This is a genomic window from Marinobacter sp. H13, from assembly GCF_059072335.1.
Genome location: NZ_JCACRU010000001.1, coordinates 2679364 through 2794706, shown reverse-complemented (window position 1 = coordinate 2794706; position 115343 = coordinate 2679364). Strand labels below are relative to the sequence as shown.

Annotated in this window: 107 protein-coding genes and 1 tRNA gene (2 of these 108 only partly in view); 49 read left to right on the top strand and 59 right to left on the bottom strand. The window is 59.1% G+C overall.

Annotated elements, in window-relative coordinates; genetic code table 11:
• Both AC5JQH_RS12895 and AC5JQH_RS12890 read right to left on the bottom strand, forming a co-directional pair.
• Window positions 1-935: the 5' portion of a PilT/PilU family type 4a pilus ATPase gene (locus AC5JQH_RS12895; protein WP_008174191.1), read on the bottom strand. 187 nt of this gene lie to the left of the window's left edge; the window shows 935 of its 1122 coding nt (coding positions 1-935); its start codon is at window positions 933-935; its stop codon lies beyond the left edge, outside the window.
• Window positions 936-993: 58 nt separating this feature from the next.
• The gene (locus AC5JQH_RS12890; RefSeq protein WP_008174189.1) at window positions 994-2028 is read right to left on the bottom strand and encodes a type IV pilus twitching motility protein PilT; all 1035 of its coding nucleotides are present in this window, start codon (window positions 2026-2028) and stop codon (window positions 994-996) included.
• 140 nt (window positions 2029-2168) lie between these two features.
• On the opposite strand from AC5JQH_RS12890, the gene AC5JQH_RS12885 reads away from it, so the two are divergent.
• The 10 genes from AC5JQH_RS12885 (at window position 2169) to AC5JQH_RS12840 (ending at window position 11225) form a co-directional block, all read left to right on the top strand.
• Window positions 2169-2873: a YggS family pyridoxal phosphate-dependent enzyme gene (locus AC5JQH_RS12885; protein ID WP_039882033.1), complete on the top strand. Its 705-nt coding sequence runs from the start codon at window positions 2169-2171 to the stop codon at window positions 2871-2873.
• Between the two features lie 61 nt (window positions 2874-2934).
• On the top strand, window positions 2935-3768 hold the full coding sequence (gene proC, locus AC5JQH_RS12880) for a pyrroline-5-carboxylate reductase (RefSeq protein ID WP_014575886.1): 834 nt from the start codon (window positions 2935-2937) through the stop codon (window positions 3766-3768).
• Window positions 3769-3790: 22 nt separating this feature from the next.
• Complete coding sequence (locus AC5JQH_RS12875) at window positions 3791-4375, top strand: YggT family protein (protein ID WP_008174183.1); 585 nt, start codon at window positions 3791-3793, stop codon at window positions 4373-4375.
• Between the two features lie 243 nt (window positions 4376-4618).
• Window positions 4619-6583, top strand: coding sequence for a dynamin family protein (locus AC5JQH_RS12870; RefSeq protein ID WP_008174181.1), 1965 nt, complete (start codon window positions 4619-4621; stop codon window positions 6581-6583).
• 128 nt (window positions 6584-6711) lie between these two features.
• Window positions 6712-7860: a homoserine O-succinyltransferase MetX gene (metX, locus tag AC5JQH_RS12865; RefSeq protein WP_008174179.1), complete on the top strand. Its 1149-nt coding sequence runs from the start codon at window positions 6712-6714 to the stop codon at window positions 7858-7860.
• On the top strand, window positions 7857-8456 hold the full coding sequence (metW, locus tag AC5JQH_RS12860; protein WP_008174176.1) for a methionine biosynthesis protein MetW: 600 nt from the start codon (window positions 7857-7859) through the stop codon (window positions 8454-8456). The genes metX and metW overlap by 4 nt, the downstream gene beginning before the upstream one ends.
• 2 nt (window positions 8457-8458) lie before the next feature.
• Window positions 8459-8914, top strand: a complete 456-nt coding sequence (locus tag AC5JQH_RS12855; protein WP_008174175.1) for a DUF4426 domain-containing protein — start codon at window positions 8459-8461, stop codon at window positions 8912-8914.
• Between the two features lie 6 nt (window positions 8915-8920).
• The gene (gene rdgB, locus AC5JQH_RS12850) at window positions 8921-9520 is read left to right on the top strand and encodes an RdgB/HAM1 family non-canonical purine NTP pyrophosphatase (protein WP_008174172.1); all 600 of its coding nucleotides are present in this window, start codon (window positions 8921-8923) and stop codon (window positions 9518-9520) included.
• 5 nt (window positions 9521-9525) lie between these two features.
• Window positions 9526-10692, top strand: coding sequence for a radical SAM family heme chaperone HemW (gene hemW / locus AC5JQH_RS12845; RefSeq protein WP_039882032.1), 1167 nt, complete (start codon window positions 9526-9528; stop codon window positions 10690-10692).
• On the top strand, window positions 10692-11225 hold the full coding sequence (locus AC5JQH_RS12840; RefSeq protein ID WP_008174168.1) for a hypothetical protein: 534 nt from the start codon (window positions 10692-10694) through the stop codon (window positions 11223-11225). The genes hemW and AC5JQH_RS12840 overlap by 1 nt, the downstream gene beginning before the upstream one ends.
• Before the next feature lie 17 nt (window positions 11226-11242).
• On the opposite strand, the gene trmB is transcribed toward AC5JQH_RS12840, so the two are convergent.
• From trmB to AC5JQH_RS12825, 3 genes are all read right to left on the bottom strand, one after another.
• Window positions 11243-11974 carry a tRNA (guanosine(46)-N7)-methyltransferase TrmB gene (gene trmB / locus AC5JQH_RS12835; RefSeq protein WP_008174166.1) on the bottom strand — a complete coding sequence of 244 codons (732 nt, stop codon included), beginning with the start codon at window positions 11972-11974 and terminating at the stop codon, window positions 11243-11245.
• A 72-nt stretch (window positions 11975-12046) separates the two neighbouring features.
• Window positions 12047-13579: a YifB family Mg chelatase-like AAA ATPase gene (locus AC5JQH_RS12830; RefSeq protein ID WP_092033164.1), complete on the bottom strand. Its 1533-nt coding sequence runs from the start codon at window positions 13577-13579 to the stop codon at window positions 12047-12049.
• 63 nt (window positions 13580-13642) lie between these two features.
• On the bottom strand, window positions 13643-13897 hold the full coding sequence (locus AC5JQH_RS12825; protein WP_008173270.1) for an accessory factor UbiK family protein: 255 nt from the start codon (window positions 13895-13897) through the stop codon (window positions 13643-13645).
• A gap of 381 nt (window positions 13898-14278) precedes the next feature.
• Between AC5JQH_RS12825 and glnK the strand changes: the two genes are divergently transcribed.
• The gene (gene glnK, locus AC5JQH_RS12820; RefSeq protein WP_008173268.1) at window positions 14279-14617 is read left to right on the top strand and encodes a P-II family nitrogen regulator; all 339 of its coding nucleotides are present in this window, start codon (window positions 14279-14281) and stop codon (window positions 14615-14617) included.
• Between the two features lie 73 nt (window positions 14618-14690).
• Window positions 14691-15974: an ammonium transporter gene (locus AC5JQH_RS12815; RefSeq protein ID WP_493805666.1), complete on the top strand. Its 1284-nt coding sequence runs from the start codon at window positions 14691-14693 to the stop codon at window positions 15972-15974.
• Window positions 15975-16048: 74 nt separating this feature from the next.
• On the opposite strand, the gene speE is transcribed toward AC5JQH_RS12815, so the two are convergent.
• The gene (gene speE / locus AC5JQH_RS12810) at window positions 16049-16930 is read right to left on the bottom strand and encodes a polyamine aminopropyltransferase (RefSeq protein WP_008173265.1); all 882 of its coding nucleotides are present in this window, start codon (window positions 16928-16930) and stop codon (window positions 16049-16051) included.
• A gap of 211 nt (window positions 16931-17141) precedes the next feature.
• Between speE and speA the strand changes: the two genes are divergently transcribed.
• Complete coding sequence (gene speA / locus AC5JQH_RS12805) at window positions 17142-19052, top strand: biosynthetic arginine decarboxylase (protein ID WP_008173263.1); 1911 nt, start codon at window positions 17142-17144, stop codon at window positions 19050-19052.
• A 12-nt stretch (window positions 19053-19064) separates the two neighbouring features.
• Here the strand turns inward: speA and AC5JQH_RS12800 are convergent, their stop codons facing one another.
• Entirely contained in the window at window positions 19065-20096 is a 1032-nt protein-coding gene (locus tag AC5JQH_RS12800) for an AraC family transcriptional regulator (RefSeq protein WP_008173262.1), read from the bottom strand.
• Between the two features lie 239 nt (window positions 20097-20335).
• Here AC5JQH_RS12800 and AC5JQH_RS12795 point away from each other — a divergent pair, with 239 nt between their 5' ends.
• Both AC5JQH_RS12795 and AC5JQH_RS12790 read left to right on the top strand, forming a co-directional pair.
• The gene (locus AC5JQH_RS12795; protein ID WP_039881993.1) at window positions 20336-20935 is read left to right on the top strand and encodes a sigma-70 family RNA polymerase sigma factor; all 600 of its coding nucleotides are present in this window, start codon (window positions 20336-20338) and stop codon (window positions 20933-20935) included.
• Entirely contained in the window at window positions 20932-21570 is a 639-nt protein-coding gene (locus AC5JQH_RS12790; RefSeq protein ID WP_014575874.1) for a ChrR family anti-sigma-E factor, read from the top strand. Before AC5JQH_RS12795 ends, AC5JQH_RS12790 begins: the two co-directional genes overlap by 4 nt.
• 79 nt (window positions 21571-21649) lie before the next feature.
• Here AC5JQH_RS12790 and AC5JQH_RS12785 read toward each other — a convergent pair whose 3' ends face one another.
• Window positions 21650-22393, bottom strand: coding sequence for an SDR family oxidoreductase (locus tag AC5JQH_RS12785; RefSeq protein ID WP_491712964.1), 744 nt, complete (start codon window positions 22391-22393; stop codon window positions 21650-21652).
• Between the two features lie 170 nt (window positions 22394-22563).
• On the opposite strand from AC5JQH_RS12785, the gene AC5JQH_RS12780 reads away from it, so the two are divergent.
• From AC5JQH_RS12780 to AC5JQH_RS12770, 3 genes are all read left to right on the top strand, one after another.
• A complete protein-coding gene (locus tag AC5JQH_RS12780) occupies window positions 22564-24339 on the top strand; it encodes an acyl-CoA dehydrogenase C-terminal domain-containing protein (protein ID WP_493805665.1) in 1776 nt (591 codons plus the stop codon).
• A 272-nt stretch (window positions 24340-24611) separates the two neighbouring features.
• The gene (gene tcdA / locus AC5JQH_RS12775) at window positions 24612-25403 is read left to right on the top strand and encodes a tRNA cyclic N6-threonylcarbamoyladenosine(37) synthase TcdA (RefSeq protein WP_493791616.1); all 792 of its coding nucleotides are present in this window, start codon (window positions 24612-24614) and stop codon (window positions 25401-25403) included.
• A gap of 21 nt (window positions 25404-25424) precedes the next feature.
• The gene (locus tag AC5JQH_RS12770; RefSeq protein WP_493805664.1) at window positions 25425-27302 is read left to right on the top strand and encodes a cation:proton antiporter; all 1878 of its coding nucleotides are present in this window, start codon (window positions 25425-25427) and stop codon (window positions 27300-27302) included.
• Here the strand turns inward: AC5JQH_RS12770 and AC5JQH_RS12765 are convergent.
• The 4 genes from AC5JQH_RS12765 to AC5JQH_RS12750 form a co-directional block, all read right to left on the bottom strand.
• Window positions 27288-28271, bottom strand: a complete 984-nt coding sequence (locus AC5JQH_RS12765; RefSeq protein WP_008173247.1) for an NADP-dependent oxidoreductase — start codon at window positions 28269-28271, stop codon at window positions 27288-27290. The genes AC5JQH_RS12770 and AC5JQH_RS12765 overlap by 15 nt on opposite strands.
• Before the next feature lie 81 nt (window positions 28272-28352).
• Entirely contained in the window at window positions 28353-28814 is a 462-nt protein-coding gene (locus AC5JQH_RS12760; protein WP_008173245.1) for an acyl-CoA thioesterase, read from the bottom strand.
• A complete protein-coding gene (locus AC5JQH_RS12755) occupies window positions 28814-29899 on the bottom strand; it encodes an SMP-30/gluconolactonase/LRE family protein (RefSeq protein ID WP_008173243.1) in 1086 nt (361 codons plus the stop codon). The genes AC5JQH_RS12760 and AC5JQH_RS12755 overlap by 1 nt, the downstream gene beginning before the upstream one ends.
• Before the next feature lie 101 nt (window positions 29900-30000).
• Complete coding sequence (locus AC5JQH_RS12750) at window positions 30001-30798, bottom strand: alpha/beta fold hydrolase (RefSeq protein ID WP_493805663.1); 798 nt, start codon at window positions 30796-30798, stop codon at window positions 30001-30003.
• A gap of 389 nt (window positions 30799-31187) precedes the next feature.
• Here AC5JQH_RS12750 and AC5JQH_RS12745 point away from each other — a divergent pair, with 389 nt between their 5' ends.
• From AC5JQH_RS12745 to AC5JQH_RS12735, 3 genes are all read left to right on the top strand, one after another.
• Entirely contained in the window at window positions 31188-32264 is a 1077-nt protein-coding gene (locus AC5JQH_RS12745; RefSeq protein ID WP_008173236.1) for an AraC family transcriptional regulator, read from the top strand.
• A complete protein-coding gene (cls, locus tag AC5JQH_RS12740) occupies window positions 32264-33694 on the top strand; it encodes a cardiolipin synthase (RefSeq protein WP_493805662.1) in 1431 nt (476 codons plus the stop codon). The genes AC5JQH_RS12745 and cls overlap by 1 nt, the downstream gene beginning before the upstream one ends.
• A gap of 83 nt (window positions 33695-33777) precedes the next feature.
• A complete protein-coding gene (locus AC5JQH_RS12735; protein ID WP_493805661.1) occupies window positions 33778-34455 on the top strand; it encodes a GntR family transcriptional regulator in 678 nt (225 codons plus the stop codon).
• A 6-nt stretch (window positions 34456-34461) separates the two neighbouring features.
• Here AC5JQH_RS12735 and AC5JQH_RS12730 read toward each other — a convergent pair whose 3' ends face one another.
• Together AC5JQH_RS12730 and AC5JQH_RS12725 are read right to left on the bottom strand one after the other, a co-directional pair.
• Complete coding sequence (locus AC5JQH_RS12730; protein WP_493805660.1) at window positions 34462-36678, bottom strand: patatin-like phospholipase family protein; 2217 nt, start codon at window positions 36676-36678, stop codon at window positions 34462-34464.
• A gap of 7 nt (window positions 36679-36685) precedes the next feature.
• Entirely contained in the window at window positions 36686-37291 is a 606-nt protein-coding gene (locus AC5JQH_RS12725) for a hypothetical protein (RefSeq protein WP_405418300.1), read from the bottom strand.
• A gap of 218 nt (window positions 37292-37509) precedes the next feature.
• On the opposite strand from AC5JQH_RS12725, the gene AC5JQH_RS12720 reads away from it, so the two are divergent.
• The gene (locus AC5JQH_RS12720; protein WP_008173227.1) at window positions 37510-37875 is read left to right on the top strand and encodes a hypothetical protein; all 366 of its coding nucleotides are present in this window, start codon (window positions 37510-37512) and stop codon (window positions 37873-37875) included.
• Between the two features lie 12 nt (window positions 37876-37887).
• On the opposite strand, the gene AC5JQH_RS12715 is transcribed toward AC5JQH_RS12720, so the two are convergent.
• Window positions 37888-40689, bottom strand: a complete 2802-nt coding sequence (locus AC5JQH_RS12715; RefSeq protein ID WP_493791596.1) for an ATP-binding protein — start codon at window positions 40687-40689, stop codon at window positions 37888-37890.
• 96 nt (window positions 40690-40785) lie between these two features.
• On the opposite strand from AC5JQH_RS12715, the gene AC5JQH_RS12710 reads away from it, so the two are divergent.
• Window positions 40786-41019, top strand: a complete 234-nt coding sequence (locus AC5JQH_RS12710; RefSeq protein WP_008173223.1) for a DUF2789 domain-containing protein — start codon at window positions 40786-40788, stop codon at window positions 41017-41019.
• Here the strand turns inward: AC5JQH_RS12710 and AC5JQH_RS12705 are convergent.
• The 7 genes from AC5JQH_RS12705 to AC5JQH_RS12675 all read right to left on the bottom strand — a co-directional run bounded on the left by AC5JQH_RS12705 (window position 41013) and on the right by AC5JQH_RS12675 (window position 49606).
• Window positions 41013-42506 (bottom strand): GGDEF domain-containing protein, encoded by a 1494-nt coding sequence (locus AC5JQH_RS12705; protein ID WP_273017474.1) that lies wholly within the window; start codon window positions 42504-42506, stop codon window positions 41013-41015. The two genes, AC5JQH_RS12710 and AC5JQH_RS12705, sit on opposite strands and share 7 nt — an antisense overlap.
• 68 nt (window positions 42507-42574) lie before the next feature.
• On the bottom strand, window positions 42575-43507 hold the full coding sequence (gene xerC / locus AC5JQH_RS12700; protein ID WP_491712986.1) for a tyrosine recombinase XerC: 933 nt from the start codon (window positions 43505-43507) through the stop codon (window positions 42575-42577).
• Between the two features lie 28 nt (window positions 43508-43535).
• Window positions 43536-44282 (bottom strand): DUF484 family protein, encoded by a 747-nt coding sequence (locus tag AC5JQH_RS12695; protein ID WP_491712962.1) that lies wholly within the window; start codon window positions 44280-44282, stop codon window positions 43536-43538.
• A gap of 16 nt (window positions 44283-44298) precedes the next feature.
• Window positions 44299-45213 carry a diaminopimelate epimerase gene (gene dapF, locus AC5JQH_RS12690; protein WP_008173211.1) on the bottom strand — a complete coding sequence of 305 codons (915 nt, stop codon included), beginning with the start codon at window positions 45211-45213 and terminating at the stop codon, window positions 44299-44301.
• Window positions 45214-45227: 14 nt separating this feature from the next.
• Window positions 45228-46478, bottom strand: a complete 1251-nt coding sequence (lysA, locus tag AC5JQH_RS12685) for a diaminopimelate decarboxylase (RefSeq protein WP_008173209.1) — start codon at window positions 46476-46478, stop codon at window positions 45228-45230.
• A 41-nt stretch (window positions 46479-46519) separates the two neighbouring features.
• Complete coding sequence (gene lptM, locus AC5JQH_RS12680; protein ID WP_227497818.1) at window positions 46520-46681, bottom strand: LPS translocon maturation chaperone LptM; 162 nt, start codon at window positions 46679-46681, stop codon at window positions 46520-46522.
• Between the two features lie 66 nt (window positions 46682-46747).
• Entirely contained in the window at window positions 46748-49606 is a 2859-nt protein-coding gene (locus AC5JQH_RS12675) for a class I adenylate cyclase (protein ID WP_483241169.1), read from the bottom strand.
• 109 nt (window positions 49607-49715) lie between these two features.
• Between AC5JQH_RS12675 and AC5JQH_RS12670 the strand changes: the two genes are divergently transcribed.
• Window positions 49716-52160: an EAL domain-containing protein gene (locus tag AC5JQH_RS12670; RefSeq protein WP_491712960.1), complete on the top strand. Its 2445-nt coding sequence runs from the start codon at window positions 49716-49718 to the stop codon at window positions 52158-52160.
• Between the two features lie 27 nt (window positions 52161-52187).
• Here the strand turns inward: AC5JQH_RS12670 and argH are convergent, their stop codons facing one another.
• Window positions 52188-53597, bottom strand: a complete 1410-nt coding sequence (gene argH / locus AC5JQH_RS12665) for an argininosuccinate lyase (RefSeq protein WP_491712959.1) — start codon at window positions 53595-53597, stop codon at window positions 52188-52190.
• A gap of 119 nt (window positions 53598-53716) precedes the next feature.
• On the opposite strand from argH, the gene AC5JQH_RS12660 reads away from it, so the two are divergent.
• From AC5JQH_RS12660 to AC5JQH_RS12635, 6 genes are all read left to right on the top strand, one after another.
• Window positions 53717-54757, top strand: a complete 1041-nt coding sequence (locus tag AC5JQH_RS12660) for a sensor histidine kinase (protein WP_288367048.1) — start codon at window positions 53717-53719, stop codon at window positions 54755-54757.
• Between the two features lie 29 nt (window positions 54758-54786).
• Window positions 54787-55536 carry a LytR/AlgR family response regulator transcription factor gene (locus tag AC5JQH_RS12655; RefSeq protein ID WP_014575852.1) on the top strand — a complete coding sequence of 250 codons (750 nt, stop codon included), beginning with the start codon at window positions 54787-54789 and terminating at the stop codon, window positions 55534-55536.
• Window positions 55537-55629: 93 nt separating this feature from the next.
• The gene (hemC, locus tag AC5JQH_RS12650; RefSeq protein ID WP_014575851.1) at window positions 55630-56571 is read left to right on the top strand and encodes a hydroxymethylbilane synthase; all 942 of its coding nucleotides are present in this window, start codon (window positions 55630-55632) and stop codon (window positions 56569-56571) included.
• Window positions 56552-57361: a uroporphyrinogen-III synthase gene (locus AC5JQH_RS12645; protein WP_288367046.1), complete on the top strand. Its 810-nt coding sequence runs from the start codon at window positions 56552-56554 to the stop codon at window positions 57359-57361. Before hemC ends, AC5JQH_RS12645 begins: the two co-directional genes overlap by 20 nt.
• Window positions 57362-57369: 8 nt before the next feature.
• Window positions 57370-58494 (top strand): uroporphyrinogen-III C-methyltransferase, encoded by a 1125-nt coding sequence (locus AC5JQH_RS12640; protein ID WP_092033532.1) that lies wholly within the window; start codon window positions 57370-57372, stop codon window positions 58492-58494.
• Window positions 58491-59732 carry a heme biosynthesis HemY N-terminal domain-containing protein gene (locus AC5JQH_RS12635; protein WP_288367045.1) on the top strand — a complete coding sequence of 414 codons (1242 nt, stop codon included), beginning with the start codon at window positions 58491-58493 and terminating at the stop codon, window positions 59730-59732. Before AC5JQH_RS12640 ends, AC5JQH_RS12635 begins: the two co-directional genes overlap by 4 nt.
• Before the next feature lie 74 nt (window positions 59733-59806).
• On the opposite strand, the gene AC5JQH_RS12630 is transcribed toward AC5JQH_RS12635, so the two are convergent.
• The 3 genes from AC5JQH_RS12630 to rho form a co-directional block, all read right to left on the bottom strand.
• Window positions 59807-60811, bottom strand: a complete 1005-nt coding sequence (locus tag AC5JQH_RS12630) for an FAD-binding oxidoreductase (protein ID WP_053114153.1) — start codon at window positions 60809-60811, stop codon at window positions 59807-59809.
• 1 nt (window position 60812) lies between these two features.
• Window positions 60813-62300: a 4-hydroxy-3-polyprenylbenzoate decarboxylase gene (gene ubiD / locus AC5JQH_RS12625; RefSeq protein ID WP_062782888.1), complete on the bottom strand. Its 1488-nt coding sequence runs from the start codon at window positions 62298-62300 to the stop codon at window positions 60813-60815.
• A 247-nt stretch (window positions 62301-62547) separates the two neighbouring features.
• Window positions 62548-63810, bottom strand: a complete 1263-nt coding sequence (rho, locus tag AC5JQH_RS12620; RefSeq protein WP_008169890.1) for a transcription termination factor Rho — start codon at window positions 63808-63810, stop codon at window positions 62548-62550.
• A 364-nt stretch (window positions 63811-64174) separates the two neighbouring features.
• Between rho and moaB the strand changes: the two genes are divergently transcribed.
• The 4 genes from moaB to AC5JQH_RS12600 are packed head-to-tail and all read left to right on the top strand — an operon-like array spanning window position 64175 to window position 66706.
• On the top strand, window positions 64175-64747 hold the full coding sequence (moaB, locus tag AC5JQH_RS12615) for a molybdenum cofactor biosynthesis protein B (RefSeq protein WP_053114150.1): 573 nt from the start codon (window positions 64175-64177) through the stop codon (window positions 64745-64747).
• A gap of 33 nt (window positions 64748-64780) precedes the next feature.
• Window positions 64781-65995 carry a molybdopterin molybdotransferase MoeA gene (locus AC5JQH_RS12610; RefSeq protein ID WP_273070147.1) on the top strand — a complete coding sequence of 405 codons (1215 nt, stop codon included), beginning with the start codon at window positions 64781-64783 and terminating at the stop codon, window positions 65993-65995.
• Between the two features lie 2 nt (window positions 65996-65997).
• The gene (locus tag AC5JQH_RS12605) at window positions 65998-66258 is read left to right on the top strand and encodes a MoaD/ThiS family protein (protein WP_041644897.1); all 261 of its coding nucleotides are present in this window, start codon (window positions 65998-66000) and stop codon (window positions 66256-66258) included.
• A gap of 1 nt (window position 66259) precedes the next feature.
• Window positions 66260-66706: a molybdenum cofactor biosynthesis protein MoaE gene (locus tag AC5JQH_RS12600; protein ID WP_014575841.1), complete on the top strand. Its 447-nt coding sequence runs from the start codon at window positions 66260-66262 to the stop codon at window positions 66704-66706.
• Window positions 66707-66770: 64 nt separating this feature from the next.
• Here the strand turns inward: AC5JQH_RS12600 and trxA are convergent, their stop codons facing one another.
• Window positions 66771-67097, bottom strand: coding sequence for a thioredoxin TrxA (gene trxA, locus AC5JQH_RS12595; RefSeq protein WP_008169901.1), 327 nt, complete (start codon window positions 67095-67097; stop codon window positions 66771-66773).
• 293 nt (window positions 67098-67390) lie between these two features.
• On the opposite strand from trxA, the gene ppx reads away from it, so the two are divergent.
• Entirely contained in the window at window positions 67391-68917 is a 1527-nt protein-coding gene (ppx, locus tag AC5JQH_RS12590; RefSeq protein ID WP_491713514.1) for an exopolyphosphatase, read from the top strand.
• Between the two features lie 6 nt (window positions 68918-68923).
• Here ppx and AC5JQH_RS12585 read toward each other — a convergent pair whose 3' ends face one another.
• Window positions 68924-70867: an ATP-binding cassette domain-containing protein gene (locus tag AC5JQH_RS12585; protein ID WP_491713515.1), complete on the bottom strand. Its 1944-nt coding sequence runs from the start codon at window positions 70865-70867 to the stop codon at window positions 68924-68926.
• 46 nt (window positions 70868-70913) lie between these two features.
• On the opposite strand from AC5JQH_RS12585, the gene AC5JQH_RS12580 reads away from it, so the two are divergent.
• From AC5JQH_RS12580 to bamJ, 3 genes are all read left to right on the top strand, one after another.
• On the top strand, window positions 70914-71471 hold the full coding sequence (locus AC5JQH_RS12580) for a TIGR02444 family protein (protein WP_008169909.1): 558 nt from the start codon (window positions 70914-70916) through the stop codon (window positions 71469-71471).
• On the top strand, window positions 71468-71854 hold the full coding sequence (locus tag AC5JQH_RS12575) for a DUF4124 domain-containing protein (RefSeq protein WP_008169912.1): 387 nt from the start codon (window positions 71468-71470) through the stop codon (window positions 71852-71854). The genes AC5JQH_RS12580 and AC5JQH_RS12575 overlap by 4 nt, the downstream gene beginning before the upstream one ends.
• Window positions 71855-71978: 124 nt before the next feature.
• On the top strand, window positions 71979-72695 hold the full coding sequence (gene bamJ / locus AC5JQH_RS12570; RefSeq protein ID WP_008169914.1) for a BamJ family beta-barrel-assembly machinery protein: 717 nt from the start codon (window positions 71979-71981) through the stop codon (window positions 72693-72695).
• Window positions 72696-72790: 95 nt separating this feature from the next.
• On the opposite strand, the gene AC5JQH_RS12565 is transcribed toward bamJ, so the two are convergent.
• Window positions 72791-73270: an Rsd/AlgQ family anti-sigma factor gene (locus AC5JQH_RS12565; RefSeq protein WP_008169916.1), complete on the bottom strand. Its 480-nt coding sequence runs from the start codon at window positions 73268-73270 to the stop codon at window positions 72791-72793.
• 100 nt (window positions 73271-73370) lie between these two features.
• Window positions 73371-73877, bottom strand: a complete 507-nt coding sequence (locus AC5JQH_RS12560; protein ID WP_175497417.1) for a disulfide bond formation protein B — start codon at window positions 73875-73877, stop codon at window positions 73371-73373.
• A 93-nt stretch (window positions 73878-73970) separates the two neighbouring features.
• On the opposite strand from AC5JQH_RS12560, the gene AC5JQH_RS12555 reads away from it, so the two are divergent.
• Window positions 73971-74420 (top strand): flagellar basal body-associated FliL family protein, encoded by a 450-nt coding sequence (locus tag AC5JQH_RS12555; protein ID WP_008169920.1) that lies wholly within the window; start codon window positions 73971-73973, stop codon window positions 74418-74420.
• Window positions 74421-74440: 20 nt separating this feature from the next.
• Here the strand turns inward: AC5JQH_RS12555 and rmf are convergent, their stop codons facing one another.
• From rmf to AC5JQH_RS12535, 4 genes are all read right to left on the bottom strand, one after another.
• Window positions 74441-74656, bottom strand: a complete 216-nt coding sequence (gene rmf / locus AC5JQH_RS12550) for a ribosome modulation factor (RefSeq protein ID WP_008169923.1) — start codon at window positions 74654-74656, stop codon at window positions 74441-74443.
• A 122-nt stretch (window positions 74657-74778) separates the two neighbouring features.
• Window positions 74779-76332 (bottom strand): glutamate--cysteine ligase, encoded by a 1554-nt coding sequence (gene gshA / locus AC5JQH_RS12545; protein WP_008169925.1) that lies wholly within the window; start codon window positions 76330-76332, stop codon window positions 74779-74781.
• Window positions 76333-76398: 66 nt separating this feature from the next.
• Window positions 76399-78738 carry a Tex family protein gene (locus tag AC5JQH_RS12540; RefSeq protein ID WP_493805659.1) on the bottom strand — a complete coding sequence of 780 codons (2340 nt, stop codon included), beginning with the start codon at window positions 78736-78738 and terminating at the stop codon, window positions 76399-76401.
• A 49-nt stretch (window positions 78739-78787) separates the two neighbouring features.
• Entirely contained in the window at window positions 78788-80524 is a 1737-nt protein-coding gene (locus tag AC5JQH_RS12535) for a putative bifunctional diguanylate cyclase/phosphodiesterase (protein ID WP_493805658.1), read from the bottom strand.
• A gap of 143 nt (window positions 80525-80667) precedes the next feature.
• On the opposite strand from AC5JQH_RS12535, the gene rep reads away from it, so the two are divergent.
• The 4 genes from rep to AC5JQH_RS12515 all read left to right on the top strand — a co-directional run bounded on the left by rep (window position 80668) and on the right by AC5JQH_RS12515 (window position 85613).
• Window positions 80668-82686, top strand: a complete 2019-nt coding sequence (gene rep, locus AC5JQH_RS12530) for a DNA helicase Rep (protein ID WP_014575829.1) — start codon at window positions 80668-80670, stop codon at window positions 82684-82686.
• Between the two features lie 105 nt (window positions 82687-82791).
• On the top strand, window positions 82792-84555 hold the full coding sequence (locus tag AC5JQH_RS12525) for a Kelch repeat-containing protein (RefSeq protein WP_493805657.1): 1764 nt from the start codon (window positions 82792-82794) through the stop codon (window positions 84553-84555).
• A 30-nt stretch (window positions 84556-84585) separates the two neighbouring features.
• Complete coding sequence (locus AC5JQH_RS12520; RefSeq protein ID WP_493805656.1) at window positions 84586-85047, top strand: galactose oxidase early set domain-containing protein; 462 nt, start codon at window positions 84586-84588, stop codon at window positions 85045-85047.
• Between the two features lie 20 nt (window positions 85048-85067).
• Window positions 85068-85613, top strand: coding sequence for a hypothetical protein (locus AC5JQH_RS12515; RefSeq protein ID WP_493805655.1), 546 nt, complete (start codon window positions 85068-85070; stop codon window positions 85611-85613).
• Window positions 85614-85690: 77 nt separating this feature from the next.
• Here the strand turns inward: AC5JQH_RS12515 and AC5JQH_RS12510 are convergent, their stop codons facing one another.
• A complete protein-coding gene (locus AC5JQH_RS12510; protein ID WP_273156334.1) occupies window positions 85691-86104 on the bottom strand; it encodes a c-type cytochrome in 414 nt (137 codons plus the stop codon).
• Window positions 86105-86306: 202 nt separating this feature from the next.
• On the opposite strand from AC5JQH_RS12510, the gene AC5JQH_RS12505 reads away from it, so the two are divergent.
• Window positions 86307-86645, top strand: a complete 339-nt coding sequence (locus AC5JQH_RS12505) for a hypothetical protein (protein WP_014575826.1) — start codon at window positions 86307-86309, stop codon at window positions 86643-86645.
• 11 nt (window positions 86646-86656) lie between these two features.
• Complete coding sequence (locus AC5JQH_RS12500) at window positions 86657-87784, top strand: phospholipase A (RefSeq protein ID WP_062782915.1); 1128 nt, start codon at window positions 86657-86659, stop codon at window positions 87782-87784.
• Between the two features lie 143 nt (window positions 87785-87927).
• Here AC5JQH_RS12500 and AC5JQH_RS12495 read toward each other — a convergent pair whose 3' ends face one another.
• The 13 genes from AC5JQH_RS12495 to AC5JQH_RS12435 form a co-directional block, all read right to left on the bottom strand.
• Complete coding sequence (locus tag AC5JQH_RS12495; RefSeq protein ID WP_092033518.1) at window positions 87928-89286, bottom strand: phosphohexomutase domain-containing protein; 1359 nt, start codon at window positions 89284-89286, stop codon at window positions 87928-87930.
• Between the two features lie 9 nt (window positions 89287-89295).
• Window positions 89296-89772 (bottom strand): bacterioferritin, encoded by a 477-nt coding sequence (gene bfr / locus AC5JQH_RS12490; protein ID WP_014575823.1) that lies wholly within the window; start codon window positions 89770-89772, stop codon window positions 89296-89298.
• 89 nt (window positions 89773-89861) lie between these two features.
• The gene (locus AC5JQH_RS12485; RefSeq protein ID WP_012139146.1) at window positions 89862-90068 is read right to left on the bottom strand and encodes a bacterioferritin-associated ferredoxin; all 207 of its coding nucleotides are present in this window, start codon (window positions 90066-90068) and stop codon (window positions 89862-89864) included.
• 107 nt (window positions 90069-90175) lie between these two features.
• Complete coding sequence (gene pepQ / locus AC5JQH_RS12480) at window positions 90176-91462, bottom strand: Xaa-Pro dipeptidase (RefSeq protein ID WP_493805978.1); 1287 nt, start codon at window positions 91460-91462, stop codon at window positions 90176-90178.
• The gene (locus tag AC5JQH_RS12475) at window positions 91455-92369 is read right to left on the bottom strand and encodes a LysR family transcriptional regulator (protein ID WP_493805654.1); all 915 of its coding nucleotides are present in this window, start codon (window positions 92367-92369) and stop codon (window positions 91455-91457) included. The genes pepQ and AC5JQH_RS12475 overlap by 8 nt, the downstream gene beginning before the upstream one ends.
• 75 nt (window positions 92370-92444) lie before the next feature.
• Window positions 92445-93455, bottom strand: coding sequence for an ABC transporter ATP-binding protein (locus tag AC5JQH_RS12470; RefSeq protein ID WP_491713522.1), 1011 nt, complete (start codon window positions 93453-93455; stop codon window positions 92445-92447).
• The gene (locus AC5JQH_RS12465) at window positions 93452-94450 is read right to left on the bottom strand and encodes an ABC transporter ATP-binding protein (protein ID WP_104271564.1); all 999 of its coding nucleotides are present in this window, start codon (window positions 94448-94450) and stop codon (window positions 93452-93454) included. The genes AC5JQH_RS12470 and AC5JQH_RS12465 overlap by 4 nt, the downstream gene beginning before the upstream one ends.
• A gap of 4 nt (window positions 94451-94454) precedes the next feature.
• Window positions 94455-95387, bottom strand: a complete 933-nt coding sequence (locus AC5JQH_RS12460; protein WP_493805653.1) for an ABC transporter permease — start codon at window positions 95385-95387, stop codon at window positions 94455-94457.
• The gene (locus AC5JQH_RS12455) at window positions 95384-96433 is read right to left on the bottom strand and encodes an ABC transporter permease (RefSeq protein ID WP_053114107.1); all 1050 of its coding nucleotides are present in this window, start codon (window positions 96431-96433) and stop codon (window positions 95384-95386) included. Before AC5JQH_RS12455 ends, AC5JQH_RS12460 begins: the two co-directional genes overlap by 4 nt.
• A 77-nt stretch (window positions 96434-96510) precedes the next feature.
• Window positions 96511-97794, bottom strand: coding sequence for an ABC transporter substrate-binding protein (locus AC5JQH_RS12450; protein ID WP_369126632.1), 1284 nt, complete (start codon window positions 97792-97794; stop codon window positions 96511-96513).
• Between the two features lie 3 nt (window positions 97795-97797).
• Window positions 97798-98073 (bottom strand): hypothetical protein, encoded by a 276-nt coding sequence (locus tag AC5JQH_RS12445; protein WP_227507707.1) that lies wholly within the window; start codon window positions 98071-98073, stop codon window positions 97798-97800.
• Between the two features lie 156 nt (window positions 98074-98229).
• Window positions 98230-98952, bottom strand: coding sequence for an LrgB family protein (locus AC5JQH_RS12440; RefSeq protein WP_092033508.1), 723 nt, complete (start codon window positions 98950-98952; stop codon window positions 98230-98232).
• Window positions 98942-99301, bottom strand: a complete 360-nt coding sequence (locus AC5JQH_RS12435; protein ID WP_008169943.1) for a CidA/LrgA family protein — start codon at window positions 99299-99301, stop codon at window positions 98942-98944. The genes AC5JQH_RS12440 and AC5JQH_RS12435 overlap by 11 nt, the downstream gene beginning before the upstream one ends.
• A gap of 75 nt (window positions 99302-99376) precedes the next feature.
• Between AC5JQH_RS12435 and AC5JQH_RS12430 the strand changes: the two genes are divergently transcribed.
• The 4 genes from AC5JQH_RS12430 to AC5JQH_RS12415 all read left to right on the top strand — a co-directional run bounded on the left by AC5JQH_RS12430 (window position 99377) and on the right by AC5JQH_RS12415 (window position 101137).
• Entirely contained in the window at window positions 99377-99922 is a 546-nt protein-coding gene (locus tag AC5JQH_RS12430; protein WP_493805652.1) for a YaeQ family protein, read from the top strand.
• A 90-nt stretch (window positions 99923-100012) separates the two neighbouring features.
• Window positions 100013-100089, top strand: a tRNA-Arg gene (locus AC5JQH_RS12425).
• Between the two features lie 443 nt (window positions 100090-100532).
• Window positions 100533-100592, top strand: coding sequence for a hypothetical protein (locus tag AC5JQH_RS12420; protein WP_248185651.1), 60 nt, complete (start codon window positions 100533-100535; stop codon window positions 100590-100592).
• Between the two features lie 293 nt (window positions 100593-100885).
• Window positions 100886-101137 carry a cation diffusion facilitator family transporter gene (locus tag AC5JQH_RS12415; protein WP_228152694.1) on the top strand — a complete coding sequence of 84 codons (252 nt, stop codon included), beginning with the start codon at window positions 100886-100888 and terminating at the stop codon, window positions 101135-101137.
• A 434-nt stretch (window positions 101138-101571) separates the two neighbouring features.
• Here the strand turns inward: AC5JQH_RS12415 and AC5JQH_RS12410 are convergent, their stop codons facing one another.
• The 11 genes from AC5JQH_RS12410 to AC5JQH_RS12360 form a co-directional block, all read right to left on the bottom strand.
• A complete protein-coding gene (locus AC5JQH_RS12410) occupies window positions 101572-104697 on the bottom strand; it encodes an efflux RND transporter permease subunit (RefSeq protein WP_493805651.1) in 3126 nt (1041 codons plus the stop codon).
• Window positions 104694-106115: an efflux RND transporter periplasmic adaptor subunit gene (locus tag AC5JQH_RS12405; RefSeq protein ID WP_493805650.1), complete on the bottom strand. Its 1422-nt coding sequence runs from the start codon at window positions 106113-106115 to the stop codon at window positions 104694-104696. Before AC5JQH_RS12405 ends, AC5JQH_RS12410 begins: the two co-directional genes overlap by 4 nt.
• Before the next feature lie 5 nt (window positions 106116-106120).
• Complete coding sequence (locus AC5JQH_RS12400) at window positions 106121-107440, bottom strand: TolC family protein (protein WP_117618235.1); 1320 nt, start codon at window positions 107438-107440, stop codon at window positions 106121-106123.
• Between the two features lie 616 nt (window positions 107441-108056).
• Window positions 108057-109187 (bottom strand): hypothetical protein, encoded by a 1131-nt coding sequence (locus tag AC5JQH_RS12395; protein WP_008169948.1) that lies wholly within the window; start codon window positions 109185-109187, stop codon window positions 108057-108059.
• The gene (locus AC5JQH_RS12390) at window positions 109180-111690 is read right to left on the bottom strand and encodes an FtsX-like permease family protein (protein WP_493805649.1); all 2511 of its coding nucleotides are present in this window, start codon (window positions 111688-111690) and stop codon (window positions 109180-109182) included. The genes AC5JQH_RS12395 and AC5JQH_RS12390 overlap by 8 nt, the downstream gene beginning before the upstream one ends.
• Entirely contained in the window at window positions 111690-112376 is a 687-nt protein-coding gene (locus tag AC5JQH_RS12385) for an ABC transporter ATP-binding protein (RefSeq protein WP_092033491.1), read from the bottom strand. Before AC5JQH_RS12385 ends, AC5JQH_RS12390 begins: the two co-directional genes overlap by 1 nt.
• A 9-nt stretch (window positions 112377-112385) precedes the next feature.
• Entirely contained in the window at window positions 112386-113132 is a 747-nt protein-coding gene (locus AC5JQH_RS12380) for an outer membrane lipoprotein-sorting protein (protein WP_493805648.1), read from the bottom strand.
• An 18-nt stretch (window positions 113133-113150) separates the two neighbouring features.
• A complete protein-coding gene (locus AC5JQH_RS12375; RefSeq protein ID WP_493805647.1) occupies window positions 113151-114083 on the bottom strand; it encodes a DMT family transporter in 933 nt (310 codons plus the stop codon).
• A 43-nt stretch (window positions 114084-114126) separates the two neighbouring features.
• A complete protein-coding gene (locus AC5JQH_RS12370; protein WP_092033548.1) occupies window positions 114127-114777 on the bottom strand; it encodes an isoprenylcysteine carboxylmethyltransferase family protein in 651 nt (216 codons plus the stop codon).
• Window positions 114770-114991, bottom strand: a complete 222-nt coding sequence (locus AC5JQH_RS12365; protein ID WP_081467492.1) for a DUF2933 domain-containing protein — start codon at window positions 114989-114991, stop codon at window positions 114770-114772. The genes AC5JQH_RS12370 and AC5JQH_RS12365 overlap by 8 nt, the downstream gene beginning before the upstream one ends.
• A gap of 42 nt (window positions 114992-115033) precedes the next feature.
• Window positions 115034-115343: the final stretch of a YncE family protein gene (locus AC5JQH_RS12360; RefSeq protein WP_493791974.1), read on the bottom strand. The gene runs 764 nt beyond the window's last position; the window shows 310 of its 1074 coding nt (coding positions 765-1074); its start codon lies off the right edge, out of view — the gene reads right to left on this strand; its stop codon occupies window positions 115034-115036.

Below are 115343 nucleotides of genomic sequence, written 5' to 3'. Positions count from 1 at the left end.
GATTCGTTGGATTTGGACATCAGCTCTTTCAGCCGATGCACCTCGCCCTTCCGGATGAGGTCCGATACCAGCGGGGTATTGATCAGCACCTCGATAACCGCCTTACGGCCCTTGCCATCTGGCGTTGGCACCAGCTGCTGAGCCACGATCGCCTTGAGGTTCAGGGACAGGTCCATCCAGATCTGGTTGTGCTGTTCCGGCGGGAAGAACTGGATGATCCGGTCCAGCGCCTGGTTGGCGTTGTTGGCGTGCAGGGTCGCCAGACACAGGTGACCGGTCTCGGCGAATTGCACGGAATATTCCATGGTCTGCCGGGTACGAACCTCACCGATCAGAATAACGTCTGGTGCCTGGCGCAGGGTGTTCTTCAGGGCCACTTCAAAGCTCTCGGTGTCGATACCCACCTCGCGCTGGGTGACGATACAACCCTGATGCTGGTGCACGAATTCGATCGGGTCTTCGATGGAAATGATGTGGCCACGGCTGTTGCGGTTACGATGCCCGAGCATGGCCGCAAGGGACGTAGACTTGCCGGTACCGGTAGCGCCCACGAACATGATCAGGCCACGCTTGGTCATGGCCAGTTCCTTGATTACCTCCGGCAACGACAGATCATCGATTTGCGGGATCTTTACCTCGATCCGACGCAGCACCATCCCGCACAGGTTGCGCTGGAAAAAGGCAGAAACACGGAAACGGCCAATGCCACGGGCACTGATAGCGAAGTTACACTCATGGGTTTCCTCGAATTCGGCGCGCTGCTTGTCGTTCATGGCGCCGTAAACGAACTCCCTGGTCTGCTCCGGCGTCAACGCGTTCTTGGTGACCGGTAGAACCTTCCCGTTCACCTTCATACTCGGCGGCACACCCGCTGTAATAAACAGGTCCGAACCGCCCTTCTCCACCATCAGCCGTAACAGTTTTTCGAATTCCATTTTTGTACCCAGTCTTCTTTGTTTGGTGCCTGACTTCCAGGCACCAGGAACCTACCAGTTAAAAATTATCGGGCATCTTGGCCTTGGCCCGCGCCGCTTCACGGGAAATAAGCCCTTTCTGCAGCAGCCGCTCCAGGCACTGGTCCAACGTCTGCATGCCCAGTGAACCGCCGGTCTGGATCGACGAATACATCTGCGCGATCTTGTCTTCCCGGATCAGGTTCCGGATCGCAGACGTACCGATCATGATCTCGTGCGCCGCAATCCGGCCGCCGCCCATTTTCTTCATCAGGGTCTGGGATATAACTGCCTGCAGGGATTCTGACAGCATCGACCGCACCATGGACTTTTCCTCCGCCGGGAACACGTCGACCACACGGTCAATGGTCTTGGCGGCAGAGGTGGTGTGAAGTGTGCCGAACACAAGGTGGCCCGTTTCGGCCGCCGTCAGCGCGAGGCGGATGGTTTCCAGATCCCGAAGCTCACCCACCAGAATGATGTCGGGGTCTTCCCGCAGTGCTGAACGCAGTGCTTCGTTGAAGCCCAGGGTATCGCGGTGAACTTCACGCTGGTTGACCAGACATTTCTTGGAGTCGTGTACAAATTCAATGGGGTCTTCAATGGTAAGAACGTGTTCGTAGCGGGTGTCGTTGATGTAATCGATCATCGCCGCCAGCGTGGTGGACTTACCCGAGCCGGTCGGGCCGGTCACCAGAACCAGCCCCCGGGGCACTGAAGACACGTCCTTGAACACCTGCCCCATACCCAGATCTTCCATGGTCAGTACTTTGGAAGGGATGGTCCGGAACACGGCGCCTGCGCCACGGTTCTGGTTAAAAGCGTTAACACGGAAACGGGCGACGCCCGGAACTTCGAAGGAGAAGTCGGTTTCCAGGAATTCCTCGTAGTCCTTACGCTGCTTGTCATTCATGATGTCGTAGATGAGCCCGTGGACTTCTTTGTGCTCCATGGGCGGCAGGTTGATGCGGCGTACATCACCATCAACACGAATCATCGGGGGCAAACCGGCAGAGAGGTGCAAGTCAGACGCACCCTGTTTCGCCGAAAAGGCAAGCAGTTCAGTAATATCCATAGGAATCCTCGGAAGGCTTTTTCTTTTATCCCGGTAGCTTCCGCCCGGCGGGGCCCCGGCGCGGTTCACTTGGCATTTCAGTGACCTGCGGGTAACGTGTCACCGTACAAGTGACAGACCGAGCGTGGCATTCTCACACTATGAGCAGCATAGCAGACAACATCGGGAGCGTAACCCGACGCATACAAAAAGCAACATTGCAGGCAGGCCGTGCGCCCGGGTCTGTGCATTTGCTCGCCGTCAGCAAAACCCGACCACCGGAAGACCTGCGGGAAGCCTTCGCTGCCGGGCAGCGGGCCTTTGGTGAGAACTACCTCCAGGAAGCGCTGAAAAAGATCGAGGCGCTGTCTGGTCTTGACGGACTGGAATGGCATTTCATCGGCCCGATCCAGTCCAACAAGACCCGGCAGATGGCCTCTGCCTTCGCCTGGGTGCACAGCGTGGACCGCCTCAAGATTGCCCGTCGCCTGAGCGAACAGCGCGATCCTGCGCTGCCGCCATTGAATATCTGTCTTCAGGTCAATATTAATGAGGAAGAGAGCAAATCCGGCTGCACTCTGGATGAGCTGCCGGATCTGGTGGCCGAAATCGGCGAATTGCCAAACCTCAGCCTGAGAGGGCTGATGGCCATTCCGGATCCGGATCAGCCCGAAGCAGGGTTAAGAGCCAGTTTCCGGAAACTTGCCAATACTCTGAAACAGCTGCGGTCAGACCATCCCGACGCCGGCCCACTCGACACACTGTCGATAGGCATGTCCGGCGACCTGGAAGTCGCGATTGCGGAAGGCGCCACCTGGGTACGGGTCGGCACTGCCCTATTCGGCAAACGCCCAGTAAAGAGCTGAACCGGCCGGTTCCTGCTATGATCAGGGCCGGACGTTTAACCGATCAACCGGGGAGTTAACCTTGAGCACATCACCAACCATTTCTTTTATTGGCGCCGGCAACATGGCCAGCGCCATCATTGGCGGTATGCTGGATAACGGCTATAAGGCCGGCAATATCTGGGTCAGCGCGCCGGATGACGCGCACCTGCAGACAATCCGCAAGCGCTTTGGCGTAAGCGTCACCACAGACAACCGGTACTGCGCCCAGCAGGCTGACATGGTAGTTCTGGCGGTGAAACCCCAGGTCATGGCCGATGTCTGTCGCGACATTGCACCAGTGGTCCAGAACACTCGCCCACTGATGGTATCCATCGCCGCCGGCCTGACAGCGGATACCCTCGATGGTTGGCTTGGTGGCGGCCTGCCGATGGTTCGGGTAATGCCCAACACACCGTCCCTGGTCGGCAAAGGGGCTGCAGGCCTGTTTGCCAACAAAGAAGTGAAAGACAAACAGAAGAAGATGGTGGAATCGGTGTTCGAAAGCATCGGGTCAGCGCTCTGGGTTGAGGACGAAAACCTGCTGCACGCGGTTACCGCCCTCTCCGGCAGCGGCCCCGCCTATTTCTTCCTGATGCTTGAGGCGCTTGAGGAAGCGGCCACCGAGGCTGGCATCGCCGCCGGAACCGCGAGGGAACTGGCTATCCAGACCATGGCGGGAGCCGCGGAAATGGCCGGTCGAAGCGAGCACGATCCCGGCCAGCTCAAGCGTAATGTGATGTCTCCTGGCGGAACCACCGAACAGGCCATCAACACGTTCGAGGAAGGTGGTATGCGCGATCTGGTAGCCAAAGCGTACAAGGCCGCCTTCAAGCGTTCGGAAGAAATGGCCAAAGAACTGGCAGGCAAACAGTAACCGATAACGGAGACACGGCTTCATGCTGGCAGATATTCTGATTACCATCCTGCTCATCGCATCCACCTTTTACCTGACCATTGTGCTGCTTCGGTTCCTGCTTCAACTGGCCAGGGCCGACTTCTACAATCCCATCACTCAATTCGTGGTCAAGGCCACCAATCCACCGCTACGCCCGCTACAGCGGGTTATTCCTGGCCTGGGCGGTTTCGATGGAGCTTCGCTGGTTCTTGCAGTCATCATTCAGGGCATCACCTTCTTCCTGATCCTGGTGGCGCTGAACGGCGGCATTCCGGCCATAAATCCGATTACGCTGCTGGTGTGGGCGGTACTGAACGTACTGGACCTGATCGTGAAGATCTATTTCTGGTCGGTAATTGCAGTGGTCGTCGTCAGTTGGATCGCGCCGGGCAGCGGCCATCCGGCCATCCAGCTGGTCGCCCAGATCACCGAGCCGGTCATGCGCCCGGTGCGCAATATCATGCCCTCCATGGGCGGCCTGGACCTGTCACCCATCATCGTTTTCCTGATTCTGAACGTGATCTCAGTGGTGATTGAACACATGAAAATGGCCGCAGGCCTCGGCTCCATCGGGCTCGGTATGTAAACGCCGTCTCAAATATACACTTTGTAACACTTAGCCACGAAATCCATCATTCCCGAGCTGCAAAGTCATGTAACTGATTTTGCAGCTTTTTTAGTGAATTTCCGGCAAGTTTGGCCATTTCTTCCACTCCGGCCCAGCCACAAACTTGGAAATAACAGGATAGTATTAACGGTAATTAATCCGTCACCCGTGAGCACCCCGTTCTGAGCGGGATACCAGGAAGTCGCGCAGAAGGAAAATCCGATGAACCAACAGGGAACTCTGTCGCAGCAGGTAGAGGCTTATCACAACTGGAAAAAAGAGCTGATCCGCCAGATCGGCAGGTACCGGCTGTGGCTGCAGGATAACAATCTGTTCTCCGACGATGTCAGCACCCGCATACGCCACGGGCTGGAGCTGCTGATTGAGGATGAACTGACCATTGCGTTTGTCGGCGAATACTCCCGCGGTAAAACCGAACTGATCAACGCCCTGTTCTTCTCCGAGTATGGCCAGCGCATGCTCCCGTCTCAGGCGGGGCGCACGACCATGTGCCCCACGGAGCTGTTCTTCGATCGCAGCGCCAATGAAAACTACCTGCTCCTGCTTCCCATCGAGACCCGAAACGGCGAACTGTCCCTGCAGCAGTTGCGCAAGCAGCCGGAACGCTGGGTCAAACATGAGCTGGATGAGCGCGACCCTGAGATCATGCGGGAGGTGCTTGCCGAGGTTGCCCGCGTCAAGAGTGTGCCACCTGAGGAGGCTCGCGCACTCGGCTTCGACGAAGGCATGCTCGAGAATGATCGCAACAACCCGGGCAATGTACTTGTACCTGCCTGGCGGAACGCACAGATCAGCATCCGCCACCCCCTGTTCGAGCGCGGCCTGCGGATCCTCGATACGCCGGGCCTGAATGCTCTTGGCTCCGAGCCGGAGCTGACGATCAGCATGCTGCCCCGCGCCCATGCGGTGATCTTTGTGCTGAGTGCCGACACCGGTGTGACTGCCAGCGACATGACCATCTGGAAAGAGCACATCGACACCCAGCACGCCGATCATCGCGCCGGCCGCTTTGCCGTGCTGAACAAGATCGACGTGCTCTGGGATGACCTCCAGGGCGAGCGCCACACCAACGAGGCGATTGAGCGGGTGCGCGGTTATACGGCCGACCACCTGGGCATGCGCCAGCACGATGTTATCCCGGTTTCTGCCAAGCAGGGGCTGGTCGCAAGGGTAAAGAAAGACAACGACCTGTTTGACCGTTCCAATATCAATCAGCTTGAGCAGCTGATTATCCAGCGCATTCTCATGCACAAGGAACAGCTGATCACCCAGAGTCTGATCAACGACCTGCTAGGCATGCTCCAGAACAGCCAGGCAGCCATGCAGTACCGCCTCGAATCCCTGGAGGAAGAACTCCAGGCGTGCGCGGGCGTTACCATGGACAAGGCAGCGCTGGGCCGCCTCGCAGAACGCGCCCAGAAAGACTACGACTTTTACTACAAGAAGCTGATCACCCTGCGCTCCAGCCGTCGCCTCATGGACTCCCAGGGCGACCTGCTGAAGAAGCTGGTGAGCGAAGACCGCTTCGAAGCCCATGCGGAACATGTCCGTACCAGTATGTCGAAGAGCTGGACCACTGCCGGGATGAACCGCGCGATGGATCAGTTTTTCGAACTGCTCGAAAGCGACTTGACCAACCTTCTGAGCGAAGGGCACCTGGCCGAAAAAATGGTGGGCGCGATTTACCGTCGCTATAACGAAGACAACCGGGCCCGTCACCTTGAGCCCATCCCGCTGCGGGCCGGGCGCCATGTTATTGCCATCCGCGAGTTGCGCAAAAAAGCGAGACGCTTCCGCATCAGTCCGAAGAACCTGCTCACCGAGCAGTCGGTCCTGGTTCGCCGTTTTTTCAATGTCATGGTGGGCGAAGCCCGCACACTGCATGCCCGTGTACGCCAGGACGTTGAGCGCTGGCCATCGGAAGCCCTGCTACCGATCATGCAGTATTCCATGGAGCAGAAGCAGCTTCTGGAGCACCAGATCCGGCGCCTTCGCGATATGGTCCGCAACGACAAGGACAGCCGCACCGAGCGCCTGCGCCTGACCAACACCATTGCCGACCTGCGCAGGCAACTGGAACTGGCCGACGCGATGCAGCGCCAGATCCGCAAACCGGCCCCCACCCTGATCCAGCAAAAAGTGGTGAACATCTCCGGCGCTGTGTAGTGTCCCGCAAGCGCGACCATTCAGGCGGTTGCAGCCATCATGCCCCGGCTTTAAACTGCTGGGCTGGCGATGGCTTTGTCATTGCTTTTCCAGACACTTACGGATCGAACCAGGAACCATTCGCGCCGATGCCTGATACCCTGCCTGCGGATTCTGTCGGGATTGTCTCCCCGCAGACCTATCATTTCGACGCTCCCATCGATCTGGCCTGCGGCCAGTCCCTGGAAAACTACGACCTGGTGGTGGAAACCTACGGCACCCTGAATGCCGACGCCAGCAATGCCGTTCTTATCTGCCATGCCTTGAGTGGCCATCACCACGCGGCCGGCTACCACTCTGCCGAGGACCGCAAACCCGGCTGGTGGGACAGCTGTATCGGCCCCGGAAAACCCATCGATACCGATCGTTTTTTTGTTGTCAGCCTGAACAATCTGGGGGGCTGCCACGGCAGCACCGGCCCCAACAGCATCAATCCCGAAACCGGAAAGCCGTTTGGCCCGGAGTTTCCGGTTATCACCGTGGGCGACTGGGTCAAGAGTCAGGCGCTGCTGGCAGATCGGCTCGGCATTCAATGCTGGGCGGCCGTTGTTGGCGGTTCCCTCGGCGGCATGCAGGCCCTGCAGTGGAGCCTGGACTACCCCGATCGCCTGCGGCATGCGGTGGTGATTGCGTCCACTCCGCGATTGACCGCCCAGAATATTGCCTTCAATGAAGTGGCACGCCAGGCAATAACCTCTGATCGGGAGTTTCACGACGGGCGCTATTACGACTTTGATACGGTTCCCAGGCGTGGTCTTATGCTGGCGCGGATGGTTGGCCATATCACGTATCTGTCTGATGCCTCCATGGGCGAGAAATTTGGCCGCGAACTCCGTGACCAGGCTTACAAGTTTGGTTATGACGCGGAGTTCCAGGTCGAGAGCTACCTCCGCTATCAGGGCGAACGCTTTTCCGAATCGTTTGACGCCAACACCTACCTGTTGATGACCCGTGCCCTGGACTACTTTGATCCGGCCTACGAGTTTGGCGGCGACCTCTCGAAAGCACTGGCAGCGGCCAGTTGCGAATACCTGGTGTTGTCATTCAGCACCGACTGGCGCTTCACGCCGGCCCGCTCGGAAGAAATGGTCAATGCCATGATTGGCGCGCGCAGGAAGGTCAGCTACGCCGAGGTGGACGCACCCTGGGGGCACGACGCGTTTCTGATTCCGACCCCGCGGTACACTGACATCTTTAACGCCTATATGGACCGGGTAGCACGGGAGGTCGGCGCATGAGACCGGATCTCGAAATCATCCAGCAGTGGGTTCAGCCCGGCCACCATGTTCTGGACCTGGGCTGTGGCGACGGCACTCTTCTTGATTTCCTCCAGCGGGAACGGGGTGCCAGTGGCTTCGGCCTGGAGATAAACCCGGACCACATCACCGCCTGCATGGGCCGCGGAGTGGCGGTTATCGAACAGAACCTGGACACCCAGGGGCTGGGGAACTTTGAAGATGGCAGTTTCGATATTGTTCTGATGACCCAGGCGCTTCAGGCGGTCCGGCGTCCTGACAGGGTACTGGATGAAATGCTGCGGGTTGGCAGCGAAGGCATCGTGACCTTCCCCAACTTTGCTCATTGGCGATTGCGCTGGGGACTGACTTTGAGCGGTCGTATGCCCGAATCCGAGGCACTGCCGTATAAATGGTATAACACGCCCAACATAAGGTTGTGCACCTTCAAGGATTTTGAGGCACTGTGCCGTCAGAAAGGCATCAGGATCAAAAGCCGCCGGGTGGTTGATGGCCAGCACCAGAACAGTTGGCTGGCTCGTCTCTGGCCGAACTTGTTGGGCGAAATTGCCATTTACCGAATCACACGGGAGACCTAGCAATGATCGCAAAAACCTTTTCCACATTCCGTACGCTGCTGGCAATCACGCTGATTGGCCTGTTCAGCCTGCAGGCACAGGCCGGCTCGAAGGATTTCGGAGACTACAAGGTACTCTGGAGTGTCCTGCCCAGCACCTTCCTGGCTCCGGAAGTCGCCCAGGCCAATAATCTTCAGCGGAGCAAGGGCATAGGCATCGTCAATATCTCCATCATGGAGGAAAACGACGATGGCTCAATGTCCCCGGTGAGCGGCCAGGTCGAGGGCAAGGTAACCAACGATGTCCAGCAGGTACGCTTCCTGGCGTTCCGCCGCATCCAGGAGGGCGACTCCGTGTACTTTATTGCCGAGTATCAGTATTCCTCCGGCGAACTGATGACTTTCAATATTACCGCACGCCCTACCGGACACCAGCAGGACCTGGCGGTACGGTTTGCTCACACACTGTTCAGCGATTAAGCCTATATGACCAACCGACTTGTCATCGCCAGCAATAACAGGGGCAAAATCGCCGAGTTGACCGAGCTCCTGGCACCTCTTGGCATGACGCCGATTGCCCAGGGCGAACTGGGCGTCGGTGAAGCCGAGGAGCCGGCGGTCACCTTTGTAGAAAACGCGATTCTCAAGGCGCGCCACGCGGCCCGGGAAACCGGGCTGCCAGCACTCGCTGACGACAGTGGTCTGGCGGTGGACGCGCTTGAAGGCCGCCCGGGCGTGCGCTCTGCCCGCTTTGCCGGCGATGATGCAACCGATCAGGACAATGTGGACGCCCTGCTGGACGCCATGGCGGGCGTGCCGGACGGGCAACGGGGCGCCCAGTTTCACTGTGTGCTGGTATACCTGCGCCATGCCGAAGACCCGACCCCGATCATCTGCCATGGCCGCTGGCCGGGCTCGATCCTCAGATCCCCTCAGGGCGATGGCGGCTTCGGTTATGACCCGGTGTTCCTGGCACCAGAGCATGGCTGCAGTGCGGCGGAACTGTCCCGCGCCGAAAAGGGCAGCATCAGCCACCGCGGACGCGCCCTGAAGATTCTGCTGGATCAGCTGAAGGCCGAGGCCTGAAACAGTTGAGTAATACCAGCCCCGGGGACGATCAGCAGCCAGCGGCGGTTAGGCCGCCGTTGAGCCTCTATATTCACGTACCCTGGTGCGTGCGGAAGTGCCCCTACTGTGACTTCAACTCCCACGCTTTCACCGGGACAATCCCGGAATCCGCCTATCTGCAGGCTCTGCTCGAAGATCTCGACCAGGACCTGGCCTTTGCCACCGATCGACCAATAGAGACCGTGTTCATCGGAGGCGGCACTCCGTCCCTGATGAGCGGCGACTTCTACGATCGCCTGTTCAGGGAACTGCGGGCACGCCTTGCCTTCGCCACAAATGCCGAAATTACCCTGGAAGCCAACCCCGGCACGCTCGAAGCCGGCCGGTTCGACGCGTTCCGGGCAGCGGGCATCAACCGTCTGTCCATCGGGGTCCAGAGTTTCAATCCCGACCATCTCAAAACGCTGGGGCGCATTCACGATGCCGATGCCGCCCACCGGGCCATACGCGCCGCTCGCCGTGCCGGGTTCGATAACTTCAATATCGATCTGATGCACGGTCTGCCGGGCCAGACGCCCGGGCAGGCACTTGAGGACATCCAGACTGCCCTGGACTACAAACCACCGCATCTCTCCTGGTACCAGCTGACCCTCGAGCCCAATACCGAGTTTTACAGCCGTCCGCCAGAACTGCCCGACGACGATCATCTCTGGGACATCTATCGCCGGGGTTCCGATTACCTGCACCAACACGGCTACGAGGATTACGAAGTCTCGGCCTGGAGCCTCCAGGGAAGGGCCTCCCGTCACAATCTGAACTACTGGACGTTCGGGGACTACCTGGCCCTCGGGGCTGGGGCCCACGGCAAGATCAGCCTGGTGGACGGGGGTATCAGGCGATACTGGAAGACCCGGCAGCCGGACGCTTACCTGAACCGGATCGGCAGCCGAACGGCCGGTTCTGATGCGATTGCCGTGGACGATCTGCCGCTGGAATTCCTGATGAACGCCCTCAGACTGAAAGAAGGAGTGGATGAAAGCCTTTTTTCTGAACGAACGGGTTTACCCCTGACAACAGTTGGAGTAAAACTTGAACAACTGCGGAATGAAAAGCTGCTGGTAAGCGATCGACTCCAGGCAACCGACCTGGGCCAGAGATACCTTAACAGCCTGTTGGAGCGTTTTCTGTAATGGACCCTGCACACGGAGTGGCAGCATTTCCCAAAAGCCTGAAAGCCAGCCTGGTCGTGGCTGCCGTGCTGCTGTTCGCTCTGCTTATGGTCAACCAGCCTCTGCAGACGGCATCAGCACCCCAGGGTATCGTGAGCTATCAGCTGGCCGGGACTGCCGATCAGGCCCACGCCATTTTTCGCAGCTGGGGAAGCGAAGGGGTTGCCTGGGCGAAGGTTTCGCTGTGGCTGGACTTCCTGTTCATTCCTGCCTACATGCTGGCCCTGATTCATCTTACCCGGCACTTTACCCGTGATCGCCCCGGCATTCGCGAGCGGGTGGGTGCCCGTTGGGTACGGGCCCTGTTCGCAACTGCCGGTCTGAGCGACGGTGCAGAGAACATTCTGTTGCTGAACAATTTCAACCCGCCCACCGATGAGATGAGCCTGTCCGCAACCCTATGCGCACTCATCAAATTCACGGCGCTCACGCTCGGCATCGCCGGGCTGGTCATCATCCGGGCGTCACGGCGCCACCCGCTCGCGCATCACTGACCCCCGATCAACGCCTCTTAATTGGTGCGATAGAACAACAGGTCCCAGACACCGTGACCGAGGGTTTCGCCCCGCTTCTCAAACTTGGTAATTGGACGGTCGTCAGGGCGCGGTGAATAGCCACCGGTCTCCTGGGTGTTGGCAAAGCCCTCGGACTCGCTCATCACCTCGAGCATATGCTCGGCATAATTCTCCCAGTCGGTCGCCAGGTGCAGAATGCCGCCTACCCTCAACTTGTGACGAACCCGCTGGACAAACTCGTGCTGGATCAGCCGGCGCTTGTGATGCTTTTTCTTGTGCCAGGGATCGGGGAAGAACACCATCACGCGATCCAGGCACGCATCCGGAAGGCAGAGGTCAATCACATCGTTGGCATCAATACTGTAAATCCGGACGTTTTCCAGGCCACGGTCCTCGATCTCCTTGAGCAACGCGCCAACACCGGGCTGATGAACTTCAACCCCGATAAAATCCTGTTCGGGAGCGGCCTCAGCCATGTCGGCCAGAGACCGCCCCATACCAAAACCGATTTCCAGGTTCAGCATGTTGTCGCGGCCGAACACTTCCCTGGGATCAATCATTCCGTCCTCACGGGTCAGCCCGTACTTCGGCCAGCTCCGCTCGAACGCCTTTTTCTGGCCTTCCGTCATCCGGCCCTGGCGCAAAACAAAGCTGCGCACACCGCGACGGGTGGTGACCGGCGAATCGGCGGCCTCTTTGGGATCTTGCGGTTCTTTATGGTCTGTCATCTGCAATCCTTAACCGCAGGCAGCGGGTCATGGTTAACGGGATTTGCCAACAGTTTACCAGAGTGTTGTCGCTCAGGCGGAGACCACCGAGTTGCGGCCCTGCTGTCGGTCGAGCTGCCGGTAACCCAGAGCCTCAACCAGATGGCTCTGTCGTAGCTCCTCGCTGCCTTCAAGATCGGCAAGCGTTCGGGCAACTCGCAATATGCGGTGCAGTGCACGGGCCGAAAGCCCCAGCTTTTCCATGGCACCGGTGAGCAACTGCTCGCCCTGGCGATCCAGCCGGCACGCAGCCTGCAACGCACGCCCGGACAAGGCCGCATTCAGGCAACCCCGCTCTGATTGCCGGGCTCTGGCAATCAGGACACGCTCCCGGACGGTGGCGCTGGTTTCGCCATCCCCGCCCGACTGCATCAATACGTCGCCACCCTGCACAGGCACCTCCACATGCAGATCAAACCTGTCCAGAAGGGGGCCGGAAATTTTCGACCGGTAACGGGTAACCTGTTGCGGCGTACACTGACACTCGATGGTGGGATGACCACTGTAGCCACAGGGGCAGGGATTCATTGCAGCCACGACCTGAAATCGCGCCGGAAAATTCACCTGCCGTGCTGCCCGGCTGATCGAGATTTCGCCGGTTTCCATCGGCTCACGCAGGACCTCCAGCACCCGGCGTTCAAACTCTGGCAACTCGTCGAGAAACAGTACGCCCCGGTGAGCCAGTGAGATTTCTCCGGGCCTGGGGCTGCTGCCGCCGCCCACCAGGGCAACCGCCGAGGCGGTATGATGGGGCGCCCGGAAAGGAGGCTGACGCCAGCCCCCGGAACGAACCGGCAGCCCGGCCACCGAGTGTACGCTGGCGACTTCCATGGCCGCAGCATCATCGAGGCCCGGGAGAATTCCGGGCAGGCGACTGGCCAGCATACTCTTGCCGGTGCCGGGTGGGCCGAAGAACAAAAGATTGTGGCTACCTGCCGCAGCCACTTCCAGTGCCCGGCGGGGAACCCGCTGACCACGGACATCCGACAGGTCCGGCAGTTCCCGGTTGCTGCCCGGCGCCTGTTCCAGCGACGACCTGGGCACCGGCACCAGGCGGGCGCGACCGCTCAGGTGCTCGCAGATGGCCAACAGGTGGCCGGACGCCAGGACGTCACCCTGGCTGGCCAGGGCCGCCTCCTCGGCATTGCCCTGGGGAACCAGCAGGCTTCGTTGCGCCTGCCGGGCGGCTAGCACCGCCGGCAGCACACCTTTAAGTGGCCTCAATGCACCATCAAGGGACAATTCGCCGAGAAATTCGCAGTCCGAAAGGCTCTCGGCCGGAACCTGGCCCGAGGCCGCCAGGATGCCCAGGGCAATAGGCAGATCAAAGCGACCACCCTCTTTGGGCAAGTCGGCAGGGGCAAGATTAATGGTGATTCTCCGGGCGGGGAACTCGAACCCGGCGTTCAGAAGGGCACTGCGAACACGCTCTTTGCTCTCCCTTACACCGGTTTCCGGCAGCCCCACAATCGAGAGCGCAGGCAAGCCGCCTGAGAGATGGACTTCAACGGTAACGGCGGGCGCCGACACGCCAATGGTGGCGCGGGAATGAACGATAGCAAGCATGACAACCTTCCATGGTAATGACCGGAACTGCTTGCCCGGCGTCCTGCCGGGCGTGTCCGTGGTTTACTGTTTTGGCAGGGAATTTTCCAGTTCGGCTACCCGCTTCTCGAGTGCGTCCACCTTTTCACGGGTCTTCAGCAGGACCGCCTGCTGGGCGTCGAACTCTTCCCTCGTTACCAACTCCAGGCGGGACAGGACGGACATCACGGTGGCCCGGGCCTGGGTTTCAAAATCTTCCCGTGCAGCGCGGGCCATGTCCGGTACAAACTGGCCAAACTGGCCCTGCAGCTGAGCAAAAATATCCTGTGGACCTTTCACACATCACCTCACACATTTCTGAAATATCCGGCTTCGACTAAAAGAGAGGGCCTGTTACCGGTTTGCAGGAGTGTATCACACCGCAGCCCCTGCCATACTGTAGGCGGTCGGCCCTATAATAGCGGTCGAACGGTCAGGCAGCCCGCTCCAATTTGGCTCACTGGCCGGCTACCCGCTTCATTTTGGTGCACAACTTTGCGCCATTCTGGTACGCGGACATCGTAGCCTGTTGTTTTAAATATATTTTTTTGCGTTGGCATACCCGATGCTAAAGCTCTCGTACGCAATCCGCACGATTGGTGTGCGAGGTGGCAGCATCCCGAGCTCAACAACCGGCCGACGGGCCCTCACTGTTGAGACGGCTTTACCAAGGAGAAAGCAATGAAACTTGTGACAGCGATCATCAAGCCTTTCAAATTGGACGATGTCCGTGAGGCATTATCCGAGATTGGCGTTCAAGGCGTAACCGTCACTGAAGTCAAAGGCTTCGGTCGGCAAAAAGGCCACACAGAACTCTATCGTGGCGCGGAATACGTGGTGGATTTCCTGCCCAAGGTGAAGGTGGAAGTTGCTATCGGCGACAACCTTCTGGACCAAGTTATCGAGTCCATCACCAAGGCGGCCAACACCGGCAAGATCGGTGACGGCAAGATCTTCGTGACTGAACTGGCTCAAGCCATCCGGATCCGGACTGGCGAAACCGGCGAAGAAGCGGTCTGAACCAGCTCTGATTTTTCGATCAGCCAACGCAAAAAAATTTATAACCTGAAAAGCCTCGTGCGGAGGGCTTCATATGGAAAGCAATCTTAATCACATTTTTGAACTCCAGTATGCGCTGGATACCTTTTACTTCCTGATTTGCGGTGCCCTGGTCATGTGGATGGCCGCTGGCTTTGCCATGCTGGAAGCCGGCCTGGTGCGTGCCAAGAACACCACTGAAATCCTGACCAAGAACGTGGCCCTGTTTGCGGTCGCCTGTACCATGTACCTGATTGTCGGCTACGACATCATGTACGACGGCGGTATCTTCCTGAGCGGTGTAACAACCGTTGCCGAGATGGACGACGCAGCGATCGCGGGCGTTATTGCAGCCTCCACTGAAGCCGGCTTCGGCGACATGGGCGAATACAGTGGCGCTTCTGACTTCTTCTTCCAGGTTGTTTTCGTTGCAACCGCCATGTCCATCGTTTCCGGCGCCGTGGCTGAGCGCATGAAGCTCTGGGCCTTCCTGGCTTTCGCCATCGTTATGTGTGGCTTCATCTACCCGATGCAGGGTTCCTGGACCTGGAACGGCGACGCGGTATTCGGCATGTACGAGCTGAGCTACAGCGACTACGCCGGTTCCGGTATCGTTCACATGGCAGGCGCAGCAGCGGCCCTGGCAGGCGTTCTTCTCCTCGGTGCCCGTAAAGGCAAGTACGGCGCCAAAGGCGAAATCCGTGCCTTCCCGGGCGCCAACCTGCCCCTGGCAACGCTTGGTACCTTCATCCTCTGGATGGGCTGGTTCGGCTTTAACGGCGGCTCCACCCTGAAGCTGGGTGGCATCGGTGTCGCCAACGAAGTTGCCAACGTGTTCCTGAACACCAACGCAGCTGCAGCCGGTGGCCTGATTGCCGCCCTGATCGTGGCACGCCTGATGTTCGGCAAAGCGGACCTGACCATGGCCCTGAACGGTGCCCTGGCTGGCCTGGTTGCCATCACTGCAGAGCCGGCGGATCCTTCTCCCCTGCTGGCCACCATCATCGGCGCCATTGGCGGCACCCTGGTTGTCTTCTCCATCGTAACCATGGACAAGCTGCGCATTGACGACCCGGTCGGTGCCATCTCTGTCCACGGCGTGGTGGGTATCTGGGGTATCTTCGCGGTTCTCCTGTCCGACGCAGACGCTACCTTCATGGGTCAGCTGGTCGGCATGCTCACCATCTTCACCTGGGTATTCGTCACCAGTCTGATCGTCTGGGGCATCCTGAAAGCCGTCATGGGCATCAGGGTCTCGGAAGAAGAAGAGTACGAAGGTGTGGATCTGTCCGAGTGTGGTATGGAAGCCTATCCGGAGTTCGTCAGCGGCAAGCAGTAATCGCTGACAGTGCAAGTAAAAAGGGGCGCCAGTTGGCGCCCTTTTTTTGTCTGCTTTGTCTGCCCGCTTTCCCCTTAACCTTCTTCCGGACGGACCTCATCTTCCAGTGCATCCACCATGAACTGGGGCATCGCCAGGGCACCGTGATGAACCCCGGAATTATAGTATCGGGTCACGAACGGCCGGTTGTTGGCATCTTCCTCGCGGAAGTATTTGATCGGGTTTTCCTTGCTGGCCATGGTGCAGCTCCACCAGCCGGTGGGGTAGACCGGTTGCGGGAATGGCATGGTCTGCACATGCTCGAATCCGGCCTTACGCATGTCCTCGTGAATGCCCTTGATGATGCTGTCGGTGTGCAGCAGCGGTGATTCGCTCTGCTGGACAATAATGCCGCCTTCTCGAAGCGCCAACATGGCATCCCGGTAAAAATCCAGGGCAAACAGGCCTTCGGCCGGGCCGACAGGATCGGTGCTGTCGATAATAATGAGGTCGACACTGTTCGGCTCAATGTCCCGCATCCACTGGATACCATCTCCGAAGAAGAAATTGGCGCGCGGGTCACTGTTCGCTTCGCAAAGCTCCGGAAAATATTTTTCCGACATGCGGGTTACCCGCTCGTCGATTTCCACCTGCCAGGCTTCCTCAACGCCCGGATGCTTGAGCACCTCTTTCAGGGTGCCACAGTCACCGCCGCCGACAATCACCACCTTTTTGGGGTCCCGGTGGGTGAACAGGGCCGGATGGGTCATCATTTCGTGGTACAGGAAGTTATCGCGGGTGGTCAGCATCACGCAGCCGTCCAGAACCATCAGGTTGCCGAAGGTCTCGGTCTCGTAGATCTCCAGTTTCTGGAACGGTGTCTGCTCCTCGTGGAGCTTCTTTTTCACCTGAAGGGAGAACGCTGTCCCCTGATCCTGGAATACCTCGGTAAACCAGCCGTCATTGAGTGCTGTCATGTCTTGCCTCCCGATGTGGGCCATGGGCTGTGTTAAAAGGGCGTATTGTAGGGACGCCTTACCGTGAGCTAAAGCGATAATCGCGGCAACCGGCCAGATATTTTCCCTGCCCGGTTCTTTTAGCCCGTGGCGGGAATCCATACAATGTCGGCCAGAAGCCGGCTGCCGAACAATTCCCTGCCGGCCAGTGTTTCCTGACAGGATAGCAAGCATGAGCGAAGCCAGCGCCACCCCGGCCCACAAGGTTTACAACATTGCCCACTGGAGCGATGGCTACATTGGTGTCAATGATAAGGGCCAGGTGCTCATCCGCCCGGATCGTGGCCACAGCCCGGCCCGCATCAATCTGCCCGAACTGACCCGGACGCTGACCGAGTCCGGGGTCCAGTTGCCGGTACTTGTGCGCTTCGTTGACATCCTGCACGACCGCGTTAACAAACTCTGCAATGCCTTCAACAAGGTTGCAGAGGAGCACGCCTACCAGGGCGGCTACACGGCGGTTTACCCCATCAAGGTCAATCAGCAGCGCCGCGTGGTCGAAGAGCTGCTGGCTGCCGAGCCCGCCGCCTCCAACGGCCAGATCGGGCTTGAAGCAGGCAGCAAGCCAGAGCTGATGGCGGTGCTGGCAATGTCCCAGCAACCCGGATCGGTGATTGTCTGCAATGGTTACAAGGACCGGGAGTACATCCGTCTGGCCCTGATTGGGCAGACTCTCGGCCACCGGGTGTTCATCGTGGTCGAGAAAAAATCGGAACTGCCACTCATCCTGGAAGAGGCAAAAAGCCTGGGCGTTTCACCGCTGATCGGAGTTCGGGCCCGGCTGGCCACCATCGGCAAAGGCAACTGGCAGAACACAGGTGGTGAAAAGTCGAAATTCGGACTGTCTGCCAGCCAGGTCCTGGATGTCGTCGACACCCTGCGCGAGGCGGGTGCCCTGGACACCCTGCAACTTTTGCACTTCCATCTTGGCTCCCAGATTGCCAACATCCGTGACATCCAGACCGGTCTCCGGGAATGTGCACGCTTCTACAGCGAGTTGCGCCAGATGGGGGCCCCAATTGGCACGGTGGACATCGGCGGTGGCCTGGGCGTGGATTACGAGGGCACTCGCTCACGCAGTAGCTGCTCCATGAACTACAGCGTTTACGAATATGCCTACAATGTCGTGCATGTTTTGCAGGCAGAGTGTGATCGCCACGGTACGCCTCACCCGGATCTGATCAGCGAATCCGGCAGAGCCCTGACCGCGCATCACTCCGTGCTTGTGACCAACGTGATCGACCACGAAGCACCGGAAAACCGGACACCGCAACAACCGGGGGCCACCGCCTCTGCGCCGCTGCACGATCTCTGGCGCGACCTTGAAAGCCTGCAGGACACAAACACCCCCCGCTCACTGGCTGAGATCTACCATGACGTACTCCACGCCATGGCCGATGTTCACGCCCAGTTCGCCCACGGCGTTCTGTCGCTCCAGGAGCGGGCGGATGCTGAAACTCTGTACACCCGCTGCTGCCGACTGCTCCGGGATCAGCTGGACAGCAGCAACCGGGCTCACCGGGAAATTATCGACGAACTCAATGAGAAACTGGCGGAAAAACTCTTCGTTAATTTTTCCCTGTTCCAGTCACTGCCCGATGTCTGGGGCATTGATCAGATCTTCCCGGTTATGCCGATCAACGGCCTGGATCGCCCCCTGAACCGGCGGGCAGTTATCCAGGACATTACCTGCGATTCAGACGGGCGTATCGACCGCTACGTCGATGGCCAGGGCACCGAAACAACCCTGCCCTTACCCGAAGAACGGTCGGGCGAGCCTTTGCTGATGGGCTTTTTCATGACCGGCGCGTATCAGGAAATTCTTGGCGATATGCACAACCTGTTCGGCGACACCCATTCCGTGGATGTCCGCCTGACGCCAGAAGGCGGTTACGAGATCAGCGCCCCCATCACCGGGGACACCGTCGCCAAGGTGTTGCGCTATGTGAACTTTGAACCCGAGGCCCTGATGGAGGCCTACAGGGGCAAGTTTGCCGCCTCCGCCCTGGCAGCGGAAACCCAGGCCGCGCTTATGGCAGAGCTGGCCGCCGGCCTGGATGGTTATACCTACCTCGAGGAATAGTTCTCGTCAGAGTTACTGATGCTCCCGACGCCAGGCACTGGGAGAAACGCCTTCCCACTTGCGGAAGGCACGGCCAAAGTTGGAGGGGTCACTGTAGCCCAGAGCGTCGGCCATCTCATCAATGCTCAGCTCATTGCGGCGCAGCAGTTCAAGGGCTCGGCGGTGGCGAATGGAATCCTGCAATTGCTGGAATCGCACCCCTTCGGAGGCCAACTGTCTGCGCAGCGTCCTGGTGGACATTTTCAGGTGTTCCGCCACATCCTCCAGGGCCGGTAACCGCTGGCTTCGCCCCGTCTCGAGCAGGCGCACCACCCGGTCCGAAACCGACGTGGAACCCTCTATGAATCGCATTTCCTCCTGACACTGGGCTTCGGCAATCCGACGGGTCACCGGATTCGACAGTGACATGGGGGAGTCGAGAAAAACCCGTTTGAACCGCAGCTGGTTCACGCCACTGCCAAACGCAATCTGGCTTCCAAACAGCTGTCTATAGGCCGAGAGATCGTCAGGCTCAGGAAAATCCAGCAGGCATCGCCCGCCATCCAGTAGCCGATGGCCGAAAAGCAGGAGATTCACATCCATCAGTGACGCCATCACCACATCAACATTGAACCGGTACAGGTCCTCAATGCTGTGCGCCAGGTCCAGCTGGATCACGGCCTCATGTTCCTCCACGAAGAACGAAAGGCTCATGTAGACAAAGCGGATCTGGAAATATTTGATCAGTACCGTAAGCGCCTGCTCAAGGGTATCGCAACTAATGGCTGCCTGGGCCAGCGAGCCGTGGGTCGTAAACTTCAGCCGCTTTCCAAACTCAAGCCCGAGGGCTGGATCACCACTCTGGACAAGCGTTTCGCGACACAGGGCACTGAACTGCTCGACAGTAATGAAATTGTCCGGATGACCAAGCATGGATGGGCGAATACCGGAAGCCGACAATAGCCGGGACCGCTGCAGGCCACGGTCCTCCGCCAACTGGCAGAGGATATCCGCATAGTGCGCCCGGATAACGGGCAGGTTTCCGGTAAAGCCGGGAGCATTCATGGAGGTGTTTGTCGTCCGGAGTCGATTTATTGCTCAGACTAGACCGCTCTGCCGATTCCGGCAATCACCTGCGAGACGATCAAAAACCGTCGCTGGTGCCAGCTTTCTGTGTTTTTTTCCACACAGGCTGATCCAACTGATTCACCGATCCGTAAACCTAGACACTGACAAACCCGGGACGAGTGCATAGAATGATGACCAGAACAAGCTCAAATCATGCGACTGTCAAGGAGCGTCCGGTGACCACACTGGATCAAAAGCCAGCAAGTTCCGAGGGCCGCAAGGACCAATGGAGCCAAATGCTGCAGAAAGTGGGCAAGAACCAGGACCGCGAAGCGTACCACGCGCTGTTCGAGCATTTTGGCCCGCAAATCAAGTACTACGCCATGGCGAACGGTCTGGCGAGTCATGCGGAAGAGCTCGTGCAGGAAGTATTCGTGTCGATCTGGAGACGCTCATGCCTCTACGACTGGCGCAAGGCGGCGGCATCAACCTGGATTTTCACCATCGCCCGGAACCAGCGAATCGATATGCTGAGAAAGATGCAGCGTACCAGTGCTGAAATGCCGGTCGAGACAGAAGACCTTTGGCAGATTCCGGGTGAGAACGAAAACGAGCCGGTCACTTCTTTGCACCGTCTCATGTCCGAACGGCGAATCAGGGAATCCCTGAGTCATCTGCCGGAAGAACAGATTACGGTCATTGCCAAAGTGTACATGGAAAACAAGTCGCACCAGATGGTTGCGGACGAGTTGGACATTCCTCTTGGCACCGTGAAAAGCCGGGTTCGCCTGGCATTGAATAAACTGAAAGTGATTTTGCAGGACCAGAACGTATGACACGGCACCATCCCGACAGCCTGAGCCTGATGGAGTACAGCGCAGGTAACCTGAGCGAGCCCCATGCCCTGTGCATCAAGCTCCACCTGGACAAGTGTTCCCACTGCCGCAGCCGTGTGGACACGCTTGATAGCCTTGGGGCTGTGATGATGGAGCAGCAGCCAAAGGTGACTGTCTCTGAAAGCATGTTCGACAGCATTCTTTCAAAGATCGACAGCGAGCCGGCAGCTGAGCCTGCGGCAGCGGCTGTCCCGAGGGTCAGCGCCCTGCAGAAGCTACTGGGTGAAGACCTTAACAGCTTGCCCTGGAAGCGCCAGTTGGGCGATGTGAGCGTTCTGGACATTACCGACCGGTTCCCCGGCCAGAAAGAGCAGGTTGTGCTCCAGAAACTCGCTGCCGGCGGCAAAGCGCCTGCCCACACGCATCGCGGGGAGGAAACGACTATCGTTCTTCAGGGTGCGTTTGCAGACCAGAAAGGGGTGTTTAACCAGTGGGATTTCGTGGTCCTGAACGATGAGGACGAGCACAAACCCGTGGCGGTTGGTTGCGAGGATTGCATTACACTCTCTGTGTTGAGTGCTCCGGTGAAGCTTACGGGCACCTTTACCCGGATGCTCAATCCCTTTATTCGGTAACCCTCCACCGAATGGCGGACAAGAAAAAGGGGCGATGGAAATCGCCCCTTTTTTGTAGCCGACACCAGGGTTGCTCGAACTACCAGGGCAGTTCTGTACCATCCCAGCTCAGAAACTTTCCGTTATCGTTCTCCCCCAGTCCATCGAGCACCTCCAGAAGGTTGGAAGCCGTCTCCTCTGGAGTATGCACGTTAAGCTTGGCGAGAGATTGGCTGAACGGTTCGCTCAACGCCGATTCGGTCGTGCCAGGATGCAGGGATACGCAGGCTACCGGTTTGCACCGGCGCGGCAACTCAATGGACAGGTTGCGAACGAGCATATTCAGTGCCGCTTTTGAACTGCGATAGGCATACCAGCCGCCAAACCCGTTGTCGGTTATCGAGCCAACCTTGGCGGAAATAGCCACCACCCGTTTGAACTCCCGATGTCGCAGCCATGGCAATAGCGCCTGGGTCAGCAACCCGAAACCGGTTGCGTTGACAGCAAACGCACGCGCCATACTCTGCGGATCGAGGTCTTCAAGGCGCTTCTCCGGGAACATATCCGGCCCGTGAAGCAGCCCCGCGGCATAAATAAAGCTATCAATCCCCTCCTCCCTGTTTAACAGCGATTTCAGTGCCTCGGCGATCGCACCGGGCGCGGCACTGCTTTCGGCATCCCAGGGCAGCAAAGTGATGCGCTGATGGCTGCGCAAGGCGTCCGACGCATTCTCCGGATCACGGCACAACCCGATCACCCTGGTTTGGGAATCACGCTCAAGCAACCGGCTTGCCAAAGCGCCACCGATTGCGCCGGAAACCCCGGCTATCACCATTTGTTTCATTTGATACCTCCTTGGTTCAGGAGGACATACGAAAATTCTATCGTCCAGACTGCCAAAGCGGTGAACCAGCGCATTAAAACGGGCGTATGAAACAAGTGTTCAAATGATCTTTGGGTCGCTGCCGAATGCTGCAGCGCTCCCGTTAAAACGGCGCACCTAGGAGAGTATCCATGCAATACCAGGCTCCGGCGAATGACCTTCGCTTTCTGTTGTTTGATGTATTGGGCGCAGACCGGCTGCATGAGCTGGAAAAATACGCCGATGCCACCCCGGATCTGATTTCCGCGGTCATCGATGAGGCCGGCAAACTGGCTGCCGAGGTTATCCAGCCCACCAACCAGGCCGGCGACCGCGAGGGCTGCACCTACGATCCTGAAACCCACTCTGTGAAAACACCCGAGTGTTTCAAGGACGCCTACAAGAAGTTTGTCGAGGGCGGCTGGACCGCGCTGGACGCGCCACTCGAATACGGCGGGCAGGGTTTGCCACACACCCTGAAGTTTGTGGTGGATGAAATGGTCTGCTCCACCAACCTGTCTCTGGGCATGTACCCGGGTCTGACCCACGGCGCGATCAGTGCCCTGCATGCCCACGGCTCCGAGGAACTGAAAAAGACTTACCTGGAGAAGCTGATTTCCGGTGAGTGGACCGGCACCATGTGCCTGACCGAGCCCCAGTGCGGCACCGACCTGGGCCTGATTCGCACCCGCGCAACACCGAACGACGACGGCAGCTACGCCCTCGAAGGCACCAAGATCTGGATCACCGGTGGAGAGCACGATCTGGTGGACAACATCGTGCATCTGGTTCTGGCCAAGCTGCCCGGCGCGCCGGATACCACCAAGGGCATTTCCCTGTTCGTGGTACCCAAGTTCCTGCCGGAATCCGGGGAGCGAAACCCGGCCTTCTGTGGCGGCCTTGAGCACAAAATGGGCATCAAGGGTTCTGCAACCTGCGTCATGAACTTCGAGGGCGCCAAAGGGTGGCTTGTCGGCGAGCCGAACGATGGTATGCGGGCCATGTTCACCATGATGAACGAGGCGCGCCTGATGGTTGGTATGCAGGGCCTGGGCCTGGCCGAAATGGCCTACCAGGAAAGCCTCGGCTTTGCCCGTGAGCGCCTGCAGAGCCGTTCACTGAGCGGCCCGAAGAACCCCGATGGTCCCGCTGACCCGATCATCGTGCATCCGGATGTACGCCGAATGCTGATGCGCCAGAAAGTTCTGAACGAGGGCATGCGTGCTCTGGCCCTGTTTGCTGGCCACCAACTGGATCTCTCTGTCGCCCATCCAGACGAGACCGTTCGGGAATCCGCGGACGATCTGGTTCAACTGCTTACCCCGGTGGTGAAGTCGTTCCTGACAGACGAAGGCTTCAACAACGCCAACACCGGGCTGCAGGTACTGGGTGGCTCGGGCTTCACCACCGACTGGCCGCTGGAGCAGCTGGTTCGTGACGGCCGGATCGCCAGGATCTACGAGGGCACCAACGGCATTCAGGCCATGGACCTCGTGGGCCGCAAGCTGAGTCTGAAAGGCGGCCAGCTGGTGCGCACCCTCTTTGGCACCCTGAGCGGATATCTGAAGGACAATCCGGAAGCGCCGCACCGTGAAGAGCTGAAAAACGCCATGAAGGCGCTTGAGACAGCCACCATGTGGCTGGCCAGCAACGCACCGAAAGATCCGGAGCAGGCGGGCGCCGCCGCGACACCGTATCTGCGCCTGATGGCGCTGACGGTCATCGGTTACCTCTGGTCCAGGATGGCAAACGTTGCCAACGAACAGCTTGCCGCCGGCGAAGGCAACAAGCCCCTGCTCGAGAGCAAGGTTGTCTCTGCCCGCTTCTACTTTGAAAGGCTGCTTCCGGAAGTCGACTGGCTGCTGGGTGACATTCAGAGTGGCAAGGACAGCCTGATGGCGTTCTCGGACGACCACTGGGCCGCGTGATCCGCTATCCGGCCAGTGCTCCCAGGGCCTGGCCGGAAATGACCGATCAATGACAGCTTGTGACCTTCAGGTGAATGCACTGGCCATTGATAATGATCACGTTGATTAGTGTCTCTGAACTAGTCCCGCCCAGCTCCCCGTCGGACTGGGCACTTTGAAAGCCACGCCCTGCGTGGCTTTTTTTATGGTCCTTTTTTGTCTGTGCGGTCACTGGGTTACAATTGCGATCTTTGATTCTGTCCGGTCTGCGACCGGACCTGCACGGGGACACCATGAACGCCGACGATTACGCTTTCCGCTTTGGTGGCATCGAACGACTCTACGGGCGCCGGGCCCTGGAAGCCTTTCGTCACGCCAATATTGCCGTGGTCGGTCTTGGCGGGGTTGGGTCCTGGGCCGCTGAAGCCCTCGCCCGAAGTGGCGTTGGTACCATCACCCTGATCGACATGGACGATGTCTGTGTGTCCAACACCAACCGGCAGCTCCACGCCCTGGAAGGCCAGTACGGGCGCACCAAAACCGACGCCATGGCCGATCGGCTGCGGGCGATCAACCCGGACGCAGACATTCGGGTGCATTTCGGCTTCCTGACCACGAAGAACGTCAGCGAGCTGATCACCGAGGACATGACCGGGGTAATCGACGCCATCGACAGCGTCAAAGCCAAGGCCGCCCTGATTGCCCACTGCCAGCGCCGGAAAATTCCTCTGGTCTGTGCCGGCGGCGCAGGCGGACAGATCGACCCCACTCAGATCCAGGTGGCAGACCTCAGCAAAACTACCCAAGACCCACTACTGGCCAAAGTTCGAAACCTGCTGCGGCGGGAATATGGCTTTTCCCGGAATCCAAAGCGGCGCTTTGGCATTGAGGCCGTATACTCCCTCGAGCAGCTGACGTATCCTACCGGAGACGGGGAAGTGTGCCTGCAGAAACCGGCCACCGACGGTCCGGTGCGCCTGGATTGCGCCTCCGGCTTTGGCGCCGCCAGCCCGGTGACCGCCAGCTTCGGTTTATTTGCGGCTTCCCGACTCCTGAACCGGATTGCCCGGCGCGCCAACCAATAGATCAACGGAACTGAAACCATTATGCCAGTCAGCACTGTCCTGCTTCTTGCCAGCATTGGCGTTTTATCATTGTTCTGCCAGTGGCTTGCCTGGCGCGTGCGTATGCCCGCCATCCTTTTCCTGTTGGCGGGTGGCATTGCCGCCGGGCCTGTTCTGGGTTTTCTGGCACCGGAAGTGGTGTTCGGCGATCTGCTGTTTCCGGTTATTTCCCTGGCCGTTGCCATCATCCTGTTTGAGGGCAGCCTGACCCTGCGCTACGAGGAGATACGGGGCCATGGCAAAATGGTCCGCAACCTCATTCCGGTCGGTTCTATCGTCACCTGCATCATCGGCACCCTGGCTGCCCGCTGGCTTCTGGATGTCTCCTGGGCAGTCGCCCTGCTGTTTGGCGCCATCTCGATTGTCACCGGCCCGACGGTTATCGCGCCGCTGCTGCGCTCCGTGCGACCCGATTCGAAACTGGCCAACATACTGCGCTGGGAAGGCATCATCATTGACCCCGTTGGCGCTCTGCTGGCGGTTCTGGTATTCGAGGGGATTGTCTCCTGGGGCCAGGGCAACGTGTTTGGCCACTCGTTGTATATCTTTGGAAAAACCCTGGCTGTGGGTTTTGTGATCGGTGCCGTGGCCGGGTATCTCAACGGCATCGTATTGCGCAAGCACTGGATTCCGCAGTACCTGCATAACGCTGGCACACTCACTTTCATGCTCGGCGTCTATGCCATTTCGAACGAACTGGCCCATGAGTCTGGCCTGTTGACGGTGACGGTGATGGGCATCTGGATGGCCAACATGAAGCAGGTGCCTATAGAGAGCATCCTCGAGTTCAAGGAATCCCTGAGCGTTCTGCTGATATCCGCCCTGTTCATTATTCTGGCGGCGCGGGTTGAGTTTGCGGCGATTGCCGAATTGGGTTGGGGCCTGGTGGCTGTGCTGGCCCTGCTGATGCTGGTAGCCCGCCCCCTGAGTATTTTCCTGTCGGCCATCGGCACCAACCTGAACTTGCGGGAAAAGCTATTTCTGAGCTGGATCGCCCCCCGGGGCATCGTCGCGGCCGCGGTGTCAGCGCTGTTCGCTTTCCAGCTGCAGAAGTTGGGTTATGAGAGTGCCGGCGCCCTGGTACCCCTGGTGTTTATGCTGATTATCGCCACCGTTACTCTGCAGAGCCTCACCGCACGGCCGGTTGCCCGCCTATTGAAGGTCGCGGAACCAGCGGAATACGGCTTCCTGATCCTGGGCGCCAATCCGGTGGCCCGTATGATTGGCATGGCCCTGAAAAAGTATGAGGTGCCCGTGACCCTGGCGGACACCAACTGGGAAAACGTCCGTCAGGCCCGCATGGAGAACCTGCAGGTGTACTTCGGCAACCCGGTTTCCGAGCATGCATCGACCCATCTGGACCTGACAGGCATCGGTAAGCTGCTGGTGATCTCCCCGTACAAGCACATGAACTCACTGGCCACGTACCACTTCCTGGACTGGTTCGGAAACAAGTGCGTGTTCAGCCTGGCCGAAGGTGATCAGGACCAGAAGGCCCGGCATCAGACGGCTGAAAAAATACAGATGACCCGGGGCCTGTTCGATGGCGTCAGCTACGCCAAGCTGGCCAGTCTGGTGAGCCAGGGCTACACCGTAAAGACCACCCAGTTGAGTGAGGAATTCGGTTACGAGGAGTTCCTGAACAAATACCAGAACCAGGCCCTGGTGCTGTTCACGTTCGACAGCAAGGAACACGTCGCCCCGGTTTGCAGCATGAAAGACCTGAAACCGGAAAACGACTGGATCCTGATCAGCCTGGTACCGCCCCAGGCCCGCAAGGAGCGCAAGGAGAAAGAGGGAGGAGAACCATCGGCCAGCCAGGATCAACCGGCCGATCAGGAACCCTCATCGACAATCTAGCACCAGCTTGCCGCGCACGTGCCCGCCTTCCAGCAGTTCGTGGGCCTGCGCGACATCGTCCAGCGCGAACGCCTTTTCGATGTGCACCTTGACGTCGCCGTCCTCAATCAGCTCGGCAATCTCATCCAGGTGAAACACGTCGGGACGCACAGTCATGCCATGGGCGCGTAAACCCATTTCCTCGGCAGCACTGATGATTTCGTCGGCGGTAACCGTCGGGATGGTCACGAGGACTCCATGTTCGCCGAGCGTGTGCAGGGAGCGTTTGCCGGTATCACCGCCAACAAGGTCCAGTACCACGTCCAGACCATAGCACTCTTCGGCGATATCCGTGTTGCGGTAGTCAATCACCTCGTGGACCCCGAGTTCCGCCAGGAAATCCCGGTTACCGGCCGAGGCCGTTGCAATGACATGGGCACCGCGCTCCAATGCAAACTGCACCGCAAAATGCCCCACGCCACCGGCGCCGGCGTGGATCAGGATTTTCTGCCCCGACTCAAGTTTCGCCATCTCGAACAGAGCCTGCCATGCGGTCAGTGCCGCCAGGGGCAAGGCACCTGCAGACACCAGGTCCAGTTCTTCCGGCACGATGGCCAGTTCATCGGCCGCGGCCAGGGCATACTGCGCATAACCGCCACCGCCGGCCGGGAATCCGACCATGCCCATGACCCGGTCACCGGGCGCCAGGGTGGTCACGTTGGCACCTACTCCGACAACCTCTCCGGCGACATCGTAACCGGGCGTCCACGGCAACGAATTCTCGATCTGCCGCGCCGCGAAACCAAGCCCCTTCCGGGTTTTCCAGTCGATCGGATTGAGCCCGGCACCGTGCACCCTGACGAGCACCTGATCGTCTCCGGGGACTGGCACATCGGCCGAGACCACTTGCAGGACGTCACGCTCACCAAAGCGATCGTAGATCACATGGCGCATCGTGGCTTCAGCGTTCTGATCGGCAGTATTTTCCATGAAGATCTCCGGACAACAGGTTAAACGGGATTGGCTTTGAACAAGATTAGCTGAAGTAAAGCACAAAAGACCTCGGGTGACCTACAGCCCTTTGCCTCCGGCTACCACAGCGGAACCGAGAATCTCGGCGAACTCTTTGGGCGCACGGGCAGGCCGCTGGCTTTTCAGATCAACACAGGCGTGAGTGGAAACGGCCCTGACCAGGGTTCTGCCATCCGAGGGACGAACGAGCTGGAACTGCCGTGCAGACCGGAACCGACCATCGTAATCGGTGAGCCAGGTCCCAAGAACCAGTTGATCGCCGGCGTTCGCCGAGGCCAGGTAATCGATTTCCGTTCGGGTAATGGCCATCGCCTTGCCGGTTTTCTCGTGCAATTCCCAGGTCATACCCAGGCTTTCTATGTGGGCCCAACTGACGTCTTCCAGCCACCGTACGTAAACAACGTTGTTGGCGTGCCCAAGCCGATCGGTATCCTCGGGCCGTACCGCTATCTCGATCGTGAAAGGCGCCGGCAGATCCCAGTCAATATCGTGTTGCTGCATCAGTTGCTGTCCCCCAGACCCGGAATGGCCTGCAACGGTAGCCGACCAATACGATCATTGTGAAGTGAACCAAAGTACAGGTTGCCATCGTGAGGATTCACTGAGGTGATTTCCTGCAAATGGGTCCCCCGAGTGTCGTGGAGACTGGTAATAACCTCACCATCCCGGTCGAACGCGATCACAAGACCATATTCTTGTGGCGCAGGTTTCAGGCTGCTCGGGAGTTTAGCCACCAGATCCTTGAGCCAGGGCCGGGGGTGCATGGCGTCCATCCTCGAATCTCTAAGGGTAGGAAACGCCACCCAGTAGCGCCCCTGATCATCCACCGCGAGGTTATCGGGAAAACCGGGCAGATTGTCGGCAAAGACTTCCGCCTGGCCGGCTTTGGGCCCGTGAATCCAGTATCGGAGGATGCGATATTTCCAGGTTTCGTTAACCAGCACATAGTCGCCCTCCGGAGATACCGCAACACCATTGGCAAAATGCAGGTTGGCCAGGAGAACCTCGGCCTTGCCGGTTTTTGGAGAGTAGCGGAGCAGGCGGCCATGGGGACGCATTTCCAGAAGATCCAGCATGTATTCCGGCTGATGGAACTTGGAGCTGGCGTCGGTGAAATAAATGCGCCCGTCATCGGCAATGTCGACGTCATCGGTGAAGCGGAACAGCGTTCCCTCCGCCTCGCGGGCCAGTACGGTGATCTCGCCCTCAGGACTGATAGACAGCAGCCCCCGCCAGGAGTCTGCAACGATGAGATTGCCCTGGCTGTCAAACACCACGCCCAGGGGCCGACCATCGGTGGACAACCAGTTTTCAACCCGGCCATCCGGGAACACCCGCACGATGAAGCCATCCTGGGTGCCGGTATAAAGCACACCATCCTCGCTCACGGCTGTGTCCTCGGGGCCGTATACCTGGCCCCTGGCGATCAGGTCCGCAAGCCTCAGGCGCTCATTTGGCGCAACCTCACCGGTCAGCGGAGGCGGCGATGGGGGGTTCCAGGCTTTGCTGTCGACGGGCGAGGGAGTCAGCAGGAAACTGCCAAGCAGCAGGAAGACAACCAGCAAACCCACCATCAGCCATTTCATACACTCTGCCCGCCTGTTGTTGTGTCCATTCCGTGTGTCAGCGATTGGCCCACCTTAGCAGACGGGCCGGTGAGCAGGAAAATGCCCTACGCAGGACACCATCATTCATCGGCGCTGAGGAAACGGCGGCACAGGGCAGCAAAGGAGTCGGCTTTCTCAGCGTGCAGCCAGTGGCCGGTCCCCTGGATAATACGCAGCTGTGCCTGCGGGAACAGTCGCTGGATATCATCCCGGTGTTTTTCCTGGATGTAGGCCGAATCCGCGCCCTTCAGAAACAGCACAGGACCATCAAACGGGCCATCACCCTCCGGCGCCCTGGCCAGATGTTCATAGCAGGCATCGATAACCGGCAGATTGAGCCGCCACCGGAACATTGGCCCGCCCTCCTGCTGGTCTTCGCGGGGAATCCGTTCCAGGTTTTTCAGCAGGAACTGGCGAACACCCGGCTCTTCGACAAAATCTGCCATCGGCCTGTCTGCGTCCTGACGGGAACGCACACCGGTCAGATCCATGCTGGTCAACCCGTCCAGAATAGCATCGTGCCGGGGTTTGTAGTTTACCGGGGCAATGTCGGCCACGATCAGTTTTTCCACGCGCTCCGGAGCCTGGAGGGCAACCTGCATCGCCACCTTGCCACCCATGGAATGACCCAGCAGGCTCACCTTGTCCAGCGCCTGGGCGTCCATGTAGGCGATGACGTCGGCGGCCATGGCCGGATAGTCCATGGTATCCGTGTGGGGCGAACTCCCGTGGTTGCGCTCGTCCAGTGCGTGAATCTGCCACTGGTCTTCCAGACGGCGGGCGATACCCCCCAGGTTGTCCAGGGAGCCGAACAGCCCGTGCAGCAGTATCAGGGGCGGGCCTTCGCCGGTAATGCGGTGGTTCAGCGCAACAGTCATGGGCAGTCAGTCTCCGGATTGGTCTGCGTTCTCAGACCGGATACATTACCACTGCCAGTCTTGCGAGCAAGTGCCGGTATTAGCGGTCATTTTCCGTGGACGAAAAAAAGCCGGGCAAAGCCCGGCTTGAAGGTCATAGACGTGACGTCTGAAGGATCAGCAATAGAAGATGCTGTTCAGATACTCGGCAAGCTCAATCACGTTTTTACGCTCAAGCTCGGTATGAGGTACGAAAATTTCCTGTTCCATAAAACACCTCCTGATTGCTTTTCCATTGCTTCAACCTGATACGTTGATGCTATCGTTAAAGCCACGGGTAACCCTTGACAGGCCGTTGCACCCACTTGACATTTTGTATCAGTCATCATGACAGGTCGTTAACTATCAACGTGACATCTGCCCAATCAGACTCCACCAGCGCACCCCTGGTCGCTGCCTCCAGCACGCTGGCGCTGGTTCACTATCTGGAACGCCAGGGTGTTCTCAATGCGCCAAGGGTGGAACAGCTGACCGGGCTGGCCATGTCGGAGCTCACCGACCCGGACCGGCGCGTGCCCGCCGATGCCCATTACCGGCTGTGGGAACACGCCGAGCTGGTAACGGGCGATCCGGCTGTCGGGCTGCACGCCGGAAAAGTGGTGGATCCCGAGCGGATGGGACTGGTCGGGCATGTGTTTTTCAACTGTGACACCCTGGGTGAAGCCGTTACCCAGTACGTGCGCCTGCATCGGCTGATCAACGAGTCGGTATTCCTAAGCTTCGAACAGACCGCCGACCAGGCCATTCTCTGCTGGCAACCGGACATGGCCGAACATTACTGCCGGCAGGATATGGACCGGACCCTGGCTGCGGCCATCACCCGCACCCGCCACTTCATTCATCCGGGCATCCGGGCGGAATGGGTAGAGATCGCCCATCCGGCGCCGGTGTACGCCGACGAGTACGAAAAGCTTCTCGGTGGCCCGGTGCGGTTTGATTGCGGTATTACCCGGCTGGCGTTCAACAGCCGGCATCTGGGGCACCCGATACCACGCCGCAATCCCTACGTGTATTCGGCAGTACTGAAGCAGGTCAATACGCTGCTGGCGAGGCTTCAGAGCCGCCGCTCGTTCGGCCGCAGGATTCGCCGACTGATCTCGAAGCAGATGGCGACCGAAAGAATCGATGCCGACAGCCTTGCCCGGCAATGCCATATGAGCCGCCAGACGCTCTACCGCAAGCTCAAGAAGGAAGGCCTGAGCTTCCATGGCCTGGTTGAGCAGGTTCGCCAGGACAAGGCGCTCAGGTATGTTGCGGCCGACCAGTACGCTCTGGGTGAAATTGCTTTTCTGCTGGGTTTTTCAGAGCTCAGCGCCTTCAGCCGGGCGTTCAAGCGCTGGACCGGCACCTCACCGGCAGAGTACCGGGCAAGGCATCTGGCCACATCGGGGCCCTACGGCCACCAGGCAGATGAGGGAGCGCAATGATGGACGAGCTGTCTCTCGTTGCACTGGTGGTCGGGGCCGTTTACCTGGGCGCATTTGCCTGTATTTACCGTATTCTTCTGACCTATCGGACAACACAGGGTGCCATTGCCTGGGTCATTGCCCTGATCGGCCTGCCCTACCTGGCTGTGCCCATGTTCGTGCTGTTCGGGCGGCATCGGTTTGGCGGCTACGTGAAAGCCCGACGGCTTGGCGACGAATCCCTGACCAATCTGCTGAACCGGTTCGAGCAGCAAACAACCTCCATACCCATCCCCGCCAGCGAACGGTTCACCGACGAACTTCAGGTGCTCTGCCGACTGGGCCGGCAGCCGTTCACCGATGGCAACCGATGTACCCTGCTCAGGGACGGTGAGGCCACGTTCGAGGCCCTGTTCGAAGCCATGGAAGACGCCGAGCACTATATCCTGCTGGAATTCTACATCGTGCGGTCAGACCGGGTTGGCCGCCGGATCAAGTCAATTCTCGAGCGCAAACTGGCCCAGGGTGTGGAAGTCTGGTTTCTGTATGACGACATTGGCAGCGTCTGGCTGCCGCGCAAGTACCTGAACCAGCTCGCCGCCGCCGGCGCCCGCGTGGCCTCGTTCGGTAACGGCAACATCCGCCGGAGGCGGTTCCAGATCAATTTCCGGAACCACCGGAAACTGCTGGTCTGCGACGGCAAGATCGGCTTTGTGGGTGGCATCAACCTGGGGGACGAATACCTGGGCACTGCCATGGACCAGGAACCCTGGCGCGATACCCACTGCCGGATTGAGGGTCCGGCCGTCACCGGCCTGCAGCTGGCATGGCTGGAAGACTGGAACTGGGCCAGCAACGATTTTCCCAGCCTCGACTGGGCGCCGGTCGACAACCAGCCCGGCGACGACGAGGTGCTGATGCTGCCAACAGGACCTGCGGACAGCGGGGAAACCTGCACCCTGTTTTTCCTGAACTGCATCAACAACGCCCGGACCCGGCTCTGGATCGCCTCACCCTATTTCGTGCCGGACTTCCAGATCATGAATGCTCTGCAGCTGGCGGCGCTTCGGGGCGTGGACGTAAAAATCCTGATTCCGGAAAAATCAGACAGCCGACTGATCGGCCTGGCGGCCTACTCCTATCTGGCCCAGGCCTGCAAGACCGGCATCGGCATCTATCGCTACCAGCCGGGCTTCATGCACCAGAAAGTGATACTGGTGGATGACCGGTATTCGGCAGTGGGAACGGCCAACATGGACAACCGATCGATGCGGCTGAATTTCGAGATTACCGCCATCACCACAGCACCGCACTTCATCCGCAGTGTGGAATCCATGCTGGAACAGGATCTGGACAGTTCCCGCCTGATGACCGAAAGCGACTACAAGGAGCGCTCAATCCTGTTCCGACTGGCTTGCCGGGCGGTGAGGCTGCTGGCGCCCTTGCTGTAGCTCGGCCGGCCACTGGCTCCGGAATACCCGATGTGCGACTATGCCAACACGATTCAGCCAGTACGCAGTAGCGACAGATCACCATGAATGCCTTCAAACCCAGAGAAACGCTGACCGAACAGGTCGCCCGCCACATCGAGAATCTGATTGCCTTTGGCCAGCTTCGATCCGGAGAACGGATCTACGAGGGCGCCATGGCCAAGCAGATGGACGTCAGCCACGGTTCCATCCGGGAAGGGCTGTTGCTGCTGGAAAAGCGGCACCTGGTCCGTAATGTTCCCCGCAAGGGTGCGTTCGTGACACCGCTGGATGAGTACTTCGTCCGAAGCCTTTATGAAACCCTGGAACTTTACCTCACCCATACCGGGCGCAAGCTGGTGCGCAACTGGCAGCCTGATGATATGGCCAGGCTGGAAAGCCTCTACAACCAGATGCAGGCCTGCTACGGGAAAAACGATCTGATGGCGTTTCTGGAACTGGGGATTGAGTACACCAAGGCGTCGCTGGCGTATGCCGATAACTATTTCATTGTCTCGGCCATTGATGACCTCTGGCCGTCAGCAAAGCGTTGTGCCTTCGTCGCCTTTCGGCAAGGGGGCAATCGGGTGCTTGAGGACAACCTGTCGCACATGGAGCAATCCATCAAAGCCATCAAGGACCGGGATGAGGAGCGCCTGGCGGATATCCTGCACCGCTTCGCCCTGCAGCAGTGCCACCAGGTACTGGAGGCTATCGACCAGACCGGAGGCAAGACTGCCTGAAGGTCGTTAGTAGAAAAGCTGCGTGAACGAGAAGCCGATATTCAGGTAGGCGGTCCAGTTATCTTCATTGTTGTAGGCCGCCGCCAGTTGCACCGGGCCCAGGAAAGTGTCCACGCCGGCGAACACACTGGAGGATTTCACCGAGCTGTCCCAGCTTGCCGCATCCAGCGAGGGCCAGGCATTGCCCGCCTCGAACCCGGCGCCCACAAACCAGGGCAGCAGTGGTCCGCCAAAGCTCTGGCTGGCGTAGGCTGAGACCATCAGGGCGTTGTCTCCGGTAATTTCACCCGGCGCGTAAGCGGACAGACGCCGGAACCCGCCCAGGCGGACTGCGTTTTCAATGCCGGGCGTGCCCCGCGTTACCGCATGGGCGTACAGCAGCCCGGTCAACGTCAGGCCCTTCCAGCTCTCGGTGCCCAACGCCAGACCGGTGAGCGAATCAAACTCCCGGTCTGACCCCAACCCCTCACGCTCGAACCGCCCCCGAAGACCGGCAAAGCCACCCGCACGGGGGAAAAACGTATCATCCAGCGAGTCATGGACCAGTTGCAGGGCTATCCCGCCCTGATGCACGGAACCCTCAGGGGCCACCGGCTGGCCGATCTGCTCATCCACCATGGCATAGCCCCGGGCATAGATCAGGCGGATTTCAGCATTACCGCCAATCTCCATACCCAGTGCCAGATCCGCTTGTCGGAAGGTCACGTCCACCTCCGCAATGCGGGTGCCGGCGGCATCGAACAGGCTGAACGTATCCCGGGAATACTCGCCGCCAAGGACGAGGAATCTCTCATAGCCGTAATCCAGAGGCTGATACCATTGGCTGCGAACCCAGGGCTCGGTGCCCAGCTGGACACCGGTCTGCCACTCCCCACCCAGTTCATTCAACTCGGTAATGCGCAGAGAGGAGGCGAGATTGAACCGGGTTTCCCCGTCAAAGTTGTCCTCATAGTTGAGGCCGAAGGACAGGTAATTCGGACCCCAGCTCTTTTCCTGAACGCGCACGGTCAGAATGGTGCCTTCGGGTGCTGACGAGATTGAGTAGGACACGATCTCGTAATAGCCGACGCCATAGATCCGTTTGAGATCGGCTTCCAACTGCTCAGTATCCAGGGGCTCGCCGGTTCTCTGCCGGATCCGTTCCCTGAGAAAATCACGGGCCAGCCGACGGCTGTCTTCGATCTCGATACGTGAAACGATGTTTGCTCCGTCGTCCCGCGCCGCCACATTGTCCCGCCAGGCGGCCCACGCCTTGCGGGTTACCGCCAGAGGCCGCAGCTCGACACCGTGTTCCCTGGCGGAACTGGCGCCCAGCTCAAACAGTACCGGCGCATCATAAAAATCGGCGGAGGTGTAGCCTTCCAGATCGGGACGTATCAGCACATCGCCATCGGCAAGCAGGTCCAGTTGCTGATCGGTATTTCGTCGGGTCATGATGGTGGTGAGCTGTCCGACCACAGAGAACGCCCCACCCAGTTCGTCCGCTTCCATGAGGCTGTCGGTGATATCAACGGCAATTATGACGTCAGCGCCCAACTCCCGGGCAACACTCACCGGCAGGTTGTTGGCAACGCCGCCATCCACCAGCAACCGCCCATCCCGTTCGACCGGGGCATAAACGCCCGGGATACTCATGCTGGCCCGAATGGCCTCGGACAGGTTGCCGTCACCGATAACCACCGGCTCACCGGTCTCCAGGTCTGTGGCAACGGCCCGGAAGGGAATCGGCAAGCGGTCGAAATCCTCGACCAGCGCGGCGTTGCGGGTCAGCTCGTTGAGAATAAAGCCAAGGTTCTGGCCGGCGATGAGCCCACCGCCCAGGTGCAAACCGTCGGCACGCACCCCGATACCCGGGACCACCGGAAACCGCCAGTCATCCTGCTTGCGCCGAACCGGCTTGTAGACCCGGCCGGGATCGTCGCGAAAGCTGGAAAGCCAGTCCATCTCGATAAAGCGCTGCTCGATGTCACTGACCGGCATACCACTGGCATACAGGGCACCGACTGCGGAACCCGCGCTGGTGCCAACCACCAGATCAACAGGAACCCGCATTTCCTCCAGAACCCGCAGCACGCCAACATGGGCCATACCCTTGGCGCCGCCGCCACTCAGAACCAGCCCTACCTTGGGACGCTCCTCAGCCGAAGCCAGTGGTGCCAGGAGAATCATGATGACGGCGATCAGTCGAGGGGCATTCCGGCCCCAGGGGTTGCACTGGCTCACAATTGGGTTATTTCCGCTCGGAGGAGTCGTCGTCCGCCAGTGACAGGTGGGATACGTCAGGTATCATCGGCGGCGGCAGGTCACGCTCGACACCCAGATCACTACCAGCCGGAGCCAGGCTCCACTCGTCCAGATGCTGAAACATCGGTGGCTCCACTTCGGTCTTCTCTGTCAGGTTGACCCCGACCGGATCCAGACTCAGACCGGAGCCGGAAAGTATCGTATCCACCTTCTCTCCCGCCACCGGCAGACGATCGCCAGGCTCGGTTTCAGGAACCCCACGGCGCTGCTCTTCAGCCGGCGGGGCAGAGGGCGTCGGTTCCGGACGGGGCTGACTTGCGGGGGCCGACGGGGCCTGCTGTCGTGCCGCACTGGCAGCAGGCCGGGCGTCAGCCATCGGCTGGACATAAGCTACCATGCCGTGCTTTTTCAATACCGCCCGGTATTTTTCAGCCTGAACCTCTTCCAGCTTGTTGCGAATAACCACCGGCTGACCACTGAACATGCGATCAACCTGATCAAGAGAAGCCTTGAACAGGGTTCTGGCATTGTTGCGCGCCGTTTCCAGATCCGTTCCGGGAACGCATTCCCCTTTAAAGACAAGCTGAAACATGCGTTTTCCTCTCTAAGTCCGTCTTACCCACATCATAGTTGATCGTGCACCGGACCGGGAGCCCGAAAGCCCGGTCGTCACTGTATCGAGACTGCAAACAATTGAAAAATTAATGTCACATATCACGCAAAATGCGACAGACTCTGCAATAATCAACAGTAACCAAACTTTACACTTGGTTACAGATTAACCGGAATGTCACCAGGGAGTGGCCTCCAATGACGATCACACGCTCACTACGCCTCGCTGCCACAGCCCTTTTGCTGTCGGCACCGCTTGTTCATGCCGAAAATCTTGATGTACTCATGAGCCAGGTGTTTCCGGAAGCCCAGGCGACCTATATCGGGTACGAGAGCGTTGAACGACAGGATATCCCCGCCAGCGCGGCGGTCGAGCGCAAATACCTGATTGTGGATTTCCGCCTGGCTTCTAACGACATGGCATCTGAACAGCTTCAGGCCAGTGTGCACAAGGTCTGCATGACTCTGCTGAAAGACCGCGACCTGATCCGCCAACTCTCGGATTCCGGTTACGACATGGTCTCGGTCGCTTTCGACCGTCGCTCGCAGTTCGATTGTCTGTAACCCACCCGGCTCTTACTCTTCGCGGCCGAGCAACTTCGGGAAAGCCTCAAGAGCACTGTTGACCGCGTCCAGGTTGAATGCCTCGACATCCGCAAGCAGCTTCTCCCCGTAACGGGTAACGGAACGTGACCGGAATCGCTGGCCCCAGGCCAGCACCCGGCGTGCAAAGTCTTTCATCTGCTCCGGATCGCCACTCTCTCTCACAGCTTCCCACTCGTCACCGAAATCCGCCGCGAGCTGTTCCCTGAGCCAGCCCCGCTCCTGCATGCTGAGAGTCTGGGCCAGCAGCCGGTCGGATTCCTTGGGAACGCCCTCGTCTTCCGCCTGTTCCACCGTCGCCTCAACCCGGGGCAAGGTCACCGTAAAGACCGAACCGGAACCTTGCTCACTCTCAACTTCCAGCTCACCGCCCATCATACGGGCCAGCTTCCGGCTGATGGCCAACCCGAGACCGGTTCCACCATAGCGCCGCGTATTCTGCCCCTCCTGCTGCTCAAAGGCATCGAAAATACGCTCCACCTGATCCGGCGGGATACCGATACCGCTATCGCTGACCGTGACGATCAACTTGTAATACTGGCGTTCCGGCGCTTCCGGGTTCTGTTCCGCTTCTGCCGACCGCTTCTTGAGCGGCTTCGCGGTTGCCCGAACTGTGACACCACCGTCGTGGGTGAACTTGATGGCGTTGCCGACCAGGTTGAACAGAACCTGCCGAAGACGGGTTTCATCCAGCATCATGGCGCCGGGCATTCGCGAGTCGACACTCACTTCCAGGGTTATGCCCTGCTCCCGGGCCCGCAGATCGAAAATGTGGCGAACATCATCCAGGAGACGACGGACCGATACGGCGGAATAGTCCAACCGCATTTTCCCCGCCTCGATTCGGGACAGGTCCAGAATGTCGTTGATCAGCATCAGCAGACTTCGACTTCCCGCCCGGATGGCGTCCAGGTAATTGCGCTGCTGCGGGTCGGTAACACTGTTGCTGAGCAGATCGCTGTAGCCGATCACCGCGTTCATCGGCGTTCGTATTTCGTGGGACATATTGGCCAGGAACTCACTCTTGGCCAGGCTGGCGGCCTCCGCCTCCCGGGCCAACCTCTCGGCTTCGAGCTTGGCAGCCCGCAACTCGTCTTCGCTCCGGCGCAGGGCATTCTCCGAACGGATACGCTCATCCACCTCCCGCGACAACTTGCGGTTCCAGTACAGGAAGATCAGCACGACCAGGATGGCGATCAGCACCACCCGCCGCACCACGGTGTAATCGGTCTCCTGCTCGATATCCAGATGAATCCACCTGTTGTAGATGGATTCTGTCTCGCTGGCTTCGAGGCTGCCCAGCGCCTTGTTCAGCACCCGGTGCAGCTCGGGGTTGTCCTTGCGCACGGCCAGTCGCAGGTCGTACTGGTAGGGAGTGATGCTGGTAATCCTAAGGTTCGACAGCCCCAGCCGGGCGACTGTGTAGCTGACCGCCGGAATATGGGTAACCATGACATCCAGGTCGCCGTTGGATAGCGCCAGAAGCCCCTCCTCCACCGTATCCATCGGGTAAAGATCCAGGTTCGGATGATTGATCAACAGGTAATCGTGGGCCGCATGCCGGTTCACCACACCCACCCGTTCCGTGCGGAGTTCCCGGAGATCGCCGATAAAGCGACCGTCGTCCCTGATGGCAAGGGCGATGGGCACGGTCAGATAGGCCCGGGTAAACAGAAATGCCTCTTCGGTGCGCGGCGTCCGGGACAACCCGGGAAGAATATCCACCTCGCCCGAACGCAGTTTCTCTTCTGCATCCATGCGGCCTCCAGCGACAGAGCGCGTAAACCGTACGTTCAGTTCGGTTTCCAGCCGGGTCAGCAAATCCGGAACCAGACCTGTGGGCCGGCCATCCTGAGTGTATTCAAACGGCGGCCAGTCCGCGCGAAACGCAACTTTCAGATCTGGATGCTGCTTGAGCCACTCCATATCCGACCCGGATAATTCCAGGCCAGTTCGTTCGAGGGAAGGCTGATCCGCCTGCAGCCATGACTGTCGGATGGTGCGATGCTCGTTGTGACTGATCGCCGCAATGGACTTGTTCAACACCTGGTAAAGCAGATCCCGATCAGTATCCACCCGCAACACCACATCTACCGGGCTGTTATCCAGCAGCACCGACAGACCAATACCATTCACCATCGCCGACTGGAGGTAATCGGACACCACTGGCACCGGTGCCAGAAACGCATCGGCCTGCCCCGAAAGAATCTGGCCGACGGCTTCGCTGACGTTGCTGACCGGCACCGGCGTAAACTCCTCGACGGGGTCCAGCATGGGATACTGGTTGGGGTCACCGGCAATAACCGCAATCCGGCTGCCCTCAAGATCGGCAAGGGTCCGGATGGCCGCATCGCCGGCGCTGACGAACACGCCATAGGTAAGAGACATCAGGGGATCGGTGAAACGCTTGCCGGGCACCACCGGCATCCCCGGCATTCTGGTGGTCAGAACCGCATCGGTTGCCAGCTCACTCCTGACCGGGCCGCTATCCTGCCCGATCTCCAGGACGATGGGCTCCATGGCGACGCCCAGTTTGTCGGAGAGCCGGGCAAGGTAGTCAATGTAGGTCCCAGCAAGCACTCCATTGCCGGTATCGAAAACCAGCGGCACCTGATCGCTGCGAAGACCGATACGAAACCGGTCCTGCCCTTCCAGCCAGGTCAGCTCCTCTTTGCCTAGCACGGGGGCCGGCGATGCTTGCGGCGGTTCCGCCCGCAGGGGGGATTGAAACAGCGCCAACAGGCAGCATAGTAGAAAGGCAAGGGTAACCTTCACTGGATATCCTTAAGGGTTCCGCTACATTTCAGGGAACAATACCTGCAAACGCCATTGATTTCATTCAGGCAAACGGCCAACGGGAGACGAATGTCCATGGACACCAGCAAACACACCCTCAGTACTCTGTTCGAGCAGCTAGGCCTCGCGTCCGACGCCAAAAGCATTGAGGATTTTGTCGCCAGGTACTCGCCCCTGCCGAGCGAAGTTGCCATCCAGGATGCTCCCATCTGGTCTGAAAGCCAGTCTCACTTCCTGGAAGAAGGCCTGGAGGAAGACAGCGACTGGGCGGAGGTGATCGACGAGCTGGACGCAATGATGCGTCACTGAATCTCGGCACTGTCGCTAATCATCACCTGGTCCCGGCCGGCGTCCTTGGCCTGATAGAGGGCCCGGTCGGCCCGGTCGAACACCGACTCCTCGGTGTCGCCGGCAATGAATCCCGCCAGGCCGGCTGAGAAGGTCACAGTGACCGGCTCGCCGCGGAAGTGGAACGGCAGCTTGCCGACATGTTCCCGCAACTTGTCCACCACTGCTCGCGCGTCCGAAGGTTCGGTTTCCGGGAACAACACCACGAATTCCTCGCCGCCAAAACGAGCCACAAAATCCGTGGTGCGCAAGCGATCCCTGAACTCCCTCGCAACCAGCTGCAACACCCTGTCGCCGGCCTTGTGACCATAGGAGTCGTTGATCCGTTTGAAAAGATCGATATCCAGCACACCGATGGTCAACGGATGGCTGTAGCGTTGCCAGCGGTTGTACTCGAATGACAGTCGCTCCTGCCAGGCTTCACGGTTGGGCAACTCGGTAAGCAGGTCGGTCATGGCCCGGAGCCGCTCCTTACGGACCTGTTCCTGCATCTGCTCGGAGTGGGCCTCCATGGCCGCCACTTTCTCCTGCATGGCCTCAAGCTGCTCGGAGAGCGCACGCTCGCGCTCGGATTCCTGGGTACGGAAACGGCCTACCGCCTGACCAATGGACTCAAGATGACGACTGACCGACTGTTTTAGGTCCTGAAGGTCATCGCTCTCCTGCAAACGTTGCCCAACCCGCTCAATTTCCTCGCGGATCTCCCGATCAAGGTGCTCTGAGGCATCCAATCGGCCGGACTGGGCCGAAGACTGGGCCGAGAAGTGTTCCCTCAACAGCTCCAGACGTTCATCGAGACGCTTGAGAAAGGCTTCGAACTCGCGCTTGCTCCGGGTAACCGCAGCGATGACCAGCTCAGCCACATGGTTCAGGCCTTCGCGCAATTCATCCCAGTCGTTACTGGCCAGGAGAGATTGCTGCAACGCCCGGGCCCGGGCCTCGGCGGCAGGCTCAAGGGAGACCTGGGTAAGCATCTGACCCAACAGCTGGCCCACACGGCGGGCAATGCGCAACCGCTGAACGTTGTCCTCGACATCCTGGTCATTGCCCGGGAGGGACTCCGGCTGCTCGCTGCTTTCCGGTAAAGGTTCCGCGCTGACCTGTTGCTGCTGTTGCTGGGGCTCTTGCTCTGGTTCTCGCGCCAGACGGGAGAAAAAGGAAGGCTTCCTGTCGTTGGCCGACTGGCGCTCATCGAGCAGGGCGACCTGGCGATCAATCTGATCCTGCAAGTCCTTCCAGGCGTCCACATCTACCCGGTTTTTCCGCAGGTCCTTCCGGATGCGAGCCAGTAACCGATCCAGCTCCGGGGTCTGGCCTTCGGAGGCGAGACTGGTGCGCACCAGCATGCGTTCAAGGGTATTCCGCTCCGCCTTCCACTGCTTTTCCCGATTGTCTGCAGACTCGAGTTCCTGAAGGTATTTTTCCTTCCAGGACTGATCCGATGCCATGGAGCGCTCCCGCCTATCCTTGCTGTACTGTTGATGTGTGAAAAACCCCTGGATGACCCTTGCTGGCCTCAGGAACTCTCGTCACTGGTCTTACCATGATACCGATCGCGTCGTGCTCTGGGGTGACTCTGGTCATAAACCCGCGCCAAATGTTGAAAATCAAGATGAGTATAGACCTGGGTCGTGGCAATGTCGGCATGGCCCAGAAGTTCCTGTACGGCACGAAGGTCACCACTGGATTCAAGCATGTGGCTGGCAAACGAGTGTCGCAGCAGGTGCGGATGGAGCTTCTGGTCGGCACCACGGCTGATTCCCCAACGGCTAAGGCGGGCCTGGATACTTCGGTGGCTGAGTCTTTCGCCCCGCTGGCTGACGAACAGGGCAGCCTCACCGTCATTGGCCAGCGCCGCTCTGTACGGTAGCCAGGCCTGTATGGCTGCAATGGCTTTTCGTCCGACGGGCAGCAGGCGTTCCTTGCCACCCTTACCCATCACGCGAACCTCACCACTGCACAGATCGACGGTATCCAGATCCAGGCTTGCCAGCTCCGCCAGCCGCAACCCGGAAGAATACATCAGCTCGAACATACATATATCCCGCACTTCCAGGGGATCGTCCGGCTGTCCGTCCAGTAGATGATTCAGTTGATCCACATCTGCAACGCGAGGCAGACGGCGGCCACTCTTGGGGGCCCGGATATCCAGCGCCGGATTATCCGATGCCAGCTTCTCCCTGAGCAGGAACTGGTAAAAACGGCGGGTCGCCGAGAGATGTCTGGCAATGCTCCGGCCTGACAACCCCTCCCGGCTGAGCGTCGCGACGTAGCGGCGCAGGTCGTGGTTGGTCACCCGTTGCCAGGCAACGAATCCACTGCGGCCCAGCCAGTCCGCCAGACGCAAAAGGTCGCGCTGGTAGCTGTCGCAGGTTCTCGGAGAATGGCGTTTTTCAGAAGCCAGGTGCCGGATAAATTCCGCCAGCGGCCCGGTCAGCTCATTGGGCACTGCCGGACTCTCCGGGGCTTCTGACACGTTAGCGGGACTCCGTCGCCATGTCGGTGACCGGAGCAGCCGCTGTGTGGCGCTGCACCATGGGCGGCAGCAGGCGGCTTAGTGTGTCGCTGATGTAGCTCAGGAACAGGGAACCCATGCTCTGGTCAAAGTGCCCCGGCTGGCAGCTACCGACCGCAAACACGCCCACCAGCTCGTCATGCCTCAGCGGCACCAGGGCGACCGAGGCAATGGGTTCTTCACGGTCCGCAAACAGGAACTCCCGTTCGCTTTCACGGAACTGACCGCACACAGCCCGCTCACCTTCCAGCAGGCTGCCCAGGCGCTCACGGGCCGCAGAAGGACTGACCACATGCAGGGCGCCTTGAGAGGCCTCAGGCAGCTCAACATCGGTAAACAACAACACGGAAGCGGCGTCGAGACCGAAATCACCACGGATACTGTCATCAATGGCAGCAGCCATATCGTTGAGCGTCCGCGCTTCAATCACCTGCATCAGCAAACGCTTGCTCTTCTCGAACAACCGGTCGTTATGGCGGGCGATGGATACAAGCTCTACCAACTCCCTGCGCAGGGTGTCCCGCTGCTCCCGGAACAGATGCACCTGGCGTTCGACCAGCGAAATGGCCCGGCCACTGTCGTGGGGCAGGGTCAGGCTGCGCAGCAGCTCGTCCTGGTCGATGAAGAAATCGGGGTTGGCGCGCAGGTAATCCGCCACCTCTTCCCGGGTGAGCTCACCGGCCTTCTGGCGGGCCGTTTGTTCTGTCATGGAGTACTCCTGGCTGTCAGGATCGTTGTTTATGGGGGCGAGCGCTCCTGCGTCGACGACCACCAGAATCACCCGGCAGCCTCAACTGCCCCTCAAATACGCTGGTTGCAGGCCCTTCCATCATAACAGGGGTCCCTTCACCCTGCCATTCAATGACCAGAGGGCCACCCCGCAATTCCACTTCCACGCGGGCATCCAGCAGGCCTCGCAGGCAGCCGGCCACCACGGCGGCACAGGCACCACTACCGCAGGCGAGGGTCTCGCCCGAGCCACGCTCAAACACCCGCAGGCGGACATGGGTACGATCCAGAATCTGGAGAAACCCGATGTTGGCCCGTGCCGGGAAGCGGGGATGCCGCTCGAGCTTGGGCCCCAGCGTTTCCACCGGCGCCTGGTCTACATCCTCAACCAGCAGCACACCATGGGGGTTACCCATGGACAAGGCGCTCAGTTCCACTGTCTGGCCGTCCACATCCACGGTGTAGACATCCTTTCGACGGTCGGCGGCGAACGGAATGGCCGGCGGATTGAACTCGGGCACGCCCATATTGACCATCACCATGCCTTCCCGGCCGACACGGAGCTCGATCACGCCCTTGGCGGTCTGGACGCGGATGACCTTTTTGTTGGTCAGTCGCTGGTCCCGGACAAACCGGGCGAAGCAGCGGGCACCGTTGCCGCACTGCTCCACCTCGGACCCGTCCGCATTGAAAATGCGGTAGCGGAAATCGACATCCGGCAGCCCGGGCGGCTCCACCACCAGCAACTGATCGAAGCCAATTCCGAAATTCCTGTTGGCCAGTTCGCGGATCATCTCGGGGCGCAGACGAAAAGGCTGGCTGATGGCATCCACCACCATAAAATCATTACCCAGCCCATGCATCTTGGTGAATCGAAGCATGGGGCCCTGGGTCCGGCGTTGCTGTGTCATCTCCTCGCTCCCGCTCATTCCGGAAGGCAGCTCTCGGGTGCGAGCTGGTCTTCGAGAGTTTCACGGCGGCGGACCACATGCACCTGGTCGCCATCGACCATGAGTTCCGGCGGCCGGTTCCGCGTGTTGTAGTTTGAGCTCATGACAAAGCCATAGGCTCCCGCAGAGCGAACCGCCAGCAGATCCCCGGCCTGCAGGCGCAGGTGACGGTCCTTGCCCAGGAAATCGCCGGTTTCACAGACCGGACCAACCAGATCCCAGGCCTTTTCCTCACCATCCTGGTGTGGCTTGACCGGGATAATCGCCTGCCAGGCGCTGTACAGGGCCGGCCGGATCAGATCATTCATGGCGGCATCAATGATGGCAAAATTCCGGTGCTCGGTGCACTTCAGGAATTCGACTCTGGTAACCAGGATGCCAGCGTTGGCGGCAATGGATCGGCCGGGCTCCAGAATCAGCTCCAGTTTGCGGTCACCCAGGCGCTCGGCCAGCGCTTTCACGTAATCCGACGGCTGTGGTGGCTGCTCATGGTTGTAGGTGACGCCCAGGCCACCGCCCATATCCAGGTGATGAATGTGGATGCCCTGGTCCGCCAGGGAATCAATCAGGGCCAGCACTCGGTCCAGTGCGTCGAGGAACGGTGACACGCTCGTCAGCTGTGAGCCGATGTGACAATCCACACCCTTCACGTCGAGATTCGGCATACCTGCCGCACGGGCATAGACCTGCGACGCTTCGGCAATATCAATCCCGAACTTGTTCTCTTTCAGACCCGTGGAAATATAGGGATGGGTACCGGCATCAACATCCGGGTTCACCCGCAGAGAGATCGGCGCCTTTACGCCGAGTTCTCCCGCCACCGCATTGAGCCTGTCCAGTTCGGTATCGGATTCGACGTTGAAGCAGCGCACGCCCACTTCAAGGGCCCGCTTCATTTCCCATTCCTGCTTGCCAACGCCGGAGAAGACCACCCGCGACGGATCACCACCGGCCCGCAGTACCCGCTCCAGCTCACCGGCCGACACGATATCAAAGCCGGCACCGAGCCGCGCGAGAACGTTCAGCACCGCCAGATTGCTATTGGCTTTAACGGCGTAGCACACCAGGTGCGGGTGATCCCGAAGGGCGTCATCATATGCCCGGTAATGTCGCTCAAGCGTGGCGCGCGAATACACGTAGGCCGGTGTGCCAAAACGATCGGCAATGGCAGAGACAGGGATATCCTCGGCGTACAGCTCGCCGTCGCGGTAGTTGAAATGATCCATGAGTTTCCTGATTCGTTTAACGGGGCCGGGAGGCCATGGCGCTAGTCGCGGGTTTCTTCGCGATCGGGCTGCTCCTGGGCCGAATCCGGCCCGGACGTTATCGAAGCGGCCTGACTGTCACGGTACAACGGACCTTTCTGACCGCAACCGCTCACAACCAGAGCCAGCATCAACGTCATGATCGACAGAGTCCACGCTCGCATATCGGCTACCTACCCCTGAGTTCACTATGGGCGCAGTATACCTGACACCCGCCCCGGGCCGCGAGGTCAGCGAGTCCTCGCGAGGTGGCGGTTCAGGGAATCTTCCAGCACAGACCGGTAATACAGGTATTGGCTGGTCTGGATATCCTGCTGATACACCCGGGGGTCGAGGTCGTGGGGCAGGTGGATATCGGTCAGGTACACCGGGTAGACCTCATCGCTATGTCGGAGGGAGCGGATGTAGTGGGCCACTGCCGGAATCAACTGGTCGCCGTACTCCTGGACGCTGAATTCCTGGTCACCACAGAAAATGTCGAAGCGCAGGCGACTGTCGCCCTCGTGGATGCCCACGGCCTGCACCTCAAATCCGGGCAGAGGCACTCCCGAATCCGACTCCGGCCGGTACTCGGCCCGCCAGGCCCCGTCCCGCCGGACAATTTCGTAGCACTGGACGCCGGCCACAACGCCGGCGGAATCGGTATGGCGCAGCAATCGCCGCTCGATCAGGTTATCCAGGAAACGCAGTACCGGCACCAGCAAATGCCGTCGACTGGTCACCGCCTGTTCCCAGCTGAACACAGAACCCAGTTCGTCAACGACCCAGAGCCGGGCCTGATCGCCGAGAATACGATAAAACACCTGGATGTTGTCCGGTTCGCTGGCCAGGCAAACCGCCCGCAAGGCCGGCTCGTCCTGCAACGCGTAACGATCGAACACCACCGGCAGGTACCGCTCCTGGGGCAGCGCCAGATGCTCCATCAGCGCCTCAAAGCTGTCGAGTGCCACAAACCCCGGTTCCAGGCCGTTGAACTGGAGCAGGAAGTAGCGACGATCCATTTCAATCACATAGCGCAGCGGATGCGGGCCGGTACCTCCGGCAAAAAAGGGCCGGAGGACATCGGCAAACAGCTCCTGAACCCGGCGGGCAATGGCAGAGCCATGACCACGGTTGTGGCAGTGCACCCGAACGGCCGGCAATTCGTCGGGATTGGCTGCCACCGATGCTAGAACATTCTTCAGGCACTGGATCAGTGTATCGCCCGCTGCGTAATGCTGGAGACTGACTTCATGCCAGCTGTTGAAAGTAATCTGGTCGATGCTGATGACCAGATTCTCCCGCCCGCCGCTAAAGCCCAGAGAATCGTGCCGGGAACTGAGCTTGTGAAGGCCCTTTTCCGTGAGGTGGGCCTGAGGGTCAATGCCGACGTTCACCAACAGCAGATTCCTCAACGGCCGCACACCCCGGGACAACGCTTCCCGTTCCGCCGGGGCAATCGGAAATGGCAGGAACGCAGACAGGGCATCAAGCATTTCACGCAACTCGCTGACGGAGGCAATACTGGTGCCCGACCGCACATTCAGTCGAGTCGAGCGGGTCAGCAGACCGTTGCAATAGCACCAGACCATCAGTTCCGCCAGATTTCCAGAGCGACGGATAACCGGCTGCCAGAAAGCGTCTGCCGGGTCTTCTAGGTCCCGGTACAGCAGCCAGCCGTCGGCGTCGCCGCCCTGCTCCGACTGATGATGAAATGCCAGGTTTTCCTCCGCCAGCGACGGGGCCAGCCCGGGATTGATCTGCTCGATCTTGCCCGCCTTGCGCTGAAACGCAGCATAAAGCTTGCGGCCCAGGAGATTGATATCGTTGGCGCTGATGGCGGCGCGTTGGCCATGCTCCCTGGCCATTTTCGACAGCAGGCGGTAACCGTGGGTCAATTCGTTGACGATGGTGCGACGCAGGGTGGTGACATCCTCTGCCCGCCAGCGTTGACGATCATCCAGCTCCGCCAGCGTGTTTTCACTCCAGCCCCAACCTGTCACCATCTGGCGCAGCAGGCGGGCACGCCATTGCTCACCGGAGACCTCGGACCGCGTCAGTGGCAAACTGGCTTTCAGATACAGGCTCCGGCGAATCAGGTCCAGCCTCGACGCCACTTCCGGTCCGGTCAGCCAGCCCTCCAGCCGATTGTAGAGCATGACGTAAGGGTCCAGACGGTCGGCATCGGTTTCGCCGCGGAAAACGGCCCGCTTGAATTGGCTGGACAACAGAGCCTCACCGGTGGTCCGCGCATAACATTCGATCAGAAGCAGTTTCAGAATCGACTTCCAGGGCGCATCAATCCCCTTGTACAACTGCCAGACGCCCGCACCAAGGAATTCTTCCTCCGGAATCGCCGGCACCGGGCCAAAATCGATATAGTCCTCGGCGCGCACAAACCGGTAATCTACCAGCTTGCGCATGCAGTCATCGTAGGTTTCCTCCCGCTCCGCAGGAATCAGCCACCACATGGGCCAGGCACCGGCCAGATGGATGCTGGTCCGGTAGAACTCGTCCAGCAGCAGGAAATGCTGGGCGCTGCCACAGTTCTCGCCGGTCACCTCTACCCGTTGCCGACCGGCACGCCAATCCGAAGCACAGAAGACGAATACGTGCAGTTCGACACCGAAAGATTCCGCCCAGCGGGCCAGCTTCTCGGCTTTGCGCTCAAGACAGCGGATGCCCCGCTCGGGCAGGTCACTGCGGTGACAGAGCCAGACGTCGAGGTCACTGGCCACGGAATGGCCAAGGGTTCCCGGGCTGCCCATCAGGAACATGGCGTCCAGATCCGGTTTGCGCTTGCCTTCATCCTTCAGCGAAAAAGTCCGGGCCAGTCGACGAGCCGCATTGATGGTGGCCGGTGACGGCTGATAGTTGCTCAGGCCATAGGGGCAATCGCTGTCCAGGTAACCGGGCAGGGCCGGATGGTTGAGATGAAACACCAGCGGCAGAATTTCCAGCACCATCTGCTGGCGATAGGACAACGCAGAATGGGCACGGTCCCAGCGCTGCTGATTGACCAGCAGAAACCGGTCCCTCAGGCGACGGAGGGTCTTGCGATCTATTCCCTCCTCAAAGTCGAGGGAAATCGGGGCAACGTGGGCGGTCAAGGCGGCTCCGCAGAGAGGTTCTTTTCAGCATCAGTATGAGTATGATGTCGGCATCGTGGCAAAACCTTTAAAAAAATAAAAGCTGCAGGACACGCGAGGCTTACCCGCTGTGAAAGAATTCATCATTCGCCGCTACCGTTCGGACCAGTCCGCGACCTCCGGGCGCCAGACCGTTTTACGCATCGACGATGAAGGAAAAGTTCTGTTCGCTGACCACCAGGCCGAGGCGGTGCTCGGTTATGAGAGCAGCGAACTGGAAGGCCAACCGGTGCACCGGATCCTGGCATCTCGCCAGGATGATCCCTTTGCACCGGCAAACCGCCACCGGATCGAGCGTGGCCAGAACGTCCTGGTGACCTTCCGGCACAAGGAAGGTTTCTTCTACACCGCCTGCCTGAGCCTGCGACTCGACGTTCGGGATTCCGACAAGGCGGCGAGTGCCACGATTGCCTTGTGCGACAGCTCAAGCAGGGATTCCCGCCTGTTGCGAGCAGCGGAGAGCAGTGCCGGTTTCGGGATCTGGGAACTGGACACCCGCACGAATGAAATGACCTGGACCGAGGGAATGTTCCAGCTTCTCGAGCTGAGACCGGGCGCCGAAATCACGCCCGAACAGGCGCTTTTCTACTGCCAGACCGGCCAGGCCAGGGTCCGGGCCATGTTCCGCCGCTGCCTCCGAACCGGAGACGCATTCTCCCTCAACCTCGATATCGTTACCTCGCAACAGAACCATCGTCGGGTGACCCTCAGTTGTCGGGCCCTGAAACAGGGCGGCCGGATTACCGGGCTCGGCGGCACCCTGGTAGACCGGACCGCCGATATGAAACTCGACAGGGCTCGCCAGCACGCAAACACCATGCTCGCAGCGGTCACCAGCGCCACCTCCGATCTGGTTGTGGCGGTCGATCTCTCGTTCAACCTGCTCCACTTCAATGACGCCTGGGCCAGACAGTTTGCCGAAACCTTTGGCGGGCGCCCGGAGGCAGGCGACAACCTGAGCGACTTGCTTCAGGAGTTCCCGAACGAACGCAGGCTGATGGAACGGCTCTGGCACCGGGCCTTCGAACGTGACAACTTCGTGGTCGAGATGCCCATGGCCCAGCAGTCGCGCCAGCTACCAGTGCATGAATTCCATTACCAGCGCCTGACCAACGACCAGGGCGAAATCACCGGCGCGGTGCACGTGGCCCGTCGCATTGAGCCCTGGCTGAATCACGCCTCCAGTGAGGAATACCGGATACGTCACGATCCGGTTACCGGCCTGATGAACAGAAAGGCATTCATCGCTCGGGTATTAAGAACCCTGGAGCAGAAAACCCATCGGGAATCCTGCGACAGCCTGCTCTACCTGGATCTGGATGAATTCGAACGCTTTAACGATCTTGCTGGCAGCGGCACCTGTGATCGCTACCTCAGGGAGCTGGCCGGCAACCTCGGCGTGCGCGTCCGGCAGCGTGACGCCCTCGCCCGCCTCGCTGGCGACACCTTCGCCCTTCTGATCGAGAACTGCCCGGAAGCGCGGGCCCGCAAGATTGCCCAGGAAACCCTTGATTTGATCGGCGACTTTGTCTTCGACTGGCAGGGTCACAGCCTCCAGACCACCGCATCGGGCGGCCTGTTGATTCTGGACAACGACGTCCCTGCGGATCCGGAGCAGCTTCTGGTCCAGGCTGCGGACCTGTGCCACACCGCCAAAACCTCCGGACGCAACCGGGTTCACGCGGCCAGCGCTATTGCCAACCAGACGGACGATTCAGTGGCCAGCAAACGGGTCGAGCAGATCCGCGACGCGCTGGACAAACAGTCGCTGATTCTGGAATACCAGGCCATGAGGCCGGTGGCCAGCCCCACCTGGGGCGATCACATCGAAATCCTCTGTCGGATTCCAACAACGTCGGATGATGAGACGACACTCCTGCCCGACGATTTCCTGCCCATTGCGGAACGGTTTGACCTGGCAAAGCGCCTGGATCGCCAGGTGATCCGGCAAACCCTGGAATGGCTCGGTAACCAGCCCTTGCTGGAACCCCGATTGAAGTACTGTGGATTTAACCTGTCACTGGCAACTGTGTTGGATGACACCTTCGCCGACTTCATGGCCGATGCCCTGAACCAATCCCCGTTTGCCCCGGACTGTTTCTGCCTGGAAATCCGTGAGGCCCACGCCACCCAGTATCCCGACGACGTGGCCGTGCTTTGCGACGCCCTGCATCGGGCAGGCTTCCGCGTCGCCCTGGACGGTGCCGGCGCATCGGTGGAAAGCTACAGCCTGGCGGCGAGATTACCCGTGGATATCATCAAACTGGACCGGAGAATGGTTCAGCAGCTGGAGGAGGACCCGGTGCAGCAGGTGATGCTGGAAGCACTGCACCGGATTGCCGAGGCCGCCGGCAAAGTGACGGTGGCCACGTTTATCGAAAGCGACGATGCCCTTCGCAAGGTACGGACTCTGGGCATTCACTACGGACAGGGCTACCGGCTATGCCGACCTGAGCCACTGGACGAACTCACGCCGGCGGCGGTAGACCTCGCTACAGGGCGAATCGGCGGTTAACCGTTTCGCCCCGCTGAGTGCGCCGGCTCAACCCAGCTGGTTGCGGGCCCGACCGACCGCCGCACGCACCTGATCCGGCGCTGTGCCACCGAGATGATCACGGGCCTGGACCGAACCTTCCAGGGTCAGCACATCGAAAACATCGGCGCCGATATGATCGGAGAACTGCTGCAGCTCTTCGAGGGTCATATCAGACAGGTCACGACCTTCAGCCACACCGAACGCCACGGACTTGCCCACGATCTCGTGGGCGTCCCGGAAAGGCACGCCTTTCTTGACCAGGTAATCCGCCAGATCGGTGGCGGTCGAGAAACCGCGCTTGGCCGCCACCCGCATGTTGTCGGCCTTGGAGCGAATGGCCGGAATCATGTCAGCGTAGGCTTTCAGGCAGCCCTTGATGGTATCGACGGTATCGAACAGGGGCTCCTTGTCTTCCTGATTGTCCTTGTTGTAGGCCAGCGGCTGGCTCTTCATCAGGGTCAGCAGGCTGATCAGGTGGCCGTTGACGCGACCGGTCTTGCCCCGCACCAGCTCCGGCACATCCGGATTCTTTTTCTGCGGCATGATGGACGAGCCGGTGCAGAAGCGATCCGGCAGATCAATGAAATCGAACTGGGCGGAGGTCCAGAGCACCAGCTCCTCGCTGAACCGGGACAGATGCGTCATCAGCAGCGCCCCAAAGCTACAGAATTCAATGGCAAAGTCCCGGTCGCTGACGGAGTCCAGGCTGTTCTCGCTGGGCCTATCAAAGCCCAGCAGCCTGGCGGTCATCGCGCGATCGATGGGGTAGGTGGTGCCCGCCAGGGCCGCGGCACCCAGGGGCATCACGTTGACCCGCTTGCGACAATCCTGCAGGCGCTCGCCATCCCGTACCAGCATTTCGTACCAGGCCAGCAGGTGGTGCCCGAAGGTGACCGGCTGGGCGGTTTGCAGATGGGTGAAGCCGGGCATGATGGTCTCCGCCTCGCGCTCGGCCAGGTCCAGCAGGCCCGCTTGCAGGCGTTTCAGTTCCTCGGCGATGACATCGATTTCGTCCCGCAGGTACAGACGGATATCCGTAGCCACCTGATCGTTGCGGCTACGACCGGTGTGCAGTTTCTTGCCGGTGATGCCGATACGGTCAGTCAGGCGTGCCTCGATATTCATGTGCACGTCTTCAAGGCTGACCGACCACTGGAAATTACCGGCCTCGATGTCTGCCTTGACCCCTTTCAGGCCCTCGATGATCTGGTCCCGCTCCTCGTTGGTGATCACGCCAACCTCGGCCAGCATGGTGGCATGGGCAATGGAACCGGTGATGTCGTGATGGTACAGGCGCTGGTCAAATCCCACGGATGCGGTAAATTTTTCAACAAAGGCATCGGTGGGTTCACTGAAGCGTCCGCCCCAGGGTTTTTCAGAGCTTGTGGTCTGGTCAGACTTTTTCTGATCCGTCATGGTCTATCTTTCCTGCTGACAGCCCGGCATCATCTGGCGGGAACTGGGTACATTGAACGTGGCGGGAGTATACCATTCTGACCCGGGTAAAGGAGACACCCCGTAACGGGGACAAAGATGTGACAGCGAGCGAGTTCTTCGTTCCGGACCTGTGCCGGGTGAGGGCCGTGTTCCTGTTGCTGGTGACCAGTGAACTGCTGGTTCTGGTGCTCGCCATCGTGCAGGCGGATCGGGGCTGGATCGACTGGAATTACTTCGGACTGCTGTCACTGTTCGTGCAGTGGACCACCCTCACCAGTGCCGCCCTGATCTGCCTATTGCGCACGCGGCTTGCTCGAATGTCCGTCTCCGGGGCAACGACCACCATCGTCGCCATTGTGCTGCTGGATGTGCTCGCCTTCAGCCTGTTCGCCGACAGCGTACTGCACCCCCAGGACGGCGTGGCCGTCTGGCAGGGCGTAGCCAAGAAAATGCTGCTGGCGTTGCTGATCGTGCTCATGGTGCTGCGCTATTTTTACCTGCAGCACCAGTGGCAACAGCAGCGTGAAGCGGAAATGCAGGCGCATCTGGCATCACTGCAGGCCCGCATTCAGCCACACTTCCTGTTCAACAGCATGAACACCATTGCCAGCCTGATTGCCATCAATCCGGAACGGGCCGAAGAAGCCGTTCTGGATCTTTCGGAACTGTTTCGCGCCAGCCTTCGCACCGGCGACCAGCTGATTCCGCTATCGAGGGAACTGGCTTTGTGCCAGCGTTACCTGGCCATCGAAGCACTGCGCCTGGGCGACCGCCTGAAACTGGAATGGCAGATTGAAGAAGGCCTGGAGCACCAGGCCATTCCCCCGCTCACACTGCAGCCATTGGTGGAAAACGCCATCTACCATGGTATCCAGCCGCGCCCGGACGGTGGCACCGTCAGGATTGAAGCCCAGGCCAAAGGCGAATTTGTCTACCTGCTGGTACAGAATCCAAAGCCGGACCAGAATAAGCAGCAACATGACGGCAACCGAATGGCGCTGGCCAACATTCAGTCACGGCTACGGGCGCTTTTCGGTGAGCCGGCGGTGCTCAAACACAGCCACCAGCACGATGTGTACACGGTTACCCTGCGACTGCCGCGACGGAAGGCCGGCGAGCAGAGAGCCCGAAAACAATAAACCCCTGACCAACGGAACCGAGACAAGACATGACTGATACCCGCAGCGTCCTGATCGCCGATGACGAACCCCTGGCCCGGGAACGCATCCGCCGGTTGGTGGAGGCGGTTCCGGGGTATCGGGTCTGTGGCGAAGCTGCAGACGGCGACAGTTGCTTGAAACAGGTGGCGGAACTGGAGCCAGACATACTGTTGCTGGATATCCGGATGCCGGGCATGGACGGCATGGAGGCCGCCAGCAGACTTAGCCAGCTGGCCAATCCACCGGCGCTGATCTTCTGCACGGCCTACGACCACTACGCTATCCAGGCATTCGACGTGCAGGCCATCGCCTACCTGCTCAAACCGGTTCGCAAAGAGGCCTTGGCGGAGGCCCTGGCCCGGGCCGGCAGGGTCAACCGGGTACAGTTGCAGGCACTCAACGGCCAGGCTGCCCACAGCCAGGAACAGTTGGCGGTGCGCACGCACCGCGGCACCGAGCTGATCGATCTGTCGGAAATCCTCTACTGCGAGGCAGATCAAAAATACGTCACCATCCATCACGCCCGGGGCGAAACCGTGTGTGACTACACGCTGAAGGAACTGGAAAACAGCTACCCGAGCACCCTGCTCAGGATCCACCGGAACACCCTGGTGGGGGTTCGCTTTATCCAGGCACTGAGACGGACGCCGGATGGCCACAACCTGGTCGCCCTGAGGGAAGGCCGGGGCGAACTGCCGGTCAGCCGCCGCCATGCCAGCAACGTGCGCCAGTGGCTTCAGGAGCACCAGCCAGGCTGAACCAGCATGACTCCCAAAGGTGGTAGCCGCGGGACTTTTCTGCCGCCACAAGGTAACCTTGGCGGACATTTTTTCGAACCGACAGTGAGTGTCATGTCCAAACGTACCCTTCGCATTGCAACCCGCAGCAGCGCACTGGCGCTGTGGCAGGCGGAATTCATCAAGGCCGAACTGGAAAGGCTGCACGACAACATCACCGTGGAACTGGTCAAGATCAAGACCCAGGGCGACAAGATCCTGGACGTGCCCCTGGCGAAAATCGGCGGCAAGGGCCTGTTCGTCAAGGAACTGGAAGAGGCCATGCTGGACGGCCGGGCCGACCTGGCCGTGCATTCCATGAAAGACGTGCCCATGGAGTTTCCGGAAGGGCTGGGGCTGGTGGCTATCTGCGAGCGTGAAGACCCGACCGACGCCTTTGTCAGCAACCACTACGACAACGTTGACGCCCTGCCCCACGGTGCCGTGGTCGGCACCGCAAGCCTGCGCCGGGAGGCCCAGCTTCGAGCCTATCGCCCGGATCTGGAAATCCGCGTGCTGCGCGGCAACGTCAACACCCGCCTGGCCAAGCTTGATGCCGGCGAATACGAAGCGATTGTACTGGCCAGCTCCGGGCTTAAGCGTCTGGGCTTTCACGAGCGCATCCGCTACTGCCTGCCCGACACGTTGTCGCTGCCGGCGGTCGGCCAGGGCGCCCTGGGCATTGAATGCCGGGTCGATGACCAGGATCTGCTGGCCATGCTCGAACCCCTGAAGCACAAAGACACCTGGGATCGCGTCACCGCCGAACGGGCTCTGAACCGTCGGCTGGAAGGTGGTTGTCAGGTGCCAATCGCGGCGTACGCGCTTCTTGAAGACGACGATACAATCTGGCTGCGGGGCTTGGTGGGCGCTGTTGATGGCACCCAGATTTTCCGGGTCGAAGGCCGCGCGCCACGGGCCGAAGGCGAACGTCTGGGCCGGGAACTGGCCGAGGATCTGCTGGCTCTCGGAGCCGACAAGGTGCTGGCTGAAATCTATGGCCACACACCAACCTGAGCCCGACCTGAACGGCCGGCGGATTCTGATCTGCCGGCCCGAGCCCGAGGCTTCGCGCCTGGCCAGCCGGTTTCGTGCAGCCGGTGCCGATGTACATATCCTGCCACTGATTGACCGGGAACCTCTGCCGGAAACGCCCGAGCGCCGCACACTCATTCTGAGCCTGGATGAATTTTCCCATGTGATCGCAGTCAGCCCGTTTGCCGCCCGGCTGCTGCTGGAAGAGGTGGACACCTGGTGGCCCCAGGTGCCCATGGGCATCCGCTGGTATGGCGTTGGTGCCGGCACCGCAGCCGTGCTTGCGGAACACGGTCTCAGCCCGCGGCGGCCGCCCGAGGGCTGGACCAGCGAGGCACTACTGGCATTGCCGTCACTGCAAAACCTCCAGCATGAGCGGGTTCTGCTCGCTCGCGGGGAAACCGGACGCGAACTGATCCGCGAAACCCTTGAAGCCAGGGGCGCCCGCGTGACCCTGCTGCCCCTGTACCGCCGCTTTCGCCCTGACCACGCGCCGGAGCGGATCCGGGCCACCCTCGATACCTTTGCTCCGGAGGCCATCGTCGCCCTGTCGGGCGAAACCTTGAACAATCTCATCGCACTATGTGCGAATAGCGGCCATAATCTATACGATAGGTTATTGATTGTTCCCGCAGATCGGGTTGCCGAACAGGCCCGGACAGCGGGATTCCTAAATCCGTGTATACCAGGAAGCCTTGCCGATAACGACATCGTGGCCACGGTTGCAGCGCAACTTGCCGGCCGGGACGGTGGCTCCGGAAAAGCCAAGTAAGGACGCCCGTGACAGAGACAACGAATCAACTGCCCGCAACCGTTTCCAAGGAACCGCCTGCTCGCCAGAAACTCTGGCCGGTATGGCTGGTTGCCATTCTCGCCCTGATCATCGCAATCGCCCTGGCGCTCTGGAGCTGGCAACAGTGGAACAACCACCAGGCTGTCATGCAGACAATCGAGAGCCTGAAGCAGGACACCGCCCAGCTTGAAGATCTCTATGGCGACCGCGGCAGCCAGCAAAGCCAGCGCCTGCAGTCCCTCGAAGAGAAACTGGCGAGCCAGCGAGAACTGATTGCCACCCAGCAGCGCCAGATCGACCACAATGCCCGTGAACTGCTGGAAGCCGGAAACCGCACACGCACGGACTGGCTGCTGGCCGAGGCGGAATACCTTCTGCGCATTGCCAATCAGCGGTTGATGATCGAAAAAGACATCCGCGGAGCCATGTCGGCCCTGGAAGCGGCAGACGAAGTGCTGAATGAATCCGACGACATCGGTGTCTACCCGGTTCGCCAGCAACTGGCTCGCGAAATCCTCGCACTCAAGGGCCTGACCGGCGTTGACCGCACCGGACTCTACCTGACACTGGAAGCGGCCATCGACAGCATTCACCAGCTTACCGACCAGGCCCTGATCAGTGAGAACGCGCCCGGCTTTGTGGTCAACGCTGCACAGGGAGAAAGCGCTGGAACCGACGAAGAACCCGGCGCTGTGGTACAGGCCTGGAACAAGGTGAAAGCAACACTGATGCAGGTGGTGGTTGTGCGCCGCATGGACGAGCCGGTCAAGCCGCTGCTCTCTCCCGACCAGAGCGCCTATGCCCGACTAAACCTACAGCTGATGCTGGAAGAGGCCGAGATGGCGGTATTGCGGGGCAACCAGCCGCTGTATGAGCGCGCCCTTACCAAGGCCCGAACCACCATTGACGACTGGTACAACGCAAGCAATCCCCGGGTCACCGCCCTGAGTGACACCCTGGCTGAGCTGGCCGGCAAGAACGTGGACCCGGAGCTGCCGGATATCAGTCAGTCCCTGGACCTGCTCAAGGAGCGGCTGGCCGGACGCCTAAATGCCAACAATGATAATGGCGAGGACAACGCCGACGGCGGTAATGGAGGCGATGATTCATGATTCGCCTGTTACTGATCGTTCTGCTGGCGCTGCTGATTGGCACCGGCCTTTCCCTCGGATTGCAATATGATCTGGGCTACATCCGGATCAGCCTTGGCCATTACCTGATCGAAACCAACTTCTGGGTGGGGCTGGGCCTGATCGTGGCCCTGATCGTGCTGACTGTCCTGACCATCAACCTCATCCGCCGACTCAGAACCAGCACCGGCCTGGTGGCGGGCTGGATTGCCCGCGGCAATGAACGCCGGGCCCGACGCCGGACCACCCAGGGTTTGCTGGCGCTGGCCGAAGGCAACTGGCCCAGGGCCCGCAAACTGCTGACATCCTCCGCAAGCCATGCCGACACGCCCCTGATCAATTATCTTGCCGCCGCCCAGGCATCGTTCGAGACCGGTGATCACGAGGCCGTGGATGATCTGCTTCGCAAGGCCTTCGACAGCACCCCCGGCTCTGACATGGCCGTCGGTATTACCCAGGCCCAGCTGCAACTGGCAGGCAACCGCCTTGAACAGGCCCTGGCCACGCTGGTTCGCCTTCGCAAACAGTCGCCCCATCACCCCTTTGTGCTGAAACTGCTCAAAAACACCTATCTGCGCCTGGAAGACTGGCGCGAACTGTCCAGGTTATTGCCTGAACTTCGCAAACGCAGCGTGCTCTCGGAAGCGGAACTCAATGATCTGGAACGCCAGGTCTGGCATAACCTGCTGGAGTGTGCCGCGGAAGATTGCCGGCGCCAGCAGAAACAGGATCCCGATGCATCCCTGGAACCGCTGACCAGGCTCTGGGACGAATTGCCGGGCTTCCTGCGTCGCGACGAATACACCATAAGGGACTACGCCCGCCTGCTTGCCAGCCTTGGCGACGAGGTACAGACCGAAACCCTGTTGCGCAAGGTGCTGCGCAACCACTGGAGCGATGAGCTGATCAATCTGTACGGGCGGGTGAAGGGCCAGAAACCGGATGAACAGTTGTTGCTGGCCGAACAATGGCTGAAAGACCGGCCCAACAACCCCGAGCTTCTGCTGGCCCTGGGACGGCTGAGCCTTCGCAACGAACTCTGGGGCAAGGCCCGTGAATATTTCGAGACCAGCCTGCGGCTGAAGCGGAGCCGGGAGGCACTGGCAGAGCTAAGCCGCCTGAATGCCCACATGGGCGAGGAAGAAGCCAGCGTCAAATTGCTGATGCAGGGGCTGGCCAAGGATAACGGGCTGCCGGAACTGCCAATGCCGAGGGCTTAGCGCCAAGGTGTAATGAAAAAGGGCCAGATGAACGTCTCATCTGGCCCTTTTTTTATTCTACTACACAGGCTGCTTCACGAACGGGGGGCGTACTCCAGCACGTCAGAAAAGAACGCCTCTTCGGGCAGGCCCGCATCTACCAGAGCATCCATCAGTGTGTACACCATGGTGGGCGAACCGCTGGCATGGACCTCCACATTCTTCCAGTCCATACCGGATGCAAGCACCGCGCGAACCAGCTGGTCGTGATGGCCAGCCCAGTCATTATCCTCGTCATCTCCCACCACCGGCAGGAACGTGAAGCGGGGCCACTCGTCCTGCCACTGCTGTGCCAGGGCGCGAAGATACATGTCCTCGTGTCGACGAACTCCCCAGTACAGCTTGACCGGTTGGTCGTAGGACGTTTCCCGGAGGTAATCCACCAGGCTCTTCATCTGGGCAAAGCCGGTGCCGGCAGCCACCAGCAACAGCGGCCTGGTCGGCACTGACGCCAGGCAGGCTTTGCCATGGGGCAGCTCCACGGTTACCTCGCCACCGGACGTCAGGGCATCAATCACCTTCTGCGCGGACACCCACTCGGGGGTCGCCTGGATATGCAGCTCGATATTCTGGTCCGATGGACTGCTGGCGATGGAAAAGTAACAGGGGTCAGCATCAGGCAGATTGACCGACAGATATTGCCCGGCATGAAACGACAGCTCCCGACGCCGCGGAAGCTGTAGCTCAACGCGATAGACATCGTGACTGATCGACCTTACGTCCACGACTTTTGCCTGAAACTTGCCAGGCTGATTGTTTCCAGCTGCCATAACGGCGGATATCTCCAGTTCCAGATCCGTGAGCGCGATGCTACGGCACATCATCAAGCGCTCACCGATCTTTATAGTCTGTTGGTTTCGGGTATTAAGCGCGGCGCCCTTCAGTAACCGGGCCTCGCAGATTTCACATACCCCGTTGCGACAGGCTGCCGGCACAGCTACGCCAGCCCGCGCGGCAGCGCCGAGCAAGTCTGCCTCCGACGCCGCAATGAAGGCGATACCAGAGGGCCAAAGCCGCACCGCCCGATGTTCACTGCCCATATCAGTCGGGGCGCGATGCCGGACTTTCAATACCCAGGGTATCCCACAGCTCGTCGACGCGTTTTTTCACATCTTCGGTCATGGCGATCGGCTCACCCCACTCCCGGGTGGTCTCACCCGGCCACTTGTTGGTGGCATCCATCCCCATTTTGGAACCCAGGCCGGATACCGGCGAGGCAAAGTCCAGGTAATCGATGGGCGTATTCTCCACCAGCGTGGTATCCCGGGTTGGATCCATCCGGGTAGTGATCGCCCAGATCACGTCTTCCCAGTTACGGGCATTCACGTCGTCATCCGTGACAATCACAAATTTGGTGTACATGAACTGCCGAAGAAACGACCATACCCCCATCATCACCCGTTTGGCATGGCCGGGGTACTGTTTCTTCATGGTCACCACTGCAAGGCGATAGGAACAGCCTTCCGGTGGCAGGTAAAAATCCACGATCTCCGGGAACTGCTTCTGCAGAATCGGAATAAAGACCTCGTTCAGGGCCACCCCGAGAATCGCCGGCTCATCAGGCGGGCGACCGGTATAGGTACTGTGATAGATCGGATCCCGGCGATGAGTGACCCGTTCTACGGTGAATACCGGGAAGTGGTCCACTTCGTTGTAGTAACCGGTGTGATCACCGAACGGTCCTTCCGGCGCCATGTCATCCGGGTAGATGAAACCTTCCAGCACGATTTCGGCGCTTGCCGGCACCTGCAGATCGCTCAGCCCCGCCTTGACCAGCTCGGTCCGGCTGCCGCGAAGCAGCCCGGCAAAGGCGTATTCCGACAGCGTATCCGGCACCGGCGTCACCGCCCCCAGAATGGTCGCCGGATCGGCACCGAGGGCCACAGCCACCGGATAGGGTTGGCCGGGATTGCTCTTCTGGAACTCCTGGAAATCCAGGGCACCACCGCGATGACTCAGCCAGCGCATGATCAGACGGTTGCGACCGATGACCTGCTGCCGGTAGATGCCCAGGTTCTGGCGTTCTTTATGGGGCCCACGGGTAATCACCAGTGGCCAGGTCACCAGCGGCCCGGCATCGCCAGGCCAGCAATGCTGCACCGGAATCTGATACAGGTCCACCTGATCCTTTTCGATCACGACATCCTGGCAGGGCGCGGAACGCAGTACCTTGGGGCTCATGCGCATCACCTGCCGGAACAGCGGCAGTTTTTCGATGGCATCGCGAAAACCCTTGGGGGGATCCGGTTCCTTGAGAAACGCGAGGAGCTTACCGATGTCCCGAAGCGCCGTGACGTTATCCTGCCCCATGCCCAACGCTACCCGCTTCGGTGTCCCGAACAGGTTGGCCAGCACCGGCATGTCATAGCCCTTGGGGTTTTCAAACAACAACGCAGGACCACCTGCCCGCAATGTACGGTCGCAGATTTCGGTCATTTCCAGATGGGGGTCGACTTCAACGCTGATGCGTTTCAGCTCACCCAGCTTCTCCAGCTGGTCAATGAAGTCTCGCAGGTCGTTGTATTTCATCGGTTACTCCGTTCAGATATGCCAGTACTACGGAGATCGGTGGTCGCTGGACTGCTTTAAAGCAGTTGGAACAAACTGCGCGCACGTGGCATGAACGGCGGAGCCGGGGAGAACCTCCCCGGACCGTGCATTGCCAGGGATGGCAATGCCGAGCCCCCAGGGATGGGTTCACGGCGTGTCCGGGGAGGTTCTCCCCGGCTCTGCCCGCCCCCAAAACCAGAGGCGCTAGTCCTAGCTTAGGGAGAGATCAACGACGCTTCATGGACTGAAAAAACTCGTCGTTGGTCTTGGTGTCCTTGAGCTTGTCCAGCAGGAACTCGATGGCGGCGGTATCGTCGTCCATAGAATGCAGGAGCTTGCGCAGGATCCAGACCCGCTGGATGTCGGCTTCACTCATCAGCAGATCCTCACGACGGGTGCCGGAGCTGCGGATATTGATCGCCGGATAGGTTCGCTTCTCGGCAATCTTGCGATCCAGATGGATCTCCATGTTGCCGGTGCCCTTGAACTCCTCGTAGATAACCTCGTCCATCTTGGAACCAGTGTTGACCAGCGCCGTGGCAAGGATGGTCAGGCTTCCACCTTCTTCCACGTTACGGGCGGCACCGAAGAAGCGCTTGGGTTTTTCCAGGGCATGGGCGTCAACACCACCGGTCAGGACCTTGCCGGAGGACGGGATCACCGTGTTGTAGGCACGAGCCAGACGGGTGATGGAATCCAGCAGGATGACCACGTCCTTCTTGTGCTCTACCAGACGCTTGGCCTTTTCAATCACCATTTCAGCAACCTGCACGTGGCGGGCCGGCGGCTCGTCAAACGTGGAGGCGATGACCTCGCCGCGCACGGTGCGCTGCATCTCGGTCACTTCCTCTGGCCGCTCGTCAATCAGCAGTACCATGACATGGCACTCTGGATTGTTGCGGGTGATGGACTGGGCGATGCTCTGCATCAGCAGTGTCTTACCGGCCTTGGGCGGGGAAACGATAAGCCCGCGCTGGCCTTTACCGATGGGCGCAACCAGGTCCAGGACCCGGGAGGAGAGATCCTCGGTACTGCCGTTACCGGCCTCGAGCATCAGGCGCTCGTCCGGGAACAGCGGCGTGAGGTTCTCGAAGAGAATCTTGTTTCGGGCGTTATCCGGCTTGTCGAAATTGATCTCGCTGACCTTCAACAAGGCAAAGTAGCGCTCACCATCTTTGGGCGGGCGAATCTTGCCTGCGACCGTGTCGCCCGTGCGCAGGTTAAACCGGCGGATCTGACTCGGAGAGACATAGATGTCGTCAGGCCCTGCCAGGTAGGAGGCGTCAGCGGAACGGAGGAAGCCGAAGCCGTCCTGCAGAATTTCCAGTACGCCGTCGCCGTAGATGTCTTCGCCGCTTTTTGCGTGCTTCTTCAGGATTGTGAAGATCACATCCTGTTTGCGCGAACGAGCCAGGTTATCGAGGCCCATCTCTTGCGCAATATCGAGCAATTCGGGCACGGATTTCTGCTTGAGTTCAGTAAGATTCATAGTTTGTTGGATTTTCAGGAATGGAAGTAAACGAGTATTGGAATGACAGGGGTGCCCCTGAACGTATTGATCGTAAAAAAACGCTGAACTTGGTGCTGGCCAGTTGGAGCAACCGGTGTAGATGGAGTCCGGAATTAAGGTACTGAAGCCAGAGAGTGGGAACAACCGTTCGCCGGGCAAGAGCGATCATCGGCCACCTGACTGGCGAATGTCAAGTGCACTGCACAAATTAACAGCAATTTCACGCCAAACCGGCCACAACCGGCCGCTGGCGCCTCCCCCTGATGGGTTACTCCCTTCCATTAAAAGCCCGTGATGGCGATACTGGCGTATAACAACTTTTCAACGATTATGGAGCCCATCCATGAGCAGTGTACCCAGTACCGAAATGAAACCCCTGAACGTTGCCCTGCTGACCGTCTCCGATACCCGTGGGCCTGAACAGGACACGTCCGGGCAATTTCTGGAGGACAGCGTGGTCGAAGCCGGCCACAACCTGGTCGCCCGCCGGATCCTGCCGGACGACGTCTATCTGGTGCGGGCCTTGTTGTCCGGCTGGATTGCCGATTCACAGGTGCACGCAGTGATCATTACCGGTGGCACCGGCCTGCTTGAACGAGATAGCACACCGGAGGCGGTAAGGCCTTTGCTCGACAAAACCATCGAAGGCTTTGGTGAGGAATTCCGCCGCCTGTCAGCCGCCGAAATCGGATCATCAACCGTGCAGTCACGGGCGATGGCGGGAATGGCAAACCACACGGTGATCTTCTGCCTGCCCGGCTCGACCGGCGCCTGCCGCACCGGCTGGGAAGGCATTCTCCTCAGTCAGCTGGACAGCCGTCACACACCATGCAATTTCTCGGGGCTGGTCTTGCGCAAACCCGAGAAGCCAATGTCGCGGCTCAACGAAGTCATTGGACAGCGCGCCAAGCGCTGAGGCAGAAGACATCCCGATCGGAGTTAAGACTTGATGGCCAAGCCAAACCTCACGCCCCTGGAAGATGCCCTGGACCACTTGTTGTCGGAAGCACCGGTGGTTGCGCAGATTGAAACCGTCGCACTGGCCGACTCCCTGGGCCGGGTACTTGCCGAAAACCACTATGTGCCGGCCGACGTGCCGCCGGCTGACAACAGTGCGGTGGACGGATACGCCCTGCGCAAACAGGATCTGCATGGAGACCGGCCAATACCGGTCTCGGCCCGGATTCCGGCCGGTGAAGCGCCGAAGCCCCTGGAACCCGGCACCGCTGCGCGCATCTTTACCGGCTCAGAGATTCCCGAGGGCGCCGACTCGGTGGTCATGCAGGAGCGGATTGAGGTGACGGAATCCGGCATTCTTGTACAGGCGGAAGTAGACGAAGGGCAGAATATTCGCCGCCGGGGGCAGGATCTCACCCGGGGCGATCTTGCTCTGGCAAAAGGTACACAGGTACGTCCCAATGAGATGGGACTACTGGCCTCCATGGGCGTTGCCCGGGTTGCCGTCCTGGCGCGGTTGAAAGTCGCCATTCTCTCCACGGGAGATGAGCTGGTGGACCCTGGCTTGCCGCTCGGCCCGGGCCAGATCTACAACAGCAACCGCTTCACCCTGATGGGGTTGCTCACCGAAGCCGGTTGCGAGGTCGTTCTGTGCGAAACACTCAGGGACAAGCGCGAGGCGACCCGCGAAACACTGCAGCGTGCGGCCGAGGCCGCTGACCTGGTTATCACCAGCGGTGGCGTATCCGTGGGCGAAGAGGACCACGTGCGTGCAGTGCTGGAGGAGTCAGGCAGTCTGTCGCTCTGGAAGATGGCCATCAAGCCCGGGAAACCGGTGGCTTTTGGTGCCATCGGGGGGACCCCGGTGCTGGGACTGCCCGGCAACCCGGGGTCTGTGCTGGTCACTTTCCTGATGGTGGGCATGCCCTATATCCGGAAACGCCAGGGGCGCAACCCGAAACCTCTCTCGGGCGAGCGGATACCGGCAGACTTTACCATTGACTCGCCGTCGATACGCCGGGAGTTCGTCCGGGCCCGCAAGGAATCCCGGGGATCCGGGCCGGTGGTGGCCGCCTATCCCAACCAGAGCTCCGGCATCCTGAGCTCTACCTGTTGGGCTGACGGCCTGGCCGTGGTGCCTGAAAACAGCACCGTCAGCCCCGGCGACCTGCTAACCTACTACTCGTTTGCGGAACTGTTGAGCTGACCATGAGTGATAACACGATTACAGTGCGCTTCTTCGCCCGTCTGCGCGAAGACCTGAAAACCGACCAGCTGGCTATCGACGCCAGGCCTGGCCTCACAGCGGGCGATGTACTTGCAGAGCTGGCCAGCCAGGGCGGCCCCTGGGATCAGTTGCAGGGCGACCAGCCGGTTATGATTGCGATCAACCAGGCCATGGCGAAACCGGGCTCTGAGGTGAAAGCCGGCGACGAGCTTGCCTTTTTCCCGCCGGTCACCGGAGGTTGAGATGATTTCGGTCCAGTCTGACGATTTTGATGTGGCCGCTGAGTACGCGGCGCTGCGTGACAGTGGCGCCGGCACCGGCGCCATTGCAACGTTTACCGGCCTGGTGCGGGACAGCGGTGACTTGCAGGGCGTTACCGGGCTCTACCTGGAACACTACCCCGGAATGACCGAACAGGTGATCCAGGGGCTCATTGATGACGCCTCGAAGCGCTGGGATGTGCGCAAGGCCCGGGTGATTCACCGGGTGGGCAGGCTGGCGCTGTGCGACCAGATTGTCTTCGTCGGGGTGTGCAGCGCCCACCGTGGGGACGCGTTCGCGGCCTGCGAGTTCATCATGGACGCCCTGAAGACATCCGCTCCGTTCTGGAAAAAGGAAATCACCTCAGACGGGGAGCACTGGGTGGAACAGAAAGAATCCGATCGGGCGCGCTCCGAGGACTGGAAGTAACTGGCCATAAAAAAACCGCCCGTGAGCCTGGGCTCAGGGGCGGTTTCTGGTGACCTGCCTGCAATCAGAGATTGCTGTCCAGGAAAGCCGCCAGCTGGGATTTGGAGAGCGCGCCGACTTTCGTGGCGTCCACGTTGCCGTTCTTGAACAGCATCAGGGTGGGGATACCGCGGATGTTGAACTTCGGCGGGGTCTGCTCGTTCTCGTCAATGTTGAGCTTGCAGACTTTCAGTTTGCCGTCGTATTCGTCGGCAATCTCTTCAAGCACCGGGGCAATCATCTTGCAGGGGCCGCACCACTCTGCCCAGTAGTCCACCAGAACGGGGACGTCGGACTGCAGTACATCCTGCTCAAAAGAAGCGTCGGTTACATTTACGATATTTCCGCTCATTACCTTTTCCTGATTCATGCACTACTGCTGCACATCGGCATGTCCCTTTCAGGGAATAACCTGCCGGGCACAGGTGCTGTTGACTGTCGCTGAAGGCTGTCCGGGTTATACGGACAACCTTTCACCCAAATCACGGTAAGACATACTTTACGCGATTGATCAGCCGGATGTGAAGCGGTAAGAACCGATCCAGGCCTGACCGTCGTCAAATGCGCGGTTTTCCGGTTACTGACAGGCCTGAGGGATTTCGCTTATAGTACCCCGCACGTTCATCTCAAAAGGATTCCGACCACGTGACGGCCGCATCCACCGCCGAAAACGCTGCCGCCTCATCCGAGGTACTCGCAGCCATCGACATGGGCTCGAACAGCTTCCACATGGTGGTTGCCAGACTAGTGCATGGGGAAATCCGGACCCTCGAGAAGATGGGAGAAAAGGTTCAGCTCGGAGCTGGGCTGGACCAATACAACCGGCTCACTGAAGACGCCCAGGAGCGGGCCCTCGCCTGCCTGGGACGCTTCGCTCAACGGCTCAAGGGCATGCCGCCAGAGGCGGTGCAGATTGTCGGCACCAACGCGCTTCGCGTGGCGCGCAATGCCCATCAGTTCATGGCCCGGGCCGAAGAAGCGCTGGGCTATCCGGTAGAGATCATTGCCGGCCGCGAGGAAGCACGCCTGATCTATCTGGGGGTTTCACATACCCTCTCCGACGACATCGGGCGTCGACTGGTTATCGATATTGGCGGTGGCAGCACCGAATTCATCATCGGCCAGCGGTTTGAACCCCAGGAGCTTGAAAGCCTGCACATGGGTTGCGTGTCGTTCCGTAACCGGTATTTCCCGGACGGCAAGATAACCAGGCGGCAGATGGACAAGGCAGTGATCCACGCAGAACAGGAACTGCTCAACATCCGCCAGCATTACCGCTCCGTGGGATGGCAAAGTGCGGTGGGCTCATCCGGCTCGATCAAAGCCATTGCCAGCGTATTGGCGACCCTGAAGATCACCGACGGCACCATTACCCTCGCCGCCATGCAGGAACTTCGCAAGCGGCTGGTGGACATGGGTAAAACAGAAAAACTGGGAGATCTGGGCGTACGCTCGGACCGCCAGAGCATATTCCCGGCCGGATTTGCCATCCTGATGGGGGCATTCCAGTCCCTTGGTATCAAGGACATGGCGTTCGCCGATGGTGCTCTGAGGGAAGGTCTGCTTTACGACATTGTCGGGCGAATCCAGCACGAGGATGTCCGTGAGCGAACCATTTCCGCGCTTCAGGAGCGTTACCACGTTGACCAGGCACATGGCGCTGCCGTTGAGGAAACGGCCGTGGCAGCATGGCGGCAGGTTGCCGACGCCTGGGCCCTGAACACCCCGGCAGATGAAGAAGTACTGCGCTGGGCCTGCCGACTGCATGAGATCGGCCTGACCATTTCCCATAGCCAGTACCATAAACACGGCGCCTATCTGTTGCGCTACTCGGATCTGCCCGGCTTCACCCAGCAGTTCCAGCGCGACCTGGCAACTCTCGTGCGCGGCCACCGGAGAAAATTCGCCTCGGCAATCTTCGAGGGCCTGGACCCGGAAGACATTGCCAGGCTGCGTTACCTCTGCGTGCTGGTGCGCCTGGCGGTTCTGATTCAACACCCACGCAACATGGAGCCGCCTCCGGCCTTCACCCTGACGGCACACAAGGACAAGTTGGTGCTGGAGTTTCCGTCAGGTTGGCTGGATGACAGGCCGCTGACCCTGGCCGACCTGGAAAACGAACGGGACTATCTCGCCAAACAGGACTTTGTTCTGGAACTGAACGGCGGCTGAGCGCGCTCAGCCAGCCAACTCGGCCTCCAGGGACTCCACCTCTTCGCTGACTTCAAGCCACTGCGCCTCCACCTCTTCCAGGCGGGCGGTTGCGGTGGCCTGCTCCGCCAACAACTCTTTCAGACGGGTCTTGCCGCTGTCGTCGTAAAGGTCGGGTTCGGATAGCTGCTCTTCCAGAGCTGACAGCTTCTGCTGAAGCTGGTCCATTTCCTTTTCCAGCGCACTCTGTTTTTTACGGTAGGGGCTGAGTTTCTGGCGAAGAGCCGCCTCTGCCCGCTTGCGCGCCTTCCGATCTTCGGCACTCTCGCCCACCGCCTCAGCGGCCTCGGGCACCCCCTCCTGGCCGACCGGCACTCTCCTAGGTGCCTCGGTTTCGTCTTTCCGGCGGTCCGCCAGCCAACGCTCATAGTCTTCCAGATCGCCCTGGTACTCCGTTACCCGACCATCATTGACCAGCCAGAACTCGTCCACGGTGTTCCTTAGCAAGTGCCGGTCGTGAGAAACCACCACAATAGCGCCTTCAAAGTTCTGCAGCGCCATGGTCAGAGCCTGGCGCATTTCCAGATCCAGGTGGTTCGTGGGCTCGTCCAGCAGGAGCAGGTTGGGTCTCTGCCATGCGATCACGGCCAGCGCCACGCGGGCCTTTTCGCCACCGGAAAACGACCGGATGGCACTCAGGGCTTCATCGCCATGAAGATCAAAGCCACCAAGGAAATTCCGTATACTCTGCTCTGACGCCTTCGGGGAAAGCCGCTGAAGATGCAGGAAAGGGCTGGCATCCAGATCCAGGGACTCCAGCTGATGCTGGGCAAAGTAGCCGATGGCCAGATGCTCGCCACAGGTACGATCACCAGACATCAACGTGCCCTCACCCCGGAGTGCATCCATCAGGGTAGACTTGCCCGCACCATTGGGACCCAGCAGCCCGACCCTGCTGCCCGGCAACAGGGTCAGGTTAATGCTGTTGAGGATTGCAGTACTGCCGTGCCCGGCCTTGCCATTGCGTATCGACAACAGCGGATTGGAAACCTTCTCGGCCACCGGAAACTCGAAGCTGAACGGCGAATCGATATGGGCCGGGGCAATGCGCTCCATCCGCTCCAGAGCCTTGACGCGGCTCTGGGCCTGACGGGCCTTCGTGGCCTTGGCCTTGAACCGATCGATGAACCGCTGGATTTCGGCGATCCTGGCCTGCTGGCGTTCAAAACCGGCCTGCTGCTGGGCCAGACGCTCACTGCGCTGGCCCTCAAAGGCTGAGTAATTACCCGTATACAGTTCCAGGTTACGGCGATCGAAATGCACGACATGGGTAGCGACCCGATCCATGAAATCGCGGTCGTGGGAGATAAACAGCAGGGTCCCGGGATAGCGCCGCAGCCAATTCTCAAGCCACAGACAGGCATCCAGATCGAGGTGGTTGGTGGGCTCGTCCAGAAGCAGCAGATCGGACGGTCGCATCAGGGCCTGGGCCAGGTTCAGGCGGATTCGCCAACCACCGGAAAACGCCGATACCGGCCGGTTCGCATCCTCGTCCGAGAATCCCAGCCCGCGCAGCAAGGCCTCGGCCCGGCGGCCGGCGGACCAGGCCTCGTGCACATCCAGCTCGCCGTGTATGCGGGCAATGGCATGATCGTCACCTGCGGCCTCGGCCCTGGCAAGTTCACCTTCCAGGCGGCGCAAATCCAGGTCGCCATCTAGAACAAAATCCCTCGCGCTGCGCGAGGTGGCTTCGACCTCCTGCGCCATGTGGGCAATCCGGCAACCACCCGGCAGAGAGACCGCGCCCTGCTCTGGCGCCAACTGGCCCAGCAAGAGCTGGAAAAGACTGGACTTGCCGGCACCATTGGCACCGACGATCGCGACACGCTGGCCGGGTTGCACCGTCAGGCTGACGGATTCTAGCAACCAGACGCCGCCCCGTTGTAAACTGAGATCGGTTATCGTTAACATGCTTTCATTTTATCAACGTAAAGTGTTCAGGGAAGGCACAGCGCCTATGTCGGTCCGCTCGGCGACCACCCCGGATTTTTCGACACCGCCGCTGGAACTTCCGGCAGATCTGGAACCGGACAACCCGCTCTGGCGTTTTGCCCTGGCGTTCTGGAAACGTCCGGATGTCCAGAACAGCTGCCTGGCGCTTCAGAATCAGGGCTGGAGCGTAACGCGGATTCTCGGTGCGGCCTGGCTTGCACTCTCTGGCAGGGTCTTCGCCGGGGTCGAGGACGCTACGGTAACAGAGTGGCGCGACCGTGTAACCGTTGCCCTCCGGAGCGCGCGGAAATCGCTGCCCGGCAGCGCCGACAACTGTCAGAAGCTTCGCACCGGCATCGCCGGCCTGGAGCTTGAAGCCGAACAGATTGAACTGGCCCTGAGCTGGCGAACGCTAATGACCATTAACCCGGAACACGCAGACATGCAGGGACGCGACGCACTGATCATCAACAATCTGTTTGCGGCAGCACCGACCTTACCCGTTGAGGACGATGCAAGGCCCTTGCTGAATACACTGGCCGATACTCTGGCCCACTTTCCCAAGGGAGACCATCAGCCATGATGATGAAATGGCTCATACGGCTCTCGTTCCCGGCTCTCGGGTTATTGCTGTTGCTGATTTTCTTCGGTCTGAACGACCCGGAGCAGGTCTCCGAACCTGTGGCAGAGCACGAGCAGCCCGAGATTCCCGCGTTTGAAGGACTGGTCCCGTCCCCGATTCCCACCGAGGGCCCCGAAATCGTGTTCAAATGGCAGGATACCGACGGCAACTGGCACTACGCTGACCAGCCGCCCGAACAGGGCCGCTGGAACACCCTCGCTATCGAGCGACGTGACAAGGTCTTCCCCCGGATTCAGCCGCAGGAGCCGGAAACAGACTGGCAATCTCCCTACAGCGCACCTTTCTCCCTGGGTCCCTCAGCTGCCGGTACCAACGGCAGCTGAGCTGACACGTCCGGTTTCTTAACACATGTTCAGTGGCATCTGATGCCGGAACCCGTTACCTTCTGCGTTCTGACAAACACAACGCGGGGCCCTGCCCCAAGCACCGACGTTAAAGGATAATGCAATGAAGAAAACGCTCCTTGCACTGGCAGTGACCGGCCTCGTGGCCGGCTGTTCCACACCCCCCGAAGCCCCGGAACAACCGAAACTGGATTCCACCGATCAGAAGGTGAGCTATGGCATGGGCCTGGTTCTCGGTGAGCGCATGGGTAACGACCTGCCGAATCTGCAGATGGACCAGTTCCTCCAGGGCATCCAGCACGGCCACGCCGGCGATGAAGAAGCCAAGCGCATGAGCCGCGAGGAAATCCAGCAGGCTCTGATGACCTACCAGCAGCAGCTGCAGGAAGAGCAGGGCAAGCAGATGGAAGAATTGGCCCAGAAGAACCTGGATGCCGGCGAAGCCTTCCTTGCCGAGAACGCAGAGCGTGAAGGTGTGGAAACCACTGAATCCGGCCTGCAATACGAAGTACTTGAGCAGGGTGACGGCGAAAAGCCGGCAGCAACAGACACCGTTCAGGTGCATTACACCGGTGAACTGCTGTCCGGTGAAGTATTTGACAGCTCCCGCGAGCGCGGTGAGCCGGTTACCTTCGCCCTGAACCAGGTGATTCCCGGCTGGACCGAGGGCCTGCAGCTGATGAGCGAGGGTGCCCGTTACAAGCTCTACATTCCGTCCGATCTGGCCTACGGCCCCGGCGGCAACAGGGCGATCGGCCCCAACGAGACCCTCGTGTTTGATGTCGAGCTACTCGAGATCAACCCTGGCTCCGGAGACTAAGCGCCAGAACAGGCAGCTGTCAGTTCTGAGGCTGCCACACGAAAAAGCCCCAGCCGGCGATGCCGGACTGGGGCTTTTTTTGATTCAGGGATTTCTCAGGCAGAGGCTACTTTGCCGGCATGGGCATTGTGCAGATGCTCGATCAGGAAATCCTCCATCTCGAACCGGGTCTCCAGAGTTTCACCCAGCTTCGACAATTCACCGAACAGTTCTTTGACATCCTCTTCGGACAAATCCCGGCCATCCAGCCGGTCATTGAAGTTAAGGGCAACCTCGGTGGTTTGCTCAATACGGGGATAAACCTTGGCAGCCAGCTCCAACCCGCCATCGTTAAATTCCCGGGCCTCTCGCACCAACTGCTCGTAGATCTCGAAATGACCGGTAGACACGTAGTCCACCAGAACTTCACACAGGCGCACGAATTTTTCTCTCAATGCTTCGGTCTGCGAGAAGTCGCTTTCTCCGGACAGGTCGCAGTAATGCACCAGAAGCTCCTGACGCTCCTTGAGCCAGCGATCAATCAGCTCGCTGACGCCGCCCCAGCGCTCCCTGGCATTTCGGCAATTTTCCAACATGACGCCTGTTCTCCGCTTGTCTTGACTACTTCTGTTTCGGTTTTGATTTTTATTAGGTTTGGATCAAGTTACCCCATGGCTGCGGTTCCCCGCAACCGTTTCAGCCTCGAATCCATTCCCGGGGTTTTTGCCGGCGAAACATCAAAACCAGACCGGTGATGACAAGCAGCGAGAAAAAGACAGCAGTCCAGCCGGGAATGCTCAAACCCAGGAACCGCCACACCACTTCAGCGCAGTCCCCGGTGCCCTGGAGCGCGGTAGACAGAACTTCGAACCACGGCAGAACGTCCAGCATGTAGTCCACCGAAGGCCCGCATGCCGGCACCTGGTCCGCCGGCAGGCTCTGCAGCCACAACTGCCGCCCGGCGACACCCAGCCCTGCTCCGGCGGTCAGCACCAGCAGGAACCCATAGATCCGCACGCCGAATCCGGTGGGGCCATGGAGAAAGGCCAGGAAACTGACCAGACCGGCACCCATGAAACCGAAGCGCTGTAACCAGCAAAGCGGGCAGGGCTCGAGCCCCATCACATGCTCCATATAAAAAGCCACACCAAGGAGTGCGGCACATACAAGGAAAATAAGCCCGAAAACCCATCTGCTGGTCAAAAGAACACCTCGAATCGTGAATTGAAACTGCAAGCGGCCACAGGGCCTGCTATTCTCGTCACTTAACCCTAAACCACGATCAACTTCAAGCCTATGACACGCCAGCCAAAATCTGTTCTGACGCTTCTTTTTCTATTGTTTGCAACGATCTCTTTGCCGGCCGTTTCCCAGGAAGAGGAAAATGCCGAAGAGGAGGTGGCTGAAGAAGAAAACAGCTTTACCGACTACATCAGCATGGATCCACCGTTCGTGACCCACGTGGGTACGCCCGGCAACAAGCCAACCTATCTGAAAGCCGCGGTCAGTCTGCGGGCAAACAGCGCGAGCGCACGGCCTGCCGTGGATGCTCACATGCCCCGATTGCGACACGAACTGGTCATGCTGTTTGGTGAGCAAACGGATACCGATCGCCTCACCTCAATGGAGGGCCAGGAGGCGCTGCGCGAAGAAGCCAAACAGCGAATCAATGCGGTTCTGGAAGAGCAGCAGACCGGCGAAAGCATAGCCGGCGTGCTGTTTACGGAGTTTGTCGTGCAGAAGTGAAGCTGGAACCGGCCAGTGGTTCAGGCGATCCGCGAGAACAGATCATCTGACTGGTCGCGGTCATCACGGGCCACCTGATCGGCATCATCCCAACCGGCTTCCCAGGCCGCAATAACGACGTCACCACGATAGGGGCAGCGGGATTTGTCCATGCCCATGTTGGCCGCCATATAGCCCTGTCGGTAAGCCTTGTTCAGGGCTTCCACGTCCCAGCCGAGTTTGATATCCCTTGCCATCGCAATCCCCTCCCGATCCTGATGTTACAAAAATTAACAGCCGGACCGGAGGGAGACAAATCTTTGTTCAGTTTCTGTGCGTCAGGTCCGCAGACTCCTGCGACGCCTCCCGAACCCAACGTTCAAGAGCGCAGGTACTGTTCCAGAAACTCGCTGAACGACAGGGTATCGGCGCTTTCCATGTCGGCCTGCTCGGTCAGGGATTCTGACGTCATAGCCTCAAACGCGCGGCGCACATCATCACCAAGACCTTCCTGCCTAAGGCTCTGCTGATGCTGCCGCGCCATTTCCATACCCCACTCCCGGTGACCCAGGCCAGAGGAACGCATGGCATCGAGAACCCGGGCAGACGGCACGGTCCATTCACCGGTCAACACTTCGCGCTGGGCGGCAAGGGCGTTGCGGTAGGTGTCATCACCCCGCCAACTATCGAGCAGTTCCGCAAGGGGCTCCAGCTGGGACAGAATGTCGTTCGCAGCGTCGGATACCGGGGTACGATGCCCACCACGGCAAAGCGCCAACTCTCGATAACGCCCATTGGCGACCACATCCTTGTAGTTGTCATCCAGGCGTTCACATTCGGCATCGCCAATTCGGGGAGAGTCTGCTAGCAGGCAGTCCAGCAGGAACAGATCCAGAAAATCGATCTGGGCCTCGTTCACACCAACCGGCGAGAAGGGATCAAGGTCCAAACATCGCACCTCAATGTACTCCACACCCCGGGCTTCGAGGGCCTGGATGGGCTTTTCCTCACGCTGCGTCGTGCGTTTGGGGCGCACCGCGCTGTAATACTCGTTCTCGATCTGCAGTACGCTGGTGTTGATCTGGATGAACTTGTCGCCCCGGCGGGTGCCGATCGACTCATACGCCGGCCAGGTGGTGTGAATGGCCCGATCCAGAGTCTGGGTGTAGGTGCTCAGCTCGTTGAAACAGATATTCAGGGATGCCTGTGCGTTGTTGTGGTACCCAAGATCGCCCATCCGTAACGAGGTTGCGTACTCACCGAACCAGGTGCGTTCATCAAATCGCGAGAGATCATGGTTCACGCCGGCTACAAAGCTGGCATCCAGGGCGGGCGAAGCACCGAACAACAACATCAGCAGCCAGCTGCGGCGGCGGAAATTGCGAATCAGCCAGAAATACTGGTCCGACTTGAAGTCTTTCAGGCTTTGCTCGTTGCCCAGCAATTCCTGCCACTTGTGCCAGAAACTGTCGGGCAGGGACAGATTGTAGTGGGCGCCCGCGATGCTCTGCATCATACGGCCGTAGCGCACGGCCAGTCCCTGCCGGTAAACATGCTTGAGTTGGCCAATATTGGAGCTGCCATACTCGGCGATGGGGATACTCGGGTCACCATCCAGCTCACAGGGCATGCTTGTCGCCCAGAACACTTCGTCACCCAGGTTCTGCTGCACAAACGTGTGGATATCCCGCAGCGATTTCAGCATGCCTGCCGTGCTGTCGAACACCGGCGTGATCAGCTCCAGCAAGGCCTCTGAATAGTCAGTGGTAATCCTCGGATGGGTAAGCGCCGACCCCAGGGCTTCGGGGTGCGGAGTCTGGGCGATGAAGCCGTTGCGATCCACCCGCAGCCCTTCTTTTTCGACACCCTTGAGGAAACCATCCCAGTCGCTGGCAGCGAACTGACGAAATACGGAATGGCGGGATTCAGCCATGGTCGACTCCTGCTGCGGCCGGCTTGCTCTTGTGCATAACCGGCCGGTGAAAAGATTGTAAACCCGTCAGCTGTCCTTGCGCGCCGAGGCAAGTGCCTGGGCCAGCGCACCAGCCATGGCGCCCTGTGGGGATTTCTGACCGGAACCGCCATTACCGGCATTCCGGTTTCCGCCCTTGCGGCTGGCTCCGGAGCGGTTGGAAGCCATTGGCTTGCCTTCGTTTTTCTCGCCAGGCTGATCGTCCATACGCATGGTCAGGGCAATTCGCTTGCGCGGGATATCCACGTCCATCACCTTGACCTTGACGATATCCCCGGCCTTGACCACTTCTCGGGGATCCTTGACGAAGGTGTGGGACAGCGCGGAAATGTGCACCAGGCCATCCTGATGCACACCAATATCCACAAACGCGCCAAAGTTGGTCACGTTGGTCACCGACCCTTCCAGCACCATGCCGGGTTTGAGATCGCTCAGGGTTTCGACCCCTTCCTCAAAACTTGCGAACCTGAATTCCGGTCGCGGATCCCGCCCCGGTTTCTCCAGTTCCGAGATGATGTCCTTGATAGTCGGCAAACCGAACTGTTCTGTTACGTAATCCTGGGGATTCAGACCACGCAGGAACGAGGAATCGCCGATGATATCGCCCACTTCGCGATTATTTTTCCGGGCGATGGCCTCGACCACGCCATAGGCTTCCGGGTGCACGGAGGACCGGTCCAGGGGGTTCTCGCCGCCGGCAATACGCAGAAAACCCGCCGCCTGCTCGAACGTGCGGTCCCCGAGACGGGTGACCTTGAGCAGCTGTTTCCGGTTGCGGAACATGCCGTTCTGGTTGCGGAACTCAATGATGTTCTGGGCGATGGTCTGGTTCAGGCCCGAGACCCTTGCCAGCAGTGGCGCTGACGCGGTATTCAGATCCACACCCACGCCGTTTACGCAGTCTTCCACTACGGCATCGAGGCTTCGTGACAGCTGCACCTGGGAAACGTCGTGCTGGTACTGCCCCACCCCGATGGATTTCGGCTCGATTTTCACCAGTTCGGCCAGCGGATCCTGCAACCGGCGGGCAATGGACACCGCGCCGCGAATGGTGACATCCAGATCGGGCAGTTCTTTTGAGGCGAACTCGGAGGCTGAATAGACCGAAGCACCGGACTCACTGACCACGATCCGGGCCAGCTTCAATTCGGGGTAACGCTTGCTGAGGTCGCCGACCAGCTTCTCCGTTTCCCGGGAAGCGGTGCCATTGCCAATGGCCACCAGTTCAATCTTGTACTCCCGACACCAGGCCGCCAGCTGCTCGATGGAACGGTCCCATTGGTTCTGCGGCGCATGGGGGAAGATGGCACCGTGGCCGGCCACCTGGCCAGTGCCATCGATAACAGCCACTTTCACCCCGGTGCGTAGCCCTGGATCCAGGCCCAGGGTCGGACGTGGACCGGCCGGCGCAAGCAGCAGAAGATCCTTGAGGTTGGCGGCGAACACGTTGATGGCTTCGGTTTCTGCCGCTTCGCGGACCTGTGCCATGAGATCGGTTTCAATCTGGGTGGAGAGTTTCACCCGCCAGGTCCAGCGAACCACCTCCGAGAGCCATTTGTCGGCAGCACGACCATTGTCCCGGATATTCCAGCGAGCGGCGATGCGCTGCTCGGCCGGGTGGGGCGCACGGCGGTCATCCTCGGCATCACCAACAACAATCGTGTAACCAAGAACGCCCTCGTTCCTGCCCCGAAGGATGGCCAGGGCACGGTGGGACGGAACTTTCTTAAGCGGCTCAACGTGGTCGAAATAATCACGGAACTTGGCCCCCTCGTTTTCCTTGCCTTCCACCACGGTGACTTTCAGCTGGCCTTCCTGCCAGATAAAGTCCCGCAGGCTGCCCAGCAGCTCGGCATCCTCGGCAAACCGCTCCATCAGAATGTAGCGGGCGCCATCCAGGGCAGCCTTGGTATCTTCCACGCCGGCTTCTTTGTTCAGGTAGCCCTGGGCAGTGGTTTCAGGATCGAGAGTCGGATCATCATAGAGGGCGTCAGCCAGCGGCTCCAGACCCGCCTCGCGGGCAATCTGGGCCTTGGTCCGGCGCTTGGGCTTGTAGGGCAGGTAAAGATCTTCCAGACGGTTCTTGGTGTCGGCGTCCTGGATGGTGGCCTTGAGCTCGTCGGTCAGCTTGCCCTGCTCCTCAATGCTCTTGAGGATAGTGGCACGACGGTCTTCCAGTTCCCGCAAATAGCGCAGACGTTCTTCCAGGTTCCTCAGCTGGCTGTCATCCAGTGAGCCTGTGACCTCTTTCCGGTAGCGGGCGATAAACGGAACGGTCGCGCCTTCGTCGAGCAGTTCGACGGTGGCATTAACCTGTTGCTCGCGGACACCGAGTTCCTCGGCGATACGCCTGGAGATACTGTTCATGCAACCTCTGTCTGATGCTTTGCCAATAAACCAGCAAAGGTACAGCGGCTTACTGCTGCAGGCAAGCGGCCTGTCCCCGCTTGTTCAGGAATTGCACAAGATCCGCCCAGGGCATGGGCCGGGCGTAGTAATAGCCCTGGATTTCATCGCAATGCTGCTGGCGCAGAAACTCCAGTTGCCCTTCGGTTTCCACGCCTTCGGCGACGACGCTGATCTGCAGGCTGTGGGCCAGGCTGATAATGGCCCGGATAATGTGTTCGGCGTCTGCGGAATTACCCAACTCCTGCACAAACGACTTGTCGATCTTCACCAGCGAGATGGGCAGATGCTGGAGATTGCTCAACGATGAAAAGCCGGTGCCGAAATCGTCCAGGGCAAAACTGATACCCAGCTGGTTCAATTCCCGCAGGCAGCGCTGGGCGTACTCCGGGTCGTGCATCATGGCACTCTCGGTCAGCTCCAGCTCCAGCAGACTGGTATCCACGTTGGCGTTAAAGATGATGCGGAAAATGGTTTCGGTCATCTTGCGATCGTGAAACTGCCTGAACGACAGGTTGACCGCGAACACCAGCCCGGGGAAACCGAGCTCGGCGGACTCCTGCAGGCGTTTGCAGGCCTGCTCGATGACCCAGTAACCAATGGGCACGATCAACCCGCTGCGCTCGGCAACCGGAATGAATTCGTCCGGCCCCACCAAACCCCGCTCCGGATGATTCCAACGCAGCAGGCATTCCACGCCCCGAACCTCCTCGGTGGCCAGATCAATCCGGGGCTGGTAGTAAAGTTCGAGCTCCTTGCCCCGAAGGGCATTGCGCAAATCCGCCTCCAGGCGAAGCTGGTAACCGGCGGAAATGTGCAACTGGCGGTCGTAGAAGCGGTAGCTGGTGCCCGGATCCCGTTTTGCTTCAAACATGGCACGATTGGCCCGACGCAACAGATTTTCGGCGCTATCGCCGGCTTCCGGGTAGGTAGCAACACCAAGGCTGACACTCACCACGACGGTCTGGCCATCAATGGTAACAGGCTCATCAAGGGCGCTGACCACCTTGCGGATAATCTGGGTGATATCCAGGGAGTCTTCGACCTTTTCAACAATAATAGCCAGCTCGTCACCGCCAATGCGCATCAGCGAATCCACGCGTCGAAGCGAATGTCGGAGCCGCTCTGCCAGTTTCATCATCAACTGGTCACTTTTCTGATAGCCAAACGACTCGTTGATGCTGCGGAAATCATCAATATTGAGGTGCAATAAAGCCAGACGGTGGCCCGCCCGCTCGGCACGCAGAAGCGCTTGCTGAAGACGATCGAAGAAAAGGTCCCGGTTGATAAAACCGGTGGCGACTTCGCGGCCCAGCTGACCATGGGCGGACTCGGACAACTGGTCCCGATACCAGAGGCATTTCACGGCCCGACGGAACGTCCAGTGGTCCAGGGTTTGACGACAAAGGTAATCGGCAGCTCCGGCAGCCAGCAACTCTGGCGCGCGCTCCATCGGCGGCTCGGCACTGAGGGCCAGAACCGGTTTTTCATTGCTGGCGACCGCCAGATATTGCAGGAAAGACGCCTCTGAGCCACCATGGAACACGCAGTCCCAGACGATGACATCAAAACTGGCGTTCCGGATCAGATCATCGCAATCCACCAGATCCGGGCACCAGGTTGCGTCCGCACTGATTTCGACGTCACCCGCCAGGAGAGCATTCAGCCAGAGAAAATCAGCGTAATCTGGTGTCAGAACCAAAAGGCGCAACTGTCCGGGCCTCACGGTTTCCAGTGGCAGTGTCATCTAGCAGGATCCATTTATGCGTGAACAACCAAGTCCGTTCTATCAATCATAGTCGATAGATCGTCAAGGTACAGCAACTCTGTCTGGTGTAGAATAAGCCCACGTCCGTTATCCCCATTTCGTTCCATTCTGGCCATTTATTTGTGAACAAGCTCAACCCGAGACAAAGCGAAGCAGTCCGCTATGCCGATGGCCCGATGCTGGTGCTTGCCGGGGCAGGCAGTGGCAAGACCAGCGTGATTACCCGCAAGATTGCCTACCTGATCGAGCAACTTGGAATACCGGGGCGTCATATTGCCGCAGTCACCTTCACCAACAAGGCTGCCCGTGAAATGAAAGAGCGGGTTGGCAGGATCGTTGACCGGAAGCTGACCCGGGGCCTGATTGTATCTACTTTTCACAATCTTGGCCTCAACATGATCCGTGAGGAGCACACGCATCTTGGCTACCACCCCGGCTTCTCGATCTTTGATGCCGAGGATGCCAAGGCCCTGTTACAGGATCTGATGCTCCGGGAAGCCAGCGCCGAGGCCGGGGACGAACTCAACGACATCCAGATGACCATCTCCTCCTGGAAAAACGCCATGCGGGGGCCCGCCGAGGCCCTGAGCAAGGCTGCCGATGAGCGTGAACAGCGTATTGCCATTATCTACAAGAAATACAACGAGTACCTGAAAGCCTACAACGCGGTCGATTTTGATGATCTGATCCTGCTGCCCGTGATGCTGTTCCGCTCGAATCCGGACGTGCTCGCGAAATGGCGGCGGAAGATTCGCTACATGCTGGTGGATGAATACCAGGACACCAACGTGTGCCAGTATGAACTAGTCAAGCAGCTGGTGGCCGAGCGGGCCGCGTTTACCGTGGTTGGAGACGACGACCAGTCCATCTATGCCTGGCGCGGTGCCCGGCCCGAAAACCTGGCCCAGCTCAAGGAAGACTTCCCTAGCCTGAAAATCGTCAAGCTTGAGCAGAATTACCGGTCCACTGCCCGGATCCTGCGCAGTGCCAACACAGTAATTGCCAATAATCCCCACGTGTTCGAGAAGGCGTTGTGGAGTGATCACACCATCGGCGAGGAAATCCGGATTGTCCGATGCCGCAACGAAGACGCGGAAACCGACCGCGTTGCCACCGAGATCCTCGACCAGAAACTAAAAAAAGGGCTCGATTTCCGGGACTTTGCCGTGCTGTATCGGGGTAACCACCAGGCACGACTGCTGGAAATGAAGCTGCAGGCCTACCAGATCCCCTACCGCATCTCCGGCGGCCAGTCGTTTTTCTCAAAGAACGAGATCAAGGACGCCATGTCCTACCTGCGGCTGTTGATCAATCCGGACGACGATGCCGCGTTTCTTCGGGTGGTCAATGTGCCACGCCGGGAGATCGGTCCGCGCACGCTGGAGCAGCTCAGTCACTACGCCCGGTCCCGCAACGTCAGCCTGTTCAAGGCCCTGGGTGACATGGGCGCAGAGACCCACGTGACCGAGAAGGGGCTGGATCGCCTGCGGCGTTTTGCCCACTGGGTGGACGCCACCTGCGAGCGGCTACACAGCGAAAACCCGATACCCGTGATCAAACAGCTGTTCACGGACATCGAGTACGAGGAGTGGCTGCACCAGCACTCCGGCACCCCCAAACAGGCCGAGCGGCGGATGGAGAACATCTGGTACCTGGTGGAGTCCATCCAGCGCATGCTCGACGATGGCAAGGGCACGGCCGATGAGCTCGGCATCGAGGATGCCATCACCAAACTGATCCTTCGGGACATGATGGAACAGCGGGAGGAGGACGATGACAGCGACAAGGTTCAGCTACTCACCCTGCACGCGTCGAAGGGCCTGGAGTTTCCCCACGTGTTCATCATGGGGCTTGAGGAAGAAATCCTGCCCCACCGAAGCAGTATTGAAGAAGGTAATATCGAGGAAGAACGACGGCTGATGTACGTGGGCATTACCCGCGCCCGGGAAACATTGACGCTGACCTATGCGGCTACCCGGAAACAGTACGGGGAAAAGCTGGAAACCATCCCGAGCCGTTTTCTTGATGAACTGCCCGAAGAAGATCTCAAGTGGGAAGGCACTGGCGACCTTGATGTGGAAGCCAACCAGAAGAAGGGAAAAGCCACTCTGAGCGCCCTTCTGGGCGATCTCGGCCTGTAGATTTCACTTTTTTTCACAAATACTGCAACTTTTGACGCCCCTGATCCGTTCCTGCAAGCGGGAGACCAAATCCCACTTCGACAACAACAAGATCAGGAGAGCTTTATGTCCACACATCGCAATCGATTGTGTCAGCTTACCGGTTCGTTTCTGCTCATTGCGGCGGGGTCCACGACCGCCAGCGCGGGTCTGCTGGGCGGACTCCTCGGGACCTCTAACGAGGATTCATCGAGCCAGACGACTCTGGCAGAGGATTACTCAGAGAAGGGACGTTTCAGCGAACCGTTTGCGGAACCCACCATCATTGTCGACGGTGAGGCTGTTGAAACCGACGAAAAATGCATCACCCGGGCCGATGGCATGGATGAGTGCAAACCGGCAGCAGGCACCATGGCCCTGCTGAAAGATGGTCGCCTGCTCTATTTGAACGCGCTGGAAGGCACTGAGAATGTTGAGCTATCGATCGTCGCCGAATTTGGCGAGGTTTCAGTCAATGACCAGACACGGGTACTGTCGCTGGATGAAAACGACAACCCGTCGTGGCTCAAACCCTCTCCGCTGGATGCCGGTGCCAACCCGGACGGCAATGACAGCGAAACCCTGCTCAACGGCACCGAACTCGACGGCTTGATTGATACTGCAGATAACACCAGCAAAAACGACGGTGCCCTGTTCTGCTCGGATGTTATCGGCCTTGCAAATGGCGATGTCATGGCCGTCGGCGGCACGGACTATTACTCGGAGCCCGGCATTGACGGCCTCCCCCTGGGTGTCGCGGAACTGGAGGGCATCAAGAATTCCCGGATTTTCGATGAGGCAACCAACACCTGGCGCCAGAGCGGTGACATGACATACGGCCGCTGGTACCCGTCGCTGGTCACGCTTGGCAATGGCGACGTTTTTGTAGCCAGTGGCGTCACCAAACTCCTGAAACCGGTCTATCCGGATGAACCGCTGAATAGCGGTCGTAACGTGGTTCAAACGGAAACCTACAACCCTTGCGCAGGAACGTGGACAGAGAACCCCTCTACCGCTGACAGGTCTTTGCCGTTGTACCCACGCATGCATCTGCTGCCCAACGGTCACGTGCTCTACAATGCCGGAGGCCAGGCATTCAATCCCTTCGGCCAGGGGTATGACCAGGCCTTGTGGAACATTGTCGCCAGCTACAATCCCGCAACCCAGCGCTGGAACGACATCGGCTATGCCGGACTGCCCCTGAGACTTGATGAAGTCGGGCTGGGCCAGCTCAGCAGCACACTGAATATCACCAATCTTTCCCTCGACCAGGTAGGCTCGCTTCTGGGCGATGTGCTGGAAGCTCCATCTGATCTGCTGGAAAGCGGCGCAGAGCTGGGCATTTCAGAAGAAGACCTGCGAATGGCCATTGCCGGCGGCATGCGCGGTTCCACCTCTTCAACCATGCTCCCGCTGAAACCGAATGCCAACGGCGAATACACAGACGTGGAGCTGTTGACTGCCGGTGGCGTGCCCAGTTACGCCCTGCTGACCAATCCCGGCGGCTACCTGCCCACAGACCAGAGCCGTATAGACCGAATCACCACGAATGGCGATGACATCGGCTACGAGTCCCGTCTTACTGGACCGCTCAACCAGCCACGCTGGTATGGCACCAATGTTCTGATGCCGGACGGCAGTGTCATGGTGTTCAGCGGCGGCAACCGTGATGGCGTTGTCGCGCCCGGCCTTGAAGGGCCTATTCGCACGGCCGAGCGCTTTGATCCGGAAACGGGCACCTGGACTGAAATGGCAACGGGCCACCGGGCACGGACTTACCACAACACGGCCGTACTGATGGAAGACGGTCGTGTGATGATTGCCGGGCATTCACCGATCAACACCGCTTAACTGACCTTTGTCGATCTTCAGGACTTCGGTTTGGCGCCGTATGACGGACGGGATCCCAGCTTTGAAATCTACACACCACCCTATGCCATGCGTGATGACCGCCCGGAAATCCAGAGCGCGCCGCGCAACCTGACTATTGGGGATCGCTTCAATATAAAGGTTGACCAAGCAGACCAGATCGACAAAGCGCTACTGATTCGCCGCACGGTCATGACCCATGTGATTGATGGCGACCAGCGCGCCATTGAGCTGATCATGGAGAAAGGCAATGGCAACAAGCTAACCCTGAAAATGCCCGACAACCACAACGTGGTACCCGCCGGCGAATACATGTTGTTCGTGAGCAAAGAGACGACTGAAGGAAGGGTGCCTTCGATATCGGCTCCCATCACCGTGGTCAACGAGAATCTCGAGTGCATGGCGCCAACCCAGGTGGCGGGCGAGACCACGACCGCCGACGGAATTATCGAATCAACACTTGAGATTCTGTAACCAGGCAAAGGGAGTACATTATGAAAAACGGACGAATCAGCAAAGGCGGATTGCCTCTGGTTTTTTTCGGCCTGCTGCCCCTGATGGCCTCCGCGCCAGCAGGGGCGCACGGCGCACCTGACGCAGAGGGAGCTCCCTCTGAGATCGTACAGGCCCGCATTACCAAGCAGCCGAACATTCAGGGATTGAACGCCATGATTCTGGATGCCCCACGCCCGGGCATCCTGTTGAGCTATCGGGGCGACACCCCGCTTACAGTACTGGGAACTCAAGACGAGGCTTTTCTGAGATTTACTGGCAAGACCGTTATGGTCAATACGGACAGTCCGAGCTGGCAGGCTCTACCAAACGCCCCTGCTCTCTTGGGAACGCCCAGTGAGGAGCGTGACAGATGGGCAACACTGTCACAAAGTACCAGTTTTGGCTGGCTGGACCCACGCCTGGCAGCGATGGAGAACATGCATCACCGGGAACCAGAACACCAGAGCTGGTCGATCACCCTGCAAACCGCCTCCGGCGAAACAGCCATGATAACCGGCGAACTGAGGCGTAGAACGCTCCCCTGAACCCCAAAACTGGAAGGCTGAAAGGCCATAGAAAAAGCCCCCGAATGTCGGGGGCTTTTTCTGATATCACAATTGCCTTACTGGCTCTGCTCGACAATGTACTCAACAGACGCCTGGATTTCTTCATCCGGACAGCTTGAACAGCCGCCTTTTGCCGGCATCGCGTTGAAGCCATTGATAGCGTGACTGACCAGAGTGTCCAGCCCTTTATCGATGCGCGGTGCCCAGGCATCCGCATCGCCAATCACCGGCGCACCTGCAGCACCCGTGGTATGACAAGCCATGCAGACAGCATCGTAAACTTCACTGCCGGAGCGAGGTCCAGAGCTGGCAGTTTCAGTGGCCGCCGCAGCTTCACCACACTCTTCACCCTGCAGGCAAACTTCCCCTATTGGCTGGATGCGTGCACGGATTTCATCTTCGACACTTGCCATTACGGCGCCCGCTGTCAGGCCTGCAACGACCAATACAGCAGCCAGGACTCTCTTCATCTTCACAATGCACCTCGCATTTGAGCGTTATAATCTTCGGTCGCCGCATTATAGCGACTGAAACCCGGCAAAAAAACCAAACAGCAAAATCATAAATTGATTTCAACCATTTTAATTGCGATTTCGTAAGTCAGAGGGTGTTTCGCGAACAATCCGGTTACCATGGTGTTCGCCGACGTTTCATCATTCAGGACCTGTTTCCATGACCAATTCGGAACCGACTTCACCCCACCCGTTGCGCAAACCGCTGCTGATTGCCGAATTTACGGCGCTTGCCGTTTTGCTGGCTTCCATGGGGTGGTTTTCCAGCCAGACCAGCGACGGTCAGACCATCAGCGCCGGCTGGCTGCTGATTCCAGCCTTCGCCAGCCTCGGGGTCTTCATCAGCTTTATCGGCCTCATGTACCTGCGCTGGGTAGCCTCGGCGGAAAGTGGCAACCGGTTCAAGCACAAGGTTATTTTCTCACTTCTGGCCGTCACCCTGATCGGCGTCTGGATCTATGGCATTGCCAACACCTGGTTCAGTCTGACCGCCAGCTAGGAGAGCACCTGATGACATCCCCACACCTGTTGGCGCCGCCCACGGCCATCATTACCTTCTCGTTGATGCTGTCGGTGCCTGTAAACGTGTCGGCACAGACTGAGGAAGCGCCCTCCATTGATTCACCCGAACAGTGCGCCCTGATTGACGATGGCATCAAGCGACTGGCCTGTTTTGACAGCCTCTACAAACCCACTGAGAGCCAGGCCCAGGCATCGGAAAGCGCCAAGGAACAGGCCGAGAAGAGCGCGGAGCAACTGGCGCCCAATGGTAAAGATCTCGATGCCGTTGCCGGCAGTGCCTTGGAAGGCGATTCCGACGCAGGCGTTATGTCTGCCTTGGTGGACCGCTATGTGGCCGCCGAGAAAGCCGTGTTTTCCTTTTCCGGCAGCTTTGTGGGGCACCGGCCCACCTACATCCTGCCGGTGAGCTGGGTGAAAGACCCGAACGAATCGCCATCCAGTCCCCGGCTAGGGTCCATCGGTTATGACTACGACCTGGAACGGGAAGAAGCCAAGTACCAGATCAGTTTCAAGGTCCCACTGCTGACGGGAATTCTGGACGACCGCACAACACTCTGGTTTGGCTATACCCAGACCTCGTTCTGGCAGGTGTACAACCAGGACGACTCCGCGCCTTTCCGGGAAACCAACTACGAGCCGGAGATATTCGCCCGATACCAGACCGACTGGGATATCGGACCGGGCCGACTGAATGGCGTGACCCTCGGATTCAATCACCAGTCCAACGGGCAGTCTGAACCGAGGTCCCGGAGCTGGAATCGCATCATGGGCTCAGCCGCGTACAGTTATGATCGCTGGCTCTTTATGGTCCAGCCCTGGTATCGGATTCCGGAGAACAATGACGATGATAATGCGGACATCCAGCGCTACCTGGGGTATGCCAATTACCATGCGGTATACAAGCTGACCGAGGATCGGACGTTTTCGTTGCGGCTGATGAATAACCTGCGGTCGGATGATAACAAGACGTCGGTGGAGTTCGGGTACAGTTTCCCAATGGGGGATACGGTTAAGGGGTTCTTCCAGTACTACAACGGGTATGGGGAGAGTCTGATCGACTATAACCACCGGATTCAGCGGTTCGGTATCGGGATTATGCTGAACGACTGGCTCTGACTTCAGGTGCAAGACCGACTGGGACGCTTGTCCTCCTGAAACACGCTCCTAACGGCACATCCCTGTGACGCTTGGGCTCCGCCATCCCTGGCTCCGCACAGTTTCATGAGGACAAGCGTCCCACTCGGCCCCAAAAAAAGGAGTTACCTCTCCTCGTTCAATCTCTGCATTTCTGCCAGCAATTCTTCCGTCTTCTCTTCCATCAACGGAATATCCGCCCGCGATTCTACGTTCAACCGTACAACCGGCTCGGTGTTGGACATTCGTAGGTTGAAGCGCCAGTCGTCGAATTCGATGCTTACGCCGTCCACGTGGCTGACGCTTTTGGCGCCAACGCTGTATTTGGCTTCAATCGCAGCGATGACCTTGGGGGGATCATCGATGGTGCGGTTGATTTCGCCGCTGGCGGGGTAGGCTTCGATTCGGGCATCGATGAGCGACGACAGGGTCTGGCCGGACTGGCAGAGGCGTTCGGCAACCAGCAGCCAGGGGATCATGCCGCTGTCGCAATAGGCGAAGTCGCGGAAGTAGTGGTGGGCGCTCATTTCGCCACCATACACGGCATCTTCGTCACGCATTCTCTGTTTGATGAAGGCGTGGCCGGTCTTGCTCTCGATGGCTTCGCCACCGGCGGCTTTCACCAGATCAAGGGTGTTCCAGGTCAGACGGGGGTCATGGATGACCTTGCCGCCGCCGGTTTTGCGCAGGAACTGGTCGGCGAGCAAACCAACAATGTAGTACCCCTCTATGAAACGGCCGTTTTCGTCGAAGAAGAAGCAGCGGTCGTAGTCGCCATCCCAGGCGATGCCCATGGCAGCGCCTTCTGCAATGACGGCGTCGGCCGTCGCCGCCCGGTTTTCCGGGAGGATCGGGTTCGGTACGCCGTTGGGAAAATGGCCGTCTGGCTGGTGGTGCACTTTCACGAATTCAAAGGGCAGGTGCTGTTCGAGTTCATCGATCACCAGGCCGGCGCCGCCGTTACCGGCGTTGCAGACAATGGTCAGCGGGCTGAGCGAACCGGCATCGATATACCCCAGGAGATGGTCCACGTAGGCGCTCATCACCTCAAGTGGTTCGTAGCGACCCTGCTGAGGTGCATCACCGAATGGCTCCAGCACCCGGTCGCGAATCTCGTTCAGACCGTTATCGGAGCTGATAGGCCGGGATTCAGGGCCGACCATTTTCATGCCGTTGTGATCTTTGGGATTGTGGCTGGCAGTCACCATAATGCCGCCGTCCATCTTGTAATGGCTGGTGGCAAAATACACCTGCTCGGTGCCGCACAGGCCGATATCAAACACATCCGCGCCGGCGGCCATGAGGCCGGAGCTGAGTGCCTCGGCAATGTCGGGACTGGACAGCCGGATGTCGTAGCCCACGATGACTTTTTTCGCGCCAGTGATTTCCACGTAAGCGCGTCCGATTTTTTCGGCCAGGACCGGATTCAGTTGATCGGGAACCCGGCCTCGCAGGTCGTAGGCTTTAAAACAGGACAAGTCCATTGTCTCGATTTACTCCGCGGCGGATGACTGAAGCTGGATGTAATTCTGAATGCCCATCTGGGAAATCATTTCCAGCTGGGTTTCCAGCCAGTCGATATGCTCTTCTTCACTATCAAGAATGCTACGGAACAGTTCACGACTGGTGAAATCCTGCACTTCCTCACAGTAGAGGATCGCTTCTTTCAGGTCGGTGTGGGCAATTTCTTCCAGTTTGAGATCGCAGGAGATCATTTCCTCGACGTTCTCGCCGATCAGCAATTTGTTCAGATCCTGGAGATTGGGCAGGCCTTCGAGGAACAGGATCCGCTCGATAAGCTGGTCTGCATGCTTCATCTCGTCGATGGATTCTTCGTATTCCTTGGCGGCCAGCTTGGTAATACCCCAATCCTTGTACATGCGGGAATGGAGAAAGTACTGGTTAATAGCGGTCAGCTCGTTGCCGAGGACCTTGTTCAAGTGCTGGATGACCTTTTTATCGCCTTTCATACTCGGGCTCCCTGATGGCCGAATGGATCAGTGTCTTAGGATAGCCCCTTATGACGCAGGAGAAAAATAGAACCGGACAATCGTGCCGGTCAGGCAGGCTGGGCGAGCATATTGGCCATGGCCAGGTAGTCGGGCGTGCGGCTCTCGCGCAGGATTTCGCGGGCGGTGCAGGCGCAGCGTCCACACTGGGTGCCGACACCCAGCTCTTTGCCAAGCTGGCGCATGGATGACACGCCGTTATCGGCAGCTTCGCGAATTTCCCGGTCGGTTACGCCGTGGCAAAGACATACGTACATAGCAGTGACTCACCAATGACAATAAAAGTTAGTGATAATTATTGTCATTGGCATCTCGAAATGCAAGCCTTCTGGCTTAAATTTGTGCAACTTTTGTGTTGCGAGACTCACAACCCCCGGGTCAGATTCCGCGAACCTGCGTCGGTAACCACCACGTTGTCCTCGATACGGATTCCGCCGCAGCCTCTCAGCCGCCCAATCAGCTCCCGGTTTAAATATCGCCCCAGCTCGCCTTCCAGCAGTGGATCCAGCAGCGACGGAATGAAATAGAGACCCGGCTCGATGGTTACCACCATACCGGGTTCAAGCCGGCGGGTGAGACGGAGAAATGGCGCATCTTCCGGAGGCGGCGTGGGCTTTCCAGCTACGTCGTGAACCTGGACGCCCAGGAAGTGACCGATGCCATGGGGGAAGAACACACGGGTGATGCCCTTTTCGACGATGTCCTCGTCATCCAGGCCGATAACCAGACCAGTCGCCGACAGCAGGGCGGCAAGCCCCTGATGCGCCTTGCGATGAATGTCGATGTAGTCCACCCCGGGCGCGACCATGTCGCAGAGCCTGACCTGAAGCCGGTCGAGACCGTGGATCAGCGCCGCGAAGTGGGACTCTCCCGGGCCTGCCGTGGTGCGGGTTATATCGGAGCAGTAGCTCCGAAAACGGACCCCGGCATCGATCAGCAGGCTGCGGGTCTGCCCTGGCGGCTGCGTATCGTAATACTGGTAGTGCAACGTCCCGGCGTGCTCGTTCAGCCCGATAATGCTGTGATAAGGCGCTTCGGCTTCCCGCTGACCGGTTGCCTGCTGGTAGGCCAGATTGATGCCAAACTCGCTCTCACCGACCAGGAACGCCTCCCGGGCCGCCGCGTGGCCTGCCAGAGCCAGTCTGTTCGCCTGCGCGAGACACTCGATTTCGTAGGGCGTTTTGCACACGCGGGTCTCGTCCAGATCCCTCAACAGAGCCTCCGGGTTTTTCTCACCCGGAATATTCCATATCAGGGAAGGATCCCCGATCACCGCAAGGCTTTCCGGATCATCCAGCAACGGGGCCTCGGGTGAGGCACTGCTGCGAACCTCGATGAATTGCTGCCAGGGCTCTTCCGCCAGTGGCGAATTGGCGTGCCAGAAGTCCACCGGCTCGAACAGCCAGAGCACCGGCCTGTGCCCCGCCCGGATCCAGAGCCAGCAGTGTTCGCGGCCAGCCAGACCGGTCCAGTGAAGAAACGGACCATAACCCTGGAAATGCCAGGCCTGGTCATCTCCATAGCGGTAAGGCGCGGCGCCGGAAGCAATAAGCAGGCTGTCGTAGCCATGCTCTGCCAGGGCCGATTCGTATCGGGCCTGCAGTTCTTTCAAGTGATCGGTCTGCAGCGACAACAGCGCATCATCAGGCATGGCCATCTTCCAGTGTTTTCCAGAGCGTTAAAAGATCGTCCGAGCGGGTATCACGGAGACGGATCAGGCGAATCTCAAGGGGGACATCCCAGTCTTCGTCACCGGCTCGCACCAGACTGCCGAACTGTTCGCTTTTTTCCATCATGCGCCGGGGCAACCAGCCCATGCCGAAACCCTGCTTCACCAGCGCCTTGATGCTGGCGGACTGGGTGTTCTCGTTCAGGGGTAACAGGTTGGCCGTCAACCTGCTGCGGGCAAGATGGCCTTCAATCGCCGATTGCAGGAAACCACGACTGTGATAAGCGATCAGCGGTACCGGCTGTTCCGGGCTGCCCGGCAAGGCAAACCGCGGATGCCCCTGATCATCAGCAACACTGACCGGAACCAGGGATTCGCGAGCCAGCACCAGCCAGTCGTAGCTATCGGCAGTCAGCCTCCCGCCCCAGGGCAGATCTGGATGCCAATAGCACAGCACCAGATCACACTCACCACTATCCAGCGCCTCCAGAAACTGTTCCCCCACCCAGCTGGTGGCATTCAGATTGAGCTGCAAACGCTCGGCAATGCCCGCGTCTTTCGCCCAGCCCTGGTAAAAGTGCGAAAACAGACCCTGCGTGGAACCCACACTGATCCTGGCAGACACCTCGGCTTCAAGGGCGCTGATTCGATCGCGGGTATCCCGCACATCCCGGGTGATCCGCTCGCACAGCTCCCTGAATATCTCGCCAGCGGGCGTCAGCGAGAGCGGCAGCGTCTGGCGGTTGACCAGCGTGCTGCCCATGGCTTCTTCCAATAATTTGATCCGGCGGCTGAACGTAGGCTGGCTCACGTGCTGCAACTCGGCAGCACGTGAGAAATGGCGCGTTCGGGCCAGCGCCAGAAAATCTTCCAACCAGCGTACTTCCATGGAGTCCCCTAAGGGTATGTCGTTGTATCGATGCGAGTTCTGCTGCTGGCATCATAGCCTATCGCAGCGGCGCCGTTACAACCTGCCCTCTTCCACCGCGTGGCACGCAACCTGAGTTCCGCCATCCGTGGTGATCAGCTGGGGCACTTCCTGCCGGCATCGCTCGTTGGCATAGGGGCAACGCCCATGAAACACGCAGCCCGACGGCAGGTTCACCGGCGTCGGCACCTCTCCTTTCAGGCGGATGTGGTTGGGGCGATCGTCCTCCAGTTTCGGAATAGCCGACAACAGCGCATGGGTGTAGGGATGTCGGGGCGCGGAAAACAGCGTTTTTGTATCCGCCAGCTCACAAACCCGCCCAAGGTACATGACGGCAACCCGAGTGCCGAAATGCTCAACCACCGCCAGATCGTGGGTAATAAACAGGTAGGTCAAGCCCCGGCTTTCCTGGGCGTCCATCAGCAGGTTCAGCACCTGGGCCTGGATCGACACGTCCAGGGCCGAGATCGGCTCGTCGGCCACGATGAACTCCGGATCAACTGCCAGGGCCCGGGCAATGGCGATCCGCTGGCGCTGGCCACCGGAGAATTCGTGGCCGAAGCGGTTGCCCCAGTCCTGATCAATGCCCACCGAATGCATCACCTCATGGATCTTGTCCCGCACCTGCACCGGGGACCAGTCCGGATGATGGAACCGGATCGGCTCCTCCAGGGTCTGCTGGATGGTCATGCGCGGGTTCAGGGACGCATAGGGATTCTGGAAGATCATCTGCATCTTGCGCCGGTACGGCAGTGAATCCTTGCGCTCCAGATTGTCGATGCGCTGGCCGTCGTAGTGAATCTCGCCGGCGCTGGGCGAGAGCAACCCCATCACGGTTCGGGCCACGGTCGACTTGCCACAGCCGGATTCGCCCACCACGCACAGGGCCTCGCCCTTCTGCACTTCCAGGTCCACGCCGTTGATGGCGTGGACAGCCTCCTGTTTGCGGCGGAAGCGTCCACCCTCAAAGGTGATCTGCTCCAGCAGGCTGCCGGACAGGTCAAAGCGTTTCTCGAGACCGCTGATACTTACCAGAGGGGAGGTCATGATTCGGCCTCCTGCATGCGTTTCTCCTGTTCAATCAGGTTGGCAACTTCGTAACAGGCCACATTCACATTGCCCGAGCGCACATACTCCGGCATGGCCTGCTTGCACTGCTCGGTGGCGAAGTTGCAGCGGGGATGGAACGGACAGCCGGAGGGCACGTTCTTCAACGATGGCATGGAGCCGGGAATCTGGAACAGCCGCTCGCCGGGCTCGCCCATCTGGGGCAGCGCGTTGATCAGCCCCTGGGTGTAGGGGTGCTGGGCATCGTTGATAATTTCCCGGGTCGGCCCCTGCTCGATAATCCGGCCGGAGTACATGACCAGCATTCGCTGGGTCACCTGGGAAACCACGCCCAGATCGTGGGTAATCAGCATCAACGCCACGTTCTCCTGTTCGCACAGGTTCAGTAGCAGATCCATGATTTCCGCCTGAATGGTGACATCCAGAGCCGTCGTGGGCTCATCCGCGATGATGATTTCCGGATCCAGCAGCAGGGCGATGGCAATGATCACCCGCTGGCGCATGCCCCCGGACAGCTCATGGGGGTATTGATCGAGACGCTTCTCCGGAGAAGGAATCTGCACCTTCTGCAGCCGGTCCAGAGCAATGGCACGGGCTTCTTTTTTACTGATTTTCCGATGGGCAAGGAGAGCCTCCACCATCTGGGTTCCGATGGTGAGGACCGGGTTCAGGGTCATCATCGGATCCTGGAAGATCATGGCGATACGGTTACCACGGATTCGGCGCAGCTCCCGCTCGCTCATGGCGGCGAGGTCCCTGCCCTCGAACAGGATCTGTCCGCCGGCGATGTAGCCCGGCTTGGCAATCAGGTTCAGGATGGAAAAGGCAGCCACCGACTTGCCGGCACCGGACTCCCCCACCAGGCCCAGGCGCTCGCCCTTGTCCAGGCTGAAGCTGATGCCGCGCAGCGCTGTCAGGTCGCCACCACGCACGGCAAAACGTACATCAAGATCTTTTACTTCCAACAGTGCCATGGTGTTACCCCTTGTACAGCCGTGGGTTCATCACATCCCGCAACCAGTCACCCAACAGGTTGATGACCAGCACGAGCACCACCAGCACCAGGCCCGGGATCAGGGTGATCCACCAGGAACCGCTCTGGATGTAGTCAAAGCCGGATTTGATCAGCGAGCCCAGCGACGGCTGGGTCTCCGGCATGCCAAGCCCCAGGAACGACAGCGCCGCCTCGGAGATAATGGCGTTGGCGATCTGGACCGTGGCGATAACGAAGATGGGCGACAGCGTATTGGGCAGGATGTGCCGGAACATGATCCGACGGGTCCCGAAACCCATCACCTTGGCCGCATCCACGTACTCCTTCTTCTTTTCCGCCAGCACCGAGGCACGAGCGGTCCGGGCAATCTGGGGCCACTCGGCAACACCGATGATGAAGATCAGCATGTAAATGGCGATCTCACCGAACATCAGGTTACCGAAGCTGGCCTTGAACACTGCGCCCACGATGATGGCAACCATCAGAGTGGAGAAGGACAGCTGCACATCGGCAATGCGCATCAGCACCGCATCGACCTTGCCACCCAGGTAGCCGGCGAGGAGACCGAACAGAATGCCCAGAAACGCCTGCAGGACCACCGCCCCGAAACCGATCATCAGGGACACCCGGGTACCGTAAAGAATCGTGGACAGCAGATCCCGGCCCTGGGCGTCGGTGCCCAGGGGGAAGGCCGGATCGGCTCCGCTCATGCCCACCGGGGGCAGCTCGGAATTCATAATGTTGATCTGCGCCAGATCGTAGGGATCGGCGGGCGCCAGCAGGGGCGCGAACACCGCCGCCAGCACCATCAGCAGCAGCACGGCAAAGCTGACAATCGCCACCTTGTCGCGCTTGAAGCTGTACCAGAAGAAGGACTCGCGGAAGCGGTACCAGCGGGAAACCGTTGCCGTTGTCATGCTTTCTTTCCTGTCAGTTTGACGGTGGGATTCACCAGACCGTAGATCAGATCCACCAGGGTATTGGTAACCACGAAAATCAGGCCCACCACCATCAGGTAAGCCACGATCAGCGGAATGTCACTGCGGGTAATGGCCTCCAGGAACATCAGGCCCACGCCCGGCCACTGGAACACGGTTTCCGTAAGGATGGTGTACGCCACCATAATGCCGATCTGCACGCCACCCACGGTGATCACCGGAAGCATGGTGTTCTTGAGTGCGTGCAGGAAGTTGATGCGGCCGGCGCTCAGGCCCTTGGCCCGGGCGTAACGCACATAGTCGCTCTGCAGCACTTCCATCATCTCGGCCCGGATCAGCCGGATAAACAGCGGCAGCATGATCGAGGCCAGCGACACCGACGGTAGGATCAGGTGCATCAGACCGGTACCGGTGAAGAAGCCCGATTCCCAAGTGCCGAACAGGTGAGTCAACTCATCACCACGCCCGTAAGAGGGCAGGCCGCCCTCAGTGGAAAAGAAGTCGTTCAGCCACTGCCCCCACCCGGTATCGGACGGAAACCAGTTCACCGTCACACCAATGGAGAACAGCTGAATCAGCACAATGGCCGTCAGGAACACCGGGATGGAAATACCCACGGTACTGACGCCCATAAAGAATTTGGATAACCATGCCTGGGGCCGGATAGCGGCATAGACACCAATCGGCACGGAAAGAAACACAATAATCAGACTGGCACCGATGACCAGCTCCAGCGTCGCCGGCAGGTGCTCGGCGATCACTTCCAGGGTCGGCTTGCTGTAGAAATAGGAGTTGCCCAGGTCGCCCTGGAGCGCATTGCCTGCAAACCGCAGGTACTGCACCACCATCGGGTCGTTCAGGCCAAGCTCCTCTCGAATGGCTTCCCTCTCCTCTTCGGAGACGGACATCCCCACCATTTCCTGAAGCGGGTCCCCGAGGCCATCCTGAATGGCAAAGGCAATCACGCTGATCACAAACATGACCAGAAACGCCTGGGAAATCCGCTGAACCAAAAACGCTAACATGGAAAGCTTCCGGATAAGGCTTGCAAACAAAAGGCCGGCGCCGGATCACTCCAGCGCCGGCCGGCCATCAAAGGCAGTTACTCAACAACCAGATCACCCAGGTACGGGAAGTTCATGACATTGAGCACCGGCTCAATATTCACGTTCTTCTTGGAGGCCCAGGCCAGGTCCTGCCAGTGCAGCGGAACAAAGGCGGCATCATCGTACAGACGCTGTTCCACTTCCTGCAGCATGGCGGCACGCTTGTCCAGGTCGGTCTCGACGTTGGCCTTCTGTACCAGGGCGTCGATTTCCGGGTTGCAGTAGTTACCGGCGTTGTACTGGCCAGCGCCAGTGTCGGCATCCGGGCAGAAGGTCAGGAACTCGTAGAAGTTGGCGGAGTCCTCGGTATCCGCGTGCCAGCCGATCATCATCATGTCAGCGGCGCGGTTGTCATACTCCGGCCAGTACTGGGCCTTTGGCAGGGTTTTCAGATCCACCTTGATGTTGATGCGCGCCAGCATGGCAGCCACTGCCTGAGCGATCTTGTCGTCGTTCACGTAGCGGTTGTTCGGCGCCATCATGGTGATTGTGAAACCGTCCTCGTAACCGGCTTCCTTCATCAGCTCCTGGGCCTTGGCCACATCGAAGCGCGGTGTCAGGGACTCGTTATAGCCCTGGTAGCCTTCAGGCGACATCTGGGCAGCAGGGGTGGCGAAGCCTTTCATGATCTTGGCGGCAATGCCTTCCTGGTTGATGGCATAGGCAATCGCCTGGCGAACCTTCGGGTTCTTGAAGGCTTCCACTCGCTCCTGGTTCATGTGGAACAGGATGATGCGGGTGCCACTCATGGTGACCAGGTTGGCGTTCTTGTCGTTGCGGATCCGCTCCAGATCATTGGGCGGAACCGGGGCGATAAAGTCGACACCACCGGACAGCAGCGCAGAAACCCGGGTGTTGTTCTCTTTGATCGGAGTCAGCACGATCTTGCCGACGTTACCCGGGGACTCGGTATCCCAGTAGTCGTCGAAGCGCTCGAACTCGACGCGGACACCCTGCTTGCGTTCGGTCACGGTGTAAGGGCCGGTGCCCGACAGATTCTCGGATGCGAACGAGTTGCCATGTTTGAGGATGGCGCTCTTGTCTTTGCCGTCTTCGGTCTGGCCGCTGTAGAACTCGCTGTCGAACGGGAAGATATAGGTGGCGGTGTTCAGCAGCAGCGGATAGGGCTCACTGGTGACCAGCTCGAAGGTGTAATCATCGATGATGTTGATGCCGCTGAAGGGCTTGAAGATGGCCTTGAAATCCTGGCTCTGCTTCAGGCGGTCGAAAGTGAACTTCACATCCGCGGTCGTCAGCTCGTTGCCGGAATGGAACTTCACGCCCTAACGGAGTTTGAAGCGCATGGTGTTTTCATCAACCCGGGTCCAGCTCTCTGCCAGGCGCGGCTCGAAACCAAGATCCTTGGTCCAGCGCAACAGCGGATCAAAGGTCATATGAGACAGCTGGAGAATGCCACCAGACAGCTGCTCATGAATGTCGAGGGTCACGGGGTCGGCGTCGTACGCCATCTTCAGTTCCTTGGTCGCCTCGGCAGACAGGGCTACCGGCGCCGCCGCCAGGGCCATGGAACCGACAAATGCTGCAATCAGTTTTTTCATCGCGTTTTCCGTCGCTGTTTTAGGAATTTTCACGGAACATCGGCGCAGAACGGCGCCGAATGCCTGGCCAACAAGCTAGTCTCGGAAAACACTTAGGGCAATCGAAATTGCGACATGGGGCTATACGCCAGGTGAATGACCTGATTTGGCGCAGACTTACAGCCGGAAAACCAGAGGCAGGATCAGGGCAGTAAACACACCGGTAAGTCCCATCCCCAGAGACGCAAACGCGCCGGCGCTATGGCTGATTTCAAACGCCCTGGCGGTTCCGATGGCATGGCCATTCAGCCCCAGGGCAAAGCCCAGAATCCGTTCGTCGTCAACAGGCAAAAGCCGCGCGAGCAGGTCTACGAAGAGGGTTGCCACCACGCCCGTGATCAGGAGCCCGCCCATCATCAGGGGCACCGAACCGCCCAACTGCTCGGTAATACCGATGGCGATAGGCGCAGTAACCGACTTGGGCGCCAGCGATGCCAGGACCTCCGGTGTGGCCCCCAGAGCCCAGCCAATCACCACGGCGTAAACCGCCGCCATGGTGGCGGCAATCGGCAGCGTGACCACAATCGGGCGCCACATGGCACGGATATGGTGCATCTGCTGGTACAAGGGAATCCCGAGTGCGACGGTGGCAGGCCCCAGCAACACCGTCAGCCACCGCGCGCCCTGTTGGTAATCCTGGTAATCCACCGCCAACGCGATGAAGCCAGATAAAAGACACGCAGACAAAACAACCGGCGGCAGCCAGATAGGCCGGCCAATGCGGGAGAACAGCCAGTTGCCGGCAAAGAAGGCACCGAGGGTCAAACCGATCGCAAGAATCGGGGTGGCGGCAAGCGACTCCGGCAGGGCCTGGAAGCGCGCGAGTAGCTCACTCACCATCGCTAACGCCTCTTTTCGTCACCGCTTTCATCAACAACAACGTCGTCAGCACACTGAGAAAGGTGCCCACCAGCAATGCCGCCGCAACCGCCAGCCACTGCCCGGAGAACTGGTTCGCCGTGAAAAACACACCCACCACCCCCGGCATGATCAAGAGCACCAGCACCGATATCAGCCCCTGGCTGGCCCGAGCAAGATCATCACTCACGTTGCCTTTAAGCATCAGCGTGAAGGTAATGACCACCATCCCCAGCACGCCGCCACTCACCGGCAACGCCAGAAGCAGGCGCACAGACTCGCCAAGAATAAAAAACAGCACCAGAACCAGAAAACCACGCAACATCGGCATGCGCTTACACTCACCCGGGAAAGAATTGCATTACACTAGCCCAAACCCCTATCCCGATACCAATGCAGGAAGCCCATGGCGCTCAAAGCAACCATCCTCAAGGCGACGCTCAACATCGCCGACATGGACCGTCACTACTACGCGGATCATCAATTGACCATCGCCCAGCATCCGTCGGAAACGGACCTGCGCGTGATGATCCGGCTGCTTGCCTTTGCCCTGAACGCCGGCGACACCCTCGAATTTACCAAAGGCCTGAGCACCGATGATGAGCCAGAGCTGTGGCAGAAAGACCTGACCGGCGAAATTGAATTATGGATCGAGCTTGGCCTGCCAGAAGAAGACCGAATAAGGAAGGCCTGCAACCGCGCCGGGAAAGTGATCCTCTACACCTATGGCGATCGCGCATTCCCAGTCTGGTGGGACAAACATCACGGCAAGCTGGAACGTTTCGACAACCTCACCATTGTTCACCTACCCGGCGACAGCACTGAGGCCCTGGCAGCGCTCGCGGACCGGTCCATGAGCTTCCAGGTGACCATCCAGGATGGCGAGGTCACCTTCAGCAATGACAACAATCTGGTATCGATTCCCCCCGAGCAGCGACTACCCCAGAACTGAGGTCAGGACTTGCCGCCGGGGGCTGGACAGACACCCGCTACGCACGTAAGATTGCGCACTCGAAATCGGCGAGTCATCGTCGAGCTCGAAGCGCCCGTAGCTCAGCTGGATAGAGCGTTGCCCTCCGGAGGCAAAGGTCATAGGTTCGAATCCTATCGGGCGCGCCATTATTTTCAAAGGCTTGCGTGAAAACGCAGGCCTTTTTTATTTGCCTGTGCCCAAATTGTGCCTTGCTGGAGCCCAGTCACTTTAGGCCGCTGCTATATCACTCAGTAAAAAGACCATTGCACGGTTTCCACCTCACCATCTCCAAGGCACAGCCACTCCGCGTTATCTATGAATCCAAAACGCCTTGTTGTCGAAACCTTTGGTCGCAATGCGAACATTGGAAGCAACCAATTAACGCTTCTTCCCGCATTACTTCGAAACCTATATGAGGGAAAGCACACTTTTTCAGTATACAGCTATTTCACATTCCCCCTGAAACCAAGCATAAACGGGTTGCAGTAGCCATCTGGGCAAACGGCATCCTGACTCTCGTCCAGATCGCGGAAAGGACTTTGCCGGCAGCTTGGCGCTGATTGCCGATGCTATACATAACTTCTGGGACATGGCATCGCTGATTATCGCGTTCGCGGCCCGTAAAATTGCGCGTCGCCCGGCTGAATAAAAGCTGACCTTCGGCTACGGGCGAATAAAGGTAGGTGTTGCGCTGTTAAATACACCACCTTGATCATGATAGGGCCCTACCTGATATACGAGGGTGTCATGCGGTTCCCAGATCCGCTGGAACTCAAGGGGTGTTGGGTAGTCTGACTTACATTGTTGCACTGATAATGGACGCGTTGAGCGCGCTGCTGACCTACTCAATGCAGAAGGGCAGCGTTAATATTCATGCGTTGTTTTACACAACTTGTCTGATGCGTTTGCGTCAATAGCAGTGTTATAGGCGGAGCTCTTATCTTGCTCTACGACATGCGCTGGGTTGATTCCGCAATCACCATTGGCATGGCCAGCTATATTCTCTACCTGGACCTGACAGAAATTGGCGGGACCATCAGAACACTCATGCTGGGGAGTCCCGAGGATATCGGCACAGATTCCGTCATTGGGGCAGTATCAGACTTAGAAGGAGTTATCGACTTCACCCCGTACATTTTTGGCAGGTGGGTGAGCATGATGCCTCGCTCGACGCCCGTGTGGTTGTCGAGATGAGTGCGTGGAATGAACTTGAGAAAATCAAGGACGGGATAAAACAGGCTTTGGAGAAAGAGTTCAGCGTAACTCATTCAACACTGGAATTTGAACACCCTGACTACAAGCACGAGGGGGCAAATACCTATAAACATAGTTAACCGGCGCGCTATGTGACATACCTCATCATGCAGATTCCAAACGAATGGCGAACCACAAAGGCACGAGGACTCCATGCGAGACATGATTGAACCCCATCAAATTTGGGCCTACCCCATCGCTGCTGTTCTCGGCCTTTTAGAGGGCAGGAAACCTCCCCCGGGAAATATGTTGCCAGAGTATCTGCCCGGGACTCCATACCCAGGCTCTTGCTTTATAACAACATTACCCAGACACCGCTGCATCATCAGACCTCGCCAGAATCTCGAAAGCAATATGGCGAGGTCTAACTTTCTTTACGCTTCGGAAAAACTCCTGCGTTTCCAGAGATAGTAACCTACCGGTATCACCAGCAGTGCCAGAATCACGGCACTGATCATGCCTCCGACCATGGGCGCGGCAATCCGCCCCATGACTTCCGATCCGGTTCCGCCACCCATCATGACCGGTATCAGCCCGCCGATGATGGCGGCCGCGGTCATCATTATCGGCCGCACCCTCATTCCGGCGCCATGAAGCACTGCATGGCGAAGGTTTTCCCGCCTTGGTTTCAGCCCGTTCTTTTCACAGGTTTCCAGCATCGATTCGTAGGACTGATTGAGATAGACCAGCATGATCACACCAATCTCCACAGCAACACCGGCCAGGGCAATGAAACCGACGCCGACGGCAACCGAGAAGTTGTAACCCAGCAGATACATCAGCCAGAAGGCGCCAACCAACGCGAAAGGCAGGGTAGCCATGATGATACCCACTTCCGCAAAGCGCCCGAAGTTCAGGAACAGCAGCAGGACAATAACACCCAGCGTCACCGGAACCACCAGGCTCAGTTTCTGCTTGGCACGGAGCATGTACTCATACTGGCCAGACCAGTTGACGGAGTAACCGGCGGGCAGGTCCAGCTCCGCCTTCACGGCGGCCTGCGCCTGCTGGACATAGGTGCCGATGTCCACACCTTCGATATCCACATAGCTCCAGCCGTTCAGGCGGGCGTTTTCACTCTTGATGGAGGGCGGCCCGTCCTCCACCCGGATATCGGCCACGTCGGCCAGCGCGATCCGCTGACCGGATTCAGTCACCACGGGAAGCTGCTTCAGTTTTTCGGGTGAGTCCCGGTAATCCTCCGGATAGCGGAGGTTGATCGGGAAGCGCTCAAGCCCCTCGATGGTCTGCGCCACGTTGATTCCGCCAATGGCCGAGGCCACAACCTGCTGAACATCATCGATATTCAGGCCATAGCGGGCGGCACGCTCCCGATCAATATCCACCTTGATGTAACGTCCGCCGGCGACCCGCTCGGAATAGACAGAACTGGTGCCGGGAACCTTCTCCAGGATCTCCTCAAGGCGTTTGCCAATGCCCTGGATAACCGAGAGATCCGGGCCGGCTACCTTGATGCCCACGGGGGTCTTTATGCCCGTTGCCAGCATGTCGATGCGGGTTTTGATCGGCATGACCCAGGCATTGGTCACCCCCGGGAAGCGAATCAGCGAATTGAGCTCCTGCTTGAGCTTATCGGTGGTCATCCCGTCCCGCCACTGATCCTTGGGCTTGAGCTGGATAAAGGTCTCAATCATTGTCAGCGGTGCCGGGTCGGTAGCGGTATCCGCCCGGCCCACCTTGCCAAACACGGTTTTCACTTCGGGCACCGTGGCAATCAGCTTGTCCGTCTGCTGCAGCAACCTCCTGGCCTCGGCAATCGAGATAGCCGGGTAGGTGGTAGGCATGTACATCAGGTCGCCCTCATCCAGGTTGGGAATGAATTCACTCCCGATCTTGGTTGCCGGCCACAGGCCGACAACCAGAACCAGTACCGATGCCAGAACCGTTGACAGCGGAAACCGGAGCACCAGCTTCAGGGCCGGCATATAGGCGGCGACCAGCAGCCGGTTCAGCGGATTCTTGTGCTCCGGCAGCACCTTGCCACGAATGAAGTAACCCATGAGCACCGGGACCAGCGTCACTGCGAGAGCGGCACTGGCCGCCATGGCGTAGGTCTTAGTGAACGCCAGGGGCGCAAACATCCGCCCTTCCTGGGCTTCCAGGGCAAACACCGGCACAAAACTGACAGTGATGATCAACAGCGAGAAAAACAGCGCCGGCCCGACCTCCGAGGCCGATCTGGCTACTATTTCCCATCGGTTCTCGGGCGTCAGCGGCGTCCTCTCCATATGCTTGTGCATGTTCTCGATTAACACGATGGCGCCGTCGATCATGGCACCGATGGCAATAGCGATCCCCCCGAGCGACATGATATTGGCATTGATACCCTGAAAGTACATGACGATAAAGGCGGTCAGGATGCCCACCGGCAGGCTGATAATTGCCACCAGCGACGAGCGGACGTGGAACAGGAAAACCATACACACCAGGGCCACCACCACAAATTCCTCGAGCAGCTTGAACCCGAGGTTATTGACCGCGCGCTCGATCAGGCCGGAACGGTCGTAAACCGTCACCACCTCAACACCTTCGGGCAGGCTCGACTGCAACTCTTCCAGCTTGGCCTTCACACCATTAATGGTTTTCTGGGCATTTTCACCAAACCGCATTACCACAATGCCGCCAATGGTCTCCCCGTTGCCGTTGAGTTCCACAACGCCACGTCTCGCCTGCGGCCCGATCTCAACGCTTGCCACATCCTTCATCAGGACCGGCGTGCCATTTACGTCAAGACCCAGTGGAATCGACAAGAGGTCTTCACGGGACTGGATATAGCCAGTCGAGCGGACAATGTATTCCGCCTCGGCCATCTCGATCACCGATGCACCGATTTCCTTGTTGCCCCGCTTGATGCTGTTCTGGATGTGGGACAGGGGGATACCGAATGCCCGGAGTTTTTCGGGATTCACCTTGACCTGGTACTGCTTGACCATGCCGCCGACCGTGGACACTTCCGAGACACCGGGCACTGTCTGCAGCTCGTACTTCAGAAACCAGTTCTGCAGAGTGGTCAGTTGGCTCAGGTCGTTGTTCCCTGTCCGGTCAACCAGGGCATACAGGTAAACCCAGCCGACCCCGGTCGCATCCGGCCCCAGTTGAGGCCGGGCCGATTCAGGCAGGCTGGGTATTACCTGGGAAAGGTATTCCAGCACCCGGGAGCGGGCCCAGTACATGTCCGTATCTTCATCAAAGATGATATAGACGTAGGAGTCGCCGAAGAACGAGTAGCCCCGGACCGTCACCGCACCGGGCACCGAGAGCATGGCCGTGGTCAGCGGATAGGTCACCTGATCTTCCACTACCTGCGGGGCCTGGCCGGGGTAGCTGGTTTTAACGATGACCTGGACATCCGAGAGATCCGGCAGTGCATCCACCGGCGTCTTCGACACCGAGTACAGCCCGAACCCGGTCAGCAATACGGCGGCAAGCAGTACCAGAAAGCGGTTTTGGATAGACCAGTTAATGACCGACGCAATCATGAGGCGCCTCCGTCATGGTCCATCTTGCCATGGTCCATTTCGCTCTGGTCCATTTCGCTCTGGTCCATTTCGCTCTGGTCCATTTCGCTTTGGTCCATTGCGCTCGGGTCCATCCCCTCATGACTCATGGCTTCAGGGCTGTCCTTGGCATCAGCCTTGCCCGCCTCCATGGTGTGCCCTGAATGGTTCATATCCGGGTCCATCGCCCCTGCGGAAGGCGGCGACATCCGGCGGAAATCCGATGTCTTGCTGGATTCAGAGTCAATCAGGAACTGCGCCGAGACCACCACCTGGTCGCCGGGAACGACGCCTTCCAGAATCTCGGCATACTTATCCCCTACCCGTCCGGTGGTAACGTTAACCGATTTGAAGGCACCTTCTTCCAGCGCCAGAACAACGCGGTCGCTCTGTCCGGTGCGGATAACGGATTCCCTGGGCACCAGGGTGCGCCTTTCGCTCGGATCGCCCTGCATGTTAACGCTGGCGAACATGCCCGGCTGCAACATGCCATCGGTATTGTCAAAGCGCATCCTGACCTGTGCGGTCCGGGTCTCGAGATTGATTTCCGGATACACATAATCCACGCGCCCCATCCACCGGCGCCCGGGCATGTAGTCCAGGGTCATCTCTACCGGATCGCCGGTCCTGATGGCCCAGAGCTGGCTCTCAAACACCTCTCCGATCACCCAGACCTCGTCGAGTGAGCCGATGGACATGACCGGATCTCCGGGCCTGACGAAGGTACCCTCACGGACCCTCAGGACATCAATAACCCCGGAGGCCGGGGCATAGAAGGTTATGGTCCGCTGTACGTTACGGGTCTTCCTGAGTGTCCGGATCAAGCGGTCCGAGACATTCAGCGACGACAAGCGCTCCTCAGCCGCCCTGATCAGGCGCGGGTTTTTCCGGTCCAGTGCCAGGAGCAATTCCTCCTGGGCATTCACCAGGGTGGGTGAGTAGAGGGTGTAAACAGGCTTGCCCTTCTCAACCGGGTCGCCCTCGGACTTTACATAAAGTTTCTCGATCCACCCTTCAACACGGGGGTGCATGTGGTACAACTCGTCTTCGTTATACTGCACGTAGCCCACGGTAATAATATTGCTGGGCAACTGCCCCCTGATGGCCTCGTCCGTGCGAACGCCCAGGTTATTGACAATGTTCGGCGCAACCCGGACGGTGCCTGGCGAGTCGTCAGCGCTCCCGCTGTCCTCGTAAACCGGAACCAGATCCATGCCCATGGGCGACTTGCCCGGTTTGTCACTTCTGAAGCTGGCGTCCATGGGTGACACCCAGTACAAGGGTTTCTTTTCCGCGGACGCTGGTGCCGTTGCGGTTTCGGAGGCCAGCCAATAGGCCGCCCCGGCCCCGGCAATGCCACCAAGCAGTATAAAGCCCAGCGGGCGAACAAAATTAGCCATGATGGTCAGTCCTGATAGCGAGTCTGTGAAAGTGAAGGTACTTCGGAAGAGCCTGAGGTCAGGTAACGGAAACTGGCGAAGTTCCGGGCCCGCTCCGCGGTCATCCCGATCAGCTCAATCTTGGCGTTGAGATCGTCGATCCGCGCACGTACGGCTTCGGCGAAATCGCCGTCGTCGTTGTTATAGGCGGTCAGTGCGGCCTCGGCCTGCTCTTCCATTTGCGGCAGCAAGAACTGCTGGTATATCCCGATGCGGTCATCAAGTCGTTTAACCCGGGCAAGGGCTGAACGGGCCCTTGCCTGAATCACGCGAAGCTGCAAAACTCGCTCTGTCTTTTCTGCTTCGAGCCGGGCCGCTGAGGCGTTCAGCTTCCGGTCCTGGAGATTGCCGGTAAACAGCGGGAGATCAAAACCAATCCCCACGGAGAAGAGATCCGCCCGGTCCTGCCCGCCGGGCACGCGATCCCGGTAGCCATATTGCGCAGAAACCGTCCATTCGGGCTTGTAAGCCTCGCGGGCAAGATCCACATCAATGGCCCGGGCCTTGATCTGCTGGTCCGTGGAACGGATCAGGGGGTGACGGATAAGGGTGCCCGCACTAGTTTCCGACCAGCCGTCCCGAAGCGCTGTCAGCAGTTCGGGGGGCACCGTTTCGGTTACCTCCAGCGAGGCATTTTTCGACCCGATCCACTCACCCAGAGCTTCCTGACTTGATTGCAGCTTCAGCCTCAGGTCGGTCAGCCGGTCATCCAGGCGCGTAAGCTCCAGGGTGCCCCGGACAACGTCCTGCTGCCGTGAGATCATGGTGGCGGTTATGTAACCCGCCTCGGCTACGTCGGACAGCTGCTCGAAAAGATCCCTGTTATCCTCAATCAGACCGATGCTCTGTTGTGCCTCCCACACATCAAGCCAGAGGCGGGTCACCGTTTCCACCACCCTGGCGCGCCGGTTCTCCCTCTGAAAAGGTTGCTCCTGCGCCAGCTCTTCTTTCCTGTCCTGCGACAACTGCAGGCTGTCGCCGCGCGGAATCCGCTGCGAGATTCCGACCGTGGCCTGGGTCATCGCTTCCTGCCCGGTGTCGAACGTGTCCACGGGCAGATTCGCGGCGCCAAGTGACAGCCGAGGGTCGGGCAGGGCCCCCTCGGCAATGGACTCCTCCAGTAATGCTTGCTGTATCTGGGCACTCTGGCGAAGCCATGGATCGTATTCAATGGCGGCATCAATCACATTCGCCAGTTGAAGTCTGGGCTCCGCCCAACCGGGCAGGCTGGTCAAAACCAACGCCCCGAAGATGGCGGATCTGAAATAGCGAGCAGGAATAGCCAAGGGTAGGTCTCCACAGAAGTCTGTTAATCTGTTCAGGTACGCCATGCTAAATCTCAAACCTGAACTCTAACTGAACTTACCTGGGTTTTCAGGATATTTTGATCTGGCTCAATTTGTGTTTCATGTGATAAAAACCGAGAGAATCTTTGGTTTTTCATTAACTATCCAGAATCACTCCGAAAACTGATGCTTTAAAAAACTCATCAGACAGGATCGGCAATTATTTTCTGAATATAAAGCCTTTACCACCAGCCCAACAATGTGATATACCTGAGGGTCTCAGTGGTATAGCACATAAAGACGAGCAAGTACATTTCAGCGCATAAAAAAGCCGCAGAGGCTTCTGCGGCAAGGACAAACCTGAGACAACACAAAGGACAATCGTGTCAGGTACGATGACTGCCCCATGTACTGCAAAGTAAAACACAATACCCTGAAACAAACCTGAATTTCTGACACCTCTTAAAAAAAGATGACCGTCGAGTGGCCTACACACTAAATAACTGCCCATTAAACCGCCACACGATTCATTTGCTGAAATGTACATATAAAGGAACGCCTGGGTAGAGTGATACTTCTTTGATTGTGGGCGCCAAAATACGACCAGACAGAATATTCAGAAGTACCATTGCATCTCCACCAATCCCAGAGGCTCAAGCATTCCGTACTCGCTGGTGTCGTTACCACCAAACCATTGGGCTCCGGCTGTGAGATAGATTTCCTGGCTGAAGGGAGGCGTCCAGGTGGACCGGGGATAGAGTACCCAGCTTGCATCATCAACATTGCGAATGGCCACTACCCGATACTGCCAAAACGGGTTGATATCCTGCCATGCGAGCAACCCGGTATAATGGCGCCCGGCATAGAGCGGATCTGTGGACAGCAGGTTTCCAAGGCCAGAGTTTCCCGGCGGTACGGGCCGGCCGTTGTAGAAATATTCCAGTGCCAGGTTGAACCCATTGCGAAACGACCAATTCAGATCCGCCACTCCCTGCCAGTAGCTGTCGCTGGCGTCCGGGTCGCTCCAGACGAATTCCGTGCGCCAACCGGTGCCGATCACCGAGCCACTGCCGTCAAAGCCTATCCTGGTGACATCGGCAAACTCACCTGCCATCAGCCCGGCATCTACACCACCAATATAGCGCTTGACCCGGGCTGCCGTACTGGCCTCGCCGTCATTGTGTTGCGGGGCATGGACAGCGCTGATGCGTCCTAAGGCTCCCCAGGGTTTGTCCCAGAGAATGGCGTCCACACCCACCCGTTCATCCGGCTCCAGTTGCAAAGGGCTGACAGGATTGAGGATGTCCATCGGGTTCCAGATCAGGGCCGTGGACCAGTTCACCTGCTGGCGGCCGAAGCGGAAATCACCGGCCGGCGACCGCCACTGCACCGTGCCACGATAGAACTGGTGGCGCGCCAGCAATGTCCCCGACTCGTGAATATCCCCCTGCAGATCCCAGTAGCGAGGTTCCGGGGCATCCCGGAGCAAGGCGAACTCCGGGCTGTCCAGAAAACTGCCCGAAACCAGTTCCAGGTCGTAGGCCGCGTCCACAATCCAGTCCTGATATCGATATCGGGGGTTCAGACGCAGGCGGGTAAGGTTCGAAACGTAGCGATCACCGTCGATCAACGAGCGCGAGCCGACGCTGAGATTCTTCAGCGATCCGGACTGGCTGAACCCGGCCTCAACACCTGAAGCCAGCATCAGGCAGACCAGCCCTGACGCCACTTGCCAGTGCCTAGCCATGATGAATGGCCTCGACCGGGTCCAGCCGCGCCGCCCGCCATGCCGGATACAGCGCCACCGTCACCGAACAGAGAAACAGCAGCAGGCTGGGCAGCCAGACATGATCAAACATCAGCACCGGATAGACCCGGTCGGTAATGCCCGGAATGGTTTCCAGCGCCCCGCTGATCGAGGACAGGTCAATGCCGGCCTGGTTCAGCCAGTAGACCAGCGCACCGCCCGCCAGGGTTCCGGCCACCATGCCCAGTACCGCCAGAAAGAACGCCTCGAACACAATCGTCAGCAGCAACTGGACACCTCGGGTTCCCAGTGCCAGCATGACGCCCAGTTCCCGGGTCCGCTCCATCACCGACATCACCATGGTATTCATGACCCCGATGGCCACCACGACAAAGACCACCGACAGAATGAGATAGAAATCCACCTGGCTCATTTCCACCATCTGCACAACCACCGGGAGCAGGGTTTCCCAGCCCTGGGCCTCCAGTCCGTCGTTAGTCAGAGGCAGCGACTGGTTCAGGGTTCTTGCCAGGGCCGCACTCTCTGCGCGGTCTGACAGCCTCAACACGATCCGCGAGACTTCGTCTTCCAGCAGGCCACCCAGGCGGCGGGCTGCGTTGATATTGGTGAAGACATACTCTGTGTCGAAAAGGTCACTGCCAGTGCGATAGATACCGAGAATGGCCTGGGCACTGGAAGCAAGATCTCCGCCAGCCTGCTGGACCGTAATGACCAGCTTGTCCCCCAGCCGGGCACCCAACTCCTCGGCCAGTTTCTGGCCAATCACAATTCCCGCCTCCCCGGATTGAACATAAGTGCCCTGCTCCATGTATCTGAAAAGTTCCGTAACCGCCCTCTCCTGCTCCGGTGCAATACCCACCAGCTCCACCGGCAGACTCTTCCCGGGGTTTGCCACCATGGCACGCAGCAATACCCTGGGTGCGGCAGCCTCAACCTCAAGACGCGCCTGCAACTGCTGCTGCAGTGCCTGACTGTCGGCAATGCGAAAAGCTGGCGACAGATCGACGTCGTGGCCCTGCGCCATTACCTGCACATGCCCGCTAAGCTGCTGTGTCGAGTTGTGAATCATCTGCTCAAAGAAACCATCGGCGAAAGCGTATAAGAACAGATAGGCCGCCAGCCCGAACGCAGTGGCCGAGGCGGTGATCACTGACCGTCGTGGATTGCGGAATACGGAGCGCAGTGCCATTTGCGCGAATATCAGCAGTCGATGATCAGACGTCACCTGCCAGTGGATCCGGCGGATACGGTTGATCATAGTGCGACGTGCGCCCATCGCCTCCAATGGACTGTTGCGGCTGGCCTTCCAGGCCGGGATGGCCGCTGCCAACAGAGCCACCGATATAACCACGATGCCAATCACCACCGGACGCTGGAATTCAATGGTGGGATAGACGATACCGCTCAGGCCCGGCATGGTATCCATGGCCTTGATATAGGCGCTGAAGTCCAGCCCATGGGTACCGAAATAGCCCGTCAGTGACAGCCCCAATGCCAGACCCAACAGGTATCCCAGGCCCGCCAGGATGGCTGTTTCCAGAAGCACCAGCCAGACAATACGACTGCTGGGCGTACCCAACGCCATCATTACACCGAATTCCCGGCCACGCTCCAGTACCGACATCAGAATGGTGTTGACGATGCCGGCCGCCACCACCACAAACACCACGAAGATCACGATGTAGGCGACAGCATCGTGAAACGCAACCATTTGCACCAGCGACGGCATCAGCGCTGGCCACCCCAGGACTTCTACGTTCCAGGCCTGCATCTGATTCCGCAGGCCTGCAACCACCGCTTCAAGCCGGTCGGAATCCTCTACGCGGGACGCAATCTCGGTAAACCGCCCCTGAAAGGCATACAGCGCCTGGGCAGAGGCCAAGGGCATCTGGCCCACGAAGCCATCAATACGCTTGATACCGGTCTCGAATACGCCCACCACTTCGAACCGGTCGGCGCCAATAGAGCCGTCCGACGCCTGCACCACCAGTACCAGCTCGTCGCCCGGGGAGACATCCAGGGCACCGGCGGCATCGACGCCAACAAGAATTTCATTGCCGCGCTCCAGGTAGCGACCACGGACAATCGACCGGTCAAGCCGGGTGACCCGTGGCTCCGTCGCGCTGTCGACGCCCATCACCTGTAATGCCCGTGACTGGTCCTCACGGCTGGCCAGGGCATGGCCCGTCACCCGGGGGGTGGTTGCCGCCACACCGGCTACGGCCGATACCTCCTCTGTGAGATTCCAGCGCTCGGCCAGGGCAATGTTCATCTCCCGGTCATCGTGAAAGCCCCGCTGATGTACCTTCAGGTCGCCGGTCACATAGCCAGTCATGTTGTTGATCATCTGGGCGTTGATGCCATCAATGAATGCCCAGAGAAACACTAGCCCACCGACACCGACGGCCACCGACAACAGTGTGATGGCCGTACGCCGACGATTGACCTGAAGATTGCCAAAAGCCAGACGTAGCCACGCCATCACGACCGTATTTCCTCACGCTCGACGCGGCCATCGCGGAGATGGATTACCCGCCGCGCGCGTTCCATCACCATCGGGTCATGGGTGGAGAAGACAAAGGTAATGCCATGCTCGGCATTGAGCTTACGCATCAAGTCCAGTAGCGCCGCGCCGGTCGTGGAATCGAGATTGGCCGTGGGCTCGTCGGCCAGGACAATCGCGGGCTTGCTGACAATCGCCCGGGCCACCGCAACACGCTGTTGCTGGCCGCCAGACAGTTCATGGGGCAGGCGCCGCTCCAGCCCTTGCAGGCCGACCTCCACCAGAATACGCCGGGCCTCGGCACGGCGCTCCCGAAACGGCACTCCGCGCAGCATCAGCACATACTCGACGTTCTCCTGAGCCGACAGCACGCCAATCAGGTTGTATTCCTGAAATACAAAGCCAACCTTCCACAGCCGCAAAAGGGTCCGCTTCTTTCGGCTAAGCCCGGTGATTTCCTCACCCGCCACCTGAATGCGCCCGCTATCCGGCTCGTCCAGGGCTCCAATCTGATTCAATAGCGTGGTTTTACCCGATCCAGACGGGCCCACCAAGGTTGTGAACTCCCCGGCCTCGATCGCGACCGACACCTCATCCAGGGCCTTGACGGCGATGGAATCCTGACGGTAAATTCGCGAGACTTTCTCCACATTGACGATGCTCATGCCGGGCCCTCACTGTGGGTTGCGCAGCCGGCGCAATGAAAACACCTCTTCATCGATCGACAGGTCGAATTCAATAGACTCAATCGTGATCACCGTGCGGGACTCGGGGTTATCGGCGTCCACCATCGTCCAGCGGGTGGGTATCCGGCGCCCATCCATGGTTTCGATCTGGTCATAGGTCATGCGCTTGACGATCTGATCGCGCTCGTCGTAGTAGGCAAGCGAAACCGGGATCGAGTCCTCCCGAACAGTGAATTCCAGGCGACTCCACACTACCGGGGCATCAGGTCGGGGCGTCGAGACAACCCGATACACAGGCACCTCACCGGAATCGTCGGTTTCGACCAATTCGTGGGTGTAGTCCTCGACGAACGAGCTTTCCTTGACCAGGTCGTCGTTGCTGAAGTTGGAGCCCATCCATGGCTGGAGCATCATCGACGGTGGGATCTTGATGGTGCGATCAACTTTGGGCAAGTAATTCCACATGGCATCGCCGATGCGCAGCGAGCCGATGCCGGCCTCTTTTTTGGGCGCGTGAATGCGAATCAACGTATGCTCCTGACGATTCATCCAGGCTTCCAGTTCCAGTGTGCGAGTCCAGTACTCAGACTCGATCCACATAGTGAAACGGCCGTGATTGCTGTCGGACCACAGAGTCTGTTCCATGCCTTCAATCAAGGAAACTGCCGAGGGAGGGCCCGCAACAAGACGGCCTGATGCGGCAAACAAAAGGAGAACGCTGATCCAGACTCTCATTGACTACTCCCTTTTCTACTATGAGCTACGGATCACCTTTGCCTGTTCCCCGACAGCGGAACCGCTTGCTGTTTTCCCAGGCGCTTTGACAACGATCACCAAGCCGACAATTGTGATTCCTATCCCGATCATCTCCAGTGATGTGAAAGTTTCGCCGAACAAAAGCATTCCGATAGCGAGACCGAAAACAGGCGTTAAAAAGGTAAACGAATTGAGGCTGTTCAAGGGCGCGCTGGCGAGCAAGGCATACCAGAGCACAACCATCATTGCCGTTGCCGGAATGGCCAGAACGAACATGGCAGTGGTAAATGACCAGGTCCAATCAATCTCGAAGCCCTCGCCCAGGCTCACGGATGCTATTCCCAGAAACACTGAGCCTATGACAAGCTGGATGCCCATTGACCAATAGATATCATCGCTGCCGGCCTGGTATTTAAGCAGCACATTTCCAATGGCGGTTCCGATGGCTCCACCAAGAACATAGACGGTCCCTGAAAATCTGGCGTTACCAAACTCCATCTCTGGCATCGCTAGCACCACAACACCAATAAAACCAATCAAAAGGCCCACAAACACACGCCCGGTCACCACCTCTCGAACGATAAAAAACGAAAGAACCGCCGCAAACAGTGGTTGCGCATTGGCCAGAACCGTTGCAAGCCCCGGTCCCAGCTTGCCAGCGCCGAGAAACATCCCTCCAAGCCCCATACCCGTGTAACTGAGGCCAATTACGGCCAGCATAAGAAGCTGGCGAAGCGAATAACTGGGCCGACCATCTTTTGTAAAAGCGATCAGAATCAGACACAACCCTGCCAACAATGCGCGTAAAGCGGCAAAAAGCAAGGGTGGCGCATCTGGCAATCCCACCACAATAAAAGGAAAGCAGATCGCCCAAAGAAAGGCAACAAGAACCATTCCGGCGACTGAACGTATCGAAAGTGACAGGCTCACCAACAGCTCCTTTGTCTACCCGGCAGATGAGTAGAGCTTTTGTTCAAGCTTGCCGCCCCAATCCGCGCAACCGCGGCAAAAACCTGGGAGTTTTGTTGGCATAGTGCCGCCAGGCTTCCCCGAACGTTTTCTCTGCCTCCCGCTCCTCATTGATCGATAAGCGGGCATACATCCAGAGCAAAACCGGAAACATCGCCAGAGTTATAAGTGTTGGCCACTGCAGAAGGAAGCCAAACATAATCAAGACAAAGCCGACATACTGAGGATGCCGAACATACGAATAGAGCCCCGTCGTAGCCAGCTTTCGCTCTTTTTGCGCCGTGTACAGGGTTCGCCATCCGGCGGCAATCAAGTAAAAACCTCCACCTATAAACACCGTACTCAACAAGTGGAAGGGGCCGAAATGGGGAGAACCCTGCCAACCAAAGAGCATTTCAAGCAAGTGCCCGCTATCGTGGGCAAGCCAATTCACATCCGGGTATTGGGTCTGAAGCCAACCGGACAGGAAATAGAGTGTCAGCGGGAACCCATACATCTCTGTGAATAATGCCACGAGAAACGCGCTGAACGCACCGAAGGATCGCCAGTCTCGTTGGGTCTGTGGCTTAAAAAAACTGAAAGCGAAGAAAATAAAGATCACCGAGTTTAGAACCACCAGTCCCCAAAGACCGTAATCGGACGAAGCATCAGTCATCGCGTTGGCCTCCACTCTTGCCTTCCGGTTGATCGTGGTGATTATGGCCACCGTGATTCCCATGCCCTCCATGCATAAACATATGAATAAACGGGCATGCCAGAAGGATTAACCACGGCAAAGCACCCAGAAGGTGAACCTTATGTTCGCCCCAGAGCAAAACCAAAGCGATGACCGCAAAAATTGCCAACGTAATCTTGAAACGCTTATCCATATAGATTCCCTTTGGGAAAAGCTTGTCAGTGGGGCTTACTGGCTAGTATGCCTCTAGCGATATTTGGTGACCTATCCCGTCCAAAGAAACGTCATCAATAATCTCCAGAGAGCCCGGATCAAGCACCCAGAGCCTGGCTTCGGCCCGACTGGTGATTAATAGGCTGCCATCGACGGGAGAGACCGCCAGGTGGTAAGGGGCCGGCGCCAGTGACACGCTATGGCGGATCCCGCTGGCAAGATCGATCCGGACGACCCGGTCGCCGCCCTTACTGGTTGCGTACAGTATCCCGCCGTCGGTGCTCAGGCCAACGCCATGAGATTCCGCCCCGACATCATACCTTGCCGCCACG

Coding starts and splice junctions, on each gene's coding strand:
- lptM (WP_227497818.1), bottom strand. CDS start 46,681: ATGCGAGCGTGGACTCTGTCGATCATGACGTTGATGCTGGCTCTGGTT.
- rdgB (WP_008174172.1), top strand. CDS start 8,921: ATGACCAACCGACTTGTCATCGCCAGCAATAACAGGGGCAAAATCGCC.
- AC5JQH_RS12710 (WP_008173223.1), top strand. CDS start 40,786: ATGGACACCAGCAAACACACCCTCAGTACTCTGTTCGAGCAGCTAGGC.
- AC5JQH_RS12830 (WP_092033164.1), bottom strand. CDS start 13,579: ATGCTTGCTATCGTTCATTCCCGCGCCACCATTGGCGTGTCGGCGCCC.
- glnK (WP_008173268.1), top strand. CDS start 14,279: ATGAAACTTGTGACAGCGATCATCAAGCCTTTCAAATTGGACGATGTC.
- AC5JQH_RS12720 (WP_008173227.1), top strand. CDS start 37,510: ATGACGATCACACGCTCACTACGCCTCGCTGCCACAGCCCTTTTGCTG.
- ubiD (WP_062782888.1), bottom strand. CDS start 62,300: ATGAAATACAACGACCTGCGAGACTTCATTGACCAGCTGGAGAAGCTG.
- bfr (WP_014575823.1), bottom strand. CDS start 89,772: ATGAAAGGCGATAAAAAGGTCATCCAGCACTTGAACAAGGTCCTCGGC.
- AC5JQH_RS12635 (WP_288367045.1), top strand. CDS start 58,491: ATGATTCGCCTGTTACTGATCGTTCTGCTGGCGCTGCTGATTGGCACC.
- AC5JQH_RS12705 (WP_273017474.1), bottom strand. CDS start 42,506: ATGGCATCGGATCAGTCCTGGAAGGAAAAATACCTTCAGGAACTCGAG.
- AC5JQH_RS12630 (WP_053114153.1), bottom strand. CDS start 60,811: ATGGGCAGTGAACATCGGGCGGTGCGGCTTTGGCCCTCTGGTATCGCC.
- AC5JQH_RS12605 (WP_041644897.1), top strand. CDS start 65,998: ATGAGTGATAACACGATTACAGTGCGCTTCTTCGCCCGTCTGCGCGAA.
- AC5JQH_RS12465 (WP_104271564.1), bottom strand. CDS start 94,450: ATGGCACTGTTGGAAGTAAAAGATCTTGATGTACGTTTTGCCGTGCGT.
- AC5JQH_RS12390 (WP_493805649.1), bottom strand. CDS start 111,690: ATGGCGTGGCTACGTCTGGCTTTTGGCAATCTTCAGGTCAATCGTCGG.
- bamJ (WP_008169914.1), top strand. CDS start 71,979: ATGAAGAAAACGCTCCTTGCACTGGCAGTGACCGGCCTCGTGGCCGGC.
- AC5JQH_RS12380 (WP_493805648.1), bottom strand. CDS start 113,132: ATGAGAGTCTGGATCAGCGTTCTCCTTTTGTTTGCCGCATCAGGCCGT.
- AC5JQH_RS12495 (WP_092033518.1), bottom strand. CDS start 89,286: ATGGACTTGTCCTGTTTTAAAGCCTACGACCTGCGAGGCCGGGTTCCC.
- rmf (WP_008169923.1), bottom strand. CDS start 74,656: ATGGCAAGGGATATCAAACTCGGCTGGGACGTGGAAGCCCTGAACAAG.
- hemC (WP_014575851.1), top strand. CDS start 55,630: ATGTCCAAACGTACCCTTCGCATTGCAACCCGCAGCAGCGCACTGGCG.
- speE (WP_008173265.1), bottom strand. CDS start 16,930: ATGACAGCACTCAATGACGGCTGGTTTACCGAGGTATTCCAGGATCAG.
- AC5JQH_RS12515 (WP_493805655.1), top strand. CDS start 85,068: ATGAAAAACGGACGAATCAGCAAAGGCGGATTGCCTCTGGTTTTTTTC.
- tcdA (WP_493791616.1), top strand. CDS start 24,612: ATGAACGCCGACGATTACGCTTTCCGCTTTGGTGGCATCGAACGACTC.
- AC5JQH_RS12505 (WP_014575826.1), top strand. CDS start 86,307: ATGACCAATTCGGAACCGACTTCACCCCACCCGTTGCGCAAACCGCTG.
- AC5JQH_RS12440 (WP_092033508.1), bottom strand. CDS start 98,952: ATGGTGAGTGAGCTACTCGCGCGCTTCCAGGCCCTGCCGGAGTCGCTT.
- AC5JQH_RS12735 (WP_493805661.1), top strand. CDS start 33,778: ATGAATGCCTTCAAACCCAGAGAAACGCTGACCGAACAGGTCGCCCGC.
- AC5JQH_RS12790 (WP_014575874.1), top strand. CDS start 20,932: ATGACACGGCACCATCCCGACAGCCTGAGCCTGATGGAGTACAGCGCA.
- AC5JQH_RS12695 (WP_491712962.1), bottom strand. CDS start 44,282: ATGACAGAACAAACGGCCCGCCAGAAGGCCGGTGAGCTCACCCGGGAA.
- AC5JQH_RS12885 (WP_039882033.1), top strand. CDS start 2,169: ATGAGCAGCATAGCAGACAACATCGGGAGCGTAACCCGACGCATACAA.
- trxA (WP_008169901.1), bottom strand. CDS start 67,097: ATGAGCGGAAATATCGTAAATGTAACCGACGCTTCTTTTGAGCAGGAT.
- AC5JQH_RS12435 (WP_008169943.1), bottom strand. CDS start 99,301: ATGCCGATGTTGCGTGGTTTTCTGGTTCTGGTGCTGTTTTTTATTCTT.
- rho (WP_008169890.1), bottom strand. CDS start 63,810: ATGAATCTTACTGAACTCAAGCAGAAATCCGTGCCCGAATTGCTCGAT.
- AC5JQH_RS12610 (WP_273070147.1), top strand. CDS start 64,781: ATGGCCAAGCCAAACCTCACGCCCCTGGAAGATGCCCTGGACCACTTG.
- AC5JQH_RS12645 (WP_288367046.1), top strand. CDS start 56,552: ATGGCCACACACCAACCTGAGCCCGACCTGAACGGCCGGCGGATTCTG.
- AC5JQH_RS12500 (WP_062782915.1), top strand. CDS start 86,657: ATGACATCCCCACACCTGTTGGCGCCGCCCACGGCCATCATTACCTTC.
- AC5JQH_RS12385 (WP_092033491.1), bottom strand. CDS start 112,376: ATGAGCATCGTCAATGTGGAGAAAGTCTCGCGAATTTACCGTCAGGAT.
- argH (WP_491712959.1), bottom strand. CDS start 53,597: ATGACGGATCAGAAAAAGTCTGACCAGACCACAAGCTCTGAAAAACCC.
- AC5JQH_RS12840 (WP_008174168.1), top strand. CDS start 10,692: ATGGACCCTGCACACGGAGTGGCAGCATTTCCCAAAAGCCTGAAAGCC.
- metX (WP_008174179.1), top strand. CDS start 6,712: ATGCCTGATACCCTGCCTGCGGATTCTGTCGGGATTGTCTCCCCGCAG.
- trmB (WP_008174166.1), bottom strand. CDS start 11,974: ATGACAGACCATAAAGAACCGCAAGATCCCAAAGAGGCCGCCGATTCG.
- AC5JQH_RS12565 (WP_008169916.1), bottom strand. CDS start 73,270: ATGTTGGAAAATTGCCGAAATGCCAGGGAGCGCTGGGGCGGCGTCAGC.
- dapF (WP_008173211.1), bottom strand. CDS start 45,213: ATGACACAGCAACGCCGGACCCAGGGCCCCATGCTTCGATTCACCAAG.
- AC5JQH_RS12585 (WP_491713515.1), bottom strand. CDS start 70,867: ATGTTAACGATAACCGATCTCAGTTTACAACGGGGCGGCGTCTGGTTG.
- AC5JQH_RS12890 (WP_008174189.1), bottom strand. CDS start 2,028: ATGGATATTACTGAACTGCTTGCCTTTTCGGCGAAACAGGGTGCGTCT.
- AC5JQH_RS12755 (WP_008173243.1), bottom strand. CDS start 29,899: ATGAAATGGCTGATGGTGGGTTTGCTGGTTGTCTTCCTGCTGCTTGGC.
- cls (WP_493805662.1), top strand. CDS start 32,264: ATGGACGAGCTGTCTCTCGTTGCACTGGTGGTCGGGGCCGTTTACCTG.
- AC5JQH_RS12815 (WP_493805666.1), top strand. CDS start 14,691: ATGGAAAGCAATCTTAATCACATTTTTGAACTCCAGTATGCGCTGGAT.
- AC5JQH_RS12475 (WP_493805654.1), bottom strand. CDS start 92,369: ATGGAAGTACGCTGGTTGGAAGATTTTCTGGCGCTGGCCCGAACGCGC.
- AC5JQH_RS12525 (WP_493805657.1), top strand. CDS start 82,792: ATGTCCACACATCGCAATCGATTGTGTCAGCTTACCGGTTCGTTTCTG.
- AC5JQH_RS12370 (WP_092033548.1), bottom strand. CDS start 114,777: ATGACTGATGCTTCGTCCGATTACGGTCTTTGGGGACTGGTGGTTCTA.
- AC5JQH_RS12765 (WP_008173247.1), bottom strand. CDS start 28,271: ATGGAAAATACTGCCGATCAGAACGCTGAAGCCACGATGCGCCATGTG.
- AC5JQH_RS12555 (WP_008169920.1), top strand. CDS start 73,971: ATGACACGCCAGCCAAAATCTGTTCTGACGCTTCTTTTTCTATTGTTT.
- AC5JQH_RS12600 (WP_014575841.1), top strand. CDS start 66,260: ATGATTTCGGTCCAGTCTGACGATTTTGATGTGGCCGCTGAGTACGCG.
- AC5JQH_RS12470 (WP_491713522.1), bottom strand. CDS start 93,455: ATGACCTCCCCTCTGGTAAGTATCAGCGGTCTCGAGAAACGCTTTGAC.
- AC5JQH_RS12750 (WP_493805663.1), bottom strand. CDS start 30,798: ATGACTGTTGCGCTGAACCACCGCATTACCGGCGAAGGCCCGCCCCTG.
- AC5JQH_RS12365 (WP_081467492.1), bottom strand. CDS start 114,991: ATGGATAAGCGTTTCAAGATTACGTTGGCAATTTTTGCGGTCATCGCT.
- AC5JQH_RS12870 (WP_008174181.1), top strand. CDS start 4,619: ATGAACCAACAGGGAACTCTGTCGCAGCAGGTAGAGGCTTATCACAAC.
- AC5JQH_RS12510 (WP_273156334.1), bottom strand. CDS start 86,104: ATGAAGAGAGTCCTGGCTGCTGTATTGGTCGTTGCAGGCCTGACAGCG.
- AC5JQH_RS12410 (WP_493805651.1), bottom strand. CDS start 104,697: ATGATTGCGTCGGTCATTAACTGGTCTATCCAAAACCGCTTTCTGGTA.
- AC5JQH_RS12405 (WP_493805650.1), bottom strand. CDS start 106,115: ATGGCTAATTTTGTTCGCCCGCTGGGCTTTATACTGCTTGGTGGCATT.
- AC5JQH_RS12655 (WP_014575852.1), top strand. CDS start 54,787: ATGACTGATACCCGCAGCGTCCTGATCGCCGATGACGAACCCCTGGCC.
- lysA (WP_008173209.1), bottom strand. CDS start 46,478: ATGGATCATTTCAACTACCGCGACGGCGAGCTGTACGCCGAGGATATC.
- moaB (WP_053114150.1), top strand. CDS start 64,175: ATGAGCAGTGTACCCAGTACCGAAATGAAACCCCTGAACGTTGCCCTG.
- pepQ (WP_493805978.1), bottom strand. CDS start 91,462: ATGCCTGATGATGCGCTGTTGTCGCTGCAGACCGATCACTTGAAAGAA.
- AC5JQH_RS12395 (WP_008169948.1), bottom strand. CDS start 109,187: ATGGCTAGGCACTGGCAAGTGGCGTCAGGGCTGGTCTGCCTGATGCTG.
- AC5JQH_RS12580 (WP_008169909.1), top strand. CDS start 70,914: ATGTCGGTCCGCTCGGCGACCACCCCGGATTTTTCGACACCGCCGCTG.
- AC5JQH_RS12785 (WP_491712964.1), bottom strand. CDS start 22,393: ATGAAACAAATGGTGATAGCCGGGGTTTCCGGCGCAATCGGTGGCGCT.
- speA (WP_008173263.1), top strand. CDS start 17,142: ATGAGCGAAGCCAGCGCCACCCCGGCCCACAAGGTTTACAACATTGCC.
- gshA (WP_008169925.1), bottom strand. CDS start 76,332: ATGGCTGAATCCCGCCATTCCGTATTTCGTCAGTTCGCTGCCAGCGAC.
- AC5JQH_RS12770 (WP_493805664.1), top strand. CDS start 25,425: ATGCCAGTCAGCACTGTCCTGCTTCTTGCCAGCATTGGCGTTTTATCA.
- AC5JQH_RS12855 (WP_008174175.1), top strand. CDS start 8,459: ATGATCGCAAAAACCTTTTCCACATTCCGTACGCTGCTGGCAATCACG.
- AC5JQH_RS12445 (WP_227507707.1), bottom strand. CDS start 98,073: ATGAAAAAACTGATTGCAGCATTTGTCGGTTCCATGGCCCTGGCGGCG.
- AC5JQH_RS12540 (WP_493805659.1), bottom strand. CDS start 78,738: ATGAACAGTATCTCCAGGCGTATCGCCGAGGAACTCGGTGTCCGCGAG.
- AC5JQH_RS12725 (WP_405418300.1), bottom strand. CDS start 37,291: ATGTTTCAGCTTGTCTTTAAAGGGGAATGCGTTCCCGGAACGGATCTG.
- AC5JQH_RS12485 (WP_012139146.1), bottom strand. CDS start 90,068: ATGTACGTATGTCTTTGCCACGGCGTAACCGACCGGGAAATTCGCGAA.
- AC5JQH_RS12760 (WP_008173245.1), bottom strand. CDS start 28,814: ATGCAGCAACACGATATTGACTGGGATCTGCCGGCGCCTTTCACGATC.
- metW (WP_008174176.1), top strand. CDS start 7,857: ATGAGACCGGATCTCGAAATCATCCAGCAGTGGGTTCAGCCCGGCCAC.
- AC5JQH_RS12780 (WP_493805665.1), top strand. CDS start 22,564: ATGCAATACCAGGCTCCGGCGAATGACCTTCGCTTTCTGTTGTTTGAT.
- AC5JQH_RS12575 (WP_008169912.1), top strand. CDS start 71,468: ATGATGATGAAATGGCTCATACGGCTCTCGTTCCCGGCTCTCGGGTTA.
- AC5JQH_RS12875 (WP_008174183.1), top strand. CDS start 3,791: ATGCTGGCAGATATTCTGATTACCATCCTGCTCATCGCATCCACCTTT.
- AC5JQH_RS12800 (WP_008173262.1), bottom strand. CDS start 20,096: ATGAATGCTCCCGGCTTTACCGGAAACCTGCCCGTTATCCGGGCGCAC.
- AC5JQH_RS12455 (WP_053114107.1), bottom strand. CDS start 96,433: ATGTTAGCGTTTTTGGTTCAGCGGATTTCCCAGGCGTTTCTGGTCATG.
- AC5JQH_RS12535 (WP_493805658.1), bottom strand. CDS start 80,524: ATGACACTGCCACTGGAAACCGTGAGGCCCGGACAGTTGCGCCTTTTG.
- AC5JQH_RS12430 (WP_493805652.1), top strand. CDS start 99,377: ATGGCGCTCAAAGCAACCATCCTCAAGGCGACGCTCAACATCGCCGAC.
- AC5JQH_RS12460 (WP_493805653.1), bottom strand. CDS start 95,387: ATGACAACGGCAACGGTTTCCCGCTGGTACCGCTTCCGCGAGTCCTTC.